This window comes from Pseudomonas sp. KH_024_B2 (assembly GCF_057839965.1).
In genome coordinates this window covers 461,374-576,716 of sequence record NZ_CM174502.1, presented here as the reverse complement: position 1 = coordinate 576,716, position 115,343 = coordinate 461,374, and the positions used below count along the sequence as shown (strand labels likewise).

The 115,343-nt window shown below is 59.6% G+C and carries 94 protein-coding genes, 2 tRNA genes and 1 riboswitch (2 of these 97 only partly in view); of the genes, 29 read left to right on the top strand and 67 right to left on the bottom strand.

Annotated elements, in window-relative coordinates; translation table 11 throughout:
* The 6 genes from AC3I0A_RS02660 to amaB form a co-directional block, all read right to left on the bottom strand.
* Positions 1–85, bottom strand: partial view of an ABC transporter ATP-binding protein gene (locus AC3I0A_RS02660; RefSeq protein WP_489376106.1) — the start only. 791 nt of this gene lie to the left of the window's left edge; 85 of the gene's 876 nt are visible here — the first part of the coding sequence; it begins with the start codon at positions 83–85; its stop codon lies beyond the left edge, outside the window.
* Entirely contained in the window at positions 82–1,365 is a 1,284-nt protein-coding gene (livM, locus tag AC3I0A_RS02655; RefSeq protein WP_489376105.1) for a high-affinity branched-chain amino acid ABC transporter permease LivM, read from the bottom strand. The genes AC3I0A_RS02660 and livM overlap by 4 nt, the downstream gene beginning before the upstream one ends.
* A 2-nt stretch (positions 1,366–1,367) precedes the next feature.
* A complete protein-coding gene (locus tag AC3I0A_RS02650) occupies positions 1,368–2,282 on the bottom strand; it encodes an ABC transporter permease subunit (protein WP_489376104.1) in 915 nt (304 codons plus the stop codon).
* Positions 2,283–2,452: 170 nt separating this feature from the next.
* Positions 2,453–3,589 (bottom strand): branched-chain amino acid ABC transporter substrate-binding protein, encoded by a 1,137-nt coding sequence (locus tag AC3I0A_RS02645; protein ID WP_489376102.1) that lies wholly within the window; start codon positions 3,587–3,589, stop codon positions 2,453–2,455.
* A 364-nt stretch (positions 3,590–3,953) separates the two neighbouring features.
* Positions 3,954–5,237, bottom strand: coding sequence for an L-pipecolate oxidase (amaA, locus tag AC3I0A_RS02640; RefSeq protein ID WP_489376101.1), 1,284 nt, complete (start codon positions 5,235–5,237; stop codon positions 3,954–3,956).
* Between the two features lie 115 nt (positions 5,238–5,352).
* Positions 5,353–6,843, bottom strand: coding sequence for an L-piperidine-6-carboxylate dehydrogenase (gene amaB / locus AC3I0A_RS02635; protein ID WP_489376100.1), 1,491 nt, complete (start codon positions 6,841–6,843; stop codon positions 5,353–5,355).
* Between the two features lie 176 nt (positions 6,844–7,019).
* On the opposite strand from amaB, the gene AC3I0A_RS02630 reads away from it, so the two are divergent.
* The 3 genes from AC3I0A_RS02630 to nadE all read left to right on the top strand — a co-directional run bounded on the left by AC3I0A_RS02630 (position 7,020) and on the right by nadE (position 10,126).
* The gene (locus AC3I0A_RS02630) at positions 7,020–7,925 is read left to right on the top strand and encodes a LysR family transcriptional regulator (RefSeq protein WP_489376099.1); all 906 of its coding nucleotides are present in this window, start codon (positions 7,020–7,022) and stop codon (positions 7,923–7,925) included.
* A gap of 143 nt (positions 7,926–8,068) precedes the next feature.
* Positions 8,069–9,295 carry a nicotinate phosphoribosyltransferase gene (gene pncB, locus AC3I0A_RS02625; RefSeq protein WP_489376098.1) on the top strand — a complete coding sequence of 409 codons (1,227 nt, stop codon included), beginning with the start codon at positions 8,069–8,071 and terminating at the stop codon, positions 9,293–9,295.
* Between the two features lie 3 nt (positions 9,296–9,298).
* Positions 9,299–10,126, top strand: a complete 828-nt coding sequence (gene nadE / locus AC3I0A_RS02620; RefSeq protein ID WP_489376097.1) for an NAD(+) synthase — start codon at positions 9,299–9,301, stop codon at positions 10,124–10,126.
* A 148-nt stretch (positions 10,127–10,274) separates the two neighbouring features.
* Here nadE and azu read toward each other — a convergent pair whose 3' ends face one another.
* A complete protein-coding gene (gene azu / locus AC3I0A_RS02615; protein ID WP_489376096.1) occupies positions 10,275–10,721 on the bottom strand; it encodes an azurin in 447 nt (148 codons plus the stop codon).
* Between the two features lie 346 nt (positions 10,722–11,067).
* Here azu and AC3I0A_RS02610 point away from each other — a divergent pair, with 346 nt between their 5' ends.
* Together AC3I0A_RS02610 and AC3I0A_RS02605 are read left to right on the top strand one after the other, a co-directional pair.
* The gene (locus AC3I0A_RS02610; protein ID WP_489376095.1) at positions 11,068–11,655 is read left to right on the top strand and encodes a cytokinin riboside 5'-monophosphate phosphoribohydrolase; all 588 of its coding nucleotides are present in this window, start codon (positions 11,068–11,070) and stop codon (positions 11,653–11,655) included.
* A gap of 68 nt (positions 11,656–11,723) precedes the next feature.
* On the top strand, positions 11,724–11,912 hold the full coding sequence (locus tag AC3I0A_RS02605; RefSeq protein ID WP_489376093.1) for a hypothetical protein: 189 nt from the start codon (positions 11,724–11,726) through the stop codon (positions 11,910–11,912).
* Between the two features lie 133 nt (positions 11,913–12,045).
* Here AC3I0A_RS02605 and AC3I0A_RS02600 read toward each other — a convergent pair whose 3' ends face one another.
* The 4 genes from AC3I0A_RS02600 to AC3I0A_RS02585 form a co-directional block, all read right to left on the bottom strand.
* Positions 12,046–12,936 (bottom strand): transglutaminase family protein, encoded by an 891-nt coding sequence (locus AC3I0A_RS02600; RefSeq protein WP_489376092.1) that lies wholly within the window; start codon positions 12,934–12,936, stop codon positions 12,046–12,048.
* Positions 12,936–15,422: a circularly permuted type 2 ATP-grasp protein gene (locus AC3I0A_RS02595; RefSeq protein WP_489376091.1), complete on the bottom strand. Its 2,487-nt coding sequence runs from the start codon at positions 15,420–15,422 to the stop codon at positions 12,936–12,938. Before AC3I0A_RS02595 ends, AC3I0A_RS02600 begins: the two co-directional genes overlap by 1 nt.
* A gap of 88 nt (positions 15,423–15,510) precedes the next feature.
* Positions 15,511–18,786, bottom strand: coding sequence for a transglutaminase family protein (locus AC3I0A_RS02590; protein ID WP_489376090.1), 3,276 nt, complete (start codon positions 18,784–18,786; stop codon positions 15,511–15,513).
* Positions 18,787–19,133: 347 nt separating this feature from the next.
* Positions 19,134–21,437 (bottom strand): YgiQ family radical SAM protein, encoded by a 2,304-nt coding sequence (locus AC3I0A_RS02585; protein ID WP_489376089.1) that lies wholly within the window; start codon positions 21,435–21,437, stop codon positions 19,134–19,136.
* 484 nt (positions 21,438–21,921) lie between these two features.
* Between AC3I0A_RS02585 and AC3I0A_RS02580 the strand changes: the two genes are divergently transcribed.
* Positions 21,922–22,413 (top strand): hypothetical protein, encoded by a 492-nt coding sequence (locus AC3I0A_RS02580; RefSeq protein WP_489376088.1) that lies wholly within the window; start codon positions 21,922–21,924, stop codon positions 22,411–22,413.
* 30 nt (positions 22,414–22,443) lie between these two features.
* On the opposite strand, the gene dnaB is transcribed toward AC3I0A_RS02580, so the two are convergent.
* The 7 genes from dnaB to rnr all read right to left on the bottom strand — a co-directional run bounded on the left by dnaB (position 22,444) and on the right by rnr (position 29,766).
* Positions 22,444–23,838: a replicative DNA helicase gene (gene dnaB, locus AC3I0A_RS02575; protein ID WP_489376087.1), complete on the bottom strand. Its 1,395-nt coding sequence runs from the start codon at positions 23,836–23,838 to the stop codon at positions 22,444–22,446.
* A gap of 136 nt (positions 23,839–23,974) precedes the next feature.
* Positions 23,975–24,421, bottom strand: a complete 447-nt coding sequence (gene rplI, locus AC3I0A_RS02570) for a 50S ribosomal protein L9 (protein ID WP_419117026.1) — start codon at positions 24,419–24,421, stop codon at positions 23,975–23,977.
* Positions 24,422–24,439: 18 nt separating this feature from the next.
* Entirely contained in the window at positions 24,440–25,333 is an 894-nt protein-coding gene (locus tag AC3I0A_RS02565; protein ID WP_489376085.1) for a hypothetical protein, read from the bottom strand.
* 36 nt (positions 25,334–25,369) lie between these two features.
* Positions 25,370–25,600 (bottom strand): 30S ribosomal protein S18, encoded by a 231-nt coding sequence (rpsR, locus tag AC3I0A_RS02560; RefSeq protein WP_002551829.1) that lies wholly within the window; start codon positions 25,598–25,600, stop codon positions 25,370–25,372.
* A gap of 28 nt (positions 25,601–25,628) precedes the next feature.
* A complete protein-coding gene (gene rpsF, locus AC3I0A_RS02555; protein WP_075117604.1) occupies positions 25,629–26,054 on the bottom strand; it encodes a 30S ribosomal protein S6 in 426 nt (141 codons plus the stop codon).
* A gap of 317 nt (positions 26,055–26,371) precedes the next feature.
* Complete coding sequence (rlmB, locus tag AC3I0A_RS02550; protein ID WP_489376084.1) at positions 26,372–27,139, bottom strand: 23S rRNA (guanosine(2251)-2'-O)-methyltransferase RlmB; 768 nt, start codon at positions 27,137–27,139, stop codon at positions 26,372–26,374.
* Positions 27,136–29,766 (bottom strand): ribonuclease R, encoded by a 2,631-nt coding sequence (gene rnr, locus AC3I0A_RS02545; RefSeq protein ID WP_489376083.1) that lies wholly within the window; start codon positions 29,764–29,766, stop codon positions 27,136–27,138. The genes rlmB and rnr overlap by 4 nt, the downstream gene beginning before the upstream one ends.
* A 226-nt stretch (positions 29,767–29,992) precedes the next feature.
* Here rnr and AC3I0A_RS02540 point away from each other — a divergent pair.
* A tRNA-Leu gene (locus AC3I0A_RS02540) sits at positions 29,993–30,079 on the top strand.
* Between the two features lie 166 nt (positions 30,080–30,245).
* Positions 30,246–30,332, top strand: a tRNA-Leu gene (locus AC3I0A_RS02535).
* 230 nt (positions 30,333–30,562) lie between these two features.
* On the opposite strand, the gene AC3I0A_RS02530 is transcribed toward AC3I0A_RS02535, so the two are convergent.
* From AC3I0A_RS02530 to AC3I0A_RS02475, 12 genes are all read right to left on the bottom strand, one after another.
* Positions 30,563–32,497, bottom strand: a complete 1,935-nt coding sequence (locus AC3I0A_RS02530) for a methyl-accepting chemotaxis protein (protein WP_489376082.1) — start codon at positions 32,495–32,497, stop codon at positions 30,563–30,565.
* A gap of 138 nt (positions 32,498–32,635) precedes the next feature.
* Complete coding sequence (locus tag AC3I0A_RS02525) at positions 32,636–33,925, bottom strand: adenylosuccinate synthase (protein ID WP_489376081.1); 1,290 nt, start codon at positions 33,923–33,925, stop codon at positions 32,636–32,638.
* A 54-nt stretch (positions 33,926–33,979) separates the two neighbouring features.
* The gene (locus tag AC3I0A_RS02520) at positions 33,980–35,167 is read right to left on the bottom strand and encodes an ATP phosphoribosyltransferase regulatory subunit (protein WP_489376080.1); all 1,188 of its coding nucleotides are present in this window, start codon (positions 35,165–35,167) and stop codon (positions 33,980–33,982) included.
* Positions 35,168–35,444: 277 nt separating this feature from the next.
* A complete protein-coding gene (gene hflC, locus AC3I0A_RS02515) occupies positions 35,445–36,314 on the bottom strand; it encodes a protease modulator HflC (protein WP_489376079.1) in 870 nt (289 codons plus the stop codon).
* Positions 36,314–37,483 (bottom strand): FtsH protease activity modulator HflK, encoded by a 1,170-nt coding sequence (gene hflK / locus AC3I0A_RS02510; RefSeq protein WP_489376078.1) that lies wholly within the window; start codon positions 37,481–37,483, stop codon positions 36,314–36,316. Before hflK ends, hflC begins: the two co-directional genes overlap by 1 nt.
* A 96-nt stretch (positions 37,484–37,579) precedes the next feature.
* Complete coding sequence (hflX, locus tag AC3I0A_RS02505) at positions 37,580–38,881, bottom strand: ribosome rescue GTPase HflX (protein WP_489376077.1); 1,302 nt, start codon at positions 38,879–38,881, stop codon at positions 37,580–37,582.
* 12 nt (positions 38,882–38,893) lie between these two features.
* A complete protein-coding gene (gene hfq / locus AC3I0A_RS02500; protein WP_150640442.1) occupies positions 38,894–39,154 on the bottom strand; it encodes an RNA chaperone Hfq in 261 nt (86 codons plus the stop codon).
* 97 nt (positions 39,155–39,251) lie between these two features.
* The gene (gene miaA, locus AC3I0A_RS02495) at positions 39,252–40,223 is read right to left on the bottom strand and encodes a tRNA (adenosine(37)-N6)-dimethylallyltransferase MiaA (RefSeq protein WP_489376076.1); all 972 of its coding nucleotides are present in this window, start codon (positions 40,221–40,223) and stop codon (positions 39,252–39,254) included.
* Positions 40,223–42,121, bottom strand: coding sequence for a DNA mismatch repair endonuclease MutL (mutL, locus tag AC3I0A_RS02490; RefSeq protein WP_489378388.1), 1,899 nt, complete (start codon positions 42,119–42,121; stop codon positions 40,223–40,225). The genes miaA and mutL overlap by 1 nt, the downstream gene beginning before the upstream one ends.
* Before the next feature lie 8 nt (positions 42,122–42,129).
* Positions 42,130–43,557, bottom strand: coding sequence for an N-acetylmuramoyl-L-alanine amidase (locus tag AC3I0A_RS02485; protein ID WP_489376075.1), 1,428 nt, complete (start codon positions 43,555–43,557; stop codon positions 42,130–42,132).
* Complete coding sequence (gene tsaE, locus AC3I0A_RS02480) at positions 43,558–44,028, bottom strand: tRNA (adenosine(37)-N6)-threonylcarbamoyltransferase complex ATPase subunit type 1 TsaE (protein ID WP_489376074.1); 471 nt, start codon at positions 44,026–44,028, stop codon at positions 43,558–43,560. It lies immediately after the preceding gene.
* Positions 44,016–45,515, bottom strand: coding sequence for an NAD(P)H-hydrate dehydratase (locus tag AC3I0A_RS02475; RefSeq protein ID WP_489376073.1), 1,500 nt, complete (start codon positions 45,513–45,515; stop codon positions 44,016–44,018). The genes tsaE and AC3I0A_RS02475 overlap by 13 nt, the downstream gene beginning before the upstream one ends.
* Before the next feature lie 63 nt (positions 45,516–45,578).
* On the opposite strand from AC3I0A_RS02475, the gene queG reads away from it, so the two are divergent.
* Complete coding sequence (gene queG, locus AC3I0A_RS02470; protein WP_489376071.1) at positions 45,579–46,643, top strand: tRNA epoxyqueuosine(34) reductase QueG; 1,065 nt, start codon at positions 45,579–45,581, stop codon at positions 46,641–46,643.
* On the opposite strand, the gene AC3I0A_RS02465 is transcribed toward queG, so the two are convergent.
* Positions 46,640–47,251, bottom strand: a complete 612-nt coding sequence (locus AC3I0A_RS02465) for a trimeric intracellular cation channel family protein (RefSeq protein ID WP_489376070.1) — start codon at positions 47,249–47,251, stop codon at positions 46,640–46,642. The two genes, queG and AC3I0A_RS02465, sit on opposite strands and share 4 nt — an antisense overlap.
* A gap of 201 nt (positions 47,252–47,452) precedes the next feature.
* Positions 47,453–47,995 carry an oligoribonuclease gene (gene orn / locus AC3I0A_RS02460; RefSeq protein ID WP_489376069.1) on the bottom strand — a complete coding sequence of 181 codons (543 nt, stop codon included), beginning with the start codon at positions 47,993–47,995 and terminating at the stop codon, positions 47,453–47,455.
* Between the two features lie 107 nt (positions 47,996–48,102).
* Between orn and rsgA the strand changes: the two genes are divergently transcribed.
* The 4 genes from rsgA to AC3I0A_RS02440 all read left to right on the top strand — a co-directional run bounded on the left by rsgA (position 48,103) and on the right by AC3I0A_RS02440 (position 51,240).
* Positions 48,103–49,134, top strand: coding sequence for a small ribosomal subunit biogenesis GTPase RsgA (gene rsgA / locus AC3I0A_RS02455; RefSeq protein WP_489376068.1), 1,032 nt, complete (start codon positions 48,103–48,105; stop codon positions 49,132–49,134).
* A gap of 244 nt (positions 49,135–49,378) precedes the next feature.
* Positions 49,379–49,786 carry a TIR domain-containing protein gene (locus tag AC3I0A_RS02450; RefSeq protein WP_489376067.1) on the top strand — a complete coding sequence of 136 codons (408 nt, stop codon included), beginning with the start codon at positions 49,379–49,381 and terminating at the stop codon, positions 49,784–49,786.
* Positions 49,787–49,789: 3 nt separating this feature from the next.
* Positions 49,790–50,752 carry a caspase family protein gene (locus AC3I0A_RS02445; protein ID WP_489376066.1) on the top strand — a complete coding sequence of 321 codons (963 nt, stop codon included), beginning with the start codon at positions 49,790–49,792 and terminating at the stop codon, positions 50,750–50,752.
* The gene (locus AC3I0A_RS02440; protein WP_489376065.1) at positions 50,752–51,240 is read left to right on the top strand and encodes a toll/interleukin-1 receptor domain-containing protein; all 489 of its coding nucleotides are present in this window, start codon (positions 50,752–50,754) and stop codon (positions 51,238–51,240) included. Before AC3I0A_RS02445 ends, AC3I0A_RS02440 begins: the two co-directional genes overlap by 1 nt.
* A 103-nt stretch (positions 51,241–51,343) precedes the next feature.
* Here AC3I0A_RS02440 and motB read toward each other — a convergent pair whose 3' ends face one another.
* Positions 51,344–52,372, bottom strand: coding sequence for a flagellar motor protein MotB (gene motB / locus AC3I0A_RS02435; RefSeq protein WP_489376064.1), 1,029 nt, complete (start codon positions 52,370–52,372; stop codon positions 51,344–51,346).
* A 3-nt stretch (positions 52,373–52,375) separates the two neighbouring features.
* Positions 52,376–53,227, bottom strand: a complete 852-nt coding sequence (gene motA / locus AC3I0A_RS02430; RefSeq protein ID WP_489376063.1) for a flagellar motor stator protein MotA — start codon at positions 53,225–53,227, stop codon at positions 52,376–52,378.
* 164 nt (positions 53,228–53,391) lie between these two features.
* Here motA and AC3I0A_RS02425 point away from each other — a divergent pair, with 164 nt between their 5' ends.
* The 4 genes from AC3I0A_RS02425 to AC3I0A_RS02410 all read left to right on the top strand — a co-directional run bounded on the left by AC3I0A_RS02425 (position 53,392) and on the right by AC3I0A_RS02410 (position 58,619).
* Complete coding sequence (locus AC3I0A_RS02425) at positions 53,392–54,930, top strand: HDOD domain-containing protein (protein WP_489376062.1); 1,539 nt, start codon at positions 53,392–53,394, stop codon at positions 54,928–54,930.
* Positions 54,931–54,970: 40 nt separating this feature from the next.
* Positions 54,971–55,786: a rhodanese-like domain-containing protein gene (locus AC3I0A_RS02420; protein ID WP_489376061.1), complete on the top strand. Its 816-nt coding sequence runs from the start codon at positions 54,971–54,973 to the stop codon at positions 55,784–55,786.
* A gap of 18 nt (positions 55,787–55,804) precedes the next feature.
* Positions 55,805–56,665 (top strand): archaetidylserine decarboxylase, encoded by an 861-nt coding sequence (gene asd / locus AC3I0A_RS02415; RefSeq protein WP_419117053.1) that lies wholly within the window; start codon positions 55,805–55,807, stop codon positions 56,663–56,665.
* Between the two features lie 166 nt (positions 56,666–56,831).
* Positions 56,832–58,619 (top strand): molecular chaperone, encoded by a 1,788-nt coding sequence (locus tag AC3I0A_RS02410; RefSeq protein ID WP_489376060.1) that lies wholly within the window; start codon positions 56,832–56,834, stop codon positions 58,617–58,619.
* A 164-nt stretch (positions 58,620–58,783) separates the two neighbouring features.
* Here AC3I0A_RS02410 and serB read toward each other — a convergent pair whose 3' ends face one another.
* A complete protein-coding gene (gene serB / locus AC3I0A_RS02405) occupies positions 58,784–59,998 on the bottom strand; it encodes a phosphoserine phosphatase SerB (RefSeq protein ID WP_419117055.1) in 1,215 nt (404 codons plus the stop codon).
* Between the two features lie 134 nt (positions 59,999–60,132).
* Here serB and AC3I0A_RS02400 point away from each other — a divergent pair, with 134 nt between their 5' ends.
* The gene (locus tag AC3I0A_RS02400; protein WP_489376059.1) at positions 60,133–61,674 is read left to right on the top strand and encodes an AhpA/YtjB family protein; all 1,542 of its coding nucleotides are present in this window, start codon (positions 60,133–60,135) and stop codon (positions 61,672–61,674) included.
* Between the two features lie 359 nt (positions 61,675–62,033).
* Here the strand turns inward: AC3I0A_RS02400 and AC3I0A_RS02395 are convergent, their stop codons facing one another.
* From AC3I0A_RS02395 to AC3I0A_RS02355, 9 genes are all read right to left on the bottom strand, one after another.
* The gene (locus AC3I0A_RS02395; protein WP_489376058.1) at positions 62,034–62,744 is read right to left on the bottom strand and encodes a PqiC family protein; all 711 of its coding nucleotides are present in this window, start codon (positions 62,742–62,744) and stop codon (positions 62,034–62,036) included.
* Between the two features lie 167 nt (positions 62,745–62,911).
* On the bottom strand, positions 62,912–65,179 hold the full coding sequence (gene parC / locus AC3I0A_RS02390) for a DNA topoisomerase IV subunit A (RefSeq protein WP_489376057.1): 2,268 nt from the start codon (positions 65,177–65,179) through the stop codon (positions 62,912–62,914).
* Positions 65,180–65,189: 10 nt separating this feature from the next.
* The gene (locus AC3I0A_RS02385) at positions 65,190–65,711 is read right to left on the bottom strand and encodes a retropepsin-like aspartic protease family protein (RefSeq protein WP_489376056.1); all 522 of its coding nucleotides are present in this window, start codon (positions 65,709–65,711) and stop codon (positions 65,190–65,192) included.
* Positions 65,708–66,691: an esterase-like activity of phytase family protein gene (locus AC3I0A_RS02380; protein WP_489376055.1), complete on the bottom strand. Its 984-nt coding sequence runs from the start codon at positions 66,689–66,691 to the stop codon at positions 65,708–65,710. The genes AC3I0A_RS02385 and AC3I0A_RS02380 overlap by 4 nt, the downstream gene beginning before the upstream one ends.
* Positions 66,691–68,595 carry a DNA topoisomerase IV subunit B gene (parE, locus tag AC3I0A_RS02375; protein ID WP_489376053.1) on the bottom strand — a complete coding sequence of 635 codons (1,905 nt, stop codon included), beginning with the start codon at positions 68,593–68,595 and terminating at the stop codon, positions 66,691–66,693. The genes AC3I0A_RS02380 and parE overlap by 1 nt, the downstream gene beginning before the upstream one ends.
* Positions 68,596–68,640: 45 nt before the next feature.
* Positions 68,641–69,249 (bottom strand): YqiA/YcfP family alpha/beta fold hydrolase, encoded by a 609-nt coding sequence (locus AC3I0A_RS02370; protein ID WP_489376052.1) that lies wholly within the window; start codon positions 69,247–69,249, stop codon positions 68,641–68,643.
* A 245-nt stretch (positions 69,250–69,494) separates the two neighbouring features.
* A complete protein-coding gene (gene cpdA, locus AC3I0A_RS02365) occupies positions 69,495–70,301 on the bottom strand; it encodes a 3',5'-cyclic-AMP phosphodiesterase (RefSeq protein ID WP_489376051.1) in 807 nt (268 codons plus the stop codon).
* Positions 70,302–70,400: 99 nt separating this feature from the next.
* Positions 70,401–70,853 (bottom strand): DUF1249 domain-containing protein, encoded by a 453-nt coding sequence (locus AC3I0A_RS02360; protein ID WP_489376050.1) that lies wholly within the window; start codon positions 70,851–70,853, stop codon positions 70,401–70,403.
* The gene (locus tag AC3I0A_RS02355; RefSeq protein ID WP_489376049.1) at positions 70,844–71,461 is read right to left on the bottom strand and encodes an NUDIX domain-containing protein; all 618 of its coding nucleotides are present in this window, start codon (positions 71,459–71,461) and stop codon (positions 70,844–70,846) included. The genes AC3I0A_RS02360 and AC3I0A_RS02355 overlap by 10 nt, the downstream gene beginning before the upstream one ends.
* A gap of 212 nt (positions 71,462–71,673) precedes the next feature.
* On the opposite strand from AC3I0A_RS02355, the gene AC3I0A_RS02350 reads away from it, so the two are divergent.
* Positions 71,674–72,420: an RsiV family protein gene (locus AC3I0A_RS02350; protein WP_489376048.1), complete on the top strand. Its 747-nt coding sequence runs from the start codon at positions 71,674–71,676 to the stop codon at positions 72,418–72,420.
* Here the strand turns inward: AC3I0A_RS02350 and cytX are convergent.
* Complete coding sequence (gene cytX, locus AC3I0A_RS02345; RefSeq protein WP_489376047.1) at positions 72,389–73,717, bottom strand: putative hydroxymethylpyrimidine transporter CytX; 1,329 nt, start codon at positions 73,715–73,717, stop codon at positions 72,389–72,391. The two genes, AC3I0A_RS02350 and cytX, sit on opposite strands and share 32 nt — an antisense overlap.
* 154 nt (positions 73,718–73,871) lie before the next feature.
* Positions 73,872–75,761 carry a phosphomethylpyrimidine synthase ThiC gene (gene thiC / locus AC3I0A_RS02340; protein ID WP_489376045.1) on the bottom strand — a complete coding sequence of 630 codons (1,890 nt, stop codon included), beginning with the start codon at positions 75,759–75,761 and terminating at the stop codon, positions 73,872–73,874.
* A 164-nt stretch (positions 75,762–75,925) separates the two neighbouring features.
* A riboswitch (TPP riboswitch) is annotated at positions 75,926–76,031 on the bottom strand.
* Between the two features lie 196 nt (positions 76,032–76,227).
* Here thiC and AC3I0A_RS02335 point away from each other — a divergent pair.
* Positions 76,228–77,667: a TolC family outer membrane protein gene (locus AC3I0A_RS02335; RefSeq protein ID WP_489376043.1), complete on the top strand. Its 1,440-nt coding sequence runs from the start codon at positions 76,228–76,230 to the stop codon at positions 77,665–77,667.
* Positions 77,668–77,849: 182 nt separating this feature from the next.
* Here the strand turns inward: AC3I0A_RS02335 and waaA are convergent, their stop codons facing one another.
* Positions 77,850–79,124 carry a lipid IV(A) 3-deoxy-D-manno-octulosonic acid transferase gene (gene waaA, locus AC3I0A_RS02330; RefSeq protein ID WP_489376042.1) on the bottom strand — a complete coding sequence of 425 codons (1,275 nt, stop codon included), beginning with the start codon at positions 79,122–79,124 and terminating at the stop codon, positions 77,850–77,852.
* Between the two features lie 22 nt (positions 79,125–79,146).
* Positions 79,147–80,037 carry a LysR family transcriptional regulator gene (locus AC3I0A_RS02325; protein ID WP_489376041.1) on the bottom strand — a complete coding sequence of 297 codons (891 nt, stop codon included), beginning with the start codon at positions 80,035–80,037 and terminating at the stop codon, positions 79,147–79,149.
* Positions 80,038–80,140: 103 nt separating this feature from the next.
* Between AC3I0A_RS02325 and AC3I0A_RS02320 the strand changes: the two genes are divergently transcribed.
* From AC3I0A_RS02320 to AC3I0A_RS02300, 5 genes are all read left to right on the top strand, one after another.
* On the top strand, positions 80,141–80,473 hold the full coding sequence (locus tag AC3I0A_RS02320) for a DMT family transporter (RefSeq protein WP_489376039.1): 333 nt from the start codon (positions 80,141–80,143) through the stop codon (positions 80,471–80,473).
* Positions 80,474–80,775: 302 nt separating this feature from the next.
* Positions 80,776–82,110 carry an IS110 family RNA-guided transposase gene (locus tag AC3I0A_RS02315; protein WP_489375478.1) on the top strand — a complete coding sequence of 445 codons (1,335 nt, stop codon included), beginning with the start codon at positions 80,776–80,778 and terminating at the stop codon, positions 82,108–82,110.
* Positions 82,111–82,388: 278 nt separating this feature from the next.
* Positions 82,389–83,564: an NAD(P)/FAD-dependent oxidoreductase gene (locus AC3I0A_RS02310; protein WP_489376038.1), complete on the top strand. Its 1,176-nt coding sequence runs from the start codon at positions 82,389–82,391 to the stop codon at positions 83,562–83,564.
* Positions 83,561–84,373 (top strand): aldo/keto reductase, encoded by an 813-nt coding sequence (locus tag AC3I0A_RS02305; protein WP_489376036.1) that lies wholly within the window; start codon positions 83,561–83,563, stop codon positions 84,371–84,373. The genes AC3I0A_RS02310 and AC3I0A_RS02305 overlap by 4 nt, the downstream gene beginning before the upstream one ends.
* A gap of 42 nt (positions 84,374–84,415) precedes the next feature.
* On the top strand, positions 84,416–85,381 hold the full coding sequence (locus AC3I0A_RS02300; protein WP_489376035.1) for a metal ABC transporter ATPase: 966 nt from the start codon (positions 84,416–84,418) through the stop codon (positions 85,379–85,381).
* A 162-nt stretch (positions 85,382–85,543) separates the two neighbouring features.
* On the opposite strand, the gene hldE is transcribed toward AC3I0A_RS02300, so the two are convergent.
* The 3 genes from hldE to AC3I0A_RS02285 all read right to left on the bottom strand — a co-directional run bounded on the left by hldE (position 85,544) and on the right by AC3I0A_RS02285 (position 90,262).
* Positions 85,544–86,968, bottom strand: a complete 1,425-nt coding sequence (gene hldE / locus AC3I0A_RS02295) for a bifunctional D-glycero-beta-D-manno-heptose-7-phosphate kinase/D-glycero-beta-D-manno-heptose 1-phosphate adenylyltransferase HldE (RefSeq protein WP_489376034.1) — start codon at positions 86,966–86,968, stop codon at positions 85,544–85,546.
* A 297-nt stretch (positions 86,969–87,265) separates the two neighbouring features.
* The gene (msbA, locus tag AC3I0A_RS02290) at positions 87,266–89,074 is read right to left on the bottom strand and encodes a lipid A export permease/ATP-binding protein MsbA (protein ID WP_489376033.1); all 1,809 of its coding nucleotides are present in this window, start codon (positions 89,072–89,074) and stop codon (positions 87,266–87,268) included.
* A gap of 15 nt (positions 89,075–89,089) precedes the next feature.
* Complete coding sequence (locus AC3I0A_RS02285; RefSeq protein WP_489376032.1) at positions 89,090–90,262, bottom strand: O-antigen ligase family protein; 1,173 nt, start codon at positions 90,260–90,262, stop codon at positions 89,090–89,092.
* Between the two features lie 107 nt (positions 90,263–90,369).
* On the opposite strand from AC3I0A_RS02285, the gene AC3I0A_RS02280 reads away from it, so the two are divergent.
* A complete protein-coding gene (locus AC3I0A_RS02280; protein ID WP_489378386.1) occupies positions 90,370–90,975 on the top strand; it encodes a BUD32 family EKC/KEOPS complex subunit in 606 nt (201 codons plus the stop codon).
* Here AC3I0A_RS02280 and AC3I0A_RS02275 read toward each other — a convergent pair.
* From AC3I0A_RS02275 to glnE, 16 genes are all read right to left on the bottom strand, one after another.
* Entirely contained in the window at positions 90,964–92,064 is a 1,101-nt protein-coding gene (locus tag AC3I0A_RS02275) for a glycosyltransferase (protein WP_489376031.1), read from the bottom strand. The two genes, AC3I0A_RS02280 and AC3I0A_RS02275, sit on opposite strands and share 12 nt — an antisense overlap.
* A gap of 48 nt (positions 92,065–92,112) precedes the next feature.
* Positions 92,113–92,874 (bottom strand): glycosyltransferase family 2 protein, encoded by a 762-nt coding sequence (locus tag AC3I0A_RS02270; RefSeq protein ID WP_489376030.1) that lies wholly within the window; start codon positions 92,872–92,874, stop codon positions 92,113–92,115.
* A gap of 54 nt (positions 92,875–92,928) precedes the next feature.
* A complete protein-coding gene (locus AC3I0A_RS02265; RefSeq protein WP_489376029.1) occupies positions 92,929–93,885 on the bottom strand; it encodes a glycosyltransferase family protein in 957 nt (318 codons plus the stop codon).
* Between the two features lie 84 nt (positions 93,886–93,969).
* Positions 93,970–95,373, bottom strand: a complete 1,404-nt coding sequence (locus AC3I0A_RS02260; RefSeq protein ID WP_489378385.1) for a PIG-L deacetylase family protein — start codon at positions 95,371–95,373, stop codon at positions 93,970–93,972.
* Between the two features lie 8 nt (positions 95,374–95,381).
* Positions 95,382–96,278, bottom strand: coding sequence for an antimicrobial resistance protein Mig-14 (locus AC3I0A_RS02255; protein ID WP_489376027.1), 897 nt, complete (start codon positions 96,276–96,278; stop codon positions 95,382–95,384).
* Positions 96,278–97,408, bottom strand: coding sequence for a glycosyltransferase (locus tag AC3I0A_RS02250; protein ID WP_489376026.1), 1,131 nt, complete (start codon positions 97,406–97,408; stop codon positions 96,278–96,280). Before AC3I0A_RS02250 ends, AC3I0A_RS02255 begins: the two co-directional genes overlap by 1 nt.
* Positions 97,392–99,149 (bottom strand): carbamoyltransferase family protein, encoded by a 1,758-nt coding sequence (locus AC3I0A_RS02245; RefSeq protein ID WP_489376025.1) that lies wholly within the window; start codon positions 99,147–99,149, stop codon positions 97,392–97,394. The genes AC3I0A_RS02250 and AC3I0A_RS02245 overlap by 17 nt, the downstream gene beginning before the upstream one ends.
* Before the next feature lie 146 nt (positions 99,150–99,295).
* Positions 99,296–99,625 (bottom strand): YceK/YidQ family lipoprotein, encoded by a 330-nt coding sequence (locus AC3I0A_RS02240; RefSeq protein WP_489376024.1) that lies wholly within the window; start codon positions 99,623–99,625, stop codon positions 99,296–99,298.
* 236 nt (positions 99,626–99,861) lie between these two features.
* Complete coding sequence (locus AC3I0A_RS02235; protein WP_489376023.1) at positions 99,862–101,313, bottom strand: lipopolysaccharide kinase InaA family protein; 1,452 nt, start codon at positions 101,311–101,313, stop codon at positions 99,862–99,864.
* Positions 101,313–102,065: a lipopolysaccharide kinase InaA family protein gene (locus tag AC3I0A_RS02230; protein WP_489376022.1), complete on the bottom strand. Its 753-nt coding sequence runs from the start codon at positions 102,063–102,065 to the stop codon at positions 101,313–101,315. The genes AC3I0A_RS02235 and AC3I0A_RS02230 overlap by 1 nt, the downstream gene beginning before the upstream one ends.
* Entirely contained in the window at positions 102,062–102,796 is a 735-nt protein-coding gene (locus AC3I0A_RS02225; RefSeq protein WP_489376021.1) for a lipopolysaccharide kinase InaA family protein, read from the bottom strand. Before AC3I0A_RS02225 ends, AC3I0A_RS02230 begins: the two co-directional genes overlap by 4 nt.
* Positions 102,796–103,602: a lipopolysaccharide core heptose(I) kinase RfaP gene (gene rfaP, locus AC3I0A_RS02220; RefSeq protein WP_489376020.1), complete on the bottom strand. Its 807-nt coding sequence runs from the start codon at positions 103,600–103,602 to the stop codon at positions 102,796–102,798. Before rfaP ends, AC3I0A_RS02225 begins: the two co-directional genes overlap by 1 nt.
* Entirely contained in the window at positions 103,602–104,723 is a 1,122-nt protein-coding gene (locus AC3I0A_RS02215) for a glycosyltransferase family 4 protein (RefSeq protein WP_489376019.1), read from the bottom strand. The genes rfaP and AC3I0A_RS02215 overlap by 1 nt, the downstream gene beginning before the upstream one ends.
* On the bottom strand, positions 104,723–105,787 hold the full coding sequence (waaC, locus tag AC3I0A_RS02210; RefSeq protein WP_489376018.1) for a lipopolysaccharide heptosyltransferase I: 1,065 nt from the start codon (positions 105,785–105,787) through the stop codon (positions 104,723–104,725). Before waaC ends, AC3I0A_RS02215 begins: the two co-directional genes overlap by 1 nt.
* 1 nt (position 105,788) lies before the next feature.
* Positions 105,789–106,823, bottom strand: coding sequence for a lipopolysaccharide heptosyltransferase II (gene waaF / locus AC3I0A_RS02205; protein ID WP_489376017.1), 1,035 nt, complete (start codon positions 106,821–106,823; stop codon positions 105,789–105,791).
* Positions 106,824–106,937: 114 nt separating this feature from the next.
* Positions 106,938–109,877, bottom strand: coding sequence for a bifunctional [glutamate--ammonia ligase]-adenylyl-L-tyrosine phosphorylase/[glutamate--ammonia-ligase] adenylyltransferase (glnE, locus tag AC3I0A_RS02200; protein ID WP_489376016.1), 2,940 nt, complete (start codon positions 109,875–109,877; stop codon positions 106,938–106,940).
* 382 nt (positions 109,878–110,259) lie between these two features.
* Here glnE and aceE point away from each other — a divergent pair, with 382 nt between their 5' ends.
* The 3 genes from aceE to AC3I0A_RS02185 all read left to right on the top strand — a co-directional run.
* Entirely contained in the window at positions 110,260–112,905 is a 2,646-nt protein-coding gene (aceE, locus tag AC3I0A_RS02195; RefSeq protein ID WP_489376015.1) for a pyruvate dehydrogenase (acetyl-transferring), homodimeric type, read from the top strand.
* An 11-nt stretch (positions 112,906–112,916) separates the two neighbouring features.
* The gene (aceF, locus tag AC3I0A_RS02190; protein WP_489376014.1) at positions 112,917–114,869 is read left to right on the top strand and encodes a dihydrolipoyllysine-residue acetyltransferase; all 1,953 of its coding nucleotides are present in this window, start codon (positions 112,917–112,919) and stop codon (positions 114,867–114,869) included.
* Positions 114,870–115,212: 343 nt separating this feature from the next.
* Positions 115,213–115,343: the start of an alkaline phosphatase D family protein gene (locus AC3I0A_RS02185; RefSeq protein ID WP_489376013.1), read on the top strand. Its footprint extends 1,264 nt past the window's final position; the window shows 131 of its 1,395 coding nt (coding positions 1–131); the start codon lies at positions 115,213–115,215; its stop codon lies off the right edge, out of view.

Below are 115,343 nucleotides of genomic sequence, written 5' to 3'. Positions count from 1 at the left end.
CCTTCAGGCTGACGTCACTCAGGGCTTTGATACCGCCGAAGTGCATCATCAGATTGTCGACCTGGAGAACGATGTCTTCGTTCATGGCGCCACTCCTTTACGCGGGGTCACACCGGTACGGCTGATACGGATCAAGCCGCGCGGTCGCCAGATCATCATCAACACCATCAACACACCGAACAGCAGCACGCGGTACTCGGAGAAGGTGCGCAACAGCTCCGGCGCGACGGTGAGCACGAACGCCGCGATCACCACGCCGACCGTCGAGCCCATGCCGCCCAATACCACGATGGCAAGAATCAGCGCCGACTCGAAGAAGGTGAACGACGCCGGATTGACGAAGCCCTGATAGCTGGCGAAAAACACCCCTGCCAGACCCGCGGTGGAAGCACCGATGGTGAAGGCCGATAGCTTGACCAGTACATGGTTCAGGCCCAGCGAGCGGCAGGCGATTTCGTCCTCGCGCAGCGCTTCCCAGGCCCGACCGACAGGCATATGGGTCAGGCGATGCTTGACGTAGAGCACCAGCGATACCACCAGAAACAGTACGATGTAGATGAACAGGAACTTGATATTCGGGTCGTATTCCAGGCCAAAGAACTCATGGAACGGCACCCCTCCTTCCTTGGCCCTGCGGCCGAACTCCAGGCCGAAAAAGGTCGGCGACGGCACCGGCATGCCGTTTGGACCACCGGTGAAGGACAACCAGTTGTTGAGGATCAGGCGAATGATTTCACCGAAGCCCAGGGTCACGATGGCCAGGTAGTCCCCATGCATTCGCAAGACCGGGAAGCCGAGCAGGCATCCCGCGAGCCCCGCTGCGAGAGCCGACAATGGCAACACCGTCCAGAACCCCAGCCCGAGGTACTGATAACCCAACGCCAGGCCATAGGCACCGATGGCATAGAACGCCACGTAGCCCAGATCGAGCAGGCCGGCCAGGCCGACCACGATGTTCAGCCCAAGGCCGAGCAATACGTAGATCAGCCCGAGAATGACCACGGTCAGAATGTATTTGTTGGCAAAAAACGGAAACACAATGGCGATCACGATCAACGCCGGGATAATCCAGCGCAGCCGCGACTTGTAATCCGGCGCCAGCACATGCACCCCGGAGCCGGTGCTCTCGAAGCCCTGGAGGACCTTCAAGCCTTTGGCAGTTTGCAGGAACAGGCTCATCGCGAAACGCCCGACCATGACGATTGCCACCAGCCAGCCGACGCGCGCCGGTTGCAGGTTGAAGCTGTAGCCTTCGAGCACCACGCCGACAATCGGCCCGAACACGATCAGCGAGATCAGCCCGGCAAGAATGGAGTCAATGACGCTCTTTTTGATATCGATAGGTTTGTTATGAGCAGCAGACATACTTACACCTTCGCCACGAGTGGGCGACCCAGCAGGCCTTGAGGACGGAAGATCAGGATCAGTACCAGCAGCGAGAAACTGAACACGTCTTTGTAGTCAGAGTTGATGAGCCCTGAGAACAGCGACTCGGAGATGCCGAGAATGATCCCGCCGAGCATGGCGCCGGGCAGCGAACCGATCCCGCCCAGTACCGCCGCGGTGAACGCCTTGATACCGATGATGAAGCCGGCATAGAAGTCGAACGTGCCGTAGTTCATGGTGATCAGCACGCCGGCCAGGGCCGCCATGGCTGCACCGATGATAAACACGTAGGAAATCACCCGGTCGGTATTGATCCCCAGGATCGAGGCCATCTTGCGGTCTTGCTGAGTGGCACGGCACATGCGGCCGAGTTTGGTGTACTTGATGATGTAGGTCAGCAGCGCCATCCCGACAAAGGCTGCGATCAGAATGAAGATCTTGGTGTAGGTGAGCTGGACGAAGCCGCTGCCGATATCGACTTTCAACGCGCCGGCAAGCAGCGTCGGCACCCCCTGCTGTTTCGCACCCTGACTGATCTGCGCGTAGTTCTGCAGGATCAGGGAGATACCGATGGCGCTGATCAGCGGAGCCAGTCGGGTGGAGTTGCGCAAGGGTTTGTAGGCCACGCGCTCGATGACCCAGCCATAGATCCCCGTCACGATGACGGTGAATATCAGGGTTCCGAGGATGAGTAGCGGGAAGGATTCAATACCGAAGTAGGCCAGCAGAGCCAGACTGATTGCCGCGAGGTAAGCGGAAATCATGTAAACCTCGCCGTGGGCGAAGTTGATCATGCCAATGATGCCATAGACCATTGTGTAGCCAATGGCGATCAGACCATAGACGGACCCGAGGGTCAGCCCATTGATCAGTTGCTGCAGGAAAATACCATCCATAACGCAATCTCACACACTTGAGAGACTGCACAAACACTGCTGCGACGGCTTGGGGTTCAACCACCTGCGCAACACATACTTGTGCAGCTCTACGAGAAAAGACAGGTACTGCACGAACACGCTTTGGTCTGGCCGGCACCGGGTGGGGCCGGCCAGATCAGAGATTCATGTCACTTCTGTTTTTCCAACTGGTGGTATTTGCCGTCCTTGTCCCACTGATAAACCACGTAGTCGGAGACTTTCAGGTCGCCTTTGGCGTCCCAGGTCTTCTCGCCCATGACGGTCTTGACCGGGTTGGCTTTCAGCCATTTGGCCGCATCTTCGCCCTTGTTGGATTTGGCACCGTTAAAGCCGGCAGCCAGCACCTGGACTGAAGCGTAGGCATACAGGGTGTAGCCCTCTGGCTCATAACCTGACTTACGGAAGGTATCCACGACCGACTTGCTGTCTGGCAGCAGACGCGGGTCGGCACCGAAGGTCATGTAAACGCCGTCGACGAATTGCGCGCCGCCAGCTGTGGTCACCAGTTCGTCGGTGACGATGCCATCATCGGACATGAACTTGACGTCCGTGAGACCTTGCTCACGCAACTGGCGAACCAGCGGGCCGGCTTCCGAGTGCAGACCACCGAAGTAGACCACGTCAGCACCGGCACCGCGGATCTTGGTGACCACGGCACTGAAGTCTTTCTCGCCACGGGTCAGGCCTTCGTAAAACACCGGGGTTACGCCGCGCTTGGCCAGCTGTGCCTTGGTGGCATCCGCCAGGCCTTGGCCGTAGGTGTCCTTGTCATGCAGTACCACGACTTTCTTGCCTTTGAGCACGTCGACGATGTAGTCGCCGGCGACGATACCTTGCTGATCGTCACGACCGCACATGCGGAACATGCCACTCAGGCCACGCTCGGTCACCGCCGGGTTGGTGGAGCCAGGAGTGATCGCAATCACGCCAGCTTCGTCGTACACCTCGGAAGCCGGAATGGTCGAGGAGGAGCAGAAGTGCCCGACCACGCCCGCCACTTTTTCCTGATCGACCAGACGGTTGGCCACAGCCACAGCCTGTTTCGGCTCGCAAGCGTCATCGCCTTTTACCAGCACAATCTTCTCGCCGTTGACGCCGCCCTTGGCGTTGATCTCGTCAGCCGCAGCCTGTGCGCCTCTCATGTACTGCTCGCCGAACGATGCGTTGGCACCGGTCAATGGACCCGCTACGCCGATCTTGATGTCAGCCTGAGCAAACGCAGAAACACCCAACGCAGCTGCCACTGCGAGGGCCAGAAAGCCTTTCTTGTAAAACGTCTGGGACATGAGGTGGTGCTCCATGGTTCTTTTTTAGTTGGCACTGCGACTTCTCTGAATGCTCAGAGCAAGGGCCGTGCCAGTGGTTTTTTATTCTGAAAAAAGTCGCTCTTTTATTGTTATATCGACTGTTTTGAGCCCATTTTCATTGGGCGTGCAACCGTCTAAACCGCGGAAGGTGAAACCTTTATTTTCAAAAGGCGCAACCAGCAAGCGCCATCATTGCAACCAGCGCACTTAATGATGTGCAACCAGCCTGTAACAGCCTGCGTCACCGAAGTGCACACTGTCGGTGCGAGACTGCTACAACCCGCACCACTACAGGCTAGCCGCAAAGCCAAAAAGCGCCGCATCCTGTAACACATTTCGACAATCAGATAACAATCCGCAAGCACTGGCCCGCGTGATACAGAGAGAAGCCCGCCTCGTACAAACAGCTGCGCAACCCGACTCCGGCCAATGGTTGCATGGGCGCGAAGGGGATCGGCAAGGCTTGAGGATTTCCGTTACACAGGTAATCGGCGAAGGCTTTGCCGACCACGCTGCCGGTGGTCACGCCGCGACCGTTATACCCGGTGACTGCCACCAAACCGGGCGCCGGCTCGAACAAACGCATCAAGTGATCGGGTGTGAAGGCGATGCAACCGGTCCAGGTGTACTCCCACTCCACCGGCTTGAGGTAAGGGAAATAATGCTGCTGAACCCGATCGGCCCAGGATTTCAGAAACCAGGCCGGTTTCTGATTGCCATTACCCAGACTGCCGAGCAGCAGACGCCCTTCGGCATCCCGACGAATGCTGCTCAGTACCTGACGGGTATCCCAGGATCCCTGGCCGCCGGGCAAAATCTGTTGCGCGGCTGCTTCGGTCAGCGGTTTTGAGGCCACCTGATAGTAATAACCGGGGAAGAAGTTACGTCGCAGTTCGGTCCATTCGCCTTCGGTGTAAGCGTTGGAAGCGATCACCACTTGCTCGGCCAGCACTGACCCCTGAGCTGTCTGCACCGACCAGCGCTGGCCCTGACGCTCAAGCTGAGTGACCGGCGAATGGTCAAATAATTGACCGCCCAGTCCAACCGCAGCCTTGGCCAGACCGCAGGTGTAGGCCATCGGATTGAGCGTGCCAGCACGCCGGTCAAGCAAAGCCGCGGCGATTTTTTTGGTGCCGGTGGCGGCTTCGCAGGCAGCACCGGTCAACAACTCCACCGGGGCACCGCGACGCTTCCATTGTTCTTCGCGACTGCGCAGGTCCGCTTCGCCACGGGCGTTGTGAGCCATGTGCAGCGTGCCCTCGCGGCGCAACTGGCAATCGATGTTGTATTTGTCGATCAGGCTGAACACCAGTGATGGCGCCGCGCCGAGCATGCGATTGAGCTGGCTGCCGACCGCTTCACCGAAACCGGCTTCGATCTCGTCCGGAGGGATCCACATCCCGGCGTTCACCAGCCCGACATTACGTCCGGAACCACCATGCCCCGTGCGATGGGCCTCGAGTATGCACACCCGCTTGCCTTGCTCAAGCAGATGAATCGCCGCCGACAGACCGGTTATGCCGGCGCCGATCACGCAGACATCCACCGTTACCTCGCCTTTGAGCGCGGCATTGTCAGGCCTTTGCGGCGTCAGTTCTTCCCATAGACATTCTTCGCGTAACGGCATTGCCAGACTCCGAAAATGAAACCTAACAAACAAAAGCAAAAGCTTCGCGGGCAAGCCCGCTCCCACATGGATTACATATAACCTGTGGGAGCGGGCTTGCCCGCGAAAGCGGTCTTCAGTCGAAAGTGATGCCCTGCGCCAACGGCAACTCCAGCGAGTAGTTGACGGTGTTGGTCTGGCGGCGCATATAACCGCGCCATGCATCGGAGCCGGACTCACGGCCGCCGCCGGTTTCTTTCTCGCCGCCAAAGGCGCCGCCGATTTCCGCGCCGCTCGGGCCGATGTTGACGTTGGCGATGCCGCAGTCGCTGCCCACCGCCGACATGAATTGTTCAGCCTCACGCACGTCAGTGGTGAAGATGCACGACGACAGGCCCTGTGGCACGGCGTTGTTCAAGCGCAATGCATCGGCGAAATCCTTGTAACCCACCACGTACAGAATCGGCGCGAAGGTTTCAGTGCAGACCACATCGCTCTGCTCCGGCATTTCGACGATGGCCGGCGATACGTAGTAGGCGTTGGGGAATTGGTCTTCCAGTTGGCGCTTGCCACCGAACACCCGGCCACCTTCGCTCAAGGCCTGCTCCAGCGCGTCCTGCATGTTCTCGAAACTGTGCTTGTCGATCAGCGGGCCAACCAGATTGCCTTCCAGCGGGTGACCGATGCGCACCTTGGAATAAGCAGTTTTGAGACGGCTGACGATTTCTTCTTTCACCGATTCGTGAGCGATCAAGCGACGCAAGGTGGTGCAACGCTGGCCGGCGGTACCGACCGCGCTGAACAGAATCGCCCGTACCGCCATGTCGAGGTCGGCGCTTGGGCCGAGGATCATTGCGTTGTTGCCACCCAGTTCAAGAATGCTGCGGGCGAAACGTGCGGCGATTTTCGGTGCCACTTCACGGCCCATGCGGGTGCTGCCGGTGGCGCTGATCAAGGCCACACGCGGATCGTCGACCAACGCTTCACCGGCATCGCGACCACCGATGACGACTTGACTGAGGTATTGCGGCGCATCGCTGAAGTTCTTCAGCACGCGCTCGAACAACGCCTGACAGGCCAGTGCGGTCAGCGGGGTTTTCTCCGACGGTTTCCAGATCACTGCGTTGCCACAGACCAACGCCAGCGTAGTGTTCCAGGCCCAGACCGCGACCGGGAAGTTGAACGCGCTGATCACCCCGATCACCCCCAGTGGGTGCCAGGTTTCACGCATATGGTGACCCGGACGCTCGGAAGCGATGGTCAAACCGTACAGCTGACGAGACAGACCGACCGCGAAGTCGCAGATGTCGATCATTTCCTGCACTTCACCCAGACCTTCCTGAGTGATCTTGCCCGCCTCCCAGGACACCAGCTCACCGAGATCGGCCTTGTATTCACGCAGAATATCGCCCAGTTGACGCACCAACTCGCCACGGCGGGGCGCCGGAACCTTGCGCCAGAGTTCGAACGCATGCTCTGCGCGACTGACCTGCTGCTCGACTTCTGCGGCGCCTTCCCAGTTCACGGCGGCAATACGACTGCCGTCAATCGGCGAGTGCACAGGCTGTTTACCGTTCTGGTACAGCGCCGGGTTCACACCAAGACGATCAAGCAATGCGGCAACCATGGGGTCACTCCTCAACATGGAAAACAGAAATTTCGTAGCCCGCAAACGCGACTATTCAGATTTCTAGTTGTAGCCGCACTGAGACTTGCCAACAAACGACCTTTAGGAGAGATATCATTCCATTTATTCATGCTGCATCGGCACAGCAGCGCTGAGACAAGAACAAGGGCCCACCCATGCTGAATAAACGCCACCTGCCATCGATCACCGCGTTGCAGTGCTTCGAGGCGGTCACTCGTCACTTGAGCTTCACTCGCGCCGCCGAAGAGCTGAACCTGACTCAGAGCGCAGTCAGCAAACAGGTCGCGCAGCTGGAAGAATTGCTCCAGCACCTGTTGTTCCGCCGCGTTCGCCGACGCCTGCAAATGACCCCGGCCGGTGATCTGTATCTGGTCGAGGTGCGAAAAATCCTCACCCAGGTCGAGATGTCGACCCTTTACCTGCGCTCCTACGGCGGTGAAACCGAAGTCCTGCGAGTCTCCACGCCATCGACCTTCGGCGCACGCTGGCTGGTGCCACGACTCAAGGGCTGGCGCCTGCGTCACCCGCATATCCATCTGGACCTGTGCAACGAACAGGAGGCCGACGACCTGTTGCAGGGCCGCAGCGATCTGGCCTTCTACTTCGGCCAGGGCTCGCGACCCGGCACCGAGAGCCTGAGGTTGTTCGGCGAAGAGCTGGTACCTGTCTGTGCGCCGGGTAGCCTGCCGGACAAACCCTTCACCGATCCGACGCAACTCAGCGAACTGGTGCTGCTGCAAAATGCCTCCCGCCCTCAGGCCTGGCACGACTGGTTCGGCAGCCAGGGCTACCACACCGAGCACAGCTATCACGGTCCGCGCTTCGAAACCTTTTATATGTGCATCCGCGCCGCCCAGGTGGGCTGCGGCGTGGCGCTATTGCCACGGTTTCTGGTGGAGGAAGAGCTGGCCGACGGCAAACTGATAATTCCATGGCAGCACGCAATGCCCAGCAACGACGCCTATTACCTGGCCTATCCGGAGCATTCGGCGGAAGTGCCCAAGGTCCGTGATTTTGTGAAGTGGATGTTGGAGCAGGTGGAAAGCCCCGCTGTACCTTGATGCCCGCGTAACGTCTCGCCGTGAATCCATGGGAATGCAAAAAACACTGGCAAAGCAGGCCGCCGATATGCGCCACTAGCCCCATTCATTGAAACAGCTGAGATGTCGCGGCCCAGGCGGCGACCAGCCTGGAGATTCCCGTTATGAGCGAGAGTGTGTTTGCCGATCGCATCGTGCAGAACCTGCTCGACACCGATTTCTACAAACTGACCATGATGCAGGCGGTGCTGCACAACTACCCCAACGTTGAAGTCGAATGGGAGTTCCGCTGCCGTAACACTGAGGATCTGCGCCCGTATCTGGCGGAGATTCGTTATCAGATCGAGCGTCTGGCCGAGTTGCGCCTGAGCGCTGATCAATTGAGCTTTCTGGAACACATCAGTTTTCTGAAGCCGGACTTTCTGCGTTTTCTCGGGCTGTTCCGCTTCAATCTGCGCTACATCCATACCGGCATCGAAAACGGCGGGTTGTTCATCCGCCTGCGCGGTCCGTGGCTGCATGTCATCCTCTTTGAAGTGCCGCTGCTGGCGATCGTCAGCGAAGTGCATAACCGCTATCGCTACCGCGAGATCGTCCTGGAGCAGGCCCGCGAACAGCTGTACCGCAAGTTTGACTGGCTGACGGCCAACGCTAGCGCCGATGAACTGGCACACCTGCAAGTCGCCGACTTCGGCACCCGTCGGCGTTTCTCGTACCGGGTTCAGGAAGAAGTGGTCAACGTGCTCAAGCACGACTTCCCCGGACGATTCGTCGGCACCAGCAACGTGCACCTGTCTCGCGAACTGGACATGAAGCCACTGGGTACCATGGCCCACGAATGGATCATGGCCCACCAGCAACTCGGCCCTCGATTGATCGACAGCCAGATTGCCGCTCTCGATTGTTGGGTCCGCGAATACCGCGGCCTGCTGGGGATCGCGCTGACCGATTGCATCACCATGGATGCTTTTCTGGGCGACTTCGATCTGTACTTCGCCAAGCTGTTCGACGGTTTGCGCCACGACTCCGGGGACCCGATTCTCTGGGCCGAAAAGGCCATCGCGCACTATCACAAGCTGGGCATCGAGCCGATGAGCAAGACTCTGGTGTTCTCCGACAGCCTGACACTGCCCAAATCCCTGGAGATTTTTCGTGCGCTGCAGGGTCGGATCAATGTCAGCTTTGGTATCGGTACCAACCTGACATGCGATATTCCCGGTGTCGAGCCGATGAGCATCGTGCTTAAAATGGCCGCCTGCAATGGCCAGCCCGTCGCCAAGATTTCCGATGAAGCGGGCAAGACCCATTGCACGGATCCGAACTTCGTCGCTTATTTGCGCCACGTTTTCAAAGTACCTGCCGCCCTTTCTGGCACATCAAGCAAGGAGTGAATCATGCAAGCCGTACAGCGCGAAATTGCTGAACAGCTCAAGGTCCAACCGCCATTTACCGACCAGGCCGCCCTTGAGGCGGAAGTCGCCCGGCGGATTACCTTTATCCAGGACTGCCTGCTCAATTCCGGGCTCAAGACTCTGGTACTGGGTATCAGCGGCGGTGTCGATTCCCTGACCGCCGGCCTCTTGGCCCAACGGGCAATGGAACAACTGCGCGAACGAACCGCAGACCCACAGTACCGTTTCATCGCCGTACGCCTGCCCTATGAAACCCAGTTCGATGAGCACGACGCTCAGGCATCGGTGGACTTCATCGCACCGGACGAGCGCCACACCGTGAACATCGGCCCGTCAGTCAAGTCGCTGGCCAACGAAGTTGCAGCCTTTGAAGGCAAGCAAGCGGTCTGGGTGGATTTCGTCCTGGGCAACACCAAGGCACGGATGCGCATGGTCGCGCAGTACACCATCGCCGGCGCGGCTCAGGGCCTGGTGATCGGGACTGATCACGCGGCGGAAGCAGTGATGGGCTTCTTCACCAAGTTTGGCGACGGCGCCTGCGATCTCGCGCCATTGAGCGGGCTGGTGAAAAATCAGGTTCGCGCCATCGCTCGATACTTCGGCGCACCGGAATCGCTGGTGGAGAAAATCCCCACTGCCGATCTTGAAGACCTGTCCCCCGGCAAACCCGACGAAGCCTCCCACGGTGTCACCTACGCAGAGATCGATGCGTTCCTGCACGGCCAACCGGTGCGTGAGGAAGCGTTCAAGATCATCTGCGACACCTACAAGAAAACCCACCATAAGCGTGTGATGCCGTTCGCGCCGTAAACCACGGTTGGACGCAGACGACAAAAAGCCCACTGACGGTTTGACCATCAGTGGGCTTTTTGTTGACTGTGTTTATGGCGATCTGGTTAAGCATGGTGTTGCTCATCAGGCCGCCTTCGCGGGCAAGCCCGCTCCCACATGAGCCTGCTTACTTCAGGACAACAGCGCCTTTCATCATCGAATTGTGGCCCGGGAACGAGCAGAAGAACTCGTAGCTTTCGCCGGCCGTCAGTTTCGAGACATCGAAGGTCACCGAGTCTTTCTCGCCACCGCCGATGATTTTGGTATGGGCGATGACGCGGGTATCGCCTTCTTTCAGGTAGTGCTTGTCGATACCGGCCGCCATGCCGTCGGTAGCGATGCCAGCCATGTCTGCGGTTTTGCTCAGCACCCAGTTATGCCCCATGACGTTTTTCGGCAGTTTGCCGGAATGCGCCAGGTTGACGGTGAAGGTCTTGCAGCTCTTGTCGATGGTGATTTCCTTGGTGTTGAAGGACATCTGATCGGTGGAGTCGACATCGACCTTGCACTCTGCAGCCATCAATTGGCTGCTGGCCAGTGTCAGCAGGGAAACCGCAACGAGTTTGGCAAACATGGTGAATCTCCAAGGCAGGGTTAATAAAAAAAGGCATATGGAATGAAGACTGCCTGAAATTGGCGCAAGTTCCTATGACCTGAAGCAAGAAATTGTATACAACTTTCAGGCTATGACGCTGATCGAAAGAATCAACCAGCCAAACGCCAGACGCGGACCTATGATCGGGTCGTCATCACCATCCGGAGTGTCTGCCATGCACCTTAGTAGTCTGTTTCGCAGTTTGCTTGCCGCTTACGCTTGCGGTGCCAGCGGTACCTGTGAAAATTCGCAACGCGAGGTTTAACGCTTGGAGAGATGCCAACCTGCCATTACTCTGAGGTCGTCACTGACCGCGGAGTAAGGCATGTCATTAGCGTCTGTTTGTGTATTTTGTGGTGCCAGTACTGGCACCAATCCGGCTTACCGTGAAGCAGCGATTGCCTTGGGGCAGGAACTGGCCAAGCGCAAGCTGACCCTGGTCTATGGTGGCGGCGCGGTCGGCTTGATGGGTATCGTCGCCGATGCTGCGCTGGCGGCCGGCGGCGAAGTCATCGGGATCATCCCGCAAAGCCTGAAGCACTCGGAAATCGGCCACGAAGGTCTGACCCGCCTGGAAGTGGTCGACGGCATGCACGCGCGCAAAGCCCGCATGGCTGAGTTGAGCGACGCCTTTATCGCCCTGCCCGGCGGTTTGGGCACCCTGGAAGAGCTGTTCGAAGTCTGGACCTGGGGCCAGTTGGGTTACCACGGCAAACCGCTGGGCTTGCTGGAAGTGAACGGTTTTTACCAGAAACTTACCGGTTTTCTTGATCATGTCGTCGGCGAAGGCTTCGTTCGCGACCATCACCGTGCCATGCTGCAAGTGAGCGAATCGCCGCGACAATTGCTGGACGCGCTGGATGCCTGGCAACCCTCGGTGCCGCCAAAATGGACCGGGGAAAAACCCAGCTAACCCTTGAGCCCTGTTTAAAGGCAGAATACGCGCCGCTCAACCTCACCTTCGACCCCAGAGGATCGCCCATGGCTAAACCTAATTACTCGTTCGCCAAACGTCAGAGAGACTTGGCTAAAGAGCAGAAGAAAGAGGAAAAGCTTCAACGCAAGAAAGCTACTGCTGAAGAAGAAGCGGCTGCACTGAACCCCGATGCAGAAGGTGAAGTGACTGCCGATGATGTTGAAGCACCGAAAGATCAGGCGCCTGACGCCTGAGTCCCGCAGGGTCAATGATCTGATCAGGCCCACCGGATCTGTGTCCAGGGTCAGCAGTTACGCTGCTGACCCTCACAGTCCAATCCTGAATTCCCCCAGCCAGAAACGACTAGCCTATCCCATTGGATCTTCGTTACTCCAACGGCATCACCGTCACCCGGACCTCCGGATCATGGCTGCCGCCGCCCAGGATCACCCCACGCAACGGCGAAACGTCGGAAAAATCCCGCCCCCAGGCCAAAGTGATGTGCTCCAGCGCCGGCTGCACGTTGTTGGTCGGGTCAAAATCGACCCAGCCCAGCACCGGGCAAAACACCGAGACCCAGGCATGGGACGCATCAGCCCCGATCAGCCGCGGTTGGCCCGGCGGTGGCTGGGTCAGCAGGTAGCCACTGATATATCGCGCAGCCAGCCCACGGGAGCGCAGGCACGCGAGCATCAAGTGCGCGAAGTCCTGACAAACCCCACGCCGACGCTCCAGCACTTCCACCAGCGGGGTGGCGACCTGGGTCGCCTCGGCATCGAAGGTGAATTCGCTGAAGATCTTCTCCATCAATGCCTGAACCCCCAGTAACAACGGGCGTCCGACGGGAAAACAGCTCTCGGAAAACTCGACGAAGCTGCTCTTCAAATGCACGTAAGGCGATTCGAAGCGATAGCGGCAGGCTTCCAGCAGATCAGCGCCAATCGGCTGACTGCTGTAAGTCAGCGCGCTGCGGGTCGCGTCCCAGGCCAACGACTGATTGAAGTCCAGCACGGGCCTGGCCAGCACTTCGACCGTCAGCCGGGCATTGACCAGCAGTTCATCGTGGGGTCGTTCGAAGGCCAGTCGAGTCAGCGGATTACCGAACACATCCAGCTCATCGCGGCGTGAGGTCGGCTCCGGGCTGATCAGCAGTTGTCGCTCGCTGCAACGCTGCCAGGCACAAGAGCGTGGCCACAAGTGAGCAAGCTGCTGGGCCAGCGATACCGGGCTGTCGTAGTGATAGTGGGTATCGTGGAGGATCTGGTAATGGGTGCTCATCAGACGGACACCGTTTGCTGACTGACATCATCGACGTGGGCGAAATGCCGCAATGCCAGGCGATCGGACACTTGCCCGCCGGCATCGGCGACTTCTTGTAGCAAGTCCGCCAAGCCATCAAGGGCGGCGCGCACACTGGCCTCGCCGAACAGGGAGTTTTCCAGGCAGCTCAGGTCGAAGCGCGCCAGGCGCTCGACCAGTTGAGCAAGGCCGGTTTCTCGCGGTACGCCGAAGTCGTCGTTCAAACGCTTGAGAGTGCGTGTCACCAGTTTCAACTGGAACAACACCGCGTGAGGGTTCTGCTCATCGAGCAGCAACAAGTCGAGTACTGGAATCAACTGCGCCACCGCCAGGTAGCGCGAGCGGTAGGTGATGCTGCTGTTGCCCAGCTCCAGCAGCCATTCCAGTCCGGCTTGATCGAAGGCCGCAGCACCGCGCAGGAACGCCGCCAGGCTGCTGCTGAGGAACTGCAACCGCTCGAGCCTCCGACCGATCATCAAGAAACGCCAGCCTTCGTCGCGGGTCATATCGTCCAGGGCAAAACCGGACAGTGCCGCCAGCGACATCACCAGGCGGTTGAGAAAATCCAGCAACTCGCCAAAATCCGGCTCTTCGGTTTCCAGCTCCAGGGCTTCGCGTTGCAGTTCCACCAGCGCCTGCCAGTTCTCCCGCGAGAGCTTGCCGCGCACCTGGGAGGCCGCCCACTGCAAGCGCTGCAAGTTGGAGCGCAGGCTGAACGACCAGTCATCGCCGAGCAAAGCCGCCAGCAGCCGCTCGGGCAATTGGCCCTCCTCCGGCAGCAGCATCAGGCTCTCACCGAGATCGACAGCAGCCTGCAACGCCTGCGGATCATCACCGTCGACATACCGCGCCAGCATGATCCGCAGCAGTCGGGCGCTGTCGTCGCAACGCTCGCAATAACGGCCAAACCAGAACAGATTTTCCACCACCCGCGAGGGTAGATAAGGATCACGGCGCACCAGATCGTGCACGCCGATAGTCCGTTGAGTCTTCCATTGCTCGCCGCTCGGCGCGCGCTCGCCCAGCACCCAGGTGTCCTTGCTCGCACCGTCGCGCTGCATCGACACCACCTCGGCGTCAGCCTCGGCCGCGACCCGGGCCAAACCACCGGGCAATACGCGATAACCGTCGGCGCTGGCCACCGCGTAGACCCGCATGCCGATAGCCCGGTGCTGCAATTGGCCGTCTTCGGCCTGCCAGATCGGTGCCTGGGACAACTGCGCCAACTCCTGGGCGACATAGGCATAAGGCCGAGCCTGCATGCGCTCGGCCAAGGCTTGGCGCTGCTGGTCATTCAGATCGCGACCGAACACTGGCGCAAAACTTTGTGAGGGGAAGGCCGGCTTGATCAACAGCTCCGGCAGCTTTTCCAGCGCCTGAGCCAGCACTGGCGGCTCACCGCACCACCAGGTGGCAATGGACGGCAGGATCAGTTCTTCGCCGAACAAAAACTGATTGATCCTTGGCAGAAACCCCAGCAAGCCCGGCGACTCCAGCACCCCGCTGCCCAAGGCATTGGCCACCAGCACCCGACCCTGACGCACCGCATCGAGCAGTCCCGGCACACCGAGAGCCGAGTCGGTACGCAGCTCCAGCGGGTCGCAGAAATCATCGTCGAGCCGGCGCATGATGGCGTGGACCCGACGCAGACCGCTCAGGGTCTTCAGGTAGACCGTGGCATCGCGCACGGTCAAATCACCGCCCTCGACCAGCGGATAGCCGAGCTGGCGGGCCAGATACAGATGTTCGAAATAACTTTCGTTGAAACGCCCCGGGGTGAGCAGCACCACCAACGGCGCTTCATCACCGCTCGGTGCCTGGCGAGCCAGGGTTTCTTGCAGGGTGCGAAAAAACCCGGCCAGATGCTGCACTTTCAGATCGCGGTACAGCTCGGGAAACGCTCGCGAGACGATGGTGCGGTTTTCCAGCGCATAACCGGCACCGGATGGGGCTTGAGTCCGATCCGCCGTCACCCACCAACGACCATCGGGGGTACGCGCCAGGTCCACGGCGTACAGATGCAGAAAGGCTCCGTCAGGCGGCGCAATGCCCTGACAAGGCCAGAGGAAATTGTTGTGACCGAAGACCAGCTCGGCCGGTAGCAGCCCTTCGGCAATCAACCGTTGCGGACCGTACAGATCCGCCAGCACCGCATTGAGCAAGCGCGCGCGCTGAGCAATCCCGGCGGCGAGTTGCTGCCACTCATCGGCGGCAATCACATGGGGCAGCAGATCCAGCTCCCACGGGCGATCAGCGCCCTTGGGGTCGGCGTAGACGTTGTAGGTCACGCCGTTTTCCTGGATCTGCCGGGCCAGCAGCGCCTGACGCTGAGCCAATTGCGCCGGGGTGCTGCGTTGCAATTGGTCGAACAGCCGACGCCAGTGCGGGCGGACCGCGCCGCTGTCGTCGAGCAATTCGTGATAAGTGCCCGTCGTCAGCGGGTAGCGGTCAAGCAGGTCAGGCATGGAAAGCTCGGCAGACAGCAAGGAAAAGGCAGATTAACGCAGACCGATGACGCCCGGATACGCGAAAAATCCGGGCGTCGCGTCTGCTTTAGAAGCGTCGCAAATCGAGCGTCATCGGCAGCTCGTCATTGATCGTCAGAGTGGGCACCGGCAAGGTGCCAGGACTGTGGCCAAGGCGGAAGAAGCGCGCCATGCGCCGACTCTCGGCTTCATTGGCATTGACCGGCAAGCTGTCGTAGTTGCGCCCACCCGGATGGGCGACGTGATACTGACAGCCACCCAGCGAACGCTGCATCCAGCTATCGAGCAGATCGAACACCAGTGGCGCATGCACCGGGATGGTCGGTTGCAGGCAATTGGCCGGCTGCCAGGCGCGGAAACGCACGCCGGCGACAAACTCGCCGACCCGCCCGGTCGGTTGCAACGGCACCGGGATGCCGTTGCAGGTCAACACATAGCGCTGGGGTGGCAGGCCGGTTAGCTTGACCTGCAAGCGCTCCAGCGACGAATCGACATAACGCACCGTGCCCCCGACCGCGCCCTCTTCACCCAGTACATGCCAGGGTTCAAGGGCCTGACGCAATTCCAGCTCGATGCCGCTGACCGCGTAATCGCCGACCTTCGGAAAACGGAACTCCAGATGCGCGGCGAACCACTCGGCGCGCACGGCATAGCCGGCGGCATTGAGATCGACGATAACGTCGGCAAAGTCCTGCTCGATAAAGTGCGGTAACAGGAAACGATCGTGCAGTTCAGTACCCCAACGGGCCAGCTTGGCCGGCGCATAGGGCTCACGCCAGAACCGCGCCACCAGCGCCCGCAGCAGCAGTTGCTGGGCCAGGCTCATGCGCGCATGGGGCGGCATTTCGAAGGCGCGCAGCTCCAGCAGCCCAAGGCGACCGGTCGCGCCATCGGGCGAATACAGCTTGTCGATACAGAACTCGGCGCGGTGGGTATTGCCGGTCACGTCGATCAGCAGGTTGCGCAGCAAGCGGTCCACCCGCCATGGCGGGCATTCCTCACCCGGTTTAGGCATCTGCGCAAAGGCGATCTCCAGTTCATACAACGCATCGTTCCGCGCCTCGTCCACCCGCGGCGCCTGGGAAGTCGGGCCGATGAACAATCCGGAAAACAGGTAGGACAGCGACGGGTGGTTATGCCAGTAGCTGATCAGGCTGCGCAGCAGATCCGGGCGACGCAGAAACGGCGAGTCGGCCGGTGTCGCGCCACCCAGTACGAAATGGTTACCGCCACCGGTACCGGTGTGGCGGCCATCGATCATGAACTTCTCGGTGGTCAGTCGCGTCTGCCGCGCCTCTTCGTAGAGGAACTCAGTGCGCTCCACCAATTCGCCCCAACTGGCGGACGGCTGCACGTTGACCTCGATCACGCCCGGGTCCGGGGTGATACGGAAGTTGCTCAGCCGCGGATCGCTCGGCGGCTCGTAGCCTTCGAGCAATACCGGGCAATGCAGCTCTTCGGCGGTGGCTTCGATGGCACTGACCAGTTCCAGGTAGTCTTCCAGCCGTTCCAGCGGCGGCATGAACAGATACAACCGCCCTTCCCGTGCCTCGGCGCAGAACGCGGTGCGGGTCAGCCAGTCGGCGGACTCGTCCAGTTTTGGCACACGTTCAACGGTGACCGCCGGATCGCCATGGACCTGCAACTGTGTAGTCGACGGCAATTGCGGCAAATCCTGATTCGGATCGGTCGGATGCACGAACGGATATTCCGCCGCCGTCACCCAAGGCTGCGAGGCCAGCGGCAAGCGATAACCCAGCGGCGAATCGCCCGGCACCAGTCGGCAATGATTTTCACGCAAGTACCAACGACCGCTCTGCCATTGATCGCCTTTGGCGGTGCGTGCCAGCGGCAGGACCTGGCCGATGACCTTGTCCAGGCCCTGGCTGAAGACTTTATGCAGGCGGGCCCGCTCGAGTTCGTCGCCCAGGCGTGAGTCTTCGGCACTGACGTTCAGCGGCAACGCGCCTTCACGCCAGAGGTAATAGAAATTGTCTTCGTAGGCCGGAAACACAAAGCGTGTCGGCAATTTCAAACGTTCGGCCACACTCGCCAGAAAACGCCCGGCCAGCTCGCCATCAGCGCCGTAGTCTTGCTGCTCATCGGCAATCAGCGCGCTGTTGTGCCAGATCGGCACGCCATCGCGGCGCCAATAGCAGTTCAGCGACCAGCGTGGCAGTTGCTCGCCGGGGTACCACTTGCCCTGGCCGAAATGCACCAGGCCCTTGGGCGCGTAGTGTTTGCGCATGCGCTGAAACAGCTCGGCGGACAATGTGCGCTTGGCCGGCCCCAAGGCAGCGGTGTTCCACTCGGCACCATCCGGATCGTCGATAGAAACGAAGGTCGGCTCGCCGCCCATGGTCAGGCGCACGTCGCCCTCGAGCAGATCCGCATCGATCTGTCGGCCCAACGCCTGAATCGCCAGCCACTGGTCTTCGGTGTAAGGCTTGGTGACCCGCGGCGCTTCCCAAATCCTTTCCACCGACATTTCGTGGGTAAATTCGCACTCGCACGGTTCGACCAAGCCACTGATCGGCGCGGCAGAGGACGGATCGGGACTACAGGCCAACGGAATATGCCCTTCACCGGCAAACAGCCCTGAGGTGGCGTCCAGGCCGATCCAGCCGGCACCGGGCAAGTACACCTCGCACCAGGCATGCAGGTCGGTGAAATCCACCTCGGTGCCGGACGGACCGTCAAGGGCTTTGACGTCGGCGGTCAGTTGAATCAGGTAACCGGAGACAAACCGAGCGGCAAGGCCAAGGTTGCGCAGCAATTGCACCAGCAGCCAGGCCGAGTCGCGACACGAGCCCGAGGCGTTTTCCAGAGTGTGCTCGGGCGTCTGCACGCCCGGCTCCATACGGATCAGGTAACCGATGTCTTCGCTCAGGCGTTGATTCAGCGCGACCAGGAAGTCGACGCTGGGCAGCGGCGTGCGGTCGATGCCGTCCAGATACGCCTTGAACTTCGGCGTCAGCGGCAGCGTCTCCAGGTACGGCGCCAGCTCTCGCTGTTCGTCAGCGGCGTAGGCGAAAGGGATCTTTTCCGCGTAGGGCTCAAGGAAGAAATCGAACGGGTTGAACACCGCCATCTCGGCCAGCAGATCGACTTCGATCCGCAGCTCGTCGGTTTTCTCCGGGAACACCAGCCGCGCCAGGTAATTGCCCTGGGGGTCCTGTTGCCAGTTGATGAAGTGCTGCTCGGGCAGAACCTTCAGCGCATACGACAGAATCCGCGTACGACTGTGGGCAGCCGGACGCAGGCGAACGATCTGCGGGCCGAGTTCGACCGCACGGTCGTAACGGTAATGGGTGACATGGTGCAATGCGACATGGATCGACACGGCGTGCCTCCTGCGAGCCTGGGCGTTATCGAAAGTGGCGCAAGACTTATGCCATCCGGACAAGTCAGGCGCTTTCTTCGGTTACTTGAGGCAGTACAGCACCAAAACCACGCAATGCCCGCTTTAGTGTGCGAAGGGGTGCACGTAAATGTGGCGGGCTGTGGACAGATGCACGAGAAGGTTGAGGCAGGGGCTGCCGAAACGTTTTTTGGAGGCTGGGGTGGTGAATCTACACAGGTCGCTGCAAGGGCGGGATGGGTGGTTACTTTCTTAACAAACAGGTTGTCGACCCGCTATAACGCAAAACGCCAGCCCGAGGGCTGGCGTTTTATTGGCTGACTCTGCGCTTAACGCGGAACCACCGGCTTGCGCGCAGGCTTTGGTCCTTTGCCTTTGGCCGCGTCCTTGCGCTCCTTGGCCGCCTGCTGGTTACGCGCGAAGGCTGCCGCTTTGGCTTGTTCGCGCTTGTCCCACGGGTTGCCGCCATCGCTGGCACGCGGTGGCAGACCGGTGTGCTGGGTGAGGATTTTGGTGGTCGTGTCCTTGGCCACTTTATGGCTGCCGGCCGGCGTCGAGTTCTTGCGACGGGCGCTCTGGTAGCTGTCGGTCGCTGGCTGGTACAGCGGGATCAGCTGGTTCTTGCCCGGCCCGATCAGATCGGCACGGCCCATGCGGGTCAGGGCTTCACGCAGCATCGGCCAGCCTTTCGGATCGTGGTAACGCAAGAACGCCTTGTGCAGACGGCGCTGCTCTTCGCTCTTGACGATGGTCACGCTGTCGCTCTTGTAGGTGACCTTGCGCAGCGGGTTCTTGCCCGAGTGGTACATGGCGGTGGCGGTGGCCATCGGCGACGGGTAGAACGCCTGCACCTGATCGGCACGGAAACCGTTGCCCTTGAGCCACAGGGCCAGGTTCATCATGTCTTCGTCGGTGGTGCCCGGGTGCGCGGCAATGAAGTACGGAATCAGGTACTGCTCTTTCCCGGCTTCCTTGGTGTACTTCTCGAACATGCGCTTGAACTTGTCATAGCTGCCGATGCCCGGTTTCATCATCTGGTTGAGCGGACCTTCCTCGGTGTGTTCCGGGGCGATCTTCAGGTAACCACCGACGTGGTGAGTCACCAGCTCCTTGACGTACTCCGGCGACTCGACCGCGAGGTCGTAACGCAGGCCGGAGGCAATCAGGATCTTCTTCACACCCGGAAGCGCACGGGCACTGCGATAGAGCTGGATCAGCGACGAGTGGTCGGTGTTCAGGTTCGGGCAAATGCCGGGGAACACGCACGAAGGCTTGCGGCACGCGGATTCGATTTCCGGGGTTTTGCAGGCGATGCGGTACATGTTCGCAGTCGGGCCGCCGAGGTCGGAAATGACACCGGTAAAGCCTGGGACTTTGTCGCGAATCTCTTCGATCTCACGAATGATCGACTCTTCGGAGCGGTTCTGGATGATCCGGCCTTCGTGCTCGGTGATCGAGCAGAAGGTGCAGCCACCGAAGCAGCCGCGCATGATGTTCACCGAGAAGCGGATCATGTCGTATGCAGGAATCTTTTCCTTGCCGTACGCCGGGTGCGGTACCCGTGCGTAAGGCATGCCGAACACGTAGTCCATTTCTTCGGTAGTCATCGGGATCGGTGGCGGGTTGAACCAGACGTCCACCTCGCCATGCTTCTGCACCAGCGCACGGGCGTTGCCCGGGTTGGTTTCCAGGTGCAGCACGCGGTTGGCGTGGGCGTAAAGAACGGCGTCGCCACGGACTTTCTCTACCGATGGCAGACGAATCACGGTCTTGTCGCGGGTCATCTTAGGGCTGGCCAGTATCTGCACGACCTTGGCTTCGCTCGGGTCTTCAACCGGGCCCTTTTCCTGCTCGATCGCGCAAGCCTGGGTGTCTTGGGTGTTCACGTACGGGTTGATGATCTTGTCGACCTTGCCCGGACGGTCGATTCGCGTGGAGTCGACCTCGTACCAGCCCTGCGGCGTATCGCGACGAATGAACGCGGTGCCGCGAACATCGGTGATGTCTTCGATCTTGTGGCCGTAGGACAGACGCTGGGCGACTTCGACGATCGCTCGCTCGGCGTTGCCGTAGAGCAGGATGTCGGCGCAGGCGTCGATCAGGATCGAGTTGCGCACCCGGTCCTGCCAGTAATCGTAGTGGGCGATACGGCGCAGCGAAGCTTCGATGCCACCGAGAACGATCGGCACGTTCTTGTAGGCTTCCTTACAGCGCTGGCTGTAGACCAGGCTCGCACGATCCGGACGTTTGCCAGCCATACCACCGGGGGTGTAGGCGTCATCGGAACGGATTTTCTTGTCGGCGGTGTAACGGTTGATCATCGAGTCCATGTTGCCGGCCGCGACGCCGAAGAACAGGTTCGGCTCGCCAAGCTTCATGAAGTCGTCTTTGGACTGCCAGTCAGGCTGCGCGATGATGCCGACGCGAAAGCCTTGGGACTCCAGCAAGCGGCCGATGATCGCCATGCCGAACGATGGGTGATCGACGTAGGCATCACCGGTGACGATGATAATGTCGCAGGAATCCCAGCCAAGCTGATCCATCTCCTCCCTGCTCATCGGCAGGAACGGCGCCGGTCCGAAACATTCGGCCCAGTACTTGGGATAGTCAAATAACGGCTTGGCTGCTTGCATGTCGATGACCGGTGTTGGTGTAGATAAGGACGCGTTTATTCACTGAGAATTTCGCGGTCGCGGAATATAGCACAAAAACTGACCAATTCCGACGATAGTGGTCGGCTTTTGCCATCAAGCCTTTCCCGGCCGGCTCGTCATATTTTCGTCAGCCATAAGTCACCACAGTGTGATTCTTCAAGAAAAAACACCGACCCAGGACACGATTCTGGCCCTGCCTCCCCCCTGCCCCCGGGATCGAATGCAGCCTTTGCAAGAAGGCACTTGCGATTCGCCCGGGATTCGCTCGCTCATCCTCGACCAGAGTCTGACCATGGAGATTGCGCAGGGTAACGAAAGAACGACAAGTTGAAGATCAAGCGTTGGCTTTAGAAATAAGTTGTTAATTAATTGGGGCATGACTGGGTTGCAAGGAAGAAATCAATTTGAAAAGGTAGAACAGGCCGAGACTCGGTTTTATATGCATTAATCACAGGAGCAACAAATGTTCAGGAAAAGTTTTTTAACGATTTGTTTAGTATCTTTTTCACTCTACAACAATGCCATGGCTCAATCACCCGACCCTTTGCATATAGTGGGTAACTATAAGTGTACGGGTTACGACAGCCATGAAGGCCATTTTGAAGGCGACCTGACATTCACTCTTGACGAGAAAGCCAGCAATTTCGCCCAAAGCTTTGGTGCCTACCAATTCAAGCTTCGCGTTGATCTCAGCGGAACACCTGCCACCTATACCGGCTTTGCGGCAGCACAAGGTCAATTGCTAGCAATGTATTTTGCCAATGACAGCCAGCAAGCCCCTACTGATATCGGGGTTGGCATGGCATCCATTACCCATGATCAAGACATCAATGGAAAATACACCACCACCTTGCACAAATCTTATTATGCACCGTACTACCAGCGCGATGCCAAAGATGGTCGTGGTGCCGGTGGGCGCGGGACAGAAACTTGCGTTAAAACAGTAGACGGTTAAGACATGCGTGTCGGCAGCGACTGCAATTAACTACTCGTCGTCAAAGTTGTAACTACCCGGCGCGAGGTTTTCGAAACGGGTGTACTTACCGATGAACGCCAGGCGAGTGGTACCGATCGGGCCGTTACGCTGTTTGCCGATGATGATCTCGGCGATGCCTTTGTGCTCGGTTTCCGGGTGATACACCTCGTCCCGGTACACGAACATGATGACGTCGGCATCCTGCTCGATCGCTCCGGATTCCCGCAAGTCGGAGTTGATCGGGCGCTTGTTCGGGCGCTGCTCCAGGGAACGGTTGAGCTGCGACAGCGCCACCACCGGGCAGTTGAATTCCTTGGCCAGGGCTTTCAACGAGCGGGAAATCTCGGAAATCTCGTTGGTCCGGTTATCGCCGCCGGAGCCCGGGATCTGCATCAATTGCAGGTAGTCGATCATGATCAGGCCAACCTCGCCATGCTCACGCACCAGTCGACGCGTACGTGCACGCATCTCCGAGGGGCTGATGCCGGCGGTGTCATCGATGAACAGCTTGCGATCGTTGAGCAGGTTGACTGCCGACGTCAGACGCGGCCAGTCATCGTCTTCCAGGCGACCGGCGCGGACCTTGGTCTGGTCAATCCGGCCCAGAGACGAAAGCATACGCATGATCAGCGATTCGCCTGGCATCTCCAGCGAGTAGACCAATACCGCCTTCTCGCTGCGCAGTACGGCGTTCTCCACCAGGTTCATGGCGAAGGTGGTCTTGCCCATGGACGGACGGCCGGCGACGATGATCAAGTCGGAAGGTTGCAGACCGCTGGTCATCCCGTCGAGGTCGGTGTAACCGGTGGACAGGCCAGTAATGGCGTTGTCGGTGTTGAACAAGGTGTCGATACGATCGATGGCCTTGGTCAACAGGTCGTTAACACTGACCGGACCGCCGGTTTTCGGTCGGGCTTCGGCGATCTGGAAGATCTGCCGTTCGGCTTCGTCGAGGATCTCGGCGGCGGAGCGGCCTTCCGGGTTGAAAGCGCTGTCGGCGATTTCGGTGCTGATGCCGATCAGTTGCCGCAAAGTCGCCCGTTCGCGAACGATCTGCGCATAGGCCTTGATGTTGGCGACCGACGGCGTGTTTTTTGCCAGTTCGCCCAGGTAACCGAGACCGCCGACTTGCGAAGTCTGACCTTCCTTGTCCAGTTGCTCGGACAGGGTCACGACGTCGATCGGCGAGTTCTGATCGGCCAGTTTGGCGATGGCGCGGAAGATCAGGCGGTGGTCATGTCGATAGAAATCGCCGTCGGAGACTTGATCGAGCACGCGTTCCCAAGCGTTGTTGTCCAGCATCAGACCACCGAGCACGGCCTGTTCGGCCTCGATGGAATGCGGCGGCACCTTCAGGGCAGCGGTTTGCAGATCGTATTGCTCAGGAGCGGAGATATCGTTCATGGCCACTTGAAATAAGGAAAGGTTTTACAACCAGAGAAAATCAGGATCAGCAGAAAGACAAAGGGCACGACCTGTAAACAGGATCGTGCCCGATGTTACCGGCAAGCACCCGAGGGTGCCAGCCGACAAGTGCTGCTTAAGCTGCTACCACGACAACGCGTACGGTGGCTTCAACTTCAGCGTGCAGGTGCACGGCTACGTCGAATTCGCCTACGTTGCGGATGGTGCCGTTCGGCAGACGAACTTCGCTTTTTGCAACTTCAACGCCAGAGGCGGTCAGTGCATCAGCGATGTCGTGGGTGCCGATCGAACCGAACAGCTTGCCTTCGTCACCGGCGGTGGCAGTGATAGTCACTTCCAGCTCAGCCAGTTGGGCAGCGCGAGTTTCGGCAGAAGCTTTTTTGTCTGCAGCCAGTTTTTCCAGCTCAGCACGACGCTCTTCGAACGCAGCCAGGTTGGCAGCGGTCGCAGCGGTAGCTTTGCCGAAAGGCAGCAGGTAGTTACGGCCGTAACCGGCCTTAACATTTACCTTATCGCCCAGGTTGCCCAGGTTGGCGATTTTTTCCAGAAGGATCAGTTGCATGTGAAAATCCTCTAACTTTTAACCTTCACCGTTCGCGTTATCGGCGTCTTTCGGCGCCAAACGACCGCGAAAATCAATCAGGCTGTCGACAATGGCCAACACCACGAGTAACGGATAGATCAGTTGCATAAACAGCAACAGCGTTACGTACAACCCCACCAGCCAGAATCGGGCCAGTCGCTTTTCAGCCACCAGCCCGTGAATCAGGGCCAGCCCGGCGAACACCAGCGGTACGCTGCACAACGGCGTCAACATCGCCATCTGAGAACCGAAATTCGGCCCCACAAGCATGCACGCCAGCAGCAACATCGCCGGCCCCAGCGGGATTCGGATGGCGCGAAACTCGCGACCAAAACCACCGGGGTTGTACAACAACGCCTGCCAGTAGCGCCCAAGAATCAGGCTCAGCACACTGACGATCTGCAACAAGGCCGCAATCAGGCCGGTCAGGATCGGTGCAATCAGTGACGTCAGACGCGCTCGCTCTTCTACCGAAAACTGCTGGTAGAGATCTCCAAGCGCCAGCGGCAGGATTTTTACCAACTCCTGCGCCAGGCTTTCGATCTGAGGGCGGAAAGCCGCACCCAACACCACTGAAAACACCAACCCCATCGCTATGCTGACCAGCAGCACGCGGTTCCAGGACTCACTTGCGCGCAAAACCAACGCAAGGGCCGACGAGCCGAGCAACACCATAAGTGCGCGTGGATCATCGGAATAAAGCCACCAGACCAATGCCAGTAGCAATCCCGGAGCAAGAACGCCAAGGGCGTCCTTCAATCCGCGCCGCAGGAGCACGAAGCTTCCCGCGGCAGCACCCAACCAATACAACAACGGCAATGCTGCACATCCGGCCACTACCAGAGTGGCCTGCACACGACCGCGCATGATGAACTCAGCTAAGGCGCGCATGCATTCAATCCCTTACTACGTGTCGACTGCCCGGTCTCAGCGGCCGTGGCTGTCGGTGTAGGCCAGCAGGGCCAGGAAGCGGGCGCGCTTGATAGCGGTGGCCAGCTGACGCTGATAACGAGCTTTGGTACCGGTGATGCGGCTTGGAACGATTTTGCCGGTCTCGGATACATAAGCTTTCAGGGTGTTGAGATCTTTGTAATCGATCTCTTTCACGTCTTCAGCGGTGAAGCGGCAGAATTTACGACGACGGAAGAAACGTGCCATGTAATTGGCTCCTCAAAAGGTCCGTGGATTACTCGTCAGCGTTATCGCTGGCGTCGCTGTCATCACCATCAACGCCATCGGCGCTGTCGGAGTGCTCAGGACGGTCGCGACGCTCACGGCGCTCACTGCGGTTTTCTTCAGCCTTGAGCATCTCGGATTGGCCGGTAACGGCTTCTTCGCGACGGATGACCAGGTTACGGATCACTGCATCGTTGTAGCGGAAGTTGTCTTCCAGCTCGGCCAGGGCCTTGCCGGTGCATTCAACGTTCAGCATCACGTAGTGAGCCTTGTGAACATTGTTGATTGCGTAGGCCAGTTGACGACGGCCCCAATCTTCCAGACGGTGGATTTTGCCGCCGTCTTCTTCGATCAGCTTGGTGTAACGCTCTACCATGCCGCCGACTTGCTCGCTTTGATCCGGGTGGACCAAAAAGATGATTTCGTAATGACGCATGAATGCTCCTTACGGGTTGTAGCCTGCCGCTCAAAAGCGGTCAGACAAGGAGTGAATGACACTGTGGACTTGCTTGCGATAGACACATGCGTGCCTGCCGTCACAGCAAGGGGCGCAATTGTAGAGAAGGGACAGAAGAGGTGCAAGGCAATTGGTGATTATTTGAACAGTTCGTTCATGCCACAATTTGTTGCTTCACCAAAAACCAATGTGGGAGCGAGCTTGCTCGCGATGAGGGCGCAACATTCAACATTGATGCTGAATGTTACTCCGCTATCGCGAGCAAGCTCGCTCCCACATTTGGATCGCCGTACGGCTTAAGACTTCTTGACGGTCGCTGCGGCTTTAACGCCGCGCTGGCGCAGCGCTTCGAACAGGCAGACACCGGTCGCCACGGAAACGTTGAGACTGCTGACGCTACCGGCCATTGGCAGGCGCACCAGATAGTCGCAAAGATCGCGAGTCAGGCGACGCATCCCGCTACCCTCCGCGCCCATGATCAGGATGGTCGGGCCAGTCAGGTCCTGCTGATACAGATCCTGCTCAGCCTCGCCCGCCGTACCGACGACCCACAAGCCACGCTGCTTGAGCTTTTCCAGGGTGCGCGCCAGGTTGGTTACGGCGACCAGCGGAATCACTTCCGCCGCGCCACAGGCGACCTTTCGTACAGTCGGGGTCAGGGTGGCTGACTTGTCCTTTGGCACGATCACCGCCAGCGCGCCGGCCGCATCGGCCGAACGCAGGCAAGCGCCGAGGTTGTGCGGATCGGTCACGCCATCGAGCACCAGCAGCAACGGTGCGCCTTCGGTGCGATCGAGCAATTCGTCGAGCATCGCCTCACCCCAGACCTGGCTCGGACTCACGTCCGCCACCACGCCCTGGTGCACGCCTTCGACCCAGGCATCCAGCTCGCGACGCTCGGCGTTGCCGACGGCCACGCGATTTTCGTTCGCCAGCTCGATCAGCGTCTGAACCCGCGGATCACTGCGACCTTCAGCCAACCAGATCTGCTTGACCCGCTTTGGGTGATGACGCAACAACGCTTCGACAGCATGCACGCCGTAGATTTTTTCCAACTGACTCATGGCTTGGCCTTAGGTTTACGCACTCCGCCGCTTTTCGCGGCTGGAGCCGAGCCCGCTTTCGGCGGGCCTTTACGGTGTTTACTCGGCTTGGCTGGCTTGCCCGTCGAACTGGCTGGCCCCGACCTTCCGGACTTTCCCTCAGACGCCGCTTTACCGCCGCTCTTCGCTTCGTTCAGCAACGCCTGCTTCATTTCACGACTTTTGCGCAGCTCGGCGTTTTTCGCCGCGGCATCGCTCGGGCGATAAGCTTCGCCGGATTTTTTATCCGCCGCAGTCCGCCGTCCGGTTTTCGCCGTTGCCGGCTCAGGAACAGGTTTCGCCGCAGGCACATCGACACCCGACGTACGCTTCTTGCGACCGATCGGCGCGCTGATGGTTTTTTCGGCCATCTCGAAGTCGATCTTGCGTTCGTCCAGGTCAACCCGCATGACCCGCACTTCCACGGTGTCACCCAAGCGGAAGCTGCGACCGGTACGCTCACCGGCCAGGCGATGGTGCACAGGATCGAAGTGGTAGTAATCACCCGGCAAGGCAGTGACGTGCACCAGACCCTCGACGTAGATGTCCGTCAGCTCAACGAACAGACCAAAACCTGTCACGGCGGTGATCACACCCGGGAACGACTCGCCCACGCGGTCTTTCATGAACTCGCACTTGAGCCAGTTCACAACGTCACGAGTGGCTTCGTCGGCACGTCGCTCGCTCATCGAGCATTGCTCGCCGAGCTGCTCCAGCGCCGCTTCGTCGTACGGATAGATACGCGCTTTCGGGATGGTCATCGCACCGGCACGCTTGACGTGCGGGGTGTTCTGTTTGGAATGGATGACACTGCGAATCGCCCGGTGCGTAAGCAAATCCGGGTAACGGCGAATCGGCGAAGTGAAGTGGGTATAGGCTTCGTAATTCAGACCGAAGTGGCCCTGGTTATCGGCGCTATAAACCGCTTGGCTCAACGAGCGCAGCATGACGGTCTGGATCAGATGGAAATCCGGACGATCCTTGATACCGGCGAGCAGCGCCTGGTAATCCTTCGGCGACGGACCGTCCTTGCCTTTATGCAGCGACAGACCGAGCTCACCCAGGAACGCGCGAAGCTTTTCCAGACGCTCCGGCGGCGGACCATCGTGGACCCGATACAGCGCAGGGATTTCATGCTTTTTCAGGAATTCAGCAGTGGCCACGTTGGCCGCCAGCATGCACTCCTCGATCAGCTTGTGCGCATCGTTACGAACGGTCGGAGTGATTTCAGCAATTTTGCGCCCGGAACCGAAGATGATTCGGGTCTCCTGGGTTTCAAAGTCGATCGCACCACGGACATGCCGCGCACCCAGCAACACTTTGTACAGCGCGTACAACTGCTTGAGGTGCGGCACGACATCCGAGTATTCGCCACGCAGCTGTTTGGCTTCGCTGGTTTTCGGCTGCTCGAGGATCGTGCTGACCTTGTTGTAGGTCAGGCGCGCCTGAGAGTGGATCACCGCTTCGTAGAACTGGTAATCGGTCATCTCGCCGGTTTTCGAGATGGTCATCTCGCACACCATGGCCAGACGGTCGACTTTCGGGTTCAGCGAGCACAGGCCGTTGGACAACTGCTCAGGCAGCATCGGCACCACGCGCTCGGGGAAATACACCGAGTTACCGCGTACCTGGGACTCGTTATCCAGTGCCGAACCGATTTTCACGTAGCTGGAAACGTCGGCGATGGCCACGTACAACTTCCAGCCACCGGAGAACAGACGCAGCTTGCCCGGCTTGACTTCGCAATAGACCGCATCGTCGAAGTCGCGCGCATCTTCACCGTCGATGGTGACGAACGGCAGATGGCGCAAGTCGATGCGCTTCTCTTTGTCTTTCTCTTCGACTTCCGGCTTGAGCTTGGCGGCTTCTTTGAGCACCGCTTCCGGCCAGACGTGAGGAATGTCGTAAGTACGCAGGGCGACATCGATTTCCATGCCCGGCGCCATGTAGTTACCCACGACCTCGACCACGTCGCCTTGCGGCTGGAAGCGTGGCGTCGGCCAGTGAGTGATCTTCACTTCGACGAACTGACCGACTTTGGCGCCGGCATTGCGCCCCGGCGTGACCAGCACTTCTTGCTGGATCTTCGGGTTATCCGCAACGACGAAGCCGATGCCGCCCTCTTCGAAGTAACGACCAACGATGCTTTCGTGAGCACGGGTCACCACTTCGACGATCATGCCTTCGCGGCGACCGCGACGATCCAGACCGGAAACCCGGGCCAGCGCACGGTCACCGTCGAACACCAGACGCATTTGCGCCGGGCTCATGAACAGGTCGTCACTGCCGTCGTCCGGAACCAGGAAGCCGAAACCGTCACGGTGGCCACTGATGCGACCAAGGATCAGGTCGAGTTTGTCCACCGGCGCATAAGTGCCGCGACGGGTATAGATGAGTTGAGCATCGCGCTCCATGGCGCGCAGGCGGCGACGCAGGGCTTCGAGCTGGTCTTCTGTGGTCAGACCAAACTCCTCCACCAACTGCTCGCGGTTAGCCGGCGAACCCCGATCAGCAAGATGCTTGAGGATCAGTTCGCGGCTAGGAATAGGGTTTTCATATTTTTCCGCTTCACGAGCGGCCTCGGGATCGAGGGACTGCCAATCGGCCATTAGAGAGTTTTCACCTTGTCTATATGCGGGTTAGTTTGGCATAGGCGTAATGAAACGGGAAATTTCAGGCTATGACAGCCCATCTAAAGCCCTTTATCGACACCGCAAAGCTGATTTGAATGCCTCTGGTGAAATTTTCCAGGTTTTTTTCATGACAGGGGTTTACAGTTAAAAAGACGCTCCGTATAGTGCGCGCCATCGACGACGCAGACGCGTTGCCGATACTGCCCAGATGGTGAAATTGGTAGACACGCCAGCTTCAGGTGCTGGTGACCGCAAGGTCGTGGAAGTTCGAGTCTTCTTCTGGGCACCAATTTAGAGTTGGAGATTACATGAATCTTCAGACTCTCACAAAAACCCGCGAAAGCGGGTTTTTGCATTCTAAGCGTCTGATTTATTAAAACCAAATCAGGGGTTTACAGATCAAAACGCTCTCCGTATAGTGCGCCACATCAACAGCGGCAACGCTGGAGATAAATGCCCAGATGGTGAAATTGGTAGACACGCCAGCTTCAGGTGCTGGTGACCGCAAGGTCGTGGAAGTTCGAGTCTTCTTCTGGGCACCAATTCAAACTCAAGAGCATCGTTCTTGAGTTTCACAAAAACCCGCGAAAGCGGGTTTTTGCGTTTCTGGCTTTGGGCTGCCGATCTATTTGCTGACGACGCGGATGTATTTGAGCCGCTGATAAAGCATTCGCGGGCAAGCCCGCTCCCACAAAGGCAACTGATACCTGTGGGAGCGGCGGTGCGACGATTCGACTTGCCCGCGAAGACGGCAGACCAGACAACGAAAAGCTTAAGCCCTGAACTGCCCCAGACTCGCTTTCAACTGCGCCGCCAGACCATCCAGCACTTTACCGCTGGCAGTTGTCTCCACCACCGCCTGAGCCGCCCGCTCTGCCTGGGCGTGGATGGTTTCCACCCTCCCGCGTACCGCCTGCGCGCCTTTTGCCTGATGAGCTGCCGCCTGGGTAGCCAGACCAATCGCTGCGTGCACCTGCTCAACCGATGACTGCACCGATTGCTGCAGCCGCGCGCTGTCACGCAACACCAGCAACCCCTCACTGGCCTGGCGCCCCGCCTGGCCAATCGCCGCTACCGCTTCGCGCGCACCTTGCTGCAAGGCGCCGATATGCGCCTGGATGTCGCCGGTGGAGCTTTGGGTTTTGCTCGCCAGCGCCCGCACTTCATCGGCCACCACCGCAAAGCCGCGCCCGGTTTCACCAGCACGCGCCGCTTCGATGGCCGCGTTGAGCGCCAGCAGGTTGGTCTGCTCGGCAATTCCGTGAATCACCGTCAGCACCACCTCGATCTGCTCGCTTTGTTGCGCCAGGCGCTCGATCACTTTGGCGCCGGTCTCCACTTGCCCGGCTAACGCTTCGATCAGACTGCCGACCTGAGCCGACGTACGCGTGTTCTCGTCGGTCGCCTGACGGATATCCACCACCTGCTTCAAAGCCGCCTGCATGGCATGACTTTCAGCCTGCGCCTCATCGGCCATCTGCGACAACGCGCGCAAGCTCTCTGCCACCTCGTCTCGCTGCGACGCTGCCGCCGCATCGGCACCGGCATTGCGCAGTGTCATGGCACCGATCTCTACCCCCGTACGCTGCGCCACATCGCCCGCTTCGCGCACAATCGGCTGCAGCTTATCCACAAAGCGATTGACCGCCGCGGCCATTTCGCCGATTTCGTCCTTGCTGTTGAGCTGGACGCGCTTGGTCAAATCGCCCTCGCCGGCCGCCAGGTCATTGAGCGCGGCGATCAACAGATGCAACCGGTTGACCACCCGACGCCCCAGCACCACCGCCAGCAACAGCAAGACACCGAACCCGACCAGCGCCAAGCCCATGCCGATCCGCCAGCGCAACGTTGCTGCGGCCTCCTGCACGGTACTGGTGGTGTTGCCCTTCATCTCGGCCGCGGTGGTTTGCGCCGACTGCAAGCGCGCACGCATGGCCGTGGCGCTATCAGCCGCCGCACCCTTGAGGCTATCGCCAACCAGCTGGTCGCCGCTGGCGATCAAGGCAGAGAAGCGCTTATCCAGAGCCGCCAGATCAGCCTCGACCGAAGCCGTGGAGACGCCCATCAAGACCTTGCCGATCTCCACTCCATTGGGATTGATCGAGGCTTCGAGGTAGTAGACCGAAGGATCGTTTTTCGCCGCATCCAGCACTTTATCCATCGCGCGCTCGCCCTGGCCTTTTTCCAGGAGGGCCTTGTTGATCGGGTTTTCCCGATTCATATAGCGAGTCAGGTGCTGGCCGGTGGCGTCGTCATACACCACGAACAGCACGTTGGGATTGCGCTGGGCACGCCGAGCGAATTCGGAAAGGGTCGGGACGTCGCTGTCCCACATCGCGCGCGGAGCCACAGAAGCAAGAAGTTGGGCCATGTCGTTGGCCGAGTCCTTCAAGCCCTTCTCCAACGTCGCACGAAGTTGCGCCTGCTCGTCCTTCAGTCGCGAGGACAGCCCTGCCGCGAGGCGCTGACGCGTACTGGCGGACAGGCTGTCGAGACTCGACGTGACTTCACGTCCCGCCTGTTCGAGTTCGCCAGAGAGTTTCTGACTATCGACACCCAGGCGATTACCGAGATCGGCTTCCAATGCGGTCACCGTACTCCGGGTCAGAGCAACAGCCACCAGCACTTGCACCAAAAGGGCGATACCAAGCGTAACGAACACCGGCCGCAGCAAACGGCTTTGTAACAGTGAGAGAACGGCCGACACAGGAAATCCCTCTACTTGAGCGCCATTAAATTGATGGCATCCTCGAAAGGGTAATCACAGCAAAGGTCGTGCCGCCCGACAGGCAGAAACGACAAAGGGCCCTATAAAGGGCCCTTTGTGTTTTACATCAACGACTTATTAAGCGAACGGATGACGCAGAACGATGGTTTCGTTGCGGTCCGGGCCCGTCGAAATAATGTCAATCGGTGCGCCGATCAGCTCTTCAACGCGCTTGATGTAAGCACGGGCGTTGGTCGGCAGCTCTTCCAGGGTTTTGGCACCCACGGTCGACTCGGTCCAGCCCGGCACTTCTTCGTACACAGGCTGCAGGCCCACGTAGCTGTCAGCGTCAGTCGGGGCAACGTCCTTGCCTTCCGCATCTTTGTAGCCGACGCAGATATTGATGGTTTCCAGACCGTCGAGTACGTCCAGCTTGGTCAGGCAGATGCCCGAGATGCTGTTCACATCGATAGCGCGACGCAGGATAACGGCATCGAACCAGCCGCAACGACGAGCACGGCCGGTGGTCGCACCGAACTCGTGACCTTGTTTGGCCAGGTGCGCACCAACTTCGTCGAACAGCTCAGTCGGGAATGGGCCCGAACCTACGCGAGTGGTGTAAGCCTTGGTGATGCCCAGGATGTAGTCCAGGAACATAGGACCAACACCAGAACCGGTAGCAACGCCACCAGCGGTGGTGTTGGAGCTGGTCACGTACGGGTAGGTACCGTGATCGATGTCCAGCAACGAACCTTGGGCACCTTCGAACATGATGTCTTTACCGGCGCGACGCAGGTCGTGCAGCTCGGCAGTCACGTCCAGCATCAGCGGCTTGAGCAGCTCAGCGTATTCTTTGCATTCAGCCAGGGTCTTTTCGAATTCGATGGCCGGCTCTTTGTAGTAACCCACCAGCATGAAGTTGTGGTAGTCCACCAGTTCACGCAGCTTGTCTTCAAAGCGCGGCATGTTGAGCAGGTCGCCAACACGCAGGCCACGACGTGCAACCTTGTCTTCGTACGCCGGGCCGATGCCGCGACCGGTGGTACCGATCTTCAGCTCGCCACGGGCCTTTTCACGGGCCTGGTCCAGCGCAACGTGGAAGGACAGGATCAGCGGGCAGGACGGGCTGATACGCAGGCGCTCGCGCACCGGTACGCCTTTCTCTTCCAGCTTGATGATTTCACGCAGCAAGGCGTCAGGTGCAACCACCACACCATTGCCGATCAGGCACTGCACGCCTTCGCGCAGCACGCCCGACGGGATCAGGTGCAAGACGGTTTTCTCGCCGTCGATCACCAGAGTGTGACCGGCGTTGTGGCCACCCTGATAGCGCACTACGGCGGCGGCATGTTCGGTCAGCAGATCAACGATCTTGCCTTTGCCCTCATCACCCCATTGGGTGCCCAGGACTACGACATTCTTACCCATAACACTTGTCCTCATTCGCGCAAACTTGGTGCCGGCAGCCGCCGGCAGGAAAACTCAAGAAGCCAGCGGCAATACTTGCCAAAGCCCGTTCTGCAGAATCAATTGCCGGTCGCAGTCCGCTTCACGGGCGGCGGCCAAAAGCTGTCCAGGCAGCGCCTGAACGACACGTTGACCCTCACTGCGCAACTGGCAAACCTGCTGCCAGAGTGCTGCGTCCGTACTGTCAGGCATCCAGATACCGCCAGACGGTAGCTCGATTTCAGCACGCCCCAGGGTCACCAGGGTTTTCAAATCGGTAGAGAAGCCAGTCGCCGGACGGGCACGACCGAAGTCGGCGCCGATGTCGTCGTAACGACCGCCCTGAGCGATGGACTGGCCTACGCCCGGCACGAATACCGCGAACACCACACCGGTGTGGTAGTGATAACCGCGCAACTCGCCCAGATCGAAGTAAAGCGGCAACTCAGGGAAACGCGCAGACAATCGCTCGGCAATCGCCAGCAAATCATCCAGCGCCGCCAGAACGGGAGCCGGCGCATTGGCCAGACGCTCACGCGCCGCTGCCAGGACTTCACGCCCGCCACACAGATCGACCAATGCCCGCAACATGCCCGACAAATCGGCAGGCAGGCCTTCGGTCAAGGTAATGACCTCATCGATCGCCTTGCGTTGCAGGGCATCGAACAATTGTTGTTCCACTTCACCGGACAAACCGGCGGCACGGGCCAGGCCGCGATAGATGCCGACATGACCGAGATCCATGTGCACATCCGGCACGTCAGCCAGTTGCAGCATCGCCAGCATCAGGCTGATGACCTCAACGTCGCTGCTCGGGCTGGCATCGCCGTACAACTCGGCGCCCAGTTGAATCGGGCTGCGCGAGGACGACAAGGCGCGCGGCTGCGCATGCAGAACGCTACCGGCATAGCACAGGCGGCTCGGACCTTCGCGACGCAGGGTGTGCGCATCGATGCGCGCCACTTGCGGCGTGATGTCGGCACGGAAGCCCATCTGCCGACCCGACTGCGGGTCGATCACCTTGAAGGTCCGCAGATCGAGATCCTGACCTGCGCCAGTCAGCAGCGATTCCAGGTATTCGATATGCGGGGTGACGACGAACTCATAGCCCCAGCTCTGAAACAGATCCAACACCTGACGGCGCGCCACTTCGATGCGCGCAGCTTCTGGTGGTAGTACTTCTTCGATGCCATCTGGCAGCAGCCAGCGGTCTACCGTTGCCATTACGCCATTCCCCTGTGATCCGGGCGGCAAGCCCTTGGGCGAGCCTTGAGTGAAGCAGAAAGTACTCGCATCCGGCGCGAACTCAGCCGGACAGGCAGCCTGAAAAGGCTGTGCAGCGCACTTTCCTCGAAAAATCTTGCCAGGTTCTCAAGCGAACTCCAGCCAATCAAACGTGCAGACGCAAAAAAGCCGGGAATTTCCCGGCTGCCGCATCATACACTCGTTTTCCCAAAGGATCACCCCGCCAAGCGCTTTAGCCGCTCGGCGGGATGCCCCATCAAGGCTTGGCTTTTTCCAGATAACGGAAGAAGTCGCTGCTTGGGTCCAGAACCATGACGTCGGATTTGTTCGCAAAGCTTTCACGGTAAGCGCGCAGGCTGCGGTAGAACGCGTAGAACTCCTGATCCTGACCGTAGGCCTTGGAGTAAATCGAGGCGGCCTGAGCGTCGCCATCACCGCGAACCTCTTCCGACTCACGATAAGCCTCAGCCAACAGCACGCGACGCTGACGATCGGCGTCGGCACGGATGCCTTCTGACAGCTCGTTACCTTTGGCGCGATGCTCACGAGCTTCACGCTCACGCTCGGTGCTCATACGCTCGAACACGCTGCGGTTCACTTCCTTCGGTAGATCGATGGTTTTGACCCGAACATCGACCACTTCGATGCCCAACTCTTTTTCCGCCATCGTGTTCAGCGAAGCCGTGATATCCGCCATCAGCGCGTCACGCTCACCGGAAACCACCTCGTGCAGGGTGCGCTTGCCGAACTGGTCACGCAGGCCCGATTCCAGACGACGCGAGAGGCGTTCATCGGCAATCTGCTTGAGGCCGGATGTCGCAGTGTAGAAGCGCTCGGCATCCTTCACGCGCCACTTGGCGTAGGCATCGACCATGACAGCTTTCTTTTCCAGCGTCAGGAAGCGCTGTGTCGGTGCATCGAGCGTCATCAGGCGCGCATCGAACTTACGCACCTTGTTAACGTAAGGCACTTTCACATGCAGGCCCGGCTGAACGTCAGCCTGGACCACGCGACCGAACTGCAGCAACACCGCTCGCTCGGTCTGAGCGACGATGTAGAAGCAGTTCCAGGCAGCGATCGCCACGACGACGCCGACAATAAGGGCGATCAGCGATTTATTGCTCATCAGCGACTCTCCCTGGAACGCGTTTGCTGTTGCTGCGAATCCGCTGCGCGCGTACTCACATCGTTGCTGCCAACCGCTGCCGCGCCGGTTACCGACGTAGTGCCGCTACGGCCACTGTCGACCATCTTGTCCAGCGGCAGGTAAAGCAGATTGCTCTGCCCGTCCTTGTTACCGGTCACAAGCACCTTGCTGGTGTTGCTGAAGACTTCCTGCATGGTGTCCAGGTACAGACGCTGGCGGGTGACTTCAGGGGCTTTGCGGTACTCGGCCACCAGTTTGGTAAAGCGATCGGCCTCACCCTTGGCGCGAGAGACGGTCTCGTCGCGGTAACCGTTGGCATCCTCGAGGATGCGCTGGGCCTGACCACGGGCTTCCGGCACGACGCCGTTGGCATAGGTTTCAGCCTGGTTGCGCGAACGCTGCTCATCTTCACGAGCGCGGATCACGTCATCGAAGGCTTCCTGGACTTCACGCGGTGCGGCTGCGTTCTGAACGTTGACCTGAGTGACAGTGATACCGGTGCGATAGGTATCCATGAAGCGTTGCAGACGCTCCTTGATTTCGCTGGCCATCAATTCACGACCCTCGGTCAGCACCTGGTCCATCGCGGTGGAACCCACCACATGGCGCAGGGCGCTTTCGGTCGCGTGCTGCAGACTGATTTCCGGCTGATCGACGTTCAGCACGAAGTCTTGCAGGTTGCTGATCTTGTACTGCACGGTCAGCGGCACTTCGACGATGTTTTCGTCTTCAGTCAGCATTTGACCCTGCTTGGTATAGGCACGCTCACGCGTGACGTTTTCCATGTACTTGCGATCGATCGGCGGGAAGTAAATGTTCAGGCCCGGCCCGACGGTTTCATAGTATTTGCCGAAGCGCAGCACCACGGCCTGCTCCTGCTCGTCTACCACGTAAACCGCGCTGTACAGCCAGACAGCCGCCAGCACGACAAGACCGATGCCGAGCAAGCCGTAACCACCGCCCTTGCCCGAACCACCGCCGTCGTCACTACGTTTCTTACCACCACCGAACAACCCATTCAGGCTTTCCTGTAGCTTTCGGAAGGCCTCGTCGAGATCTGGTGGCCCCTTGCGGTCGCCATTATTGCGGCGTTTACCACCCCAAGGATCCTGATTATTCGAGTTGCCACCCGGCTCATTCCAAGCCATAGCGCTCTCCATCTGATAAAGCAAAGACGCACCCACGGCGCGCCGACCAATGCTACAGAATGCCTGTCACAGCGGCACAACCGCTTTTTCAGGCTTTTATTGCAAAGTGTGTTGCTCGATGAATTCCGACGGCTGCAAGCCTTCGCGACTCACCAGCCGATTCAACTCGACCCGTGGCAAGCGAACAGCCAGCAAACTGATGCCGTCTTCGTCGTGCTCTTCTTTCTGTACTGCACCCAGCGCGAAGAACTGTGCACGCAGTCGAGCAAAACGCTGCGGCAAGCGCAAGGTGCCGACGAATAAATCGTTACCGAGCAATTCTGCGACAGCCTGTTTTAGCAGATCCAGACCAGTACCGTCCCGCGCCGACAACCAGACCCGCTGCGGTTTGCCATCGGCATCACGCTGGATCTGCGGCTCCACGCCCTCGAGCAAATCGAGTTTGTTATAGACCTCCAGGATCGGCAAGTCTTGAGCGCCAATCTCGTCGAGCACCACCATGACCTGTTCAATCTGGGCCATACGCTCGGGTTCATGGGCGTCGATCACGTGCAGCAACAGGTCGGAGTTGCTCGACTCCTCAAGCGTAGCCCGAAATGCCTCGACCAGTTTGTGCGGCAAGTGGCGGATGAAACCCACAGTATCAGCCAGCACGATCGGACCGAGGTCGTCGAGCTCGATACGGCGCAGGGTCGGGTCGAGAGTGGCGAACAGCTGGTTGGCCGCGAAGACGTCGGAATCGGTCACCGAGTTGAACAGCGTCGATTTGCCGGCGTTGGTATAACCCACCAGTGAAACCGTCGGAATGTCAGCACGCTTGCGCCCGCGTCGCGATTGCTCGCGCTGGCTGCGAACCTTCTCCAGACGCCCCTTGATCTGCCGCAGGCGAACCCGCAGCAGTCGCCGGTCGGTTTCGAGCTGGGTTTCACCCGGGCCGCGCAGACCGATACCGCCTTTCTGCCGCTCAAGGTGAGTCCAGCCGCGAACCAGTCGCGTACTCATGTAATCAAGCTGGGCCAGTTCGACCTGGAGCTTGCCTTCATGGGTGCGGGCGCGTTGGGCGAAGATATCGAGAATCAGGCCCGTACGGTCAATCACGCGACACTCGAAAACACGTTCGAGGTTACGTTCCTGACTGGGCGTGAGGACGTGATTGAAAATCACCAGATCTACCTGTTCGGCTTTGACCAGGTCGCGTAATTCTTCGACCTTGCCACTGCCAATCAGGTATTTGGCGGTTAGCCGCTGACGCGGCACGTTAAAAAACGCGACGGTCTCGGCGCCGGCCGATATAGCCAACTCCTGAAACTCCTGCGGATCTTCGCGCGCCTCAGGGTCCTGACCATCCAAGTGAACGAGAATTGTCCGCTCACCACCACCGTGGCGCTCAAAGAACAAAGGAGACTCCTATCAGGCGTTACCTGGCTCAGCGTCAGCTTGTTCGGTTTCGGTTGCGCTAGGCAAACGAATTGGACGAACCGGCACCACTGTCGAGATAGCGTGCTTGTAAACCATCTGGCTGACGGTGTTTTTCAGCAGGATCACGAACTGGTCGAAGGACTCGATCTGACCTTGCAGTTTGATCCCGTTGACCAGATAGATGGAAACCCCCACTTTCTCTTTACGTAAAGTATTCAAGTAAGGGTCTTGTAGCGAATGCCCTTTTGACATGTGCCGCACTCCTTTAAGGATCAATAATAAAAAAAATTAGAAAACAGATGGCTTGTGGCCGCCACTCCCCCAAAGGATAGACGGCAATTGCAAGGACTCAGCTCAATATGGAGACCGTTCCCAAGTATTTCAAGGCGCGCGGCAGATTGTCGCAATCCAGGCTGTCCAGCCAATGCAGGTCAGCCCAGCTGCGTAGCCAGGTGAACTGGCGCTTCGCCAATTGGCGCGTGGCAATGATGCCGCGCTCCTGCATCTCGGCTGACGTCAGCTTGCCATCCAGATGATCCCAGACTTGTCGGTAGCCTACAGCACGTATAGACGGCAACCCGGTATGCAGGTCACCTCTGGAACGCAGAGCTACGACCTCGTCAATGAACCCCTGTTCCAACATTTGTGTGAATCTTTGTGCAATTCGTTCGTGCAGTACCTGACGGTTCGCCGGTGCGATAGCCAGGTTCGCGACAGTATAGGGCAATTGTCCGCGTCCCGAAGCGGCTGCTTCAGTACTTTGCGCAGATTGTCGCTGCCGATGGGCCGTCATGCTCAGGCCGCTGACGCGATAAACTTCCAGCGCCCGGCTCAGTCGCTGCGGATCATTGGGATGGATTCTCGCCGCCGATTCCGGATCGATCACCGCCAGTTGGTCGTGCAGGGCTTGCCAGCCAAGGCGTGCAGCCTCTTCCTCGATCTGCGCACGTACCTGCGGATCGGCTGCCGGCATGTCCGCCAGACCTTCGAGTAAAGCCTTGTAGTAGAGCATTGTCCCGCCCACCAGCAGCGGAATTTTACCGCGCGCGGTGATGTCGGCCATGGCCGCCAGGGCATCAGTGCGGAAATCCGCCGCCGAATAGCTCTGCGCCGGGTCGAGAATGTCGATCAATCGGTGCGGAAATTGCGCCAGCAGCTCTTTTGAAGGCTTGGCGGTGCCAATATCCATGCCGCGGTAGACCAGCGCCGAATCGACGCTGATCAACTCGCAGGGCAGCACCTTGGTCAGCTCGATGGCCAGATCGGTCTTGCCCGCAGCCGTCGGGCCCATCAGAAATATGGCTGGAGGGAGCTGGCTCATCAACGACCGCGCAAGAATAGTTTGTCCAGATCGTCCAGGCCCATTTGGGTCCAGGTCGGTCGGCCATGGTTGCATTGACCGCTACGCTCGGTGTTTTCCATATCGCGCAGCAAACCGTTCATTTCCGGCAAGGCCAGGCGTCGATTGGCACGAATCGCACCGTGGCAGGCCATGGTCCCGAGCAACTCGTTCAGATGTGCCTGAATCCGGTCGCTGGTGCCGTATTCCATCAAGTCCGCCAGCACGTCATGGACCAGCCGGTTGGCCTCGGCCTGCTTCAACAACGCCGGAATTTGCCGGATAGCCAGGGTTTCAGGGCCCAGCCGCTGCAACTCGAAGCCCAGACGCTGGAACCAGCTGACGTGCTCTTCAGCGCAATCCGCTTCGCGCTGACTGACGGCGATCGACTCAGGCACCAGCAATGGCTGGCCACTCAGGCCTTCGCTGGCCATGGCAACTTTCAGCCGCTCATACATGATCCGCTCATGGGCCGCGTGCATATCCACCAGCACCAGGCCCTGGGCGTTTTCCGAGAGAATGTAGATACCTTTAAGCTGCGCCAGCGCATAACCCAAGGGTGGAATATCACCCTGGCCGTCGGGCAATGACACAGCCCCGCTTTGCGGCAACGGTGCGAAAAACTCGCGATAGGCACTCTGGGCTTCGGCGGCCGGAAGCACCGACTGCGGCCGTGGCGTGTATTGGTATTGATAACCCGCCCCGGCGCCTGATCCTGGCGTATTGACTGGCGGTTGCGGCTGGGGCTGTTCCAGCAGCAGATTGGCCGCCAGACGCATTTCGCCCTGCGGCCCGAACTCACCGGCCTCGATGCCGGTTGGTCGGGCAATGCCAGCGACAGCGGCTGGCGCGGCCAGCTGATCTTCCGGACGTACGTCGCCCAAGGCGCGGTGCAAGGTGCCATAAAGGAAGTCGTGAACCATGCGCCCGTCACGGAAGCGCACTTCGTGTTTGGTCGGGTGGACGTTGACGTCCACTACCGCCGGGTCGACTTCGAAAAACAGCACAAACGTCGGATGCCGACCATTGAACAGCACGTCCCGGTATGCCTGACGCACCGCGTGAGCCACCAGTTTGTCACGCACGGCACGGCCATTGACGTAGAAATACTGCAAGTCCGCCTGACTGCGGGAGAACGTCGGCAACCCGACCCAGCCCCATAGATGCAGACCGTTGCGCTCGACCTCGATCGGCAGCGCCTGTTCGAGGAACCCCGCACCGCAAACCGCCGCCACACGCCGGGCGCGAGCGGCATCGTCCTGGGCTTCGTGCAGACTGAGGATGGTCTTGCCGTTATGGCGTAAATGGAACGCCACGTCGAAACGCGCCAGCGCCAGGCGCTTGATCACTTCTTGCAAGTGATCGAACTCGGTTTTCTCGGCTTTGAGAAACTTGCGCCGCGCCGGGGTATTGAAAAACAGATCGCGCACTTCCACCGAAGTCCCGACCGGATGGGCCGCCGGCTGTACACGCGGGGCCATGTCACGACCTTCGGTCTCGACTTGCCAGGCCTGCTCGGCATCGCGGGTGCGGGAGGTCAGGGTCAGGCGCGCCACCGAGCTGATGGACGCCAGTGCTTCACCACGGAATCCCAGGCTCATGACGCGCTCGAGGTCTTCCAGATCGCGGATTTTGCTGGTGGCATGGCGCGCCAGGGCCAACGGCAGGTCATCCGAAGAGATGCCGCTGCCGTCATCGCGCACGCGCAACAGCTTGATCCCGGCTTGCTCGACATCGACATCGATGCGCCTGGCACCAGAGTCGAGGCTGTTTTCCAGCAATTCCTTGATCACTGACGCCGGGCGCTCGACCACCTCACCGGCGGCGATCTGGTTCGCCAGCCGTGGGCTGAGCAGCTCGATACGCGCGTTATTGCTCAGCATCTCACTCATTCCTTGGCCGCCAGTTCCGTGCCCGGAATGGTCAGATTCTGACCGACTTTCAGTTCATCGCTGCTCAGATTATTGGCGCTGCGCAGGGTGGAGGCCGAAACCTGATAGCGCACGGCAATCATCGCCAGTGTTTCACCCGGGTTCACCCGGTGATCACGCGGCCCTTGAGCGATCTTGCCGGCGTCGCGCAGCCAGGCGATATAAGTGCCCGGCGGTGGATTCTGCTGGAAGAACTGGCGAACACCGCTGCTGATGGAGCGGGCCAGTGATTGCTGATGGGTCGACGCTGTCAGTTTCGACGCTTCGTTGGCGTTGGAGATAAACCCGGTTTCCACCAGGATCGACGGGATATCCGGGGATTTCAATACCATGAACCCGGCCTGCTCGACGCGCTGCTTGTGCAATGGCGTGACCCGACCGATGTTGCTCAGAACCTTCTGGCCGACGTTCAGGCTTGAGGTCAGCGAAGCGGTCATCGACAAGTCGAGCAATACCCCGGCGAGCATCCGGTCCTTGTCGTCAAGGCTGACATTCCCGGCACCGCCGATCAGGTCGGAGCGGTTTTCACTGTCGGCCAACCAACGAGCGGTCTCGGATGTGGCGCCGCGATCAGACAAGGCGAACACCGAAGCTCCGAAGGCGGCGGCTGACGGCGCCGCATCGGCGTGGATCGAAACGAACAGGTCTGCGCCCTTCTTGCGGGCAATCTCGGTACGCCCGCGCAACGGAATGAAGTAGTCGCCGGTGCGGGTCAGCTCGGCGCGGAAGCCCTTCATGCCGTTGACCTGACGCTGCAACTCTCTGGCGATCGCCAGCACCACGTCTTTTTCCTTCTGGCCACGGGAACCGGAAGCGCCCGGGTCTTCGCCGCCGTGACCGGCGTCGATGACCACAATGATATCGCGCTTGCCGGCCGGCGCGGGTGGAAGCTTGATGGCAGGTTCTACAGGTGTGACCGGAACCACTGGCACCGTGGCGACATTGGTTGGCGGCGGGATCGGCGCGGCATCGGCGGCGTTGTCGAACAAGTCGACCACCAGCCGGTTGCCGTACTGCGCATTCGGCGCCAGGATGAAACTTTTCGGCGTGACGGCTTTTTTCAGGTCGATAACCACCCGCAGGTCGGTCGGCGTACGCTGGGCCGAGCGCATGGCGGTGATCGGGGTATTGGCGGTGGACACATTCAGCGGCGCTCCCAGGGTGGCGCCATTGATGTCGATCACCAGACGATCCGGGGAAGACAGGGTGAAGACGCTGTGCTCGACCGGACCGGACAGGTCAAATACCAGTCGCGTGTTATCCGGTGCGCGCCACAGCCGTACGCTGCGCACCTGTGTAGCGGCCACAGCCTCGACGGCCACTGCCGTAAGCAATAGTCCTACGACAGCAACCAACGCGCGAAAGCGCATACCTAACCCCATCATTTATTTGAATTCCAATGCCAAAGCGGCACACCACGACTCGCCACGCGAGCCTTGGGGCAACAAACTCAGCGAACGTCCGCTGTTATGCGGGCTAATGGTAATGGTCAGGTCGGGCTTTGGCAAAAAGCCTGCACCACGCTGGGGCCATTCGATCAGACACAGTGCATCACCTTCGAAGTAATCACGGATGCCGAGAAATTCCAGCTCTTCTGGATCGACCAGTCGATAAAGGTCGAAATGGAAGGCTCTGACCTCACCGACTTCATAGGGCTCGACCAAGGTAAAGGTCGGACTCTTGACCGCCCCCACATGCCCCAGGCCACGGATAATGCCCCGCGACAAGGTGGTTTTCCCCGCCCCCAGATCACCGTCCAGGAAGATCACCCCAAGCCCCCGGGTGACTTGAGCGATACGCGCCCCCAACTTGATCATGGCTTCTTCATCGGCCAGATACAGCGTTACTTCAGACACGGTGATTGCTCCTCCAGCAACTGACGAATGGCTGGAATCAAATCACTGGCCGCCAGCCCCCGGCCCAACTTGCCTTGCTGCTCGCCCGCGCTGGCGTGTAGCCAGACCGCCAGACAAGCCGCATCGAAAGCCTCCATGCCCTGAGCCAGCAGCGCGCCGACCAGTCCGGCCAGCACATCCCCAAGGCCCGCCGTCGCCATTGCCGGGTGGCCGCGATCACACAGCGCCAGGCGACCGTCCGGGCTGGCAATCAGGCTGCCGGCACCCTTGAGAACGACAACGGCTGAATATTTCTTGCTCAATTCGCGCGCAACAGTAAAGCGATCCGCCTGAACGGCCGCTGTCGAAATACCCGACAGACGCGCCGCCTCGCCCGGATGCGGGGTGATCACGCAACCTGCCGGCAAGGCCAATCCGCCTTTGGCCAACAGGTTCAGCGCATCGGCATCCCAGACTTGCGGCAACGGCGCATTGGCCGCCGCCGACAACAGACTGCGCCCCCACGCGGCTTGACCCAGCCCCGGGCCAACCACCAATACCGAAGCCTGCTCAAGCAGCCCCATCAGTTGGTTCGCCGAATGCGTGCCCACCGTCATGACTTCCGGCAAACGCGCCAGGGCTGCCGGCACATGCTCGCTGCGAGTCGCCAGGGACACCATGCCCGCACCGCTGCGCAGGGCACTTTCGGCACTTAACAAGATGGCACCGCCTAAACCGCGGTCACCGCCGATCAGCAGCATATGGCCGGCTTGACCTTTATGAGCAGTGAGCGGGCGTGATGCCAGACGCGGCAAATTGCCCGGTATCAGGCGCTTGGCGCTTGCGCAAACCCTGGCCAGCAGTTCGGGAGGTGCTTGCAGATCATTGAATACCAGTTCCCCAACACAATCCGCGGCCTGTGCGGTGAACAGACCCAGCTTCAATCCGATGAAGGTTACCGTCAGATCAGCCCGCACGGCCACGCCCAGGACCTGTCCGGTATCGGCACAAAGACCCGAAGGAATATCCACCGCAGCCACTGGCAGACCGCTGGCATTGATGGCGGCGATGATGCTGGCGTAAGGCTCACGCACTTCACCCGCCAGCCCCGTCCCCAGCAGCGCGTCCAGCATGACACCGCTCAAGGCTGCCGGTGCGGTCCAGGCCTGGACATTCACCCCGGCCGCCAAAGCCTGCGCATGGGCCAGCGCGGCGTCTCCCTGCAACCGTTGCGGATCAGCGGCCGCCAGCACCTGTACCTGCCAACCGGCACGCAGGGCCAATGCCGCGACCAGATAGCCGTCGCCCGCATTATTGCCATGTCCTGCCACAACGCTGAGTTCACCCGCATTCGGCCACCGTCGGACAATGGCTCGCCACATTGCCCGCGCGGCACGCTGCATCAATTCGAAGCCTGGTATACCCGCCGCAATCAGGCTGGCATCAAGGTCGCGAACTTGGGCGGCGCTATACAGCGCGTCGGGTAAATCGTGTTTTGTCTGCGGCATGCGTCTTCGGGCTCCGATGTCTGGCAGAATTATACGCACCTCAGCCCCGGTTTCTCTCGCCTCATGCCTGCTATTACCACAGACCTTCGCGCCCTCGCCCAATCGATCAAGGATTGGGGCCGCGAGTTGGGCTTTCAACAAGTCGGCATCAGCGGCCTGGACCTGGCCGAGCATGAGCAGCACCTGCAGCGCTGGCTCGACGCCGGCTATCACGGCGAGATGGACTACATGGGCGCCCACGGCAGCAAACGCTCGCACCCGGAGGAATTGGTACCCGGCACGCTGAGAGTAGTGTCACTGCGCATGGATTACCTGCCGGGCGATACCCGGATGGCTCAGCGCCTGGCGCAGCCGGAAAAAGCCTATGTTTCGCGCTATGCCCTGGGCCGCGACTATCACAAGCTGATTCGCAAACGCGTGCAGCAGCTGGCAGATCGCATCCAGCAGGTGATCGGCCCCTTTGGTTATCGCGCCTTCGTCGACAGCGCCCCGGTGCTGGAAAAGGCCATTGCCGAACAGGCGGGGCTTGGCTGGATCGGCAAAAACACCCTGGTGCTCAACCGCAAGGCCGGCAGTTATTTCTTTCTCAGCGAATTGTTTGTCGACTTGCCGCTGCCGGTGGACCCGCCCCACGCCACCGAGCACTGCGGTCGCTGCACTGCCTGCCTGGACATTTGCCCGACCAATGCGTTCGTCGGCCCCTATGTGCTGGACGCACGGCGCTGCATTTCCTACCTGACCATCGAACTGAAAACCGCCATTCCCGAAGATTTGCGGCCACTGATCGGCAATCGGGTGTTCGGCTGCGATGACTGCCAGATCGTCTGCCCGTGGAACCGCTTCGCTCGCCCTTCGGCAGAAGGCGACTTCAAACCCCGGCACAATCTGGACAATGCTGAACTGGCCGAGCTGTTTATGTGGGATGAAGAGAAGTTTCTCAGCAGCACCGAAGGCTCGCCGCTGCGCCGGGCTGGCTACGAGCGCTGGTTGCGCAATCTGGCGGTGGGGCTGGGGAATGCGCCTTCAACGATTCCGGTGCTGGAAGCATTGAAAGCGCGACGGGACTATCCGTCAGAGCTGGTGAGGGAGCATGTGGAGTGGGCGCTGAAACAACACGCCAGCCGTTAGTGTTCGTCGTTGTAGACGAACTTCGGCATTTCCCAGTGAAAGCGGATCGCCAACAAGCGCAGCAGGAAGCCGCCAAACAAGGTAATCAGAATCGCCTGCTCGCTCGGCAATTGCAGATAGACGCACAGCAGATAACACCACGCGGCAGCGAACGAGACGCTGGCATAGAGTTCGCGACGGAAGATCAGCGGTATGTCGTTGCAGAAGATGTCCCGCAGAATGCCGCCGAATACCCCGGTGATCACCCCGCTGACCGAAGCCACCAGCATGCCGTGGCCCATTTCCAGGGCGATCATGCAGCCGATCAGGGTGAAGGCCACCAGGCCTGCGGCGTCGAGTACCAGGAACAGTGAGCGCAAGTGGCGCATCCACCGGGCGATAAAGATCGTCAGCAGTGCCGCGATCGAGGTCAGTACCAGGTACTCCGGGTGTTTGACCCAGGTCAGCGGGTAGTGACCCAGCAGCACGTCGCGCACCGAACCACCACCGAGTGCCGTCACGCAGGCGACCAGCACCACTCCGAACCAGTCCATGCCGCGGCGACCGGCAGACAACGCGCCGGTCATGGCTTCAGTGGTAATGGCAATCAGGTAGAGCATGAGCAACATGGAGGGCAGTCCTTGCAAGAAGGCGCGCAGTCTACTCAGATCGCCGAGGCACCAAAAGAGGGCGCCAGAGAAAGTTCTTTGACCTTGAACACCTTCAGTGTCTGAAAGATCTTTCGCGAGCAAGCTCGCTCCCACAGGTACAGCGCGGTCTACTGTGGGAGCGAGCTTGCTCGCGATGACGTCAGACCAGACATCGCCGAATCAAAATTTGATGAAGTTCTTGCGGTAGTGCTGCAACTCGGCGATCGACTCGCGGATGTCGTCCAGCGCAAGGTGGGTGCTGCCCTTCTTGAAGCTGTTGAGCACATCCGGCGCCCAGCGTGCGGCCAGCTCTTTCAAGGTCGACACATCGAGATTGCGGTAGTGGAAGTAGCCTTCCAGCGCTTTCATGTGGGTATAGAGGAAGCGGCGATCCTGGCAAATGCTGTTGCCGCAGATCGGCGACTTGCCCTTGGGCACCCATTTTTCCAGGAAGGCGATGGTCTCGGCTTCGGCTTCGGCCATGCTGATACGGCTGTCGCGAACCCGTTGAGTCAGGCCGGAACCGCCGTGTTGACGGGTATTCCACTCATCCATGCCGGCGAGGATTTCGTCGCTGTGGTGGATGGCAATGACCGGGCCTTCAGCCAAGGTATTGAGATTGCTGTCAGTGACGATGGTCGCCATCTCGATGATGACGTCGGTGTCAGGGTTCAGACCGGTCATTTCCAGATCGATCCAAATCAAATTCTGCGGGTTTTGCATGTGTCGGCTCCTCGGCGTAGTTGCGCAGTTTAGCCTAGCCAGCAGGCAGGGCGTGCTAAACTCGCGGCCGTTTTACCTAACCGCTGCATTATCGACACGGAACACCAATGGCCAAACGCCAGCTCAATCGTCGCCAAAACTGGCGCATCGAAAAGATTCAAGGCGAACGCGCTGCCCGCGCCGCCAAACGCGAATCCTCTGCCGTGGAAGCACTCGAGGGTGGCGATCTTGGCCCCGAGCAAACCGGCCTGGTGATCGCCCACTTCGGTGTGCAGGTCGAGGTCGAAGCCCGCGACGGTGAACTGGCCGGCCAGGTTTTCCGCTGTCACTTGCGCGCCAACCTGCCCGCGCTGGTCACCGGCGATCAGGTGGTCTGGCGTGCCGGCAACCAGGGCATCGGCGTGATCGTTGCGCAGTTGCCGCGTAACACCGAACTCTGTCGCCCGGACAGTCGCGGCCAGCTCAAGCCGGTTGCAGCCAACGTCGACATGATCGTGATCGTCTTCGCCCCGCTGCCCGAGCCCCACGCCAACCTGATCGACCGTTATCTGGTCGCCGCTGAGCATGCAGGCATCAAGCCGCTACTGTTGCTGAACAAGTTCGACCTGATCGACGAACAGAACGCTCCGGCGTTGAATGCCTTGCTGGCGGTTTACCGCACGCTGGGTTACCCGGTGCTGGAAGTCTCGGCCCATCACGGCGATGGCATGGAGAAATTGCAGGAGCAACTGGACGGGCGCATCAGCGTGTTCGTCGGCCAGTCCGGCGTCGGCAAGTCCTCACTGGTGAACACCCTGCTGCCGGAAGTCGAAGCCCGCGTCGGCCCGCTGTCCGAGCTGTCCGGCCAGGGCACGCACACCACCACCACGGCGCGGCTGTTCCACTTCCCGGGCGGCGGCGAACTGATCGACTCCCCGGGGATTCGCGAATTCGGTCTGGGCCATGTCAGCCGCGCCGACGTTGAAGCCGGTTTCATCGAGTTCAACGATCTGATCGGCACCTGCCGCTTCCGCGACTGCAAGCATGACCGCGAGCCTGGTTGCGCGTTGCTCAAGGCGCTGGAAGAAGGCCGTGTGCAGCAGCAACGGATGAACAGCTATCGCTCGATCATCGCCAGCCTGCCTGAAAACAGCTATTAAACAGACCGCGACTAGCCCTGCACTTACGCAGGGTTAGTCGCTGTTCTGCTCGCCTTACAAAATACCCCGCTAATTAAACAAACGAACTTTCCGTAGGACTAATGATTCTACGAAGAAGGAAGTTTCTGTTTGTTTCCGGACGCCTTGTAGCCCGGAATTATTCCAATACATTCACTCCCTCTTTGCGCCGTCAATCAGACCGCGCAAGCGTCATTTCGCACCGTGCGAAACCGAGGGCTAACTCATGCAGACGTTTCATTTGTTCATCAGTCATTCGTGGAACTATTCAGATGCTCACGACAATCTGATAAAGCTTCTCACCGCACACCCTACCTTCGACTTTAAAAACTTCTCTGTGCCACCGCACAATCCAATCATCGGCGCACAGACCGACAAGCAGTTGGAGGAGGCCATCGAAAACAAGATCCGCCCGTGCTCGGCCGTGCTGATCATGGCTGGCATGTACTCCACGTACAGCAAGTGGATCAACAAGGAGATCGAGATCGCCCAGCGTCTCGGGAAGGTCATCATTGCCATCAAGCCTTTTGCTGCCGAACGCACGTCAACAGTGGTCAAGGATGCCGCCCATGCCGAATGCGCCTGGAACAGCAACAGCATTGTCAATGCCATCAAATTACATGCAGCGGGTTAATACATGCGCAAGGCTCTCTTCATTGGCATTAATAACTACACGCACATCTCGACACTGTCAGGGTGCAATAACGACGCTATGGCGATGGCCTCAGTATTAGAGCGCCACGCAACAGGCAAGCCCAACTTCAAAAACATAGTACTGACTTCCGCCGAGGCAAATCTGACTCGACAAACCCTTGAAGAAAACATCAAGGAATTGTTCTCCGGCGACTGCAATGTCGCACTTCTGTATTTCGCCGGACACGGCCACTTCGAGGCCAGCATCGATGAGGGCATGCTGATTCCTCAAGACTATCGAACCGGTAACGATGGCATCCGGATCAGCGACATCCTTCAATGGGCGAACAATGCTGACAAGATCAAAAACAAAGTCATTATTCTCGACTGCTGCCAAGCCGGCGCAGCGGGAGAAATACGCAACTTGAGAGGTGGCGCAAGTGTTATTGGCGAAGGCATGACCATCCTCACCGCCTGCAAGAAAGAACAACCCGCTCAAGAACAAGCCGGGCATGGCGTATTCACCAGCCTCCTGCTGCAAGCACTGCACGGTGGTGCAGCCAATGTGTTGGGAGAGATCACTCCCGGCAGCCTGTACTCATTTGTCGACAACGCTCTTGGGGCCTGGGAGCAACGTCCCGTCTTCAAAACCAACGTTTCGCAGTTCATCGCCTTGCGAGAAGTGCCACCACTTATCCAGGAAGAGATTCTGCGCAAGCTGCCTGACTGGTTTCCGGAGGCCCAATCCGTCTATCCGCTCGACCCGAGTTACGAACCAACGGAGACCGCCGTGTTCAACGCCGATCACGGCGAAATCTTCGCACAGCTGCAAAAGTGCAATCGCCACAGCCTGATCGAGCCAGTGGATGCCGAGCACATGTACTACGCCGCCATGAACTCCACCGGTTGCCGCCTGACCGCACTCGGCGCCTATTACCGCGAACTCGCTATCAAAGGACACTTCTAATGTCGGTTTTCATCAGCTACCGCCATACGGATCGGGCTCAGGCCATGGCCATCAATGCCCGCTTGAAACTTGCCAATATCACTACATACCTCGACGTACTCGACGCGCAATCGCAGACGACGGAGGACATCACAGGCGTCATTACCCGCAACATCATCGAGTGCACTCACCTGCTGGCAGTGGTATCGAAAGAAACTGCGCTGTCCTGGTGGGTACCTTTTGAAATTGGTGAAGCGACTATCACCGACCGGCGCATCTGCTCCTTCAAGACCGGCGACAGTGAACTTCCACTGTATCTCGATAAATGGCCAAAGATGACCAAGAGCACGGACCTTGAGCTTTTCATTGAGTCGTATAACAGTGAAACAACTTCCAGACGTACCATGGCTTTAGGATCGGTATCCAATGAGTCAATGCGCAGCGCCAACAGAAAGAACGCCGAGCACTTCCACACGGAGCTGAAAAATAAAATCCGCCGAGGCTTCTAACCCGCTAGCGCTCCACCTCGCCCCCCCTTCCCCTAAAAAAACAAACGCCCCGATAATCGGGGCGTTTGTTTGTCCAGCCTTTGAGTGATTCGCCTATAAGCAGCTACTGCGCTTTCGTCTCATCCATCTTCAATACCCCATCCTCGAAGATGTTCAACTTCTGCCGAACCTCGTGAGCCGGCAGTGGCTCTTTGTCCGCCGGCAAGGCATTCGGGTCGATCGCTGCGCCCGGTACTTCACCCGGTACGCCCTGCCCTGATGCCGGAGTTGGAGCAGGCTCGGCCCCTTGCTCACCTTCGATGGCGCGCTGGGCTTTCTTGGTCAGCACGACGATATCGATTCGCCGATTGACCGGATTGAATGGATGCTCACGGTCGAACAACGCCGACGAGGCGAAACCCACGACCCTGGCCACTTGCTTATCCGGATAACCACCGGCAACCAGCGCGCGGCGCGCGGCATTGGCACGGTTGGCCGACAACTCCCAGTTACCGAAGTCGCCGCTGCCCGTGTACGGTTTGGCATCGGTATGACCACTGACACTGATCTTGTTCGGCACCGCTCTGATGGTGTCCGCCATGGCCAGCAGAATGTCTTCGAAATACGGTTTCAGACGCGCACTGCCGGAGTCGAACATTGGCCGGTTCTCGGCGTCCATGATCTGGATGCGCAAACCGTCCGGGGTGATTTCGAACAGGATCTGATCCTTGAACTTCTGCAGCTGCGGGTTTTCTTCGACCTTGTTCTGCAATTCTTGCAGCAGCAATTCGAGACGTTCCTGCTCGACCTGTTCGGCCATGCTTTCGACCTGATCGGTATCGACGGTGATCTTGTCGGGTTGCGGCTGAGACTTGACCTCGGGATTGATGGTCTTCTCCGGCGCCAGCTCCGGCGAGCCGCCCAGATCGATGATGTACGGCGTGCCGCTTTCGGAGAAGCCGATCGGGTCCTTGAAGTAACCGGCGATGGCGATCTTCTGTTCCGGAGTCGCGGTGGACAACAGCCACAGCACCAGGAAGAACGCCATCATCGCCGTCGCAAAGTCGGCGAAGGCGATTTTCCAGGCGCCCCCGTGATGCCCGCCGGCGATGCGCTTGACGCGCTTGATGATTATCGGCTGGTTATTTTCCATGACTTAGCGACCGCGAACCGCTTGTTCCAGCTCAGCGAAGCTAGGACGGTGCGCCGGGTACAGAACCTTGCGCCCGAACTCCACCGCCAGCGACGGCGGCATGCCGGAGGCCGAAGCCACCAGCGAGGCCTTGATAGCCTCGTAGACGTTCAGCTCTTCCTTGGCATCGTGAGCCAGGGAGTGGGCCAACGGGCCAAAGAAACCGTAGGCCGCGAGAATACCGAAGAAAGTGCCGACCAGCGCCGCGCCTACGTGCAGGCCGATGGACTTCTGATCACCGTCACCAAGGGAGGCCATGGTCACCACGATACCCAATACCGCCGCGACGATACCGAAGCCCGGCATGGCGTCGGCGATACCGTTGACCGCATGGGAAGGATGTTCCAGATCTTCTTTCAGACTGAACAGCTCCATGTCGAACAGACCTTCCAGCTCATGGGGAGCCATGTTGCCGGAGGACATGATGCGCAGGTAATCGCAGATGTACGCGGTCATGCGCTCATCTTTGATCACCGACGGGTACTTGGCGAAAATCGGGCTGGCGGCGGCGTCTTCGATGTCGCCTTCAATCGCCATCATGCCTTCGCGACGGCTCTTGTTAAGGATCTCGTAGATCAGGCCCAGCACATCCAGATAGTAGGTGTGATTAAAGCGCGAGCCGAACATCCCCAAGGATTTCTTGAAGACACGCATCGTCATGTGGCCGGGATTGGCCTGGAGGAACGCGCCGAGGGCCGCACCGCCGATGATCAACACCTCGAAAGGCTGAATCAGGGCAGCAATCTTGCCGTGGGAGAGCACGTATCCGCCGAGCACGCTCGCGAATACGACGATGATGCCGATAATTTTAGCCATAGGTAGAGAGTACTTACTGAGTCGGGTTCAAGGTCATATTCGGAAGATAAAAAAACTCTTCTTCTACTTATCGGCAAAACTGCGCCAGACTATAGGCCGTTAAGGCGAAAAGCCAGTTTGCCCCCTTCCGGGCGTGTAATTGTGAATGATGATCGCGCCCAACCATGGCTAATGAAACGACAGTCCCAAGTCCAAAACCCGGCACCCTCGAAGGCTGGATAAAGCTCCTCGACGCTGTTCCTTTGCCGGTGCCGCAAACCAGTCATGACCGGGTGTGCAAAGCCATCGCCGACAGCCGCAGCTCGATTCGCGATATCGCCGAGTTGATGCAAGACAGTCCCGCGCTGGCCCTCAGCGTGATTCGCGAAGCCAACCGGCACACCCACGGCAGCATGACCGAGCCAGCCGAGAACCTTGAGATCGCGATCAATCGCCTCGGTTTGAAGCGCACTGAAGAATTGCTCGCGCGCCTGCCGGCCTTGTCTCAGGAAGAAATCCCGGTGGCGTTACGGCAGTTGCAACTGATTAGCCAACACGCCACGCAGCAAGCCAACGGCCTGTTCGCCAGCCGCCTGGCGCGACTCTGGCAAGACATCCATTGGGGCAGCTTGCTGTTTCTTTCGCCGCTCTGGCCGCTGGCGCTGACGCATCCGCAGTTGCTGGCAGAGTGGGAGCTGCGGGTGATTCACAAGGGCGAGTCGGCGGGCAAGGTCGAACGGGAGCTGTTCGGCGTGCGCCTGCTGAAGCTGTGCCTGGCCCTCGTCGAAATCTGGCACTTGCCGATCTGGGTGCGGCAGGGTTACCAGCTGCTCCTCAACGAGCAACGGATACTGGTCAAGGTTCTGCATATCGCCCGTGACAGCGATCACCGCTTGCGTCAGCAACAGCGGCTGGACGCCGACCCGGCCTTGCGCCGCTGGCTGAATCAGCCGGCCAACACCGTGCTGCTGGCCAATGGTCTGGCACTGTCGGCGCAACACGCCTGGGACAGTCCGCACAGTCTGCGCTGGCAGTACCTGACCAGCCTTTATCTGCAAATGCCGCTGGATGAATTGCAGCAGCAATCTCACCAGCAAGCCGCGCAGAGTGCGCGCAACCATGCAATGCCCGACCTCTGGCACCCGGCCGAAGCGCTGCTCTGGCCCTGGACCACACGCCGCCTCCATAGCGGCCTGCTCCCGGCGGCACCACCCTCGGCCGAAGACCTGGTGACATGGCGCAAACACTGCGCAGAGTTGCTGGTAGAGCCGAGCCGCTTCACCAACGCCATGCACCTGACCACCTCTGCCCGTGACGCATTGGTGGCCTGCGGGATGCGCCGGACGATGCTGTTGATGGTCGACCGCAGCCAGAGCAGTCTGCGGGTCCATCAGATTGCCGGCCTGCCCAAGGAATCGGCCACGCTGAACCTGCAGATCAATCAAAGCACCGTGCTGCAACGCTTGCTGGCAAAACCGGCACAATTTCGCCTGACACCGGCCAATAACGCACAATTTTCGGCGCATTTGCCCAACAGCCTGCGCAGTCAATTCGGTGGCGAGCATCTACTGTTGCACTCACTGAGCAGCAACGGCCGGGTGGTGATGCTGGTAGTCGCCGACCAGGGCGGCGGCCCGTTCTCGGAAATCACCGTGCAGGCCTTCGGAAAAACCGCGCAGTGCATCGAAAAGGCCCTGAACAGCTTTACCAACCGCGGCAACTGACGCGCTACAATCCTCCCCTTTTGTGCTCTGGAGACCTCACATGTCTGACTTCTCTGGCTTGCCGCTGGTGATCGAACCCGGCGACCTGCTCGCCCGCCTCGACTCCCGCGAACTGATCCTGGTCGACCTGACCAGCAGCGCCCGCTACACCGAGGGACACATCCCCGGCGCACGCTTCGTCGACCCCAAACGGACTCAGCTTGGCCAGGCGCCCGCGCCGGGCCTGCTGCCGACACAGGCTGCTCTTGAAGCGTTGTTCGGCGAACTGGGACACAACCCCGATGCGGTCTATGTGGTCTATGACGACGAAGGCGGCGGTTGGGCCGGACGCTTTGTCTGGCTGCTGGATGTCATCGGCCACAGCCACTACCACTATGTCGACGGCGGCCTGCAGGCCTGGCTGACAGAAGGCTTGCCCATGTCGATCCAGGTCCCGGCAGCGGTCGGCGGCCCGGTCGCCCTGACCCTGCACGACGAACCCACTGCCACCCGCGAATACCTGCAAAGCCGTTTGGGCGCTGCCGATCTGGCGATCTGGGATGCGCGCGGGCCGCTGGAGTATTCCGGCGAAAAAGTGCTCGCGGCCAAAGGCGGGCATATCCCCGGCGCGGTCAATTTCGAATGGACGGCGGGCATGGATCGGACGCGCAACCTGCGCATCCGCACTGACATGCCGCAGATTCTCGAAAAACTCGGCATCACCAAAGACAAAGAAGTGATCACCCACTGCCAGACTCACCATCGCTCTGGCTTCACCTATCTGGTGGCCAAGGCGCTCGGTTATCCGCGAGTCAAAGGCTACGCCGGCTCCTGGGGCGAATGGGGCAACCACCCCGACACGCCTGTTGAGATTTAAGGTTTTTAAGGACAGTTAATGAAAAAGCGTTTGTTTATCCTCAGCCAGTACCTGCTACCCCATCACCTGCTTTCGCGGCTGGCCGGCTGCATTGCCGAATGCCGCGTGCGCTGGTTCAAGAATGCCCTCACCGCTTGGTTCGCCAAGCGTTATCAGGTGGACATGTCGCAAGCGCTGGTCGAAGACCTGACCGCTTACGAGCACTTCAACGCCTTCTTCACCCGCGCACTGAAAGACGGTGCACGGCCGCTGGATCAAACGCCGGGCGCGATTCTCAGCCCGGCGGACGGTGCGGTCAGCCAGCTCGGTCCGATCGAGCACGGCCGCGTCTTCCAGGCCAAAGGCCATAGCTTCAGCGTGCTGGAACTGCTGGGCGGTGATGCCGCTGCGGCTGCGTCGTTCATGGGCGGCGAATTCGCGACTATTTACCTGTCGCCAAAAGACTACCACCGCGTACACATGCCATTGGCCGGCACTCTGCGTGAAATGGTCTACATCCCGGGGCGGATTTTCTCGGTCAACCAGACCACCGCCGAAAACGTCCCCGAGCTGTTCGCCCGCAACGAGCGCGTGGCGTGCATTTTCGACACCGAGCGCGGGCCGATGGCCGTAGTGCTGGTGGGTGCGATGATTGTCGCTTCGATCGAAACAGTCTGGGCCGGACTGGTGACACCGCCCAAGCGCGAGCTGAAAACCGTGCGTTACGACGAAGCCGCGCGTGCACCGATTCATCTGGAAAAAGGCGCGGAACTGGGACGCTTCAAGCTCGGTTCTACCGCAGTCGTGTTGTTCGGGCCAGAGCAGGTGAAATGGGCTGAAGAACTGGTTGCCGGTTCGCCAGTGCAGATGGGCCAGGGCATGGGTTTGCCGAAAGCCTAAGCGCTTGTCCTGATTTTCCGCTCCTTCGCACCTGCGCGGGAGCGGAAAAGGCCGACGCGGTCGGCTCATATAGCTGCTAGAGTCTGGGCATTCACTGGCCAGTCTTGCTCCACGCCTGGCCAGCCAATCGGCATTGCCCAGTTCCCGGCCGGAGTATGTCAGTGATATGAATGAACCCAGTCCGTCTCTGTTGTTACGCGCCCCGATACCCACGCAATCACGTCTGTCATTCTGCGAAGCCACACCGCGCGATTTGAAGCGCTGGATTGCCAGCCTGCCGAAAGCCAACATTGGCGAAATGGCGCACCAGCTGTACAAAGGGCTCGCCGAACTCAACCAGTTACTCACTCCCGACGATAACCGCCTGCAACTGCTGGAACTGCTGCGGCCCGAGGTGTATTACGTCTGCAAGCACCTGGAGCGGCACTTTCTCGACCAGGCGATCGTTCTCGACGAACGACCGCGCAAAATCGCCAACCTCTGTCAGGCCCTGCAGAACCACCTTGCGATCGGCTACAAACAAATCGTCATGCGCATTGCGCCACGCTTCAGCAAGGAGCGCGGGCCGCTGCTGACCACCGCCGTGCAACGGGCGATGCATGGCCTCAATGGCTCGTTGATTCGCGCCAGCCAGCTCTATTGCCCGGTTCCCGAGGGTTTATGGCTGGAGCTGCATCAGCTTTATCGAATCGCCAGCCAGCACGGGTTGCAGCACAGCGCCGTCCCGGATGAGCTGGCCAGCCAGACCCGGCGTCTGAGCGTCGAGCAGACCTACGTGATCGCATTGCTGATGGGGTGTTCACGTTGCAATCAATTGCGCCAGAATCACATTGCCCGGCTCGCCGAAGTGCTCGAGCTCTGGAGCCAATGGGTCAAGCTGCAACCGACGACGCAAGACTCCAGCCTGTTTGCCATCAACCCCGGTATCGATGGCCCACCACGCTACACAGCGTTGTTCGGTTCCGGGCAGCAAGGATCATTGCTGGGAATCAACCCGTTGCCGCTGGCCGAAGCCATCCGCAATTACCTGGAGCTGCCTGCGGAGCAGCGCAGCCAATCACCTTTGCCGGTGCCCGTCGGGGTCAGCCGGGAAACGCTGATGCACCTTTACTCCGCCTGGGGCGAAGCCGCCGGGCGGACCTTCCAGCGCACCGCTGGCCAAGGCACGCTGACCTTGTGCATCGGTATGAGCGCACTGCACTTTTATCTGAGCGGGCAACGTTCGTTCAGTGAAATACTCAAACACCCGGCCATCAGCAAAGCGGCGCAGTTCAGTGCATCATCACTGGCGCAAAACCGTGTGCAGGACGACTGGGCTCACGCCTTCGATGCCGAACGCCAAGGCAGTGCGAACAATCTGCTGCCCTATGAAGAAATCCAGTACCAGCAAACGGAGGCCGATGGCGGCGCTCCGTCGTCCAATAGCAATCAGCATTTCCCGACCTACGCACTGTCTATCGTCAACTACAGCCCTGGCGGCTATTGCCTGGCGTGGCCAAAAGAGGTGCCCGGCGAGTTGCAGGCGGGAGAGATGGTCGGTATTCAGGATACGAATGCGCAAAGCTGGAGCATCGCAGTGGTGCGCTGGGTCCGCCAGGTGCGTAATGGCGGCACGCAGATGGGCGTTGAACTGGTCGCACCCCATGCTCAACCCTGCGGCCTGCAATTGATCCGTGCCAGCGATGGCAACAGCCAGTACCTCAGGGCATTGTTGCTGCCGGAAATCAGTGCCATCGACCTGCCCGCGACCTTGCTCGCCCCACGCTTGCCATTCCAGGAAGGCAGCAAGGTGATGATCAACACCAATGGTGAAGAACACCGCGCCGGCCTGAACAAGCGCCTGGCCAGCACCGGTAGTTTCAATCGGTTTGAGTACCGCACGCTGGAACAGCCCGGACCTGAAAGCGCGGCAGGTGCTGAAGATAGTTTTGATTCGTTGTGGAAGTCGCTTTGATAGTCAGGCGATCAACTGTGGCGAGGGAGCTTGCTCCCGCTGGAGCGCGAAGCGGTCCCAAAATCAGCAACCGCGTTTTACCAGATAAAACGCGTCCGCTGGATTTACGACTGCTTCGCAGCCGAGCGGGAGCAAGCTCCCTCGCCACAGGGTCACTCGACCTCTCAGAGCTGCCCGTCGCGATCCCTGAACCCCAGCAGATACAGAACCCCATCCAGCCCCAACGTCGAGATCGCCTGTTTGGCCGATTGCTTGACCAGCGGTTTGGCGCGGAACGCTACGCCGAGACCGGCGATCGCCAGCATCGGCAAGTCGTTGGCGCCGTCACCGACAGCGATGGTCTGCTCCAGACGCAAGCCTTCCTTGTGGGCCAGTTCGCGTAGCAAATCGGCCTTGCGCTGAGCATCGACGATCGGCTCGACCGCAACGCCTGTGACCTTGCCGTCCACCACTTCCAGCTCGTTGGCGAACACGTAGTCGATACCCAGTTTGGCTTGCAGCTGCTTGGCAAAGTAGGTGAAGCCACCCGACAGAATGGCCGTCTTGTAGCCCAGACGCTTGAGCTCGGCGAACAGTGTTTCGGCACCTTCGGTCAAACGAAGCGAGGCGCCGATCGAATCCAGCACGTTGACGTCCAGTCCCTTGAGCAAGGCCAGGCGCTCCTTGAAGCTGGCGCGAAAGTCCAGCTCGCCGGCCATCGCCCGCTCGGTGATCTCGGCTACGCGGTCACCGACGCCAGCGGCCTTGGCCAATTCGTCTATGACTTCTGCTTCGATCAGGGTCGAATCCATGTCGAACACCGCCAAACGACGGTTGCGACGAAACAGCGAGTCTTCCTGGAACGCGATGTCGACATTCAGCTCTTGCGCCACGCTGAGGAACTCGGCGCGCAGGGCTTGCGGATCAGCCGCTTCGCCGCGAACGGAGAACTCGATGCAGCCCTTGCCCTTGTCCGCCGGGGTATCCAGCGGCATACGTCCAGACAGACGATCGATGTGATCGATGTTCAAACCGTATTTGGCGGTGATCGAACTGACTCGCTGCAGTTGTTCGGCGGTCACTTTGCGGGTCAACAGCGTCACGATGTGACGTTTCTTGCCCTGACCGCCCACCCATTGCTGGTAATCCTCTTCGGACACCGGCGTGAACCGCACTTGCTGATCCAGCTTGTAGGCCGTGAACAGGATATCCTTGAGTACGGAAGAACCCTGCTCGGTACTCGGAATTTCAACCAGGATGCCGAACGACAGGGTGTCGTGGATCACCGCCTGACCGATGTCGAGAATGTTCACACCACCCTGGGCCAGAACGCCAGTAATGGCCGCAGTCAGACCCGGACGGTCGACACCCGTGATGTTTATCAGGACAATTTCGCGCAAGGCGCACCCCCGCAGGTGGAAAAAAACCGCATTCTACCTATATTCAGTGACCATCGGGCACAGCTAGCGCTTTGACGGCCTATGGCCTGTCGCTATACTGCGCCTCAACTTTACGGACAAAAGAGCCGAGCTCAGTGAACCGGCCTACGCCAGTTAAAACCGATAACTTCTTTCTGCTGATCTTCCGGGCACTGCGCCATCGCCGTGTACCGATCGCATTGCGCATTGCCAGCCATAACGTGATCCTGGTCGCCCTGGCCCTGGTGATCTATGCCTGCGTGATGGGTCTGCAGTTCAAACAGGCGATGCACGAGCAGGCTGACGCCCTCGGCCAGAGCCTGACCACCCAGACTGCCACTTCAGCGACCGAACTGCTGGTGTCCAACGACATCCTCAGTCTCAACGTGCTGCTGAACAACCTGACCAAGAACCCGTTGGTGGCCCACGCTGCAATCTATAGCGTAGACAACCGGATTCTCGCCGAAGCCGGCCAGCGTCCGAAAAACGGTCTGCTGGGTGAGGCTGAAGGCCTGTATCAGACCAAAATCACCTTCCAGGACGTGACCGCCGGGCACCTGCGAATCAGCCTTGATATGCAGCAGTTCCAGCAGCCGATGACCATCAGCCTGCAAAGCATGGGCATCCTCAGCGCGATTCTGCTGGCGCTCTCCCTGGCCTTGAGCTTGCGCCTGGGTCGACATATCTCCACGCCATTGATGCAATTGCGTGTCTGGTTACGGGATATTGACGAACATACCCCGGCGACTCAGCGTCAGGATGAGATCGGCGATCTGGCCCGTCAGCTGCACGCCAGTTTCGCACCTGAGAAGATCGAGCCGGAACCTGCGCCTGAAGCCGACTACGAAGACGACGATTACGTCGAAGCCGAAGACGCCGAGCCGGTGTTCGAGGTACGTAACCTGCGCGACCCGAATTTCGACGAAACCGCGCCAGTCGCCGGGCTCAAGCCTGCACGACGGCATGTTGTCAGCGCCGAGGAAGACGACCAGGACGAAGAAGATCCGTTCGCCGACCTGCGTGACCACTCCGTAGCTACCGCGCCTAAACTGGTGCCAAAACCGCTTGCCTCGTCGCAGCCACAGCACAGCGCAGTCCTGGCCGTGCAACTCGGCGCCCAGGATCAACTGCGTCGTCTGCCTCGCGCACGCCTGACGGAACTGCTTGAACGCTATCGCGACTGCCTTGATCAGGCGGCTTCCCTCTACCAGAGCGAACTGCATACCCTGAATGACGGCAGTACGCTGATGCTGTTCCACAGCGAAGACAGCGGTGACGATTACCTGACCAACGCCATCTGCTGCGGCGAGCTGCTGCGGGCGCTGGGCCACGCCCTGCAAATCGAAGTCGCCGATAGCGGCATTACCCTGCAACTGCAGCTTGGACTGACCCTGGGTGACGAACTCTTCGGCCTGAGCCAGATCGATCTGCTACTGACCGAAACCGCCCAGGACGCCCTCGCCCTGTCCCAACACAGCCGCAACCTGCTGCTGGTGGAACGCAAGATCAATGACGATGCGCTGATTCGTCAGCGCGCACGCATTCGCCCCATCGCCAGCCCTGAAGGCGCTTGCTGTGTAGAGCGGCTGATGGAGCCTTATCCATCGATGCTCGAACGGCAGCTGGCGCGGATGCATGAGACTCGGGCCAAACTGTAGGAGCGAGCTTGCTCGCGAAGGGGCCGTAACAGGCACTTGAGATTTCCAGACAGAAACAATGAAGCCCGGAGACGAGTAATCGCTGCGGGCTTTTTGTTGGGAGCGAGATAACTTCGACGCAGTTCTTTCCCGACACCCTCCCGGCATCCAGATTGAATGTTCAACCGTATTCGCGGGCAAACCCGCTCCCACAAGGTATGTGTCTGGCCACAATGTTGTGAACTGCCGATAACCTGTGGGAGCGGCGGTGCGGCGATCCGACTTGCCCGCGAAGAGGCCGGAACAGGCGCTCGAGATTTCCAACCTGCAGAAGCAACAAAGCCCGCTGTTGAGCGGGCTTTGCTTTATGCCAAATAACCTTAGAACCGAAACACTTCCATATCCGTACGAATCGGCGCAGCCATCGGGATCTTCGGCTGCTTTTCTTTCTCGGCCGGTTTGGCTGCCACAGGCGCCGACTTGCGCGGTGCTTCAGCGACAGGCGGCTGATTGGCCAGCGGCTTGAGCGCCACCGACAGTTGTTCTGCCAGACGCTGCAGCAATTCGCCCTGGGCCTGAACCTGAGACGCTGTGCTGCCGGAATGCTGTTCCTGCAAGTGAATGATACGGTTGTCGCGAACCTGGCCGCGACGGTCGATCAAGCGCCATTGAGCATCGAGAATCGCCGGTTGCTTAGCACCCGAATCCAGACGGGTAATCGACAACAGAACCTGAACATCCGGGGCGAAGCCGAGGGTTGCCGGGGCCAGCACTACGCGCTGACTGTCCAGATGACCCGCCACTTGACGCAACAACAGCTGATTGATATCGGAAGAAAGGCTACCTGCCCAACGACCATCGGCCGCCGCTTGCAAGCTGCCGTCAGGCTGGCGCTGCAACAGGGTTTCGCGTTGCAGATAATCGGCTATCAGCACCGGACCCAGCAATACAGCCATACCAGAGCTTTGTGCTGGTTGAGTTGGACTTCCGCTGTCCAACTGATACAACGACACCGGCTGGTGTACGCTGCAACCCGCCAGGCCAAATACGCCAGCGAGCAACAAAATAAAAGGAAGGCGTAAAACAATCATCATCCCATCCAGGGGGCTGCCGCAAGGCGAACCACAGTGTAAATACTCAAAAACCCTAAAGAACGCTCAGCCACGCAGGCGCTTGAAAGGCCATATCATCCGTGAATATGCGCCGCGACTCCAGTGTTGTTGCGTCGATCTACGGGTTAAATCGCAGATCGAACGCTCTAGCCCGCTTGATTGAGAGTTTCTACCAACAATGCATCCACCCGCTGGAAGCCACGCGGCAGCTTGTTACCACGGCGTCCACGCTCGCCTTTATAGTGCTCCAGGTCGTCAGCCTTGAGCGACAAGGTGCGTTTTCCGGCCTGCAGCACCAACGTTGCGCCCTCCGGAAGAACCGCGATATCGGTGACATATTCCTCACGGTTGGCCACACGTTCGCCGGAGATCCCGATGATTTTGTTGCCCTTGCCTTTGCCCAGTTGCGGCAAATCGCTGATCTTGAAGATCAGCAGACGACCTTCCGTCGTCACCGAGGCCAACCAGTTCTGTTCGCGATCACTGACCGGACGCGGCAGGATCACCTTGGCATTGTTCGGCAGACTCAGCAGCGCCTTGCCGGCCTTGTTCTTGGCCTGCAAATCTTCACCCTTGACCACAAATCCGTAGCCCGCGTCGGAAGCGATGACGTACAGCGCATCGTCTTCGGGCAGCAGCACACATTCGAAGCTTGCCCCAGGCGGTGGCGTCAGACGACCGGTCAGCGGTTCGCCCTGGCCTCGCGCCGATGGCAGGGTGTGGGCCGCCACCGAATAACTGCGCCCGGTGGAGTCGATAAACACCGCAAACTGGTTGGAGCGCCCGGCGGCCGAGGTTTTGAAGCCATCCCCGGCTTTATAGGACAGCCCGGTGGCGTCGATATCATGACCCTTCGCGCAACGTACCCAACCTTTTTCCGACAGAACGATGGTGACCGGCTCGGTCGGCATCAGCTCGTTTTCCGACAAAGCCTTGGCTTCGGTACGGGAAACGATCGGCGACCGGCGGTTGTCGCCATAGGTTTCGGCATCGTTGATCAGCTCGGTACGCACCAGTTTTTTCAGCTTGGTTTCACTGCCGAGCAAGGCCAACAGCTTGGCTTGCTCCTTACGCAGTTCATCCTGCTCGGTGCGCAGCTTCATTTCTTCCAGTCGCGCCAATTGACGCAAACGGGTGTCGAGAATGTAGTCAGCCTGGATTTCGCTCAGAGCGAAACGCTCGATCAGGGCAGCCTTTGGATGCTCCTCGGTACGGATGATGTGGATCACTTCATCCAGGTTGAGGTAGGCAATCAGCAAACCGTCCAACAGGTGCAGACGACGCTCGACCTTATCCAGACGGAACTGCAGGCGGCGGCGTACGGTGTTGACGCGGAATTCCAGCCATTCGACCAGCAAGGCCCGCAGGTTTTTCAGCTGCGGTTTGCCGTCCAGGCCAATGATGTTGATGTTGACCCGGTAGCTGGATTCCAGCTCGGTGGTGGCGAACAGATGCTGCATCAGCTCGTCGAGATCGATCCGGTTGGAGCGCGGGATGATCACGATTCGGCACGGGTTCTCGTGGTCCGACTCATCACGCAAGTCAGCGACCATCGGTAATTTCTTGGCCTGCATCTGGGCAGCAATCTGCTCCAGCACCTTGGCGCCCGAGACTTGATGCGGCAGTGCGGTGACGATGATGTCGCCGTCTTCGATGCGGTATACGGCGCGCATACGCACCGAGCCACGACCGGTTTCGTAGATTTTCAGCAGATCGGCGCGCGGTGTGATGATTTCCGCTTCGGTTGGATAATCCGGGCCCTGAATGTGTTCACAGAGCTGCTCGACCGTGGCTTTAGGCTCATCGAGCAAACGTACGCAGGCGGTCGCGACTTCCCGCAGGTTATGCGGCGGCACGTCGGTGGCCATGCCCACGGCGATGCCGGTGGTGCCATTGAGCAGAATGTTCGGCAAGCGGGCCGGCAACACCAGAGGCTCGTCCAGGGTGCCATCGAAGTTCGGGCCCCAGTCCGCCGTGCCCTGGCCCAGTTCGCTGAGCAGCACTTCGGAATAACGCGACAGCCGCGCCTCGGTGTAACGCATGGCCGCGAAGGACTTGGGATCATCTGGCGCACCCCAGTTGCCCTGGCCGTCCACCAGCGTGTAACGGTAGCTGAACGGCTGCGCCATCAGCACCATGGCTTCGTAGCAGGCCGAGTCGCCGTGGGGGTGGAACTTACCCAGTACGTCACCGACGGTACGCGCCGACTTCTTGTGCTTGGAATCTGCGTCCAGGCCCAGCTCACTCATGGCGTAGATGATACGCCGCTGTACCGGTTTCAGGCCGTCGCCGATATGCGGCAAAGCACGGTCCATGATCACGTACATGGAGTAGTTGAGGTAGGCATTTTCGGTGAAGTCAGCCAGCGATCGGCGTTCTACGCCATCTAAGCTGTCTGCAAGGATGTCACTCATGCGGGCCTCATCAATTCGTTGTCTGGCGCAGCAGCAAGGTGCCGCCACGCTGGGTAAATTCAAGTTTTTTCAGGGCGCTCATGCCCAGCAGCACTTGCTCGCCGCTCAAGCCTGGCGCCACCAGCCCGCGGACATCGCGCAAGACGATAGCGCCCAATTGCAGGCGGTCGATGCGGGTTCGATACCCCTCGCTACGACCATTGGCGGTGCTCAAGGTCACCGGTGCGCCTTTCTCCAGACCAAGACGCTCGGCCAGGCCGGACGGAATCGACACATCGGTCGCCCCGGTATCGAGCATGAAATCCACCGGCTGGCCGTTGATCTGGCCGCTGGCGACGAAGTGCCCCTGGCCGTTACCGACCAGCTTCACTTCGATATAACCATCACCTTGTTGCGAGGTAACGACAGCATTGGGATTTTCCTGACGCTGTTCCCACTGCCCGAAAAACCGTGTTGCCAAAAACAGCCCGGCGCCCCAGGCCAGCACCAGCAGCACTCGTGCGGCACCTTTGCCGGGCGGTTGCTGACTCAAGAACTGGCGCTCCAGCCATCGACCGGCGCGGCAAAGCGCCAGACAATCGGCCGTGTCTCGCCATCGGCACGGGTATAACCACCATTGTCGATGCCGATCCAGGCGCCGTCATCGTCGATGGTCAGGGCTTCTGCCATGCCGTATCTGGTTTTATAGCGCCGACCGTCGGTCAGCGCCTCATTGGCAAACGACCAGCAGCGCTCGATCTCGCCGGTAGCCGGTGTGCGGCGGCAAATACGATAAGCCATGCGCTCGAGGGTAAACAGTTGGTCTTTGTAGAACACCAGATCGGAAAAGTCTTTTTGTTGCCCGCCCTTCACTTTGATTTGAGGTGGCGGTTGTTCAATCCCGCCTTCGCTCATCACAACGCAGTTATTGTCACAATCCCAAACCGTCTGCTGCTTGTGCACCACCAGCAAACCACGGCGCTCGCGCTCGGCTGCCAGCCACAACAGGTTGCCGGCCGGATTGATGGCAATCCCTTCGAACACCGAGTTGAAATGCAGCAACAGGCCACTGGCACGCGCCTGACGGACCATCGACGGCGAAATCTTCAACCAGCCGGGAGCCCCCGCTGGCGGCACTTGCAAAATTGCCGCATGGGCCTCGCTGACGACATAACGATTGCCTGCCGAGTCGCAGGTGATGCCTTCGAAATCCAGATTGCCGCCACGCCAGGGAGAGATCAGCCAGGTGCGCATGAGCAGCCCCCAGGGCAGCTCGCTGTCCGGCACTGGCGGCACGTTGATATGCAGCGCTTCGGCCTGCCAGACGGTCTCGCGGGTATCAAGTCGATAAATCTGATCATCATCGCGATCGGAAACCGTCCACAGCTCATTACCGCACTGCGCCAACCCGGACAGATTGGTGCCGCGCATGCCGTCGACCGGATGCTCGGCGAGCAGCTTCAGTTCAGGCAAAGGCGCAGCCGCCACCGAGGTCGCCAACAACACAAGCGCCAGGGCGAAACCGCTCCGCATCAGGCCAGAACCTCGGCCAGGTTACCCTTGGACTCCAGCCAGGATTTGCGATCGCCCGCGCGTTTTTTCGCCAGCAGCATGTCCATCATTTCCGACGTGGCTTCGAAATCATCCAGCGTCAGCTGGACCAGACGCCGGGTGTTCGGGTCCATGGTGGTTTCGCGCAGTTGTGGCGGATTCATTTCACCCAGACCTTTGAATCGGGTGACCTGCGGTTTGCCGCGTTTCTTCTCGGCCACCAGGCGATCAAGAATGCCATCGCGCTCGGCTTCATCCAGCGCGTAGTAAATCTCTTTGCCGAGGTCGATCCGGTACAGCGGCGGCATCGCGACGTAGACGTGACCGGCATCCACCAACGGGCGGAAATGCTGGACGAACAGTGCGCAGAGCAGGGTCGCGATGTGCAGACCGTCGGAGTCGGCGTCAGCGAGGATGCAGATCTTGCCGTAGCGCAGCTGGCTGATGTCCGCAGCGCCCGGGTCGACACCAATGGCCACGGCGATGTTGTGCACTTCCTGACTGGCGAGCACTTCGCTGCCGTCGACTTCCCAGGTGTTCAAAATCTTCCCGCGCAACGGCAGGATTGCCTGGAATTCCTTGTCTCGCGCCTGCTTGGCCGAACCGCCGGCGGAATCACCCTCCACCAGAAACAGCTCGGAGCGCATCGGGTCCTGCCCGGCGCAATCCGCCAGCTTGCCCGGCAGCGCCGGGCCTTGAGTGATGCGTTTGCGTTCGACCTTCTTGCTGGCCTTGAGGCGACGGCCGGCGTTGTTGATCGCCAGCTCGGCCAGTTGCATGCCCAGCTCAGGGTGTTCGTTGAGCCACAGACTGAAGGCGTCCTTGACCACACCGGAAACGAACGCTGCCGCCTCGCGGGAGGACAGGCGCTCTTTGGTCTGACCGGAGAACTGCGGCTCCTGCATCTTCATCGACAGGACGAACGCGATCCGCTCCCAGACGTCTTCCGGTGCCAGCTTCACGCCACGCGGCAACAGGCTGCGGAACTCGCAGAACTCGCGCATCGCGTCCAGCAAACCCTGGCGCAGGCCGTTGACGTGGGTGCCGCCCTGAGCGGTCGGAATCAGGTTGACGTAGCTTTCCTGGACACTGTCGCCGCCTTCCGGCAGCCATAGCAAAGCCCAGTCCACCGCTTCTTTATTACCGGCGAGGCTGCCGCAGAACGGTTCGTCCGGCAGACGTTCGAACTCGGTAACCGCGTCCACCAGGTAGGAGCGCAGGCCGTCTTCGTAATGCCACTCGACTTTCTCGCCGGTGGCCTTGTCTTCAAAGCTGACCAGCAAGCCCGGGCACAGCACGGCCTTGGCCTTGAGGACGTGTTTGAGGCGGCTGACGGAGAACTTTGGCGAATCGAAGTATTTCGGGTCCGGCATAAAGTAGACGCTGGTGCCGGTGTTGCGCTTGCCAACGGTGCCGACCACTTCCAGATCGGTGGCTTTGTAGCCATCGGCGAAGGTCATCTGGTACTCATTGCCGTCGCGCTTGACGCGCACGCGAACCTGGGTCGACAGGGCGTTGACCACGGAAATACCTACCCCGTGCAAACCGCCGGAGAACTGGTAGTTCTTGTTGGAAAACTTGCCACCAGCATGAAGCTTGGTGAGGATCAGCTCGACACCCGACACACCCTCCTCCGGGTGAATGTCCACCGGCATGCCACGGCCATCATCGCTGACTTCCAGGGAGTGATCGGCGTGGAGAATGACCTGCACCGATTTCGCATGCCCGGCCAAGGCTTCATCGACGCTGTTGTCGATGACTTCCTGGGCGAGGTGGTTCGGCCGGCTGGTGTCGGTGTACATGCCCGGGCGTTTGCGCACCGGGTCGAGGCCCGAGAGGACTTCGATGGCGTCTGCGTTATAAGAGCTAGCGCTGGGAGTGGCCATGGGGTCTCGTCGTTAGTCGTTCAATGAAAATAGAGGCCAGGGATTTCACAGTGCGGTGAAATCGATCGCCTGGTACTGATCTGCTTTGAAGCCGGCAAAACTCAACAGCGCCGGCAGTTGCCCGGCAAAACCCTGGAAACTATGGTCGCCGCCGGCCTGGATACGCAAGGCACAGGCTCGGTAATACTGCTGGGCGAGGCGATAGTCCAGGGTCTCGTCCCCTGTCTGCAACCATACCTGAAACCGCTGCGGGTCCTGTGGCGCCGGCACTTCCAGTTCGGCCAGGGCCGTTACATGGTCGCGGGTCAATTCCCAGGTTTCATCGGTATACAGGTTTTTCTGGCTGCCCAGGTATCCGTCGAACATCCGATGGGGGCTGACGGCGGGATTGATCAACAAGGCTTTAAGGCCATGGCGCTCGGCAAGGTGAGTCGCATAGTAGCCGCCGAGGGAGCTGCCGACCAGCAGTGGCCGATCAAGTTCGGCAATCGCCTGCTCCAGTTGGCCAATCGCCTCACGCGGGTGGTGATGCAAGGCTGGCACCTGCAATTGCTCACTCAAGCCGAGGCTGTTCATCACGCTGATCAACTGACAGGCCTTTTTCGACGCGGGCGCGCTGTTGAAACCGTGGATATACAGGATCGAACCGGACATGCGAGCGCCCTCTATGCATCAGCCAAAGATGGGGCAGTTTACAGGGACTGACGTGGATTGACTTGCTTTGGAACGAATCAGATTATTCAGATTAGATACAAAACCTGTGGCGAGGGAGCTTGCTCCCGCTCGGGCGCGTAGCGGCCGTAAATCCTGCTGGCGCGTTGTGCCTGACTGAACTCGATTGAATGTTTTGGGGCTGCTGCGCAACCCAGCGGGAGCAAGCTCCCTCGCCACAAAGCGCTTCAGTAACCCTTGCTGCCGTAATCGACCCGAAAATCGAAGCCAGTCACGCGGTTAACCCCCGTTTCCAGTCGCCCATCGGGCAACAAACGCAGCCAGCGATAGCCCGGTGCCAGGTTATCGACCTTGAAATCCTCGCTGCCCGGCTCGAACTGGATGCAGGTCGACGGCGAAGCCAGAAGACGCACACCATTGCGCAGCTGGTCGATTTCCTGGTGCACATGCCCCCAAAGCACCGCGCGAACCTGAGGAAAGCGGTCCAGTACGGCAAACAGCGCCTCTGGATTGCGCAGACCGATCGGTTCCATCCAGGCGCAACCAATGGACACCGGATGATGGTGAAAGCACACCAGATGATGACGTTCCGGGGCTTCGCTCAAGGCTCGGGCGAGCAATTGCAACTGCTCGTCCTGCAAATATCCCGGCACCGAGCCTGGCACTGCGGAGTCCAGAAGCGTGATGCGCCAGTTGCCGATATCCACCACGGGATCAAGCAGAAGACTTTGGGTGGCCGCCTGGGCCATAAAGTGCGGTTCATCGTGATTGCCGGGAATCCAGCGCGCCGGCGCGTCGATCTGTCGGGTCATCTCACGAAATTGCTGGTAAGACTCCAGCGTGCCGTCCTGGGACAAATCGCCGCTGGCGATCATCAGATCGACCCGCGGTTGCTGCGCCAATACCAGCTCGATCACCTTTTGCAGGCTCTCGCGGGTATTCATGCCCAACAATGTCCCTTGCGCCTCGGCGAACAGATGGCTGTCGGAGAGTTGCACCAACAACACGGAATCGGCGGTGGTCTGGCTCGGCAAGGCGTTCTCCCAGGGCGTGATCACGAAATTGGATGAATGGCGCAATTATGCTGGGGGAAAGCCAAAAGGGGAAACCTGTGAAGCGGACGCAGTTCACATCTATCGCACGGCTTCGAACTCATGGCCGCAGGCCAGACAGTGGCTCAGCCATTCGCCGAGGAACACGTTGAGCTGGGCCTTCTCGTCTGGTTGGTGCATGAACGCATTGGGATACGGATAAATGCCGCGAAAGCGCCGGGAGTGTTCGGCACTGATGACCTCGGCCATGCGCGCGTCGTGGTAGACCTGAACTTCCAGCCGTGGCACCGGCAGCCATGGCAGGCTGTGTTCCTGGCGCACTTGCAGGGTGGTGGTGTAAGGACAGGCTTGCAGCACTTCCAGTGCCAGCACGCCGAGCATCTGGTCGCCCTGAGTGACAGCAATCCGCCGCGCGACAGGCTGGTTACGCATATCGGGCAACAGACGCATCAAGCGCGCGTAGTTCGCCTCGCAGGAGGCTTGCAGCCCCACCAGATCGACCCGGTAGCGATCGCGTAACTTGTTTACGACCATAACCCCCTCACTTCAACGCGATTCAAAGCCAGCCATTGCAGGGCAATGATGCTTGCCGCGTTGGAAATCAGTCCGTCGCGTACGGCTTGCAGCGCATCTTCGAACGCCCAGACCGTCACCCGGATATCTTCTGCCTCTTCCTCCAGCCCATGTAAGCCGCCGGCCCCAGTACTGTCACAACGCCCCAGAAACAGGTGTACGTATTCGGTGCTGCCACCCGGCGACGGAAAATATTGGGTCATCGGCCAGAGTGCGGAGAATACAAGCCCAGCTTCCTCCTGCGCTTCGCGGTGAGCAACCTCTTCCGGTTGCTCATCCTTGTCGATCAGACCAGCTACCAACTCGATCAGCCACGGATTGGCAGTCTTGCCCATTGCACCGACGCGAAACTGCTCGATCAACACCACTTCATCACGCTGCGGATCGTAAGGCAGTACACAGACTGCATCATGGCGAACAAAGAGTTCCCGACTGATTTCACGGCCCATGCCGCCGGCAAACAGTTCATGACGCAGATGAACGCGATCAAGCTGATAGAAGCCTTGAAAGCATTTTTCGCGCCGAACGATATCGACAGCTGTCGGAATGGCGTTGGCAAAGTCAGTCATATCAATCCTCGTTGTTGCGGTCCGATCCGAGGCTCCCCCTCGACTTCGCGCCATCCTAACGCGCTCTCGCCTGTTGATGCAGCCCCTTTCCAGTCAGCAGGATAGACGGCTGCCCGCAAACCAACTCTAATTAGCTTAGTGGCGAACTGATTGCCCCGCCGACAGTCGAAGCCGGTAACTTTTTGCCTTTCTCTGGTTTATGAAGGACACACATGTCGCTTGTTAAAATCGCCTCCGTGGCCTGTATCGCGCTGACTCTGGGCGCCTGCCAAAGCCTGTTCCAGCCCAACTACCGGGCACCACTGGAAACCAGACGCGACGCCTCGGAGCAGATCAAGCCGGGCTGCACGACTCCCGATTGCCCGCTAGTGAATATCGATACGCTGCAATTTCCCGCCGAGCCGCAACTGGACGGCATCATTGAAAAGCGCCTGCTGCAAATGACCCGCACCTCGCCGGATGCACCGGTCCCGGCGTCGCTGAACGCCTGGCGGGAGCAGTTTCTGGGCGAATCCGACAGCCGCCACAGCGGCTACTTGCAGTCCAAGGTACGTGAGCAGCATGACGGCTTGGTGATCATCGAATTGTCCAGCTATCTGGACACTGGCGGCGCCCATGGCCAGCCCGGCCGTGGTTTCATCAACTATTCGCGGCAGCAGCACAAGGTGCTGAATCTGTCGGATATGCTGCTGCCGGGTCAGGAAGAGGCGTTCTGGAAGGCTGCTCAAGTCGCGCACAACAGCTGGTTGATCAACACCAAGCTGGATCGGGAAGCCGAGTTCGTGAAAAGCTGGCCGTTCCAGAAAACCCCGCATATCGCGCTGACCTACGGCGCGGTGATCCTCAAGTACGAAGTGTCCACCATTGCGCCTTATGCACTCGGCCACATCGAACTGAAGATCCCCTACCCGCGTCTGAACGGCATTCTCAAGCCTGAGCTGTTTCCTGGCCGTAGCTGAAAGCCCGGCCCAGCACCCACTGCAACAGCCCTGCCAGTACCAGTGATGGCAGGGTTGCGCCGATCTCCGGATAGAGATTGGCCAGCAGGTGATAGGTGCTCACCCCGCCCAACCAGGCCAACAATGCCGGCCGGCGCAACGCTGACGACGCCAGGTGTGCACTGCGCTTGCGCAGGATGAAGTGATCGACCAGCACCACACCGAACAACGGTGCGAACACCGAGCCGATCAGCAGCAGGAAGTTCTGGTACTGCGCCAAAGGTGCAAAACAAGCGATCAGCGTGCAGATGACGCCGATGGCCAACGCCAGATGCTCGACTTTCAAACGCAACAGAATCCCGCTGGAGACTGCTGCCGAGTGGATGTCGGCGAAGGCATTTTCTGACTCGTCCAGCAGGATCAGCAACAGCGGAATCCCAAGGCCGGCACCGGCCAGCGCCAACAGCAAGGCATTCACTTCACCACTCGGCGCAAACGCCAGGGTGTAGGCGACGCCCAGGCTCATCAACCAGAAGTTACCGATAAAGAACCCCAGCGCCGTACCGCCGAACACGTTTTTGGCACGCTTGCCGAAGCGCGAATAGTCGGCAATCAACGGCAACCAGGACAGCGGCATGGCGATTGCGATGTCGAAACCCACCGCAAACGGCAGCGAACCGTCACCAGCCTGTGCCCACAACGCGGCCAGATCAGCCTTGGCGAACAGGTTCCAGGTCAGCCAGATGCAGGCCGCCAATAGTACCCAGATGCCCCATTTGCGCAGGATCTGCCGCACAAAGGTCAGTGGCCCGCTCACCGCAAGCAAGGTCGCCAAAGCGCCAAATGCCAGGGTCCAGAGCAACGGAGTGGCCAACAGGCTGCCTTCACTGAAAGCACGGGCGCCGAGCAGGCTCGCGGCGTCACGCATGACGATGATTTCGAACGAGCCCCAACCGATCAGTTGCAGCAGGTTCAGCACCGCCGGCAGGCTCGCGCCGCGGGTGCCAAGGCTGAGCTTGAGCGCAGCCATGGACGACAGACCGGTGTCGCTACCGATCACGCCGACAGCGGCCAGCAGCAGAACACCGACTGCCGTGCCGAGAAAAATCGCCAGCAACGAACCGGCCAAGCCCAGGCCAGGCGCCAGTAAAGCGCCGGTCTGCAAGACCATCAGGCCGATGCCGAGGGAGAACCACAGGGAAAACAGATCGCGTGCGCCGAATACACGCCGGGCCAGAGGCACGGCGTGGTCGGGGGAGTAGGTGCTGGGTGTGTTCACGGGGGTTATCTCAGAGGGGCGGTATTGGTGATTCGCCATCAAGATTTTTGTTGCCTGGTTAATAGCCTTCGCGGGCAAGCCCGCTCCCACAAGGGTTTCAGGCTGGACCACAGATTGTGATCCAGCCCCGATCCTGTGGGAGCGGGCTTGCCCGCGAAGAGGCCCTTTCAGGCAACCTTCATCTCAAGTCAGATCAAACCTTTTGGTACAGCTGACTGCCTTCCTTCTTGAACCGCTCGGACTGTTCCGCCATGCCTTGCGCCACGTCTACATCGACCGCTTCAATCAGCTGGTTGGCCGCATACTCTCGGACTTCCTGGGTGATCTTCATCGAGCAGAATTTCGGCCCGCACATGGAGCAGAAATGCGCGACCTTGGCCGAATCTTTCGGCAGGGTTTCATCGTGGTACGAACGCGCAGTATCCGGATCCAGACCGAGGTTGAACTGGTCTTCCCAACGGAACTCGAAACGCGCCTTGCTCAAGGCATTGTCGCGAATCTGCGCGCCTGGATGGCCCTTGGCCAAGTCCGCCGCATGGGCCGCGATCTTGTAGGTGATGATCCCGGTCTTCACGTCATCCTTGTTCGGCAGGCCCAAGTGCTCCTTCGGCGTGACGTAGCAGAGCATGGCGCAACCGAACCAGCCGATCATCGCCGCCCCGATGCCCGAGGTGATGTGGTCGTAACCCGGCGCGATGTCCGTGGTCAGCGGGCCGAGGGTGTAGAACGGCGCTTCGTCGCAGCACTCCAGCTGCTTGTCCATGTTCTCTTTGATCAACTGCATCGGCACGTGGCCCGGGCCTTCGATCATGGTTTGCACGTCGTGCTTCCAGGCGATCTTGGTCAGTTCGCCAAGGGTTTCCAACTCGCCGAATTGCGCTTCGTCATTGGCGTCGGCAATCGAGCCCGGACGCAGGCCATCGCCCAGCGAGAAGCTGACGTCGTAGGCCTTCATGATTTCGCAGATGTCTTCGAAATGGGTGTAGAGGAAGTTTTCTTTATGGTGCGCCAGGCACCACTTGGCCATGATCGAACCGCCACGGCTGACGATCCCGGTGACACGCTTGGCGGTCATCGGCACGTAGCGCAGCAACACGCCAGCGTGGATGGTGAAGTAGTCGACGCCCTGCTCGGCCTGTTCGATCAGCGTGTCGCGAAACAGCTCCCAGGTCAGGTCTTCGGCAGCGCCGCCGACTTTTTCCAGCGCTTGATAGATCGGCACGGTACCGATCGGCACCGGCGAGTTGCGGATGATCCACTCGCGGGTTTCGTGAATGTGTTTGCCGGTGGACAGGTCCATGATGTTGTCCGCCCCCCAACGAATGCCCCAGGTCAGCTTGGCCACTTCCTCTTCGATGGAAGAACCCAGCGCACTGTTGCCGATGTTGCCGTTGATCTTCACCAGGAAGTTACGGCCGATGATCATCGGTTCCAGTTCGACGTGGTTGATGTTGGCCGGAATGATTGCGCGACCGCGGGCGATTTCTTCGCGGACGAATTCGGGGGTGATGATTTTCGGAACGCTGGCGCCGAAGCTGTGACCGGCGTGTTGCTGGGTCAGCAGGCCAGCCGCACGCGCTTCTTCAAGCTTCATGTTTTCGCGGATGGCGACGTATTCCATCTCCGGCGTGATGATGCCCTTGCGCGCGTAATGCATCTGGCTGACGTTGCCACCGGCCTTGGCCCGGCGCGGATTCTTCAGGTGAGCGAAGCGCAGCGAAGCCAGCTCCGGGTCGTCCAGGCGTTCCTGGCCGAAACGGGAACTCAAACCCGCAAGCACTTCGGTATCACCACGGGCGTTGATCCAGGGCGAACGCACATCGGCCAGGCCTTTGCGCACGTCGATGATGACGTTCGGATCGGTGTAGGGGCCGGAGGTGTCGTAGACCACAACCGGCGCGTTGATCTCGCCGCCGAACTCGGTCGGGGTGACGTCGAGGCTCACTTCGCGCATCGGCACGAGGATGTCAGGGCGCGAACCCTGGACGTAGATTTTTTGCGAGCGGGTAAAGGGCTTGACCGATTGCTGATCGACCTTGGCCGAGTCACTCAGGTTGGTAGCGTTTTTTGATTTTATGGTCATCACAGGCTCTCCAGACACACATCCAGGCAGTGGATTTTTTGTCGGAGCGAACCTGTAACGAATGGACGCACTCATCGCACGAAAGTACGGGTGCTGTGCTCAATGCTCGAGGGCTGTTCGATTGTCGAACAACTTCCCGGACGAAGCACAAGAGGACTCGCCGGGGGACGAGAAATCTTGTTCCCTACGCAGGCGCTAACCTGATCAGGTTCAACGGGATCCGAAATTATTCGATCTCAGCCTCATAGCAAGGCACCCCGACAAGAACCCGGCCAGTCTAGACATATCCGGCAAAGAACACCAACACCAGTGCAAACAGCGTGATGAATGGCGCAATTACCGGATTGTTGCTGCAAGCAAGCGCAACTACACTCGCTACGCGGTGCCCGGCCTTGACGCTCTGCACCGCGCGCCGTAGCCTTGGCGTTTAAATTATCGACGTAATATTAACTCTAGGGATCGCCTCATGCTGCGCAAACTCTCACTGGCCGTCGCCGTGTCTTGTGCGTCCAATGGAATGGCCTGGGCAGCAGAAGCGCCCTTATCGACCAAAACCGATCTGGTCAGCGTCTACCAGGAGGCGGTGGACAACAACGCCGACATCGCGGCCGCCCGCGCCGATTACGATGCGCGCAAGGAAGTCGTGCCCCAGGCCCGTGCCGGCCTGCTGCCGAACCTCTCGGCGGGTGCCGACCTGAACAACACCCGTACCCGGTTCGATCAGCCGTCGATGACCGCCACCCGCAGCGGTACGGTGTATCAGGCGACTCTGGCGCAACCGATTTTCCGCGCCGATCGCTGGTTCCAGCTACAAGCCGCTGAAGCCGTCAACGAACAAGCTGCACTGCAACTCTCGGCAACCGAGCAGAACCTGATCCTGCAAAGTGCCGAAAGCTACTTCACCGTGCTGCGCGCCCAGGACAACCTGGCCTCGACCAAGGCCGAAGAAGCCGCGTTCAAACGCCAGCTCGATCAATCCAACGAGCGCTTCGATGTCGGCCTGTCGGACAAGACCGACGTACTGCAATCCCAAGCCAGCTACGACACCGCGCGGGCCAACCGGATCCTTGCGCAACGCCTGGTGGATGACGCGTTTGAAGCGCTGATCACACTGACCAACCGTCAGTACAACTCGATCCAGGGCATCGTCCACACCTTGCCGGTGCTGGCGCCAACACCGAACGACGCCAAGGCCTGGGTCGACACCGCGGCCAAACAGAACCTCAATCTGTTGGCGAGCAACTACGCGGTCAGCGCCGCCGAAGAAACCCTCAGGCAACGCAAGGCCGGCCACGCACCGACTCTGGATGCCGTCGCGCAATACAAGAAAGGCGACAATGACGCCCTCGGCTTCAACAACCCGAACCCGTCGGGTCAACGCTTTGGCAGTGATGTCGAGCAACGCAGCGTCGGCCTGCAACTGAATATCCCGTTGTACAGCGGCGGCCTGACCAGCTCCCAGGTTCGCGAATCGTATTCACGGCTGAGCCAGAGCGAACAACAACGTGAAGCATTGCGTCGGCAAGTGGTGGAAAACACCCGTAACCTGCATCGCGCGGTGAATACCGATGTCGAGCAAGTACAGGCGCGCCGCCAGTCGATCATTTCCAACCAGAGCGCGGTTGAGGCCACGGAAATAGGCTATCAGGTGGGCACGCGCAATATCGTCGACGTGCTGGACGCTCAACGTCAGCTGTACACCTCGGTGCGCAACTACAACAACACGCGCTACGACTACATCCTCGACAACCTGCGCCTGAAGCAGGCGGCCGGCACGTTGAACCCGGGGGATTTGCAGGCGCTGTCGCGTTACCTCAAAGCCGATTACAACCCGGACAAGGACTTCCTGCCGCCGGATCTGGCCAAGGCTGCGCAGGAGCAGCTCAAGGCTAATCCGGGGTATTGAGTTGTTGATGACCTGCGGCGCGCGGGCTTTTTGTGGCGAGGGAGCTTGCTCCCGCTGGATCGCGAAGCGGTCCTAAAACCTGCGACCGCGGTCTAACAGGTAAACCGCATTCGCAGGATTTACGACTGCTGCGCAGCCGAGCGGGAGCAAGCTCCCTCGCCACAGGTTGCGGGGCTCGCCCCCTACCGAATCAACCTTCCCAACCCATCCAGCAAGCGCTTCAGCGCCCCCTGATTGGCGCGCATCACCTTCAGCCCCGCCTCAGCCATCGTCTGCGCATCGCGCGGCAGTTCGAACAATCGCTGCACCGCCACGGCCAAACCTCGCGCATCGTCCACTTCCTGCAACGCTCCGGCCTCACGCAACAGCGCAGCGATTTCAAGGAAGTTGAACAGATGCGGTCCGCTCAGCACCGGCTTGGCCAGAGCGGCCGGCTCCAGCAGGTTATGCCCGCCATTTGCCACCAGACTACCGCCGACAAAAGCGCTGTCTGCCAGCGCGTAGAGAAACAGCAATTCGCCCATGGTGTCACCGAGCAACACCGATGTGTTCGCGGTGACCGGCTCAGCCGTGGAACGCCGCACCGTGGCGAAACCCTGCTGCTGACACAACCCGAAGACCGCATTGAACCGCTCCGGATGGCGCGGCACCAGAATCAGCAAGGCATCCGGATGGCTGGCGAGCAACTGTCGATGGGCCGCCAGCACGACTTCGTCTTCACCTTCATGGGTGCTGGCGGCGATCCACACCGGACGCTCCACGGCCTGCCATTGGCCACGCAACTCGGCGGCACGCGCCAGCAACTGCGGATCGATGCTCAGGTCGAACTTGATCGAGCCGGTCACCTCGACCGTTTCAGGCCGTGCTCCAAGCCCCCGAAAGCGCTGCGCCTCAGCCTCGGTCTGCACCGCGAACAAGCTCATTTCAGCAAGCATCGGTTGAGTCAGTTTGGCGAAACGGCCATAGCCCTTGGCCGAACGTTGCGACAACCGTGCATTGGCCAGCGCCACCGGAATCCCGCGTTTGGCGCATTGGTGAATATGGTTCGGCCAGAGCTCGGTTTCCATGATCACCGCCAGTTTCGGCTGGACCCGCTCGAGAAACCGCGCCGCGGCACAGGGCAAGTCGTACGGCAGATAGCAGTGTTGAATCCGTGGTTCACTGGCGAACATCGCCTTGATCCGCTCCGAGCCGGTCGGGGTCATGCAGGTCACGGTGATCGGCAGTTGTGGATAACGTTCGAGCAAGCCACGGATCATCGGTGCGGCGGCGATGCTTTCGCCCACAGAGACCGCATGCACCCAGATCCCGCCGGGCCGCATCGTTGGCAGGCCGACGGAAAAGCGCTCGCCAACTCGCCTGGCATAGGCCGGCGCCTTGCGCGCCCGCAGCCACAGACGCAACGCCACCAAGGGTAGCCCCAGATAAAACAGCAAGGTGTAGAGATATCTATTCATGGCGGCGGAGTTTATCGGTTTTTTAGCCGATCGCCTGCAAGTGCACGGCAAAACGTTCCGCCAGCCAGCGCGCAGCCGGGCCAAGGGGCTCGTCGCGGCGCCAGACCAGCTCTACCACCAGCGCCGGCGGGGTCCATTCGCTGAGCAGTTCGACCATTTGCCCCTGATACGCGGGGTACTGCACCACGTGCCGCGGCAGCCAGGCCCAACCGAGGCCACGCAGAAGCCACTCGGCCATCACGTAGAAGCTGTCGGCGCGCCAGACCTGCGGGCTGGCTTGCTCGCTGCCGGGATAGACACTGGACTGGGTAGCCATCAGCAGTTGTCGATGCTGCGCCATTTGCTGGCAGTCCACCTTTCCTCCGGCCGCCAGTGGATGCCCCACCCCGCACACCGTCACCATCTCGACACTGCCCAGAACCCGCCGCTCGAGGGCTTCAGGTATCTGGTCGTGATAAAACAGCAAACCCAGATCGGCTCGACGCTCCACCAGCTTGCGCGCCACATCGCCTTGGGCTGCGCTGGTCAGTTGCACTTCAAGACTGGGAAATTGTTCGGCCAATGCTTCGAGGCTGTCGATCACCGGTTGATAGGGCATCGCCTCATCCTGAGCCAGCCGCAGGCGTGCTTCCTGCCCGCGCATCAACGCCAGGGCCCGACCGTTGAGGCGCTCGCACTGACGCAAGACTTCCCGGGCCTCTTCGAGCAGGGCATGGCCCGCTTCGGTCAATTTCGGCTGACGACCGCTGCTGCGGTCGAACAGGCCGACGCCAAGGTCTTCCTCCAGCAAAGCGATGGCACTGCTGACCGCCGACTGCGCCTTGCGCTGGTCCCGCGCCACGGCAGAAAACGAACGCTGCTCGGCTACGCTGACGAACAAGCGAAGTTGCTCCAGATTCCACTGCACATTCATGGCTTAACCCATCTTCAAAACAGATAGGTAATGACTTTACCCCATCTGGAGAATCTCTAGAATGCCGAACTCAGAGAGCAACACTAAACACGAGGATTGACCCATGACTGCTTACTACTTCCTGACCATTGCCATCTGCGCCGAAGTGATCGCAACCGTTTCGATGAAAGCAGTCAAGGGCATCAGCACTCCGCTGCCGCTACTGCTGGTCATCGTCGGTTATGGCATTGCCTTCTGGATGCTGACCCTGGTGGTGCGCAGCGTCCCGGTGGGCGTGGCTTACGCTGTGTGGGCCGGCATGGGCATCGTGATGGTCAGTGTCGCCGCACTGTTTATCTATGGGCAGAAGCTGGATGTGCCGGCGATGCTGGGGATGGCGTTGATTGTGCTGGGTGTCGTGGTGATTCAGCTGTTCTCGAAGACTGCTGGGCATTGATTGCCAGTTTCAACACACCACCCTGTTGAGTCGACCCCAGTCCTTGTGGCGAGGGAGTGGCCGCCGCGTCTTCGACGCTGCGCTGTCGCGCAGCAAACAAGTGTCCGACCTAAAATTGAAGTGCGCGCGGGGACAGAGACCCGTAGCCAATCACTGGTGTGTTCGCACCCGCGAGGGAGAGTGGTCCGCACGGTATCGGCGTGGAGTCGTTGTCGGCACAGCAAGCTGTGACCACGTATGAGAGAGTGAATCCGTTCGCCACCGTGTTCCCCGCGCGCCCCTCAATCCTGCGAGGAATTGTCATGGCGCGCAAGAACCAGCAGAAACGATTTGAAGTGATTCACCCGCAGTGTGCGGGCATCGATGTTGGCAGTCGGGAGCACTGGGTCGGCGTCAATCCTGAGCAAAGCGACACACCGGTTCGCGGCTTCTCGAGCTTTACCGATGATTTGCTCAGGTTGGCTGAGTGGCTGGAGTCATTGAACATCAATGTCGTGGCCATGGAGGCCACCGGTGTTTACTGGATACCGCTATTCGAACTTCTCGATTCGAGAGGTTTCGAGGTGTATCTGGTCAACTCCCGGGCGACTCGCCAGATATCCGGCCGCAAATCCGACGTGCTGGATTGCCAATGGATCTGGCAACTGATGACCCACGGCTTGCTCAGGGGCGCTTTTCGGCCGGCCGACGACATTTGCTCGATGCGCTCGTTGGTCCGCCAGCGTGCCCTGAAGGTTCGCGATCAGGCCAAGACCATCAATCGCATGCAAAAAGCCCTGACCCAGATGAACCTCCAATTGGCCAATGTCATCAGCAATATTGCCGGTCTGACCGGCATGAAAATCCTCAAGGCCATCATCGGCGGCGAGCGCGATCCGCAGGTTCTGGCCAGCTATCGAGACGGTCGGATCAAGGTCGATCACGAAACCATTGCCCGGAGTTTGCACGGTAACTGGCGGGTCGAGCATCTGCATGCGCTGGCTCAGGAAGTGGCGGCCCATGATTTTCTCGAGCGGCAAATTGCCGAATGCGATCAGGCCATCGCTCAGGCCCTTGATCGGCTCCCCGTGTTGAACGATGAGCCTCTGCAACCGGTCAAGGCACTGCGCAGTCCGCATCGATCTTCAGCCGAACAGGCCCAGCTGCACCGGGCGCTCGGAAAAATAATGGCCGTCGATTTGACCGCGATTCCCACCATTGGCGTGGAAACCGCCTTGGTCCTGTCGAGCGAAATCGGACCCGATCTGTCGCGCTTTCCAACCCAGCAGCATTTCTGTTCCTGGCTGGGGCTGGCGCCCGCCACCCGGATATCCGGCGGCCGAGCACTGCCCGGCAGTGCACCGAAGGTGCTTAATCGAACGGCGCAAGCCCTGAAGCAGGCGGCGTCCAGCGCGCGCAACGACCAGAGTTTTATCGGCGCCAGCCATCGCGCCCGGCTGGCGCGCATGGACACCTCATGCGCGATCAAGGCCACCGCGCATCAACTGGCCCGGCTGATCTACGCCATGCTGACCCAAGGACAGCCGTATGTGGAGCAAGGCATGGACGCGTATGAAGCCAGAAGTCGTGATCGCCAGCTCAGGGCCTTGCAGCGCAAGGCCGTTAAGTTGGGGATGAGGTTGGTCATGAATGATTAAAAAACCAATTCAAAAACAACGGGTTATATTTTGTTTGATGAGAGCTTGCTCCCGCTCGGCTGCGCAGCAGTCGTAAATCCGGTTAATGCGGTCTACCAGATAAAATGTGGTAACCGATTTCAGGACCGCTTCGCGCTCCAGCGGGAGCAAGCTCCCTCGCCACAGGTTTGGTGTTCGATTCAGATATCCCATCAATTGTTCGAGATTGATCGCCAGCAAAACCTCCGATCTTCGAGTCTGTATACTGCGCCCCTAGTCTTGAACGCTGAGGTCGCTGCATGCCATCCGTTATTTCCACCGACGTTCTGATTGTCGGCGCCGGGGTTGCCGGCCTCTGGCTGAACGCACGCCTGCGCCGCCAGGGTTTTTCGACGGTGCTGGTGGAAAGCGCCAGCCTCGGCGGCGGGCAAAGCGTAAAGTCCCAGGGGATCATCCACGGCGGCGCCAAATACGCGCTGCACGGTGCGCTGACCGGCGCCTCGGAAGCCATCGCCGACATGCCGCGCCGCTGGCGCGAAGCCCTGGCCGGAACCGGCGAACTGGACCTGTCCGGTGTACGCCTGCTCTCCGAAGCCCACTATCTCTGGTCCCCCGGCACGATTGCCGGCAACCTCACCAGTTTCTTCGCCAGCAAAGCCGTGCGCGGCCGGGTCGATCAGGTCAAGGGCGATCAATTGCCGCCGGCCCTGCAAGATCCCCGCTTCAAGGGCAAGGTCTATCGTCTGAGCGAACTGGTGGTCGACGTGCCGAGCCTGATCCAGCGCCTGGCCGAACTGGCGGGTGATGGCCTGCTGGCAGGCCAGGCAATCGAACCCTTGCTGGAAAACGGCGAACTGGTTGGCCTGCGAGTCGATGGGCGGGAAATCCGCGCACAACGCATCGTCCTCAGCGCCGGCGCCGGCAATGCCGATTTGCTCAAGGCGTTGGGCCTGAGCCAGCCGGCGATGCAACGGCGGCCGTTGCACATGGTCATCGTCAAAGGACCGACCCTGAAACCGCTGTACGCCCACTGCCTGGGCGGCGGGCCCAAACCGCGGGTCACCGTCACCACGCACCCGGCGGCCGACGGTCAGTGGGTCTGGTATCTGGGCGGTGATCTCGCCGAAGGCGAGGGCGTCGCCCGTGAACCGGCCGCGCAAATCGCCGCCGCGCAGAAAGAACTTGGCAACTTGCTACCCTGGGTCGATCTGAGCCAGGCGCAATGGGCGACCTTGCGGGTTGATCGGGCAGAACCCGCGCAATCGGGCCTGACCCGTCCGGATAATGCCTTCCTCGCCGAACAGGATCGTTTGCTGGTGGGCTGGCCAACCAAGCTGGCCCTGGCGCCAGACTTCGCTGATCGCGTGCTGGCCGCGCTGGACCGTGACGGCATCCAGCCAAGTCACCCGGCGGCCTTGCCCGAACTGCCGAAGCCGCCGATGGCACAACCCGCCTGGGAACAATTGTTGCCATGAGCCAACCGACCTTGCACGACTTGCATCGCCTCCTCGGCAGCACCGGCCTGCGGGTGTCGCCGCTGGGACTGGGCACCGTCAAACTCGGCCGCGACCAAGGGGTGAAGTACCCCAATGGCTTCCGGATTCCCGACGATGACGAAGCGCGCAGGCTGCTCAAGTTGACTCGCGACCTGGGCATCAACCTGATTGACACTGCCCCGGCCTACGGCCGCAGCGAAGAACGCCTCGGTCCGTTGTTACGTGGCCAGCGCCAGGACTGGGTGATCGTCAGCAAGGTCGGCGAAGAGTTCCTCAACGGTCTGTCGCACCACGACTTCAGCGCCCAGCACACGCGCTTCTCGGTCGAGCGCAGCCTGCAACGCCTGGAAACCGATTTTATCGATCTGGTGCTGGTGCATTCAGACGGCAACGACCTGGCAATCCTCAACGACAGCGAGGTCTACCAGACCCTTGCCGAGCTGAAGCGTGAAGGCAAGATTCGCGGTTTCGGCTTTTCCGGCAAGACCGTCGACGGCGGTTTGAAGGCTCTGGAACAAGGTGATTGCGCCATGGTCACCTACAATCTCAACGAACAAGCCGAGCGGCCGGTGATCGACTATGCTGCCGCCCACGGCAAAGGCATTCTGGTGAAAAAGGCCCTGGCCAGCGGCCATGTCTGCTTGAGCCCGGGTGTTGATCCGGTCCGCGCCAGCTTCGAGTTGCTGTTTGAGCATCCCGGGGTCGGCAGTGCTATTGTCGGGACCATTAATCCGCTGCACCTCGCCCACAATGTGGCGACTGTCGCGCAGGTTTTGCACAGAAACTGACGCCGCCGACGCGGTCGCCCCCCGACGCAAGAAGGAGCTGAGATGTCGCGCACGCTCATTAGAAAGAACCCCAGCAACTTCAAAACCCTGCCGTTATACGTCGAAGCGACTCCCGAAGGCCTGAGCTATCAGAGCGTCGGGATGCCGCTCAATTTTTCGCAAACCTTGCAACGTCGTCGTCCGGTGACGGTTGCGAACACCGAGCGTTTTTCTCTCGAACTGGCCAACCTCGGAGTTTCGGTCCGCCTGACCCTGCATTGGCAGAACCGCGATTACTGGGTCCTGGTTCGTCAGCGGCGTCAGGACCGTGGCGATGTGGTGCTCAAGTTGATCTCCGGTTATGTGCCGGCCCACGAATTGAACCTGCCGCTGCACACCGCGACTCAGGAGATTGCTGAAGAGTGTCTGCTGGAAACTCCCGAAGGCTGGCTTAGCGGGCGCTTCAACGACACCTGGCTGCCAGCGCCTTATTCGACTGCATTGCATTATCGCGAAGCCCTGCCCTTTCGCCTGACGCCGCTGTCCGGTTCGGCGCGTCCGGTGCGGTGCGCCAACATGCAACTGATCGAACGGCCAAGAGCCTACGTTCACTTGCCAACGGCTTCGCTGCAGCTGATTTACGATTTGCGTCTGGATGTGCCGAAAGAGGCGAAGTCCCTGAGCCTGTTCCACGTCGATGAGCGTCTGGAAGGTGATCAACTGGTCGCTCGCCTGGACCGTAAACGGCCCGACCTGTACCTGATGCCGCTTGAGGATGGCCAGCCCCTGGCCGAGCTCTATACCTTGAAAAAGGATCAGCTACACCCGGCCAGCACCCGCGGCCTGTATCTGGCAGAAAGCTTTGCCCGGCAGGAAGGCTGGCTGGTGCGCGATGAGCGAATTCGCTGGAAGGACTGGCTCAAACAGCAAGGCTTGAGCCAGCCGGGCAAGGATTCAGGATTCAAACGCCTGACCGGCAAGGCCAGGCAGTTGTTGAAGAGGATCGTGCCGAGGAGCGCTGCGCGCTGAACGCAAGCTGACACCGACCTGTGGCGAGCGAGCTTGCTCGCGCTCGGCTGCGAAGCAGTCGCAATCCAGCCGACGCCATATGCCTGACACAACGCGGTGGCAGATTTTAGGGCTGCTTCGCAGCCCAGCGGGAGCAAGCTCCCTCGCCACAGGTGACCGCGCTTACTCGTGGTTGCGGATCTTCTCGACGATCGCTGTGGTCGAGCTGTTCTCGACCAGCCCCAGCACCTTCACCGTGCCGCCATAGGCACTGACGATATCGGCACCGACAACCTGGTCGATACCATAATCGCCGCCCTTGACCAGCACATCCGGCTTCACCTGAGCCAGCAGGTTTTCAGGGGTGCCTTCAGGGAAGCTGATCACCCAGTCCACCGCGCCCAGACCGGCCAGCACCGCCATGCGACGGTCGACGCTGTTGATCGGTCGACCCGGCCCTTTCAGGCGGCTGACCGACGCATCGTCATTGACCGCAACGATCAAGCGATCGCCTTGCGCCCGAGCTTGCTCGAGATAGGTCACGTGTCCGGCATGCAGGATGTCGAAGCAGCCATTGGTGAAGACAATCTTCTCGTTATGCGCACGGGCATCGTCGATCGCCAGCAGCAGTTGATCGAGACTCAGGACACCACGCTCGGAACCCTCCTCACGCTGGATGGCGCGACGCAGTTCAGGCGCGCTGATCGCCGCCGTACCCAGCTTGCCGACCACGATACCCGCGGCCAGATTGGCCAGGGCCACGGCATGGGGCAATTCCTCACCGGCGGCAATCGCTGCTGCCAAGGTGGAAATCACTGTGTCACCGGCACCGGTCACATCGAACACTTCACGCGCCCGCGCCGGCAAATGCAACGCCGGCTGATCGGGACGCAACAGCGTCATGCCGTGTTCGCCACGAGTGACGAGCAAAGCGCCCAGCTCGAGATCGTGCATCAGTTTGGCGCCCTTGGTCACCAGCTCATGCTCATCGGCGCAACCACCGACGATGGTTTCGAATTCACTGAGATTGGGGGTGATCAGGCTCGCACCGCGATAGATCGAAAAGTCTTTGCCTTTCGGGTCCGCCAGCACCGGAATGCCACGCGCACGCGCAGCCTGGATCAGCACCTGATGATTCTTCAGCGCGCCCTTGCCGTAGTCGGACAGCACCAGCACCTTGATGCCTTCAAGCAGGCCATCGACCTCGGCAGCCAATGCCAGCGCATCGGTGGCAAAGGGTTCTTCGAAGTCGATCCGCAGCAGCTGCTGGTGACGACTCATGACCCGCAGCTTGACGATGGTCGGCTGGTGAGCGATACGCTGGAACAGTGCTCGCACGCCTGCACCATGCAAGCTGTTGGTCAAACTATCGGCGGCCTCGTCATCACCGGTCACTCCGACCAGTGAAGCGGGCGCACCGAGAGCGGCAATGTTCAAGGCAACGTTGGCGGCACCGCCCGGGCGGTCCTCGATATGCTCGACCTTGACCACCGGTACCGGCGCCTCAGGGGAGATCCGTGAGGTACCACCATGCCAGTAACGGTCGAGCATGACATCGCCGACCACCAAGACAGGGGCTTGATCGAATCGCGGCATGGACAACTTCATGGAGCAACCCACATACAAAATGAACAGGGGCGCGATATTAGCACAGGGTGAACGCTGCCTAGTTCGAGAGCTTCATCCGGCTTGTATCACACCCTTACATTGCTCATTTTTTAAACAAAACGGCCAAGTATTGATCTCGCAGTCGGCCTGCTGCAGTGCTTCGCAGGGGAGGTAGCAAGCGCAAGGCGGAGAATTATTCAGCTTTGGTCAAGCGGGTAAGCTGCTGGATACAACACGCCGGGCGCATTGCACGCCCGGGAGCTGGACAGGGTGAGCACGCCCACCCTGAAGTCGAAGTCAGGCAATGCCTGCCGGAACAGGTTCGTCCAGGCCCATGGCATGCAGGCGCGAATAGTAACCGCCCTGCGCCAGAAGTTCGGCATGGGTGCCGCGCTCGACAATTTCGCCGTGATCCATCACCAGGATCAGGTCTGCCTTCTCGATGGTCGACAAGCGGTGCGCGATCACCAGCGTGGTGCGGCCTTTCATGACTTTATCCAGCGCTGCCTGAATGTGCCGTTCGGACTCGGTGTCCAGCGCCGAAGTCGCCTCATCGAGAATCAGCAACGGGGCGTTTTTCAACAAGGCCCGAGCAATTGCCAGGCGCTGGCGCTGACCACCGGACAACAACACGCCATTCTCACCAACATCGGTGTCCAGACCTTGCGGCAACTCTGCAATGAAGTCCATCGCATAAGCGTCTTCGGCGGCTTTCTCGATGTCGGCACGAGGAGCCCCGGCCAGATCACCGTAGGCGATGTTGTTGGCCACGGTGTCGTTGAACAGGGTGACGTGTTGTGTCACCTGAGCGACGTGCCGACGCAGATTGCGCAGGCAGTAGTCTTCGATCTCCACGTCATCGAGCATTATTTGCCCCGTTTCGTGATGGTAGAAGCGCGGAATCAGGCTCGCCAGCGTCGACTTGCCACTGCCTGAGCGACCGACCAGCGCGATCATCTGCCCCGGCGCCGCCGTGAAGCTGATGTTCTTCAGCACTTCACGCTCGGTCCCAGGATAAGTGAAGCTCAGATTGCGCACGTCCAGACGACCGCTGACACGTTCTTTCTCGACGGTACCGGTATCGATTTCCGGCTCGACATCCAGCTGCTCGAAGATGCTTTCCGCACCGGCCACGCCTTTCTGAATGGTCGAGCTGACTTCCGACAACTGGCGAATCGGCTTCGGCAACAAACCGGCTGCGGTGATATAGGCCACCAGATCACCGGCCGTTGCGTCCCCGCGCAGGAACAGCACCAGGAACATCAAGGCCGCCATGGCGGTGTAGATCACCAGTTGCAGCGCCGGCGTGTAGACCGCACCGGTCTTGGTCATGCGTAGCTGCTTGTCGGTATTGCTCTGGCTGGCCTTGGCAAAACGCATCTGCTCGTAGGTTTCGCCGCCGAAGCTGCGCACGACGCGATAGCCCTGAATGGTCTCGGACGCCACGTGAGTCACGTCGCCCATCGCTACCTGGATCTTCTTGCTCTGCTTGCGGAATTTCTTGCTGGTATTGCCGACCATGAATGCGATCACCGGCAGAATCGCCAGCATCACCAGGGTGAGTTTCCAGTTCATCCACAGCAGGTAAGTGAACAGGAAGACCACGGTCAGACCTTCACGGATCACTACCTTGATCGCATCGGTAGCGGCTCCGGTGACCATCGTCACGTTGAAGGTGATACGGGAAATCAGGTGCCCGGAGTTGTGGGTATCGAAATAACGGTTGGGCAACACCAGCAGCTTGTTGAACAACTCTACCCGCAGGTCATGCACCAGCCCCAGTGAGACCTTTGCCAGGAAGTAGTTGCCGAGGAACGAACCAAGACCCTGCCAGGCGGCAATCAGAATGATCAGCAACGGCACAGCCATCAGCAGCTTCAAGTCGCGCAGATAAGGAACAGTGGGAAAGAGCACCGCTTCAGGGTTGCTCAAGCCATCGACGAAATATTTGAGAATCCCGGCCAACATCGGTTGGGTCGAGGCAAATATCACGAAGCCCACGATACTCAGCAGGAAAATGCCAACGTAGGGTTTTACATACCCCAACAACCGAAAATAGATTTTCAGGCTGGAATCCTGTTCCGCTTTGGGCGGTGCGTCACTCATCGTAGAGCTCACTGGTTAGGAAGAACGCGGAATTTTATCACAGGCACCGGACCTGGCCCGCGTCCATGCCAAAACACTGGCCAGGCCGATCGGTAGCCAGCTGATGAACCATTCGGCCCGTGGTGTTCCAGTCAGACTGGCGGCATCGAACTGCATGGCAAGGAACGAGAACAACCAGATTCCGATAATGCCTTGGCCGTACACCGTTTCACGGGCTCGCCACGCCTCACGCAGCACCGCAAACCAGACCGCGCACCACAATAACAGCCCTGGCAGCCCCAGTTCGATGGCAATGTGGGTGAACAAGTTGTGGGCATGATCAAAATAATGGCCGTCGGCAAACACCTTGTACTCGCCTCCCAAACCAAGGCCACGCCAAGGGTGCTCGGCAATCATTTGCAGGCAGGCCATCAGAATTTGTGGGCGGTAGGAAACCCCGCGAGCCATTACCAGTGGCTCAAAAATCCAGAAAGCCAGCATCGCGATTACCAGCGCGCCAATCGCGACTATACGGCTGCGTTGATCCCGGCACCAGATCGGCATGGCGAGCAAACTCAGGAACAAGGCCAACCCCGCGCCACGACTCTGGCTAAGCACGACAAACCCGCCGAGCAAAGCCAGTGCGACCGCCCAGACCACTTGCAGCCAGCGCGTGCGCGGCACCCAATGCACCATCCAGATGGTGGCCAGCCCAATGACGTAACCGCCGAGAATCGGGTGAGCCAACTCTCCCAGCCCTTCAAGACGCGCTGACCACAGGTTACCGTCGATCCAATAGAATTTGACGATAGCCACCAACGCACTCAATGCCAGACCGAGGCCGCCCCATTGCATGACACGGATCACCCGCTCAGGTCGGGCATCGGCAAAGACCGGAAAGAACAAAAGAAACACAGCGATATACAGCAAGCGCTTGGTTTCGCGAAACGGCTCTTCCACGTTTGCCCATAACAGGCTGATCAGTGCCCAGGCTGCCAACCCCAGCAACGCCAGGCAAACCAGACGTTGCGCGCGCCAGACTTCAGCAAGCCGATCCCGCGCCGACCAGGCAAAGACCATCGCCGGTAACCAGAGAAACGCGATCAACCCTTGTTGATAGACTTTGTTGGTAGGCGCAAATGCAATAGCCAGCAAAAACCACAGTAAACCGATCGTCATCCATACTTGCGCCCAACGAGTTGCTTGCATCAATTAGCTCCAGAATGATTCACCATCCAACCCGGCATGGTTAAAACAACAACTTTTGGGCATCATTGCCCACCACAGTACCGGCTATTCCAACAAGGTTTCCTACGATGCAATGCTCCCGGCTTCCCCAAGCCGCTTTAAATCAAATGATTGAAGGCGCCAGAGTACTAGAGGCTGACAGCTTCGGCCCGAAAGTCTATCTGTTGCAGGATGGGAATATCCTCAAACTGTTTCGCCGCAAACGTCTTTTTTCATCGGCGCTGTTTCGACCTTACTCGAAGCGCTTCATCGACAATGCCGCTGAACTGGAAAGGCTCGGTGTGCCCACCTTGCAGGTCCTGGAGTTCTATCAACTGCAAGCTCCCGGCATGACGGCGGTGCTTTACCGGCCTTTGCCGGGGGAGACACTGCGCCAGATTTCCAGTAAAGACGGCTTCAACTGGCAGCAGGCCCTCCCGGCACTGGTGGAGCTGATTCGCAGCCTTCACGCGTCGGGAATCTACTTTCGCTCATTACATCTGGGCAACATTGTCGTCACACCAGACAACCAGCTCGGCCTGATCGATGTGGCTGATATGCGTTTCTTGCGCGCGCCGCTGCCCAAACATCTGGTCAGACGCAACCTGCAGCACTTCGCACGTTACATTGCCCGGGAGAAGCTGAACGGGACCTTTCCAATGCAAGCACTGGAGCAGGCCTTGTTACCTGCATGACAGCAACGCCCGGGCTGCCTGACTGAAACCCAGCCAGGCCTGGTCGGGCGCGAGTGCCTGATATTGATCAGCGGCGATAGCTTCAGGGGAAGTACTGAACGCCCGCACGATGGTGTCGCTCCAGGCGCTCACGTCATCGATGGGGGCATACCATCCGGTCTCTGCCAGCTGTTCACGGAACACTGCCAGTTCGCTGGTCAGAACCGGAACACCGGCCATCACCGCTTCTTGCAGAATCAACCCCAAACCTTCGTCCAGTGAAGGAATCGCAACCCAGTCGAATGCACGGTAAAGCATCGCGACATCAGGTAGATGGCCCGGCAACGACACCTTGCCCTGCAAACCCAAATGATCGATCAGGGCCTCCAGTGCGGCTCGTCCAGACCCTTCGCCAATAATCACCAGGCGCAAATCAGGCTGATGCGTCAGCGCCCGGGCATAGGCCTCAATCAAGCATGCAAACCCCTTGTCGGCCACCAACCGCCCTACCGCACCCAGCACCGGCGTGGCATCGATGGGCAGACCCAACTGTGTACGAGCCTGCTCACGAGGTAGAACCGAGGCCTGGAATGCGCCAGGATCGAACGCACTACGCAGCACAGTGACCGGTATTTGCAGATCACTCTGAAGCGATGAAGCCAGGGTTTGCGAAACGGCAGCCAGTGTCAGCTGCGAAGAAGGGAGCTGGCGAAACAGCTCTCGATCCCCCGCATGAAGCCGTGAAGCACTATGAAAGATCACCACCGCGCGGATTTGCGGCAGCTTTTTGAGAACCGGTAATAGTGTGCGCGCCACACCCAGGCCATCGAGCAGCAGCACACGAGCATCGCTGTCTTCAAGAGCCTTCTGAAAGCGCGCCTGCATCCAGGGCTTCATCAGCCTCCAGAAATGCCGGCCCTTCAAGCGGGCGGAAGACAGATTCCATTCCCGAGTCTCGCCGGCATCGACCACGCACCCGACCGCACTCCCCTGCAATAGCCAGGTCCTGATCGGCGTCGCGGGTTCGGCCTGAGAAAGTATCTGCTGATGAACCTTGTGAACCGAGGCAAACGGGGAGCCGCCCGCCCACATGACGTTTAGGATACTCATTGAGCAAGAAACCCTTTTGCGTATCTGACGATATCAGCTGTGGCGTACTTAATTGATGAACCAGCCAATGCAGACTCCAAGCAAAAGGGCCAAGCCGAGCTTTATCTGCTCGCGACGACTGCGGCGAGCCTTACGCTGGCGTTCAGCAGGGGTTTCTACGTGAAGACCGAAGCCGGTATGTAGAACAGCATCTCCTTCAAGCGTTACAGCCGTAAGATTCAGCTCTGCGTAACGCTGCGACAGAGCTTTTTCCCCGCCATACCCGGCAAAAGGGGCGCAGAGCCGATACTCTTTGAGGCGGCGCAAACCTGGGTTGAGCGAAAAACTCTGCCACTCCGGTTTGTCGGAGATCAACGGATAGCAAGGCACTCCACCAATCACTTCACGCGCTCCCAAACGGATGTAGGGGCTGTGAACATGTAAATCATAAACGTAGTTGCGTAGCCAGACCTGAAGGATCTCAGGACGCAATTCAAGAATGGTTTTAGAGTCCTCCACAAAGCCCGGACGATAGAACTCCCAATCATCTTCACAATGAAAGATATAGGGTGTCTTGACTTGCTCGTAAGCGAGATCGATCGACGCCAACTGGCCCAGCTTCGGTCGATTGACGAAAAACGTACAGTGTTCCTTCCAATGGGCAGGAATCACTGCACGCACGCCCTCATCGCCCGCATCTTCAGTAATGAAAACTTCGCGGACAGGTGCGGTATTGAACCGGTCAAAACTCTCAAGGGTGTGCTTGAGCAGATCCAGACGGCCGCAACTGGTCACTACCAGTGTGATATTACTTTCTTGGGAGAACTGCACGTGATCCTCATTTAAGCAAGATTGCCGCCGAAATCAGTGGCAACACAGTCCATATCAAACACCCAGTTTCAGGCGCAGTTTTTCCAGCAGATTCAAAGGCGCGCGCGGTCGTAATGCCGGCTCAAGCTCTTCGACGATGCGCTGGCCGATCCGGGCGAAGCTGAATTGACTGACTGCCAGATCGCGTCCGGCACGGGCGATGGCCGCCGCCAGCTCAGGATCAGCCCGTAGCCTGGCAAGCTTTTCCTGGAGCTGCGCGATGTCCTGATAGAACACCACGTTGTGCATGTCCTGCAAACCCAGCGCACGATTCTCCGCCTCGCCCTGATCAAAGGCCAGCAGCACACAGCCACACGCCATGGCTTCGAAGTTCTTGATCATGTATTCGCCCATACCGACATCGGCACTGACGAAGAAGCGAATACGGTTGAGTGTGTCGCAGTACTCTTCACCGGATTTGGTGCGGGTCACCACCAAGGGTTCGACGCGCCCCAATTCATCGAGCAGCGCTTTGCGACCGCTGTAGGCAACGCTATTGGTACTGCCGACAAACGCCAACTCGATATCGCGCTGGCGTCCCTGGTCCTGCAACAGCGTCTGGTCGTAACCCTTGGGTACGAACACCGCGTCGAAACCTTCCTCGCGCAAACGCTCGGTGACCATGAACCCCGAACTGATGACCCGCGCCCACGGCAGGCGACGGTAATGCGCGCTGAACTTGCCGGTGTACTTGCAGGGAATGTAGTTCTGGTAGGCATCGTGCTCAAGAATCACCAGATTGGGGATCGTGCGGATAAACCCGACCTGACGCACTTCCTGTTTGAAACGCAGGAAGAACACAATCCGGTCATAACGCGAGACATCCACTTCACGCCGCAAATAGCCGCGCAAATTGCGTTGCTCATCACTGCTCAGCCAACGCAGGTCACATTCGCAATGAGCGGCCACGCCTTCGTACAAACGGTCCAGAATGGCCCGCTGTTCTTTCTGCACCAGAAATAGAACCTTCATCGTCATCCTTGCAGCGCTGAGCAGCCCGACAAAAACCTGAAATTACCCCTCTGCCCAAGCAGAAAGACTTCATGCGACAGCCATTTACAAACGCCAGAACAGTTCGTGCCGACGCACGGCCTTGCGAAAAAATTCGTTTTCACCGTAAGGCGAACCCGAACGCCCCGCCAACAGACGCTGCAACCCGCGACGCAATCGACGCTTGAATGGAGCGCGCGGCTGCAAGTCATGCATCATCCCCAAAGCCATGGCCTTGTCGTGCTGCCGGTCCAGAGAAAGCTCCAGGCAGTACGGTTGCAGCAACTGCATCGAATCGAACACCGGTGGCAACGCAACACCGGCTCCTGAATCGCCCATTGGCCAACGATCATTGTCATGCAGGTGATTGGCGTAGCCGAGCAACGTCGTCGGCTGCCACTCAAGCCCCTTCAAGGCTTGCAGCACCGCTTGCTGCGCACAGATATGATCCGGATGCGGATCCAGCGACGGATGCGGCAGCACAATCACTTCGGGGCGCACTTTAAGCAACAGTTCACGCAAATCCGCCAACAGATTGTTCCAGGTCGGCAAGCCGTCGTTGTCCGCCGGCAAAGGGAACGGATTCAATTGGCGGAACAGACGAATATCAGATAGATCGGCTTCTCGAGACGCAGCCGGTTGATCCGGCGCCGCCTGCATCGCTGGCAGCTGCAGACAGAAATACCCCAACTGCACGCAATGCGCCTCGGGCACACCGGCCCAGCGCGGAACGGCGATGCTGTCCCAGGTTCGCAGACGGCCCTTGATCCGTGCAGCGTCAGCGCGGTTCATACCCATCTGTTGATAGTGTTCAGCTTCGATCTCGCCGGCGGTCAGCGTGACGATCCAGGCTTCATCGGCCTGACTGTACAAACCGAAAGCGGCCAACTCGGCGTCATCGGCGTGCGGCGCGATGACCATCATCCGCTGACGGCGATAGTCGGGCTGCTGAAATGCCCACAGCATCGGCTCACCGAACAGCCGGCAGAAGCGCCCGCGCAGGCGCAACTCTCCACGAACCAGGGGAGCGGCCAGACTGCTGAGGTTGAGGTAACGCAGGCCATTCACACCGCGCTCGAATGTCTGACGATCAGGGCTTTCGCCGCCCAGCAATTCAACCGAGGGATCGAGAAAGCGTCCCAGCCAATTGCTCTTTACCTGCAGTGCCAGAATCAGGGTTTCGTCGCCAACCAGATTGACCGCCCGATCCAACAGCAGACAACCACCTTCCAGACGAACCCTGGACTGTGCGGTTTCTGGCGGGAATGAGTAGAGATAGTCGTCTTGTGGCGAATAGAACAAATGATCAGCGAACCACGCTTCGTGGGCTACCCAGCCCAGCACGCCGAGCAGCAATGGCAGCCACCAGGCCACCAGCACGCCGACGGCGATCAACAGCAGCAAACCGATCAACAGCCCCATACGCTTGTTGCGCCGATGGCGCTTGAGCAGTTGTTGCTTGCGGTTCACCACCTGGCTCATACCGTGAACACCGGCACTGGGTTACACCAACGATCCTTGTATTCCCGGTCGACGCGGCCGAACGAAAAACGCAGCGGCTTGCCAATAGCTCGCGCATGCTCCCAGGCACTTTGAGTGTTAAGGAAGCTCAACACGCTACCCGGGCTGAACTCACGCGTCTGGGGATCGACACCACCGTTGATGTACTCGACGCTGATCCAGTCCGGCGCCTCGACGCGGTAGACCAACTGAGTCGCAATCGGCGCATCGTTGAGAAAAATCACCGAGCCGATCATCAACTCGCGCAACAGCTCGACCACCTCTGCCATACGCTCAGCCCCCGTTGCCGGGAAACCATGGCGGCGCTGAAACAGATCGCAGTAGATGGCCGCCAGTTCGCTACTCGTGAACTCGCTGATCGGTCGCACCACGCCGCCCGCCTCTTCCAGCAAACGCAACTCGCGACGCTGGTTGTAGCGAAACTTCTTCGACCACTCTTCAGGTGTGCGGGCCATGGCCAGCTGCTCGGTTTGCAGCTTGAGGGTGCTGAAACGGCCTTGGTTCAAGGCCGAGAGATAACGGCCGCGATGGCGCAACGGGACTTGTGCGTCAGCGGCTGCCGGCAGGATCAGCTCGGCATTGCCAAGGTCGAACAGGCCTTTCTTGCCGCGGCGTTTGAGTACGTCTTTAGACAGCGCCAGATCGCCCCCCCAGGTCGCGATTGAGGCTTTCAGTTCACCGTCTTGCTCCCAGGCCAGATAGCGCACCGGAATCTGTGCCAGATTTGCCAGACGCTCGACGACCAGAGGATGGGTCGCAACACTGCCGCCAAAACGCTGCCAGGCCTGGGCATAGGTCGATGCATCGACAGCCGTCCAGCCGCGCTCGCGCCAGCCTTGAAATCGGTTGAGCATCAGACTCTCGCGGTCAGGTTGATGACTTGTGGCAAGTGCCAGAACGCATTACGCACAGCGCGATCCGAGAAACGCTCGCGCAAGCTGTCGAGCATCAGCTCGACACACTGATGACGCTGCTGCTCGTCCATCCCGGCCAGATGCTGCAACCCTTGAGCCATATGCTCGGCATCACCTTGCGGGAACAGAATACCGACGCCTTCGACCACTTCCTTCGCACCACCGCAAGCAGTAGCCAACAACGGTACGCCAGCGGCCATGGCCTCCAGCAGCACCATGCCGAACGGCTCGTGATCGGAGCTCAGGGCAAACGCATCGAAGGCACGGAAATAGCGCCGCGCCTCGGGTACCTGACCGAGAAACAGCACGCGGTCGGCGATGCCGAGTTCGCGGGCCAGCGCCTTCAAGTTCTGCTCCAGACGCCCCGTACCCAGGATCGCCAGTTGGCTGTTCACCGGCAAACCGGGTAACGCCGCTGCAAAACCCCGCAACAGCGTGGCCTGGTCCTTGTCCGGATGCAGGCGGCCGACGTTGCCGACTATCCAGGCATTGGGCGACAGGCCCAGCGTTTCGCGTGCTTGCGCGGCAGGCAGTTGACTGGTCTGCAACGCCTCAACATCGATGCGGTTGTAAAGCGTCTGGATACGCCCGACCGGCCATTTCGGCAGGCAGTCGCGCATGTCGTCACGCACCGCGTCGGAAACCCCGAGCAGGCTCAGGCGTTTACGGAACAGGTGCGCGAACAACTTACGTGTACGCCGCTGGTAATCACCAAAAGCGTGATGCACGCCGATCACCGGCAAACCGGTGGCCAGCAAAGCGATGTAAATCGGTTTGAAACGGTGAGCGATGCAGAAACTGAAGTTGCGCGATGCCGCGATTTTGCGCAGATCGCCAATTGCGCCCAGTTTCAGACCGCGAATAGCCTTGGAGCTGTACTCAAGAAACAGTACTTCGTCAGAGGCACAACCCGCGGCGACTTCGGCATCGGCAACCCCGGTCAGAAACACCGTGGTCACCCGGTAGCCGGTCCCCGCGAACAGGCTGGCGTATTGCCGGGCACAGTCCAGGAACGGCCCGTCATAGCCGTGACAAAACTGCAGCACATGGCGCTCAGCCGAGCGTGTCATAAGCGTCCACACCGTCCTTGACCACCAGAATATCTTCCATGATCAGGTACTGCAGGTCGGAGCCGAAGAACATGTTCAGCGCGTCGGTCGGCGAGCAGATCATCGGTTCGCCACGACGGTTCAGCGAGGTGTTCAGCGACACACCGTTACCGGTCAGCACTTCCAGCTCTTTCATCATGTCGTAGTAACGCGGGTTGTATTCGCGCTTGAGCACCTGGGCCCGGGACGTGCCGTCTTCGTGGACGACTTCCGGCACGCGGGTCTTCCATTCTTCAGACACTTCAAAGGTGAAGGTCATGAACGGCGCCGGGTGATCGATCTTGATCATCTGCGGTGCGACGGTGTCGAGCATCGACGGGCAGAAAGGCCTCCAGCGCTCGCGGAACTTGATCTGATGGTTGATGCGGTCAGCCACGCCAGTGGCGCTCGGGCAACCGATGATCGAACGACCACCCAACGCACGCGGACCGAACTCCATACGACCCTGGAACCAGGCTACCGGATTGCCGTCGACCATGATTTTGGCGATACGCTCTGGCGTGTTGTCGATCTGACGCCAGGCCGGCTTGCTCGGATGACGGGCACACGCGGCGATCACGTCTTCGTTACTGTAGGACGGGCCGAGATAGACATGCTCCATCTTCTCTACCGGTACGCCACGGGCGTGAGAAACGTAGGCTGCCGCGCCGACCGCAGTACCGGCATCGCCGGACGCCGGCTGCACGAACAGCTCCTTGACGTCATCGCGAGCGATGATCTTCTGGTTCAGCTTGACGTTCAGCGCACAGCCGCCGGCGAAGGCCAGCTTGCCGGTTTCCTTGAGCACGTCGCCCAGGTAATGGTCGATCATCTGCAACGCCAGCTTTTCGAACAGCGCTTGCATGCTCGCGGCGTAGTGGATGTACGGTTCGTCGGCAATATCGCCTTCGCGTTTCGGGCCCAGCCATTCGATCAGTTTCGGCGTGAAGTAGAAACCTTTGCCCTTCTCTTTATAGCGGCGCAGGCCGATGACGTTGGCGTACTCGGTGTTGATCAGCAACTCGCCGTTCTCGAAACTGGCCAGACGCGAAAAATCGTATTTGCTGGCGTCGCCGTACGGCGCCATGCCCATGACCTTGAATTCGCCGTCGAGCATTTCGAAGCCGAGGAATTCAGTGATCGCGCCGTACAGGCCGCCAAGGGAATCCGGATCGAAGAATTCCTTGATCTTGTGGATCTTGCCATTCTCGCCATAACCGAAGAACGTCGTGGCGTACTCACCCTTGCCGTCGATCCCGAGGATCGCGGTTTTCTCTTTGAAACCGGAGCAGTGGTAAGCGCTGGAGGCGTGAGCCAGGTGGTGTTCGACCGGTTCGATCTTGATTTTCTTCGGATCGAAGCCCAGTTGCTCGAGGCACCAGACAATCTTGTTGCGATAGCGCTTGTAGCGACGGTTGCCCATCAGGATCGCGTCGAGGGCGCGGTCCGGGGCGTACCAGTAACGCTTGGCGTAGTGCCAGCGCGCCTTGCCGAACAGGCTGATCGGCGCGAATGGAATCGCCACCACATCAACGTCGCAAGGTTTGATACCGGCCTGCTCCAGGCAGAACTTCGCCGATTCGTAGGGCATGCGGTTCTTTGCATGTTTATCGCGCACGAAGCGCTCTTCTTCAGCCGCTGCAACCAGCTTGCCATCGATGTACAGGGCTGCGGAAGGATCATGGCTAAGGGCGCCGGACAGGCCAAGAATCGTCAATGCCACAGGGGTCTAGCCTCTATTAGTCTGCATGCAGGCGGCGGGCGCCTGAGAAAAATGTGTCCTCGCAAAGCGGCGAGAAACAGCTAAAGGGCGGGATTATAGCTTAAAAGCAGTGGCAAGCCTCTAGCGGCAAGCTTCAAGTGTTTGGCTCAGCGGATATCAATACTGCCATCGGCGCTTTGCCGATAAATCGTGTAGGGCAGTACAAGGGTGTCAAAAACGCCTGACGCCAAAAAGTCAAAGTACACCCAAGGCACACCGTATGCTGTCACCGCCCCCATGGAATTGGGCGGCCCGTTCAATACGCAAAAATCATAGGCTACCCCGCTGTAGACGCGCGGAATGGACTGACAATAGGTTTTTTGTTTCTTGAGGTCGGTGCTGACTACCGCGTCGTCGCGCAGCACCGTGGTGACCGTCCCGCAGCCGACGAGTGTCAGTGACAGCGCGCCCAGTAAAACCGCAATTTTAATATCCACAGCCAGCTCTCCTATAGCGTCAGGCAACCTAGCATCAGGAAAGTCTTCATCACAGGTCACAAGGCCTGTAACACTTGTAGGAGGTTTCGTATTCGGACTGAGTACAGCTTGCGAAGGAAGTAATAGCTGAAATCTGCATCGACTGCACAGCCGTCTTCGCGGGCAAGCCACGCTCCCACAAGGACCGCGTAGTACCTGTGGGAGCGGGCTTGCCCGCGAAGGGCCGCAGGCCCGATTTATGGGGCGCTATCGATGGTCTTGGGCAATCGCTGATCGATCACTTGATACAACGCGCTACTCTCGGGCCAGTTGCGCATGAACCGTGCGCGATCCCGGGCGTAAGCCGGGGCGAAGCTGCTCGCCGAGTGGTGCTGACACATCGAATCCAGATCGATCAGCGCCCAACGGTCGTGATGCCAGAACAGGTTATGTCCCTTGAAATCACCATGGCTGATGCGTTCGCCGATCAGTTCGGCGAACAGGTAATCCAGCGCCTGCAACTCCAGCTCCGGCGCGTCGCCGCTCTCGACGAAGGGCGCAAAGCGCTCGACGATGTCCGGCCCCGGCAAGTATTCGGTGATCAGATAAGCACGGCTGCGCAGCCAGAAGAAGCGCCGTTCCAGCAGTGCCAGCGGCTTGGGCGTGGCAATCCCGAGGAACGCCAGGCGATTGCCTTCGCGCCACGAATGCCAGGCCCGGCTCGGGCGCCAAAAACGCTTGAGCCAATGGGCCAAACCCTTGATGTTGTAGCGCTTGATCACCAGCGTACGACCCGCCACTTCAACCCGCCCGACGCTGGCGGCGCCGCCGGTCTTGTACAAGTACCCCTGGTCGAGCAAGGCATCGGCCTGATCCAGCACCGGCAGCATCGCCGACTCTTCCTCGCGCCGGATCGCCCGCAAGACGAAGGCGCTGCGCTGCACGCTGAACAGCGTGCAATCACGGCCAACCTTGCCGAGGAAGTCTTTCAAGCGCCAGCTGCGTACTTTGTTCACCTGTTTTTGCAAGGCTTCGAGCGGCAAGGCGTGCTCGCTATTGCTCAACAGGTAATGCACCAACAGTTCTTCGGTAAACGGCTCGAAAGCCTTTGGCAGTTGCGCAAAGAAGACCCCGAGGTTTTCCAGCACTTTTTGCCGAGACAGCGGCTTACCCGCTTGTTCGACGCAGATTCCTGCGCCATCGATCCAATGCAACTGACCTTGATGACGCAGCAGGTTGTCCAGATGCAGGTCTTCCTGCCACAGACCTTTGCTGTGCAGCTGAGCAATGGCCGCCAATGCCTCAGCCAGAATCACTTGTTGCTCGTCAGCCAAAATCGGCAACGCTTCGACGCGCTTCCAGGCATCGCCCAGACTTTCAGCGCCGTCGAGAAATTCGAACAGCAACCAGCCGCCTTCGCCTTCCTTCAACCCATCGGCCAACAGCAGCGGCGTGGTGATGCCTTGGGCGGCGAGCAGGCGCACGCCGTCCAGTTCACGCTGGAAATGCCGTGCCGCCTTGCGGCCCACCAACAATTTGGCCAATACCGTGCGCCCGCGCCAAACACCTGCGCCGACATAACGCTGCCCCGGCAACACTCGCAGTAAACCGAGCAATTGCAATTGGGCCGGGCCGGCCGCATCCGCCAGCGCAAGGCTCAGCGGCAGACCTGGTGTACGGCCGGCATTCTTCAATTCAGACAAACGCATCAGCAGGTTTCCTTGTGGCTGCGCCGCGCGGTCAGACGCTGAATCCAGGCATCAACCATCGAACTGCCGACAGGCTGATCCAGATAGGTGGCAAGCAACTCTCGCACCTCATCATCACCCCAGACCGAAGCCCGACGCAGTAAAGGCTCAAGATCCTTGACCCGATCGCGCTGGCCGAACAGCAATGGCCGGGTCTTTTCCAGATCGATCAACTGTGCCTGATAACCGTTGCCGGTGGCCTGCAGGAAGATATGTTTAGGATAGAAACAACCATGCACCTGGCGCATTGCGTGCAACCGTCGCGCCAGCAAACCACAAGCCTGCAGGATCGCCGTATGTTGCGCGGCACTGAGTTGCGGCCATTGTTGCAGCAGCGAATCCAGATCGTTCCAGCCATCCAGCGCGCGGGTCAGCAGAATCGCCCGGGACTCTCCGGCGACTTTACGCTCGCCGAAAAACACCGCTTGCAACGCCGGAATACCCAACTGTCGGTAACGACTGATAGTGCGAAATTCCCGGGCAAAACTCGGCTCACCGAATGGCCGGTGCAAGGTGTGCGTCAGGTAGTTGCTCTGGCGCTTGAGGTAGTAACCGCGGCCCTCAAGATCCAGTCGAAAAACACTGCTCCAACCACCGTGATTGGTATTGGGCTCGTCTACCGCTTCGAGCTCTTTGGCCCACAGCGCATCGAAGTCACCGAGGCCGTGGCGCTCAAGCAGCGCACGGTCTTCAGCGGCCAGAAAATCAGTCATTCGCGCCCCTCGAAAAATCTCAGGATATGCCGGATACGGCGCTTGTCGGCGGCGTTGAGCCGAGTCCGCTGGCAATACTGCAAATAGAAGCGCAGGCGCTGGGTGGCCGACAAGTGATACTTGGCCACTTTGTCGAGACACGCCAGATCCTTGGTGATTCGATACTTCAGCCAGAAACCGCGCCAGAAGTCGCCATTCGGGCAGTCGATCAGGAACAGTCTGGCCTGGTCATCGATCAGCAGATTGCGCCACTTCAAATCATTATGGGTAAAGCGCTGATCATGCATGGTGCGGGTATAAGTCGCGAGTTGGCGACTGACGCCATCGACCCAGGCACGGTCAGCCAACAGCGAATCATTGCGCTTGGCCAAGGCCGACAAATCTTCGGTATGCGGCAGTTCACGGGTAATCAATGCCCCGCGATCATAGGTCGCGCCACGACGCTCCAGACCCCAGGCGACAATCTCGGCGGTGGGAATGCCCCACTTGGCGAAACGCTTGAGGTTCTGCCATTCGGACTTGACCCGCGGTCTGCCCAGATAGCGGCGCAAGCCTTTGCCTGCGCCAACGTAGCGTTTGACGTAATAGTTGACGCCATTACGCTCGACGCGGATCACTTCGGACAACGGGTCGCGGGTCAGGCGCTCGCCCTCCAGGGCAAATACCGCCTCAAGGCTTCCAAAGTCTTCAGCCAGATCGTGGTAGGCAGGCTCCAGATTCCAACCCGCCATCAGAGCGCATCTCCGTACCGCTGTTTACGCTCGTAGAGCTTGCTGGCCTTGCCTTCCAGACGCGCGAGCAATGGCGCTTCGTCGCGCAGGATCTTTCGCAACGGCTGCTGAAAGTAGCCCTTGAGAAAACGCAGTTTGTCGCGGCGGGTCAGGCCGATGTCCAGCGCCGAGAAATACAACGCCGCCAGATCCTTGTTGCGCCAGCGCCTGGTGATGGCCGGGCGGGTCTGGGCGCGGTGCAGGTCGATCACCGAGAGTTTCAAATCGTCGGCAGTCACTGGCTTGTCGGTGTGCAGCAGAAAGTGGCAGATATAGCAGTCGCGATGGTTGACCCCGGCACGGTGCATCATGCCGGTCATGCGCGCCACTTCAGCGATCAGCGCGCGCTTGAGCCTGGGCTCGGGGGGCTGCTTGAGCCAATCGATGCTGAAGTCTTCGAGGCTGACGGTCGGCGCCAGTTCTTCGGTGACGATGAACGAATGCTGATCCGCCGGGTTGCTGCCCCGCTCTCCATAGGCGACGGCAGTCATGGTCGGCACGCCGACTTCGTGCAGGCGTTCCAGCGCCCGCCATTCCTGACCGGCACCGAGTACCGGCAGTTTGGCGGTGAGCAGATTCTTGAAGATTTCGCCCCAACCGATACCGCGATGGATCTTCACAAAGTAACCGCGACCGGCGACGATCGTACGCAAGGTACGACGCGCTTCCAGCTCACGGTAAACCTGACCGCTCAGCTCCTCGACGTCGGCGAACGCATCGCGCCCGGCCCACAGAGTCTTGAACGGCTCGGCAAGAATCAACTTCATCAGTGTTGCTCCGCCAGAATCACATCCGCAGCGTGCTGCGGCATGCTATAGAGGTCGGCCGTCTCGGCGAAAGCCAGACCATTACGGCTCCAGGCCGTGCGTGCCGCATCGTCGCTCAACATAGTACTCAGGTATTGAGTGAGCTGCGCTTGTTCGAACGGCTCGTCCAGCACCAGACCACTGTCGGACTCGGCGATGTAATGGGCATAACCGCACACCGCACTGACCAGCACCGGCAACCCTGCGACCAACGCTTCGAGCAAGACCGTACCGGTATTTTCGTTGTACGCCGGGTGGATCAACAGATCGGCACCGAGCAGAAACCGCGGAATATCGCTGCGGCCCTTGAGGAACTGCACCTGATCACCGAGTCCAAGCGTGGCACTCTGCAATTGGAATACTTTGGGGTCATCCTGACCGATTACAAATAGCCGGGTGCGTTTCTTCAATTCAGCAGGCAGTGCTGCCAGCGCCTTGAGGCTGCGGTCGACGCCTTTGGTCTTGAACCCGGAACCGATCTGCACCAGCAGCAGATCATCGTCGGCCAGTTTGAATTCCCGACGGAATTCGGCGCGAATTTCGGCTGCGTTGGCCGGTGCGCGACGGTCCTGAGCGATACCTGGCGGTAGCAGGTGGAAGCGCTGCAACGGCGTGTCGTAATGTTTGATGAACAGCGGTTGCTGGACTTCGGAAATCATCAACACTTCGGTTTTAGCGTCCTTGGCGAACACCGCGCGCTCATACTCGGCGAAGTGCCGGTAGCGGCCCCAGCGGCGATAGAGCGAGTTGCGCAGGGTTTGGGCCTTGTCCTCGAAACAGCCGTCGGCGGCGTAGTACACGTCCAGCCCCGGCATCTTGTTGAAACCGATCAAGCGATCCACCGGGCGCTTGGCCAGATCAGCTTCCATCCAGGCGCTGAGCTTCTCGTTGCGTCGATGGTTGAAAATCGCCTTGACCGGCGCCACCAGCACTTCGAAACCCGGCGGGATATCGCCTTCCCAGATCAGCGTATAGACACGAATCTGATGCCCGCGCTGCTGGCATTCCAGAGCAATGCGCATGAAGTCGCGCTGCAAACCACCAAACGGGAAATATTTATAAAGGACAAAAGCCAGTTGCATCAGCGCAGCTCCTCAGCCAGTAACAACGTGCTTAATCGGCTCGCGACACGCTCGGGATTCAGGCGAGTGAAACACAACGGCCACTCGCGTTTCAGATCAAACCGCCGCTGGTCTTCAGCGGTCGGTTGATAGGTGCATTTCTTCTGCAGGCAAGGCGCACAGCTTGGGAAGTCGCTCGCCAGATGGATCTGGCTCTTGCCATAGGCGCCAGTCAGCCCTGGATTGGTCGGACCGAACAGCGACAGGGTCGGCACATCCAGCGCCGCCGCCAAATGCCCAAGACCGGTATCCACCGCGACACAGGCCTGGGCGCTGGCCAGAACCCTGGCCACACCAGCCAGATTCAGTTTGGGCAGCACCTGTGCGTTGTTCAGACCGCTGGCAATACGTTCAGCCCGGGCCTTTTCGGCCGGGTTGCCCCACGGCAATTTCACCTCGACGCCCAGCTGGCCCATGCGTTCGGCGAGTTCACGCCAATAGGCTTCAGGCCAATGCTTGGTGTCCCAGGTGGTGCCATGCAGGAACAGCACAAACGGATTCTTGCGCGGCAATTCCACCAGTTTCTCGACGTTCAGACCGTAGTCGCCGAGGCCTTTGGGCAGGTCATAACCCAGCGCCACCGCGAACAACTGACGCACACGCTCTACCGCGTGCTGCCCGCGGGCCACCGCCAGACGTCGTGAATAAAAGCGCGCAGCCAAAGGCTCGCGAGCCGACTGGCGATCAAGTCCGGCCACCGGCGCCTTGACGTAACGGGTCAGCCAGGCACTTTTCAGCAAGCCTTGAGCGTCGATCACCAGATCATATTCAGTTGCCCGAATGCTTTGCTTGAAGCGCCGCCATTCGCCACTTTTGATGGTCTGCCAGATGTTCTGGCGCCAGCGACGGATCGCCACCGGAATCACTTTACCCACGGCCGGATGCCAGGTCGGAATCTCGGCAAAGCCTTCTTCCACCACCCAGTCGAATTTGATCCCGGGGATCGCCCGCGCCGCGTCGGTCAATGCCGGCAGCGCGTGAATCACATCACCCAGGGAGGACGTCTTGATCAACAGTACCCGCAACTTACTTAACCTCGACCACGGAGCCCTGCAACCGCTGCAAGGCATCGACCACCGACTGCGGCAGGAGCTGGCGCAAGCAGTTGTAATGGCCGAAACGACAGGTGCGATCAAAGCATGGGCTGCATTCGATACCCAGCCGGACGATCTCGACCTTCTCGGCCAACGGCGGGGTGAAACCCGGTGATGTCGAACCATAGACCGCCACCAGCGGCCGGTTCAACGCAGCCGCCACGTGCATCAGGCCAGAGTCGTTGGATACCACCGCATCGGCGCACGACATCAAGTCGATGGCCTCGGCCAGCGAGGTGCCGCCACTGAGGTTCACCGACTCTTCACGCAGACCGGGAATCAGCCGCGCGCGAATGTCTTCGCCGACCGCGTGATCGTTTTTCGAACCGAACAGCCAGACTTGCCAACCCTCGCGAATCTTCAACTCGGCGACTTTGGCGTAATGCTCGGACGGCCAGCGCTTGGATTCACCGAACTCGGCGCCCGGGCACAACGCCAGCACCGGACGATCCAGCGCCAGGCCGAACTTGGCCAACGCGGCGTCGCGAGTGGCATGGTCGATCTGCAGGGACGGACGCGGATACGGTTGGGGCAGCTCGGCACCGGGCTCATAGGCCAGGGCCATGAAGCGCTCGATCATCAGCGGGTAACGTTCTTTATCGAGCGTGCGCACATCGTTGAGCAGGCCATAGCGGAACTCGCCACGCCAGCCGGTACGTTTCGGGATGCCGGCAAAAAACGGCACCAGTGCCGATTTCAGCGAATTAGGCAGCAAGATCGCCTGATCGTACTGACCGGCCAACGATTTGCCGATGCGTCGGCGAGTCGCCAGTTCGAGCGCGCCGTGGCCGAGCGGAAAGCTCAAGGCCTGCCGCACTTCGGGCATGCGTTCAAGGATCGGCCGGCTCCATTCGGGAGCCAGCACGTCGATCTCGCACTGCGGATGGCGCTGTTTCAGACACTGGAACAGTGTCTGCGCCATCACCATGTCACCGACCCAACTGGGCCCAACGATCAGAATTTTCATGTGGTTTCCAAAAACGAACCGGGGAGGCATACGCCTCCCCGCCTCGAGAATTCTACAAAACACTGCAGATCTACTGTCCCACATTGGGTATTGTGGTGCTTCAAAAATCCGTTTTCAGCTTAACCCCAGTTCACGCCAGATCCGCAGCACTTGCCGCCGTTCGTCCACGAACTGGTCGCCCGGTATCACCCCGGCGTCCTTCTGCAAGGCCTGCCGGTGAGCGGCGGAGCGGTAGGCTTTATACGCTTCGCGCAACAGACTGGCATCTTCGGCGGGCATCAGCCCTTCCTCCTCCAACCCTTCCAGAATGCGGATATTGTCGGTATAGCGCAGCAGCGACGGGTGCTCTTCGGACCACGCCAGAGCCGCGTATTGCACCATAAATTCAATATCGACGATACCTCCGGCGTCTTGCTTGATATCGAACGGCGCCGTGGCTTCGAAGGCATTTGCCCCGGTGCCGGCCGCGGTGCTCTTGCTGCCGAGGTTATCGCGCATCTTGGCGCGCATCTCGCTGACCTCCTGACGCAAGGTCGCAAGGTCCCGTGACTTGCCCAATACCGCCGCGCGGACGTTCTCGAAGGCCTGGCCGACATCCTGACTGCCCACCAGCACCCGAGCCCGTACCAGCGCCTGATGCTCCCAGGTCCAGGCTTCATTCTGCTGATAACGCTCGAAAGCACCGAGCGAACTGACCAACAGACCCGAAGCCCCGGACGGTCGCAGGCGCATATCCACTTCATACAACTGACCGGAGTTGGTCTGGGTGGTCAGCAAATGGATGATCCGCTGGCCCAGCCGGGTGAAGAACTGCGCGCCATCGATGGGTTTGGCGCCGTCGGTTTCCGCCTGCGGATCGCCATCGTGGATAAAGACCAGATCCAGGTCGGAACCATGCCCGAGTTCCAGCCCACCGACTTTTCCGTAACCGACAATAATGAAGCCGGGATCGCACAAAGTACCATCAGCGCGTTGCGGCGAACCGTATTTGGCCACCGTCTGACGCCAGGCCAGGGCCAGCACTTGTTCGAGAATTGCTTCGGCCAGCCAGGTCAGGTAGTCGCTGACTTTCATCAGCGGCAAGCTGCCGGCGATTTCCGACGCAGCCACCCGCAGACGGTGGGCCAGCTTGAAGTGACGCAAGGCTTCCATCTGCTGTTCGAGGTCATCCTCGGGAATACGCGTCAGCCGTTCGCGCAATTCGGCGGCCAGTTCCGGCGCCAGGGGCGGCTTGAACAAACGACCTTCGTTGAGCAACTCGTCGAGCAACAGCGGGAAGCGGGTGATCTGTTCAGCGATCCACGGACTGGCTGCGCACAAGGTCAGCAAGCGGCGCAGGGCTCCCGGGTTTTCCGTGAGCAACACCAGATAAGCGGAACGCCGCGCCACCGCTTCAACCAAGGGTAATACCCGTTCCAGCACCAGATCCGGATTGGCATGCTCCACCGCCTGAGCCAGCAAGCGCGGAATGAACGCATCGAGCCGTTCACGACCGAGGCGCTGCATGGCGCGCAATTGCGGGCTGCTGCGCAGACCGGCAAGCGCGTTCAAGGCTTTCGGTGCGTCGACGAAACCGCCGCCCTCCAATTGTCGGCATGCGACGTCTTCATCCTGGGCTTCTTCCCACAGCGGCAACCACTCACCGCCGACTATCACTTCGCTTTCAGCGCCCTCTTCTTCGTCAGGGTCGGCGATCACTTGGCGGAAGTGCCAATCCACCCGACCGCGCCAATACATAAGCTGCTCATGGAACGCCGTCCAGTTGGCAAAGCCGAGCATGAAGGCAATTCGCGCCTGATCCCGCTCACCGTCCGGAAGCATTTGCGTCTGCCGGTCGGCAATCGCCTGGATCGCGTGTTCGGTGTAACGCAAGAACTCGTAACCTTCACGCAATTCACTGACTACCGTCGGGGGCAGGTAACCCTGCCCTTCCAGGGTGCTCAGTACTTTCAATAGCGAACGCTGCTGCAGGCTCAGGTCGCGACCACCGTGAATCAGCTGGAACGCCTGGGCGATAAACTCGACTTCGCGGATCCCGCCGGAGCCGAGCTTGATGTTTTCGGCCATGCCTTTGCGCCGGACTTCCTGCTGGATCAGCTGCTTCATGGTGCGCAGCGCTTCGATCGCGGAAAAGTCCAGGTAACGCCGATAGACGAACGGGCGCAGCATATCGAGCAATTGCGCGCCGGCGACCTGATCTCCGGCCACCACCCGCGCCTTGATCATCGCGTAGCGTTCCCAGTCGCGGCCCTGATCCTGGTAATACTGCTCCAGCGCGTTGAAGCTCAGCACCAGGGCGCCGGACGAACCGTACGGACGCAAGCGCATGTCGACACGGAACACGAAACCATCGACGGTCATCGGGTCCAGCGCCTTGATCAGCCGCTGACCCAGACGAATGAAGAACTCCTGATTATCCAGCGGACGTTTCACGCCCACGGTCTCGCCGCCTTCGGGGTAGGCGAAGATCAAATCGATATCAGAAGAAAGGTTGAGTTCCACGGCGCCGAGCTTGCCCATTCCGAGGACGACCATTTGTTGCGGCTCGCCGCTGCGCCGGCCGGTCGGCGTGCCGAATTGCTGGCAATGGCGCAGATACAGCCACTGATAGGCCTGATCGATGCTGGCGTCGGCCATGTCCGACAGATCGCGACAGGTTTGCACCAGATCCGCCTGGCGGCTCAGATCACGCCAGATGATCCGCACTTGATGACGAGCACGCTGGCGGCGCAGGGCACGACCGAGTTCATCGTCGCTTTCGGCTTGCTGCACAGCGGCGGCAATCTGGCCACACAACTCGCCGGGGGCAAAGCTGCGGTCCAGTTCGCCGGACTGCACCAGTTCGAGCAACATCAACGGGTCGCGGACACTTTGTTCAATGACAAAATCGCTGGCCGCAGTGACGCGGGCAAATTGCGCCCAGCGCTCGGGCGACCAGGCGGACAGCCCATGGTCGTTATCCAGCGTGGCAACCGCAGTACGCAATGACTGCTCCGCGCGGCTGACCAGTGGCAGGAGAATGGTCGGCACTTCGGCCAGCATGGGCAGGCTCATGGTCTATCCTTGGTCGGCGTATGGGGGGCGGGCTGTAGTGGTTGCAAGAAACACGCTACATGCGGGACTGTCGAACAAAAGTTAGAAATAGCTGAAAAATCAATTTTCTTGGCAGTCAACATCAAACCCCACCCTTTTTTTGTTCGATAAAGATCAACAATAACGATTATTCTCACCGACCAGAAGACGCTTATTGGTCGTTCTTCTGTAGTTTTACTACTGGTATATACATTCGAAAGGCTGAAATGGCCGACGATTTGTAGTAAAACTACACGCCGCCGGAACAACCTCTGGCGATCCAAGAATTTATATCGTCTGCCCACAAGGCCAGTCGCAAACTCAGGCAACCGATTCTGGAAGCCTTTCCGCCCTGGAGCAAGCCATGCAAGACCTCGATCCCGTCGAAACCCAGGAATGGCTGGACGCCCTGGAATCGGTTCTCGACAAAGAAGGCGAAGACCGTGCTCACTATCTGATGACCCGTATGGGCGAACTCGCGACCCGCAGCGGCTCGCAATTGCCTTACGCCATCACCACGCCGTACCGCAACACCATTCCCGTGACCCACGAAGCACGCATGCCTGGCGACCTGTTCATGGAACGCCGCATTCGCTCGTTGGTCCGCTGGAACGCGATGGCCATGGTGATGCGTACGAACCTGAAAGATTCTGACCTGGGCGGTCACATCTCCAGCTTCGCCTCCAGCGCAACCCTGTACGACATCGGCTTCAACTACTTCTTCCAGGCCCCGACCGACGAACATGGCGGCGACCTGATCTACTTCCAGGGCCACACCTCGCCAGGCGTTTACGCCCGTGCGTTCATGGAAGGCCGCATCACCGAAGACCAGATGAACAACTTCCGCCAGGAAGTCGACGGTCAGGGCCTGTCGTCCTACCCGCACCCTTGGCTGATGCCTGATTTCTGGCAGTTCCCGACTGTATCCATGGGTCTGGGCCCGATCCAGGCGATCTACCAGGCACGCTTCATGAAGTACCTGGAAGCCCGTGGCTTTATCCCCGAAGGCAAGCAAAAAGTCTGGTGTTTCCTGGGCGACGGCGAGTGCGACGAACCAGAATCCTTGGGCGCCATCTCGTTGGCTGGCCGCGAGAAGCTGGACAACCTGATCTTCGTTATTAACTGCAACCTGCAGCGCCTTGATGGCCCGGTTCGCGGCAACGGCAAGATCATCCAGGAACTCGAAGGCGTGTTCCGCGGTGCTCAGTGGAACGTGACCAAAGTCATCTGGGGCCGTTTCTGGGACCCACTGCTGGCCAAAGACGTCGACGGTATCCTGCAACGTCGCATGGACGAAGTCATCGACGGCGAGTACCAGAACTACAAAGCCAAAGACGGCGCGTTCGTACGTGAACATTTCTTCAACACGCCTGAACTCAAGGCGATGGTTGAAGACCTGTCCGACGACGAGATCTGGAAACTCAACCGTGGCGGCCACGACCCGTACAAGGTCTACGCGGCGTACCACGAAGCGGTCAACCACAAAGAACAACCGACTGTCATCCTGGCCAAGACCATCAAGGGTTATGGCACTGGTGCCGGCGAAGCGAAAAACACCGCGCACAACACCAAGAAGGTTGATGTTGAAAGCCTGAAGTTGTTCCGCGATCGTTTCGACATTCCGGTTAAAGACTCCGAGCTGGAAAACCTGCCGTTCTTCAAACCGGAAGAAGGCAGCGCCGAAGCCCGTTACCTGAGCGAGCGTCGCACCGCACTGGGCGGTTTCGTGCCACAGCGTCGCGCCAAAAGCTTCGACATTCCGACCCCGCCACTGGATACCCTCAAGGCGATCCTGGACGGCTCGGGCGACCGTGAAATTTCCACCACCATGGCGTTCGTGCGGATCCTGGCGCAACTGGTCAAGGACAAGGAAATCGGTCCGCGCATCGTGCCGATCATCCCGGACGAAGCCCGTACCTTCGGTATGGAAGGCATGTTCCGTCAGTTGGGCATCTACTCGTCCGTCGGCCAGCTCTACGAGCCAGTCGATAAAGACCAGGTGATGTTCTACCGCGAAGACAAGAAAGGCCAGATTCTCGAAGAAGGCATCAACGAAGCGGGTGCCATGAGCTCCTTCATCGCTGCCGGTACTTCGTACTCCAGCCACAACCAGCCAATGCTGCCGTTCTACATCTTCTACTCGATGTTTGGCTTCCAGCGTATCGGCGACCTGGCCTGGGCCGCTGGCGACAGCCGCACCCGTGGTTTCCTGATCGGCGGCACCGCCGGCCGGACCACGCTGAACGGCGAAGGCCTGCAACACGAAGACGGTCACAGCCACATCCTGGCTGCCACCATCCCGAATTGCCGCACCTTTGATCCAACCTACGGCTACGAGCTGGCGGTGATCATTCAGGACGGCATGAAGAAGATGACCGAAGAGCAACAGGACGTTTTCTACTACATCACCGTGATGAACGAATCCTACCAGCAGCCAGCCATGCCGGCCGGTGTCGAGGAAGGGATCATCAAGGGCATGTACCTGCTCGAGGAAGACACCCGCGAAGCGGCGCACCACGTACAGCTGATGGGCTCCGGCACCATCCTGCGTGAAGTCCGTGAAGCGGCGAAGATTCTGCGTGAAGAGTTCAACGTCGGCGCTGACGTGTGGAGCGTTACCAGCTTCAACGAACTGCGTCGCGATGGCCTGGCCGTGGAACGCAGCAACCGTCTGCACCCGGGTCAGAAGCCTCAGCTGAGCTACGTCGAAGAGTGCCTGAACGGCCGTCAAGGTCCGGTCATCGCCTCTACCGACTACATGAAACTGTTCGCTGAACAAATTCGTCAGTGGGTCCCGTCCAAGGAATTCAAAGTCCTGGGCACCGACGGTTTCGGTCGCAGTGACAGCCGCAAGAAGCTGCGTCACTTCTTCGAAGTCGACCGTCATTTCGTGGTGTTGGCAGCCTTGGAAGCCTTGGCTGACCGTGGTGACATCGAACCTAAAGTGGTGGCTGAAGCCATCGCCAAGTTCGGTATCAACCCGGAAAAACGCAACCCACTGGACTGCTGAGGAGATTTTCTGTGAGCGAACTCATTCGCGTACCTGACATCGGCAGCGGTGAAGGTGAAGTAATTGAACTGATGGTCAAGGTCGGCGATCGCATCGAAGCCGACCAGAGCATCCTGACGCTCGAGTCGGACAAGGCAAGCATGGAGATCCCTGCGCCAAAAACCGGGATCGTCAAAAGCCTGAAAGTGAAGCTCGGCGATCGCCTGAAAGAAGGCGACGAGTTGCTGGAACTGGAAGTCGAGGGTGCCGCTGCTGCGGCGCCAGCGGCTGCCGCGCCGGCTGCCAAGGCCGAACAAAAACCGGCTGCCGCCCCTGCTCCTGCAGCGGCTGCAGCGGCTGCTCCAGCGGCTGCTACCACTCTGCAAGTGCACGTGCCGGACATCGGTTCGGCGGGCAAGGCCCAGATCATCGAGATCCAGGTCAAGGTCGGCGACACCGTCGAGGCTGATCAATCGCTGATCACCCTGGAATCCGACAAGGCCAGCATGGAAATCCCTTCGCCTGCCGCTGGCGTGGTCGAAAGCATCAGCGTCAAGCTTAACGACGAAGTCGGTACTGGCGACCTGATTCTGGCTCTGAAAGTGGCGGGTGCTGCTGCACCGGCTGCTGCCGCACCAGCCCAGGCTGCTGCGCCCGCCGTTGCTCCAGCGCCAGCCGCTGCGGCCCCGGCTGCACCGGTAGCTGACAGCGTCCAGGACATTCACGTCCCGGACATCGGCTCGTCAGGCAAGGCCAAGATCATCGAAGTCCTGGTCAAGGCCGGCGACACCGTTGAAGCCGATCAGTCGCTGATCACCCTGGAATCCGACAAGGCGAGCATGGAAATCCCATCGCCAGCCGCTGGCGTGGTGGAAAGCGTTTCCATCAAGCTGGACGACGAAGTCGGTACCGGCGACCTGATCCTCAAGCTGAAAGTCAAAGGCGTAGCGCCTGCTGCTGCGCCGGCTCCGGCCGCTGCTGCACCGAGCGCTCCTGCCCCAGCTGCCGCAGCGCCTGCTGCTCCGGCTCCGGCCGCACCAGCCGCTGCACCGGCCAAACCGGGCGCCAAGGTTCACGCTGGCCCGGCTGTACGCCAACTGGCCCGTGAATTCGGCGTCGAGCTGAGCGCAGTCAGCCCAAGCGGCCCGCACGGTCGTCTGCTGAAAGAAGACGTGCAGGTTTACGTCAAAGCCATGATGCAGAAGGCCAAGGAAGCACCGGCCGCTGCTGGCGGCGCAACCGGCGGCGCGGGCATCCCACCGATTCCGGTCGTCGACTTCAGCCGCTTTGGCGAAATCGAAGAAGTGCCGATGACTCGCCTGATGCAAATCGGCGCGTCGAGCCTGCATCGCAGCTGGCTGAACATTCCGCACGTGACCCAGTTCGACCAGGCGGATATCACCGAGCTGGAAGCGTTCCGTGTCGCTCAGAAAGCCGTCGCAGAAAAGGCTGGCGTCAAGCTGACCATCCTGCCGCTGCTGCTCAAGTCCTGCGCGCACTTGCTCAAGGAACTGCCGGACTTCAACAGTTCGCTGGCACCAAGCGGCAAAGCGATCATCCGTAAGAAGTACGTGAACATCGGCTTCGCGGTCGACACTCCGGATGGCCTGCTGGTACCGGTCATCAAGAACGTCGATCAGAAGAGCCTGTTGCAACTGGCAGCCGAAGCCGCCGTGCTGGCAGCCAAAGCCCGCGACAAAAAGCTCACCGCTGATGACATGCAAGGCGCTTGCTTCACCATTTCCAGCCTCGGTCACATTGGCGGCACCGGCTTCACGCCGATCGTCAACGCGCCGGAAGTGGCGATCCTCGGTGTTTCCAAGGCAACCATCCAGCCAGTCTGGGACGGCAAAGCCTTCCAGCCAAAACTGATGCTGCCACTGTCGCTGTCCTACGATCACCGCGTGATCAACGGCGCCGCTGCTGCACGCTTCACCAAGCGCCTGAGCGACCTGCTGGCGGACATCCGCACCATCCTGCTGTAACACCGGCCGGCCCTCCTTCACGGGAGGGCCTACCGCGTTCCACGTTTTCCGAGCGCCACGCTCGTACCTCAACCCCGCCAATTTGGCGGGGCTTTTTTTGCCTGAAATAAATATCCCGCCCCTTCCAGATAAAAATCAGAAAACTCTGACGCGCCTGACCACTTTTCTCCTACTGCTTTTTACCGAGCGACGTACTTCATACGTCCACAAAAGCCACAGGCTAAAACTCCCCGCATGAACAATCCATCCCTCTTGTGTAGTTAACCTTACCTATACGAAACCCAACCCTTTACTGCACTGGCAATAACTATTTATCAAGAGTTTTTCTCGACAGGAGTCGAAGATGATCAAACCTAGCGTTGGCCCGATCATTGGCCATACCACCTCCCACCATTCGCGCATATTTCTGCGTGCCATTTATAGCGGGGCCCCTTTTACTTTTGGTGGTATTCGCTATCGCAAGTCAGGAGAACA

What these genes read in the sequence shown, in the direction of transcription:
- livM (WP_489376105.1), bottom strand. Translation starts at nt 1,365, where the DNA reads ATGTCTGCTGCTCATAACAAACCTATCGATATCAAAAAGAGCGTCATT.
- AC3I0A_RS02650 (WP_489376104.1), bottom strand. Translation starts at nt 2,282, where the DNA reads ATGGATGGTATTTTCCTGCAGCAACTGATCAATGGGCTGACCCTCGGG.
- AC3I0A_RS02645 (WP_489376102.1), bottom strand. Translation starts at nt 3,589, where the DNA reads ATGTCCCAGACGTTTTACAAGAAAGGCTTTCTGGCCCTCGCAGTGGCA.
- amaA (WP_489376101.1), bottom strand. Translation starts at nt 5,237, where the DNA reads ATGCCGTTACGCGAAGAATGTCTATGGGAAGAACTGACGCCGCAAAGG.
- amaB (WP_489376100.1), bottom strand. Translation starts at nt 6,843, where the DNA reads ATGGTTGCCGCATTGCTTGATCGTCTTGGTGTGAACCCGGCGCTGTAC.
- AC3I0A_RS02630 (WP_489376099.1), top strand. Translation starts at nt 7,020, where the DNA reads ATGCTGAATAAACGCCACCTGCCATCGATCACCGCGTTGCAGTGCTTC.
- pncB (WP_489376098.1), top strand. Translation starts at nt 8,069, where the DNA reads ATGAGCGAGAGTGTGTTTGCCGATCGCATCGTGCAGAACCTGCTCGAC.
- nadE (WP_489376097.1), top strand. Translation starts at nt 9,299, where the DNA reads ATGCAAGCCGTACAGCGCGAAATTGCTGAACAGCTCAAGGTCCAACCG.
- azu (WP_489376096.1), bottom strand. Translation starts at nt 10,721, where the DNA reads ATGTTTGCCAAACTCGTTGCGGTTTCCCTGCTGACACTGGCCAGCAGC.
- AC3I0A_RS02610 (WP_489376095.1), top strand. Translation starts at nt 11,068, where the DNA reads ATGTCATTAGCGTCTGTTTGTGTATTTTGTGGTGCCAGTACTGGCACC.
- AC3I0A_RS02605 (WP_489376093.1), top strand. Translation starts at nt 11,724, where the DNA reads ATGGCTAAACCTAATTACTCGTTCGCCAAACGTCAGAGAGACTTGGCT.
- AC3I0A_RS02600 (WP_489376092.1), bottom strand. Translation starts at nt 12,936, where the DNA reads ATGAGCACCCATTACCAGATCCTCCACGATACCCACTATCACTACGAC.
- AC3I0A_RS02595 (WP_489376091.1), bottom strand. Translation starts at nt 15,422, where the DNA reads ATGCCTGACCTGCTTGACCGCTACCCGCTGACGACGGGCACTTATCAC.
- AC3I0A_RS02585 (WP_489376089.1), bottom strand. Translation starts at nt 21,437, where the DNA reads ATGCAAGCAGCCAAGCCGTTATTTGACTATCCCAAGTACTGGGCCGAA.
- AC3I0A_RS02580 (WP_489376088.1), top strand. Translation starts at nt 21,922, where the DNA reads ATGTTCAGGAAAAGTTTTTTAACGATTTGTTTAGTATCTTTTTCACTC.
- dnaB (WP_489376087.1), bottom strand. Translation starts at nt 23,838, where the DNA reads ATGAACGATATCTCCGCTCCTGAGCAATACGATCTGCAAACCGCTGCC.
- rplI (WP_419117026.1), bottom strand. Translation starts at nt 24,421, where the DNA reads ATGCAACTGATCCTTCTGGAAAAAATCGCCAACCTGGGCAACCTGGGC.
- AC3I0A_RS02565 (WP_489376085.1), bottom strand. Translation starts at nt 25,333, where the DNA reads ATGCGCGCCTTAGCTGAGTTCATCATGCGCGGTCGTGTGCAGGCCACT.
- rpsR (WP_002551829.1), bottom strand. Translation starts at nt 25,600, where the DNA reads ATGGCACGTTTCTTCCGTCGTCGTAAATTCTGCCGCTTCACCGCTGAA.
- rpsF (WP_075117604.1), bottom strand. Translation starts at nt 26,054, where the DNA reads ATGCGTCATTACGAAATCATCTTTTTGGTCCACCCGGATCAAAGCGAG.
- rlmB (WP_489376084.1), bottom strand. Translation starts at nt 27,139, where the DNA reads ATGAGTCAGTTGGAAAAAATCTACGGCGTGCATGCTGTCGAAGCGTTG.
- rnr (WP_489376083.1), bottom strand. Translation starts at nt 29,766, where the DNA reads ATGGCCGATTGGCAGTCCCTCGATCCCGAGGCCGCTCGTGAAGCGGAA.
- AC3I0A_RS02525 (WP_489376081.1), bottom strand. Translation starts at nt 33,925, where the DNA reads ATGGGTAAGAATGTCGTAGTCCTGGGCACCCAATGGGGTGATGAGGGC.
- AC3I0A_RS02520 (WP_489376080.1), bottom strand. Translation starts at nt 35,167, where the DNA reads ATGGCAACGGTAGACCGCTGGCTGCTGCCAGATGGCATCGAAGAAGTA.
- hflC (WP_489376079.1), bottom strand. Translation starts at nt 36,314, where the DNA reads ATGAGCAATAAATCGCTGATCGCCCTTATTGTCGGCGTCGTCGTGGCG.
- hflK (WP_489376078.1), bottom strand. Translation starts at nt 37,483, where the DNA reads ATGGCTTGGAATGAGCCGGGTGGCAACTCGAATAATCAGGATCCTTGG.
- hfq (WP_150640442.1), bottom strand. Translation starts at nt 39,154, where the DNA reads ATGTCAAAAGGGCATTCGCTACAAGACCCTTACTTGAATACTTTACGT.
- miaA (WP_489376076.1), bottom strand. Translation starts at nt 40,223, where the DNA reads ATGAGCCAGCTCCCTCCAGCCATATTTCTGATGGGCCCGACGGCTGCG.
- AC3I0A_RS02485 (WP_489376075.1), bottom strand. Translation starts at nt 43,557, where the DNA reads ATGATGGGGTTAGGTATGCGCTTTCGCGCGTTGGTTGCTGTCGTAGGA.
- AC3I0A_RS02475 (WP_489376073.1), bottom strand. Translation starts at nt 45,515, where the DNA reads ATGCCGCAGACAAAACACGATTTACCCGACGCGCTGTATAGCGCCGCC.
- queG (WP_489376071.1), top strand. Translation starts at nt 45,579, where the DNA reads ATGCCTGCTATTACCACAGACCTTCGCGCCCTCGCCCAATCGATCAAG.
- AC3I0A_RS02465 (WP_489376070.1), bottom strand. Translation starts at nt 47,251, where the DNA reads ATGTTGCTCATGCTCTACCTGATTGCCATTACCACTGAAGCCATGACC.
- orn (WP_489376069.1), bottom strand. Translation starts at nt 47,995, where the DNA reads ATGCAAAACCCGCAGAATTTGATTTGGATCGATCTGGAAATGACCGGT.
- rsgA (WP_489376068.1), top strand. Translation starts at nt 48,103, where the DNA reads ATGGCCAAACGCCAGCTCAATCGTCGCCAAAACTGGCGCATCGAAAAG.
- AC3I0A_RS02450 (WP_489376067.1), top strand. Translation starts at nt 49,379, where the DNA reads ATGCAGACGTTTCATTTGTTCATCAGTCATTCGTGGAACTATTCAGAT.
- AC3I0A_RS02445 (WP_489376066.1), top strand. Translation starts at nt 49,790, where the DNA reads ATGCGCAAGGCTCTCTTCATTGGCATTAATAACTACACGCACATCTCG.
- AC3I0A_RS02440 (WP_489376065.1), top strand. Translation starts at nt 50,752, where the DNA reads ATGTCGGTTTTCATCAGCTACCGCCATACGGATCGGGCTCAGGCCATG.
- motB (WP_489376064.1), bottom strand. Translation starts at nt 52,372, where the DNA reads ATGGAAAATAACCAGCCGATAATCATCAAGCGCGTCAAGCGCATCGCC.
- motA (WP_489376063.1), bottom strand. Translation starts at nt 53,227, where the DNA reads ATGGCTAAAATTATCGGCATCATCGTCGTATTCGCGAGCGTGCTCGGC.
- AC3I0A_RS02425 (WP_489376062.1), top strand. Translation starts at nt 53,392, where the DNA reads ATGGCTAATGAAACGACAGTCCCAAGTCCAAAACCCGGCACCCTCGAA.
- AC3I0A_RS02420 (WP_489376061.1), top strand. Translation starts at nt 54,971, where the DNA reads ATGTCTGACTTCTCTGGCTTGCCGCTGGTGATCGAACCCGGCGACCTG.
- asd (WP_419117053.1), top strand. Translation starts at nt 55,805, where the DNA reads ATGAAAAAGCGTTTGTTTATCCTCAGCCAGTACCTGCTACCCCATCAC.
- AC3I0A_RS02410 (WP_489376060.1), top strand. Translation starts at nt 56,832, where the DNA reads ATGAATGAACCCAGTCCGTCTCTGTTGTTACGCGCCCCGATACCCACG.
- AC3I0A_RS02395 (WP_489376058.1), bottom strand. Translation starts at nt 62,744, where the DNA reads ATGATTGTTTTACGCCTTCCTTTTATTTTGTTGCTCGCTGGCGTATTT.
- parC (WP_489376057.1), bottom strand. Translation starts at nt 65,179, where the DNA reads ATGAGTGACATCCTTGCAGACAGCTTAGATGGCGTAGAACGCCGATCG.
- AC3I0A_RS02380 (WP_489376055.1), bottom strand. Translation starts at nt 66,691, where the DNA reads ATGCGGAGCGGTTTCGCCCTGGCGCTTGTGTTGTTGGCGACCTCGGTG.
- parE (WP_489376053.1), bottom strand. Translation starts at nt 68,595, where the DNA reads ATGGCCACTCCCAGCGCTAGCTCTTATAACGCAGACGCCATCGAAGTC.
- AC3I0A_RS02370 (WP_489376052.1), bottom strand. Translation starts at nt 69,249, where the DNA reads ATGTCCGGTTCGATCCTGTATATCCACGGTTTCAACAGCGCGCCCGCG.
- AC3I0A_RS02360 (WP_489376050.1), bottom strand. Translation starts at nt 70,853, where the DNA reads ATGGTCGTAAACAAGTTACGCGATCGCTACCGGGTCGATCTGGTGGGG.
- AC3I0A_RS02355 (WP_489376049.1), bottom strand. Translation starts at nt 71,461, where the DNA reads ATGACTGACTTTGCCAACGCCATTCCGACAGCTGTCGATATCGTTCGG.
- AC3I0A_RS02350 (WP_489376048.1), top strand. Translation starts at nt 71,674, where the DNA reads ATGTCGCTTGTTAAAATCGCCTCCGTGGCCTGTATCGCGCTGACTCTG.
- cytX (WP_489376047.1), bottom strand. Translation starts at nt 73,717, where the DNA reads ATGGCGAATCACCAATACCGCCCCTCTGAGATAACCCCCGTGAACACA.
- thiC (WP_489376045.1), bottom strand. Translation starts at nt 75,761, where the DNA reads ATGACCATAAAATCAAAAAACGCTACCAACCTGAGTGACTCGGCCAAG.
- AC3I0A_RS02335 (WP_489376043.1), top strand. Translation starts at nt 76,228, where the DNA reads ATGCTGCGCAAACTCTCACTGGCCGTCGCCGTGTCTTGTGCGTCCAAT.
- waaA (WP_489376042.1), bottom strand. Translation starts at nt 79,124, where the DNA reads ATGAATAGATATCTCTACACCTTGCTGTTTTATCTGGGGCTACCCTTG.
- AC3I0A_RS02325 (WP_489376041.1), bottom strand. Translation starts at nt 80,037, where the DNA reads ATGAATGTGCAGTGGAATCTGGAGCAACTTCGCTTGTTCGTCAGCGTA.
- AC3I0A_RS02320 (WP_489376039.1), top strand. Translation starts at nt 80,141, where the DNA reads ATGACTGCTTACTACTTCCTGACCATTGCCATCTGCGCCGAAGTGATC.
- AC3I0A_RS02315 (WP_489375478.1), top strand. Translation starts at nt 80,776, where the DNA reads ATGGCGCGCAAGAACCAGCAGAAACGATTTGAAGTGATTCACCCGCAG.
- AC3I0A_RS02310 (WP_489376038.1), top strand. Translation starts at nt 82,389, where the DNA reads ATGCCATCCGTTATTTCCACCGACGTTCTGATTGTCGGCGCCGGGGTT.
- AC3I0A_RS02305 (WP_489376036.1), top strand. Translation starts at nt 83,561, where the DNA reads ATGAGCCAACCGACCTTGCACGACTTGCATCGCCTCCTCGGCAGCACC.
- AC3I0A_RS02300 (WP_489376035.1), top strand. Translation starts at nt 84,416, where the DNA reads ATGTCGCGCACGCTCATTAGAAAGAACCCCAGCAACTTCAAAACCCTG.
- hldE (WP_489376034.1), bottom strand. Translation starts at nt 86,968, where the DNA reads ATGAAGTTGTCCATGCCGCGATTCGATCAAGCCCCTGTCTTGGTGGTC.
- msbA (WP_489376033.1), bottom strand. Translation starts at nt 89,074, where the DNA reads ATGAGTGACGCACCGCCCAAAGCGGAACAGGATTCCAGCCTGAAAATC.
- AC3I0A_RS02285 (WP_489376032.1), bottom strand. Translation starts at nt 90,262, where the DNA reads ATGCAAGCAACTCGTTGGGCGCAAGTATGGATGACGATCGGTTTACTG.
- AC3I0A_RS02280 (WP_489378386.1), top strand. Translation starts at nt 90,370, where the DNA reads ATGCAATGCTCCCGGCTTCCCCAAGCCGCTTTAAATCAAATGATTGAA.
- AC3I0A_RS02275 (WP_489376031.1), bottom strand. Translation starts at nt 92,064, where the DNA reads ATGAGTATCCTAAACGTCATGTGGGCGGGCGGCTCCCCGTTTGCCTCG.
- AC3I0A_RS02265 (WP_489376029.1), bottom strand. Translation starts at nt 93,885, where the DNA reads ATGAAGGTTCTATTTCTGGTGCAGAAAGAACAGCGGGCCATTCTGGAC.
- AC3I0A_RS02255 (WP_489376027.1), bottom strand. Translation starts at nt 96,278, where the DNA reads ATGCTCAACCGATTTCAAGGCTGGCGCGAGCGCGGCTGGACGGCTGTC.
- AC3I0A_RS02250 (WP_489376026.1), bottom strand. Translation starts at nt 97,408, where the DNA reads ATGACACGCTCGGCTGAGCGCCATGTGCTGCAGTTTTGTCACGGCTAT.
- AC3I0A_RS02235 (WP_489376023.1), bottom strand. Translation starts at nt 101,313, where the DNA reads ATGCGTTTGTCTGAATTGAAGAATGCCGGCCGTACACCAGGTCTGCCG.
- AC3I0A_RS02230 (WP_489376022.1), bottom strand. Translation starts at nt 102,065, where the DNA reads ATGACTGATTTTCTGGCCGCTGAAGACCGTGCGCTGCTTGAGCGCCAC.
- AC3I0A_RS02225 (WP_489376021.1), bottom strand. Translation starts at nt 102,796, where the DNA reads ATGGCGGGTTGGAATCTGGAGCCTGCCTACCACGATCTGGCTGAAGAC.
- rfaP (WP_489376020.1), bottom strand. Translation starts at nt 103,602, where the DNA reads ATGAAGTTGATTCTTGCCGAGCCGTTCAAGACTCTGTGGGCCGGGCGC.
- AC3I0A_RS02215 (WP_489376019.1), bottom strand. Translation starts at nt 104,723, where the DNA reads ATGCAACTGGCTTTTGTCCTTTATAAATATTTCCCGTTTGGTGGTTTG.
- waaF (WP_489376017.1), bottom strand. Translation starts at nt 106,823, where the DNA reads ATGAAAATTCTGATCGTTGGGCCCAGTTGGGTCGGTGACATGGTGATG.
- glnE (WP_489376016.1), bottom strand. Translation starts at nt 109,877, where the DNA reads ATGAGCCTGCCCATGCTGGCCGAAGTGCCGACCATTCTCCTGCCACTG.
- aceE (WP_489376015.1), top strand. Translation starts at nt 110,260, where the DNA reads ATGCAAGACCTCGATCCCGTCGAAACCCAGGAATGGCTGGACGCCCTG.